Origin of the sequence: Nonomuraea cavernae, from assembly GCF_040655715.1 — a bacterium.
GTDB lineage: Bacteria > Actinomycetota > Actinomycetes > Streptosporangiales > Streptosporangiaceae > Nonomuraea > Nonomuraea cavernae_A.
On record NZ_JBFAKL010000035.1, the window covers coordinates 1 to 89,969 of the forward strand.

General features: G+C 70.9%; 77 protein-coding genes and 1 pseudogene. 48 read left to right on the forward strand and 30 right to left on the reverse strand.

Annotation, left to right across the window (positions count from 1 at the left end; genetic code table 11):
- Window positions 1-140 precede the first annotated feature (140 nt).
- Together AB0I38_RS35315 and AB0I38_RS35320 are read left to right on the forward strand one after the other, a co-directional pair.
- The gene (locus tag AB0I38_RS35315) at window positions 141-362 is read left to right on the forward strand and encodes a hypothetical protein (protein ID WP_358491464.1); all 222 of its coding nucleotides are present in this window, start codon (window positions 141-143) and stop codon (window positions 360-362) included.
- A 27-nt stretch (window positions 363-389) separates the two neighbouring features.
- Entirely contained in the window at window positions 390-788 is a 399-nt protein-coding gene (locus AB0I38_RS35320) for a transposase (protein ID WP_436838810.1), read from the forward strand.
- A gap of 880 nt (window positions 789-1,668) precedes the next feature.
- Here the strand turns inward: AB0I38_RS35320 and AB0I38_RS35325 are convergent.
- On the reverse strand, window positions 1,669-2,259 hold the full coding sequence (locus AB0I38_RS35325) for an ATP-binding protein (protein ID WP_358491468.1): 591 nt from the start codon (window positions 2,257-2,259) through the stop codon (window positions 1,669-1,671).
- 230 nt (window positions 2,260-2,489) lie between these two features.
- On the opposite strand from AB0I38_RS35325, the gene AB0I38_RS35330 reads away from it, so the two are divergent.
- The gene (locus tag AB0I38_RS35330) at window positions 2,490-4,085 is read left to right on the forward strand and encodes a hypothetical protein (RefSeq protein WP_358491472.1); all 1,596 of its coding nucleotides are present in this window, start codon (window positions 2,490-2,492) and stop codon (window positions 4,083-4,085) included.
- Between the two features lie 82 nt (window positions 4,086-4,167).
- Here AB0I38_RS35330 and AB0I38_RS35335 read toward each other — a convergent pair whose 3' ends face one another.
- Window positions 4,168-7,215, reverse strand: a complete 3,048-nt coding sequence (locus AB0I38_RS35335; protein WP_358491478.1) for an AfsR/SARP family transcriptional regulator — start codon at window positions 7,213-7,215, stop codon at window positions 4,168-4,170.
- 152 nt (window positions 7,216-7,367) lie between these two features.
- Between AB0I38_RS35335 and AB0I38_RS35340 the strand changes: the two genes are divergently transcribed.
- The 7 genes from AB0I38_RS35340 (at window position 7,368) to AB0I38_RS35370 (ending at window position 15,289) form a co-directional block, all read left to right on the forward strand.
- Window positions 7,368-8,456, forward strand: a complete 1,089-nt coding sequence (locus tag AB0I38_RS35340) for a HesA/MoeB/ThiF family protein (RefSeq protein ID WP_358491480.1) — start codon at window positions 7,368-7,370, stop codon at window positions 8,454-8,456.
- Entirely contained in the window at window positions 8,453-9,673 is a 1,221-nt protein-coding gene (locus AB0I38_RS35345) for a hypothetical protein (protein WP_358491484.1), read from the forward strand. The genes AB0I38_RS35340 and AB0I38_RS35345 overlap by 4 nt, the downstream gene beginning before the upstream one ends.
- Window positions 9,674-9,833: 160 nt before the next feature.
- Window positions 9,834-11,141 carry an ABC transporter substrate-binding protein gene (locus tag AB0I38_RS35350; protein ID WP_358491491.1) on the forward strand — a complete coding sequence of 436 codons (1,308 nt, stop codon included), beginning with the start codon at window positions 9,834-9,836 and terminating at the stop codon, window positions 11,139-11,141.
- A complete protein-coding gene (locus AB0I38_RS35355; RefSeq protein WP_358491498.1) occupies window positions 11,138-12,100 on the forward strand; it encodes a carbohydrate ABC transporter permease in 963 nt (320 codons plus the stop codon). Before AB0I38_RS35350 ends, AB0I38_RS35355 begins: the two co-directional genes overlap by 4 nt.
- On the forward strand, window positions 12,097-12,900 hold the full coding sequence (locus tag AB0I38_RS35360) for a carbohydrate ABC transporter permease (RefSeq protein ID WP_358491505.1): 804 nt from the start codon (window positions 12,097-12,099) through the stop codon (window positions 12,898-12,900). Before AB0I38_RS35355 ends, AB0I38_RS35360 begins: the two co-directional genes overlap by 4 nt.
- The gene (locus AB0I38_RS35365) at window positions 12,897-14,267 is read left to right on the forward strand and encodes a GH1 family beta-glucosidase (RefSeq protein WP_358491509.1); all 1,371 of its coding nucleotides are present in this window, start codon (window positions 12,897-12,899) and stop codon (window positions 14,265-14,267) included. Before AB0I38_RS35360 ends, AB0I38_RS35365 begins: the two co-directional genes overlap by 4 nt.
- 26 nt (window positions 14,268-14,293) lie before the next feature.
- Window positions 14,294-15,289: a LacI family DNA-binding transcriptional regulator gene (locus AB0I38_RS35370; protein WP_358491514.1), complete on the forward strand. Its 996-nt coding sequence runs from the start codon at window positions 14,294-14,296 to the stop codon at window positions 15,287-15,289.
- A gap of 3 nt (window positions 15,290-15,292) precedes the next feature.
- On the opposite strand, the gene AB0I38_RS35375 is transcribed toward AB0I38_RS35370, so the two are convergent.
- The gene (locus AB0I38_RS35375) at window positions 15,293-16,846 is read right to left on the reverse strand and encodes an acyl--CoA ligase family protein (protein ID WP_358491518.1); all 1,554 of its coding nucleotides are present in this window, start codon (window positions 16,844-16,846) and stop codon (window positions 15,293-15,295) included.
- 60 nt (window positions 16,847-16,906) lie between these two features.
- The gene (locus AB0I38_RS35380) at window positions 16,907-17,272 is read right to left on the reverse strand and encodes a DUF1622 domain-containing protein (protein ID WP_358491523.1); all 366 of its coding nucleotides are present in this window, start codon (window positions 17,270-17,272) and stop codon (window positions 16,907-16,909) included.
- 179 nt (window positions 17,273-17,451) lie between these two features.
- Between AB0I38_RS35380 and AB0I38_RS35385 the strand changes: the two genes are divergently transcribed.
- On the forward strand, window positions 17,452-18,699 hold the full coding sequence (locus AB0I38_RS35385; RefSeq protein WP_358491527.1) for a hypothetical protein: 1,248 nt from the start codon (window positions 17,452-17,454) through the stop codon (window positions 18,697-18,699).
- A 141-nt stretch (window positions 18,700-18,840) separates the two neighbouring features.
- Window positions 18,841-21,078 (forward strand): transglycosylase domain-containing protein, encoded by a 2,238-nt coding sequence (locus tag AB0I38_RS35390; RefSeq protein WP_358491530.1) that lies wholly within the window; start codon window positions 18,841-18,843, stop codon window positions 21,076-21,078.
- A 48-nt stretch (window positions 21,079-21,126) separates the two neighbouring features.
- Here AB0I38_RS35390 and AB0I38_RS35395 read toward each other — a convergent pair whose 3' ends face one another.
- Window positions 21,127-21,999 (reverse strand): sugar kinase, encoded by an 873-nt coding sequence (locus AB0I38_RS35395; RefSeq protein WP_358491532.1) that lies wholly within the window; start codon window positions 21,997-21,999, stop codon window positions 21,127-21,129.
- Window positions 22,000-22,186: 187 nt separating this feature from the next.
- On the opposite strand from AB0I38_RS35395, the gene AB0I38_RS35400 reads away from it, so the two are divergent.
- From AB0I38_RS35400 to AB0I38_RS35410, 3 genes are all read left to right on the forward strand, one after another.
- Window positions 22,187-22,921, forward strand: a complete 735-nt coding sequence (locus tag AB0I38_RS35400; RefSeq protein ID WP_358491535.1) for a hypothetical protein — start codon at window positions 22,187-22,189, stop codon at window positions 22,919-22,921.
- A 137-nt stretch (window positions 22,922-23,058) separates the two neighbouring features.
- Window positions 23,059-23,763: a maleylpyruvate isomerase family mycothiol-dependent enzyme gene (locus AB0I38_RS35405; RefSeq protein WP_358491539.1), complete on the forward strand. Its 705-nt coding sequence runs from the start codon at window positions 23,059-23,061 to the stop codon at window positions 23,761-23,763.
- A gap of 11 nt (window positions 23,764-23,774) precedes the next feature.
- Complete coding sequence (locus AB0I38_RS35410; RefSeq protein WP_358491543.1) at window positions 23,775-24,014, forward strand: DUF6343 family protein; 240 nt, start codon at window positions 23,775-23,777, stop codon at window positions 24,012-24,014.
- Between the two features lie 66 nt (window positions 24,015-24,080).
- Here the strand turns inward: AB0I38_RS35410 and AB0I38_RS35415 are convergent, their stop codons facing one another.
- Window positions 24,081-24,305: a DUF3040 domain-containing protein gene (locus AB0I38_RS35415; RefSeq protein ID WP_358491547.1), complete on the reverse strand. Its 225-nt coding sequence runs from the start codon at window positions 24,303-24,305 to the stop codon at window positions 24,081-24,083.
- Between the two features lie 126 nt (window positions 24,306-24,431).
- The gene (locus AB0I38_RS35420; RefSeq protein WP_358491572.1) at window positions 24,432-25,190 is read right to left on the reverse strand and encodes an SDR family NAD(P)-dependent oxidoreductase; all 759 of its coding nucleotides are present in this window, start codon (window positions 25,188-25,190) and stop codon (window positions 24,432-24,434) included.
- A 23-nt stretch (window positions 25,191-25,213) separates the two neighbouring features.
- Between AB0I38_RS35420 and AB0I38_RS35425 the strand changes: the two genes are divergently transcribed.
- Both AB0I38_RS35425 and recQ read left to right on the forward strand, forming a co-directional pair.
- Window positions 25,214-26,470, forward strand: a complete 1,257-nt coding sequence (locus AB0I38_RS35425) for an MFS transporter (RefSeq protein ID WP_358491577.1) — start codon at window positions 25,214-25,216, stop codon at window positions 26,468-26,470.
- A gap of 4 nt (window positions 26,471-26,474) precedes the next feature.
- Complete coding sequence (recQ, locus tag AB0I38_RS35430) at window positions 26,475-28,286, forward strand: DNA helicase RecQ (RefSeq protein WP_358491586.1); 1,812 nt, start codon at window positions 26,475-26,477, stop codon at window positions 28,284-28,286.
- Window positions 28,287-28,619: 333 nt separating this feature from the next.
- Here recQ and AB0I38_RS35435 read toward each other — a convergent pair whose 3' ends face one another.
- The 5 genes and pseudogenes from AB0I38_RS35435 to AB0I38_RS35455 form a co-directional block, all read right to left on the reverse strand.
- On the reverse strand, window positions 28,620-28,976 hold the full coding sequence (locus AB0I38_RS35435) for a hypothetical protein (RefSeq protein ID WP_358491826.1): 357 nt from the start codon (window positions 28,974-28,976) through the stop codon (window positions 28,620-28,622).
- A gap of 56 nt (window positions 28,977-29,032) precedes the next feature.
- Window positions 29,033-29,200: a hypothetical protein gene (locus AB0I38_RS35440; RefSeq protein ID WP_358491830.1), complete on the reverse strand. Its 168-nt coding sequence runs from the start codon at window positions 29,198-29,200 to the stop codon at window positions 29,033-29,035.
- 103 nt (window positions 29,201-29,303) lie between these two features.
- Window positions 29,304-29,462 (reverse strand): annotated as a pseudogene (locus AB0I38_RS35445) (maleylpyruvate isomerase N-terminal domain-containing protein); the annotation flags it as partial.
- Window positions 29,462-29,635, reverse strand: coding sequence for a hypothetical protein (locus AB0I38_RS35450; RefSeq protein ID WP_358491596.1), 174 nt, complete (start codon window positions 29,633-29,635; stop codon window positions 29,462-29,464). The gene AB0I38_RS35450 and the pseudogene AB0I38_RS35445, both read right to left, overlap by 1 nt.
- A gap of 486 nt (window positions 29,636-30,121) precedes the next feature.
- Window positions 30,122-30,379, reverse strand: a complete 258-nt coding sequence (locus AB0I38_RS35455) for an alpha/beta hydrolase (protein ID WP_358491809.1) — start codon at window positions 30,377-30,379, stop codon at window positions 30,122-30,124.
- 211 nt (window positions 30,380-30,590) lie between these two features.
- Here AB0I38_RS35455 and AB0I38_RS35460 point away from each other — a divergent pair, with 211 nt between their 5' ends.
- Window positions 30,591-30,989 (forward strand): hypothetical protein, encoded by a 399-nt coding sequence (locus AB0I38_RS35460; RefSeq protein WP_358491599.1) that lies wholly within the window; start codon window positions 30,591-30,593, stop codon window positions 30,987-30,989.
- Window positions 30,990-31,114: 125 nt separating this feature from the next.
- Here AB0I38_RS35460 and AB0I38_RS35465 read toward each other — a convergent pair whose 3' ends face one another.
- Window positions 31,115-34,285 carry a BTAD domain-containing putative transcriptional regulator gene (locus tag AB0I38_RS35465; RefSeq protein WP_358491607.1) on the reverse strand — a complete coding sequence of 1,057 codons (3,171 nt, stop codon included), beginning with the start codon at window positions 34,283-34,285 and terminating at the stop codon, window positions 31,115-31,117.
- Window positions 34,286-34,388: 103 nt separating this feature from the next.
- Here AB0I38_RS35465 and AB0I38_RS35470 point away from each other — a divergent pair, with 103 nt between their 5' ends.
- A complete protein-coding gene (locus tag AB0I38_RS35470) occupies window positions 34,389-35,867 on the forward strand; it encodes an MFS transporter (protein WP_358491611.1) in 1,479 nt (492 codons plus the stop codon).
- Between the two features lie 13 nt (window positions 35,868-35,880).
- Here AB0I38_RS35470 and AB0I38_RS35475 read toward each other — a convergent pair whose 3' ends face one another.
- Together AB0I38_RS35475 and AB0I38_RS35480 are read right to left on the reverse strand one after the other, a co-directional pair.
- On the reverse strand, window positions 35,881-36,231 hold the full coding sequence (locus AB0I38_RS35475; RefSeq protein ID WP_358491812.1) for a nucleotide pyrophosphohydrolase: 351 nt from the start codon (window positions 36,229-36,231) through the stop codon (window positions 35,881-35,883).
- A gap of 117 nt (window positions 36,232-36,348) precedes the next feature.
- A complete protein-coding gene (locus tag AB0I38_RS35480; RefSeq protein WP_358491615.1) occupies window positions 36,349-39,003 on the reverse strand; it encodes a CHAT domain-containing protein in 2,655 nt (884 codons plus the stop codon).
- 138 nt (window positions 39,004-39,141) lie between these two features.
- Here AB0I38_RS35480 and AB0I38_RS35485 point away from each other — a divergent pair, with 138 nt between their 5' ends.
- From AB0I38_RS35485 to AB0I38_RS35500, 4 genes are all read left to right on the forward strand, one after another.
- A complete protein-coding gene (locus AB0I38_RS35485) occupies window positions 39,142-39,732 on the forward strand; it encodes an RNA polymerase sigma factor (protein ID WP_358491621.1) in 591 nt (196 codons plus the stop codon).
- A complete protein-coding gene (locus AB0I38_RS35490; RefSeq protein WP_358491625.1) occupies window positions 39,725-40,186 on the forward strand; it encodes a hypothetical protein in 462 nt (153 codons plus the stop codon). The genes AB0I38_RS35485 and AB0I38_RS35490 overlap by 8 nt, the downstream gene beginning before the upstream one ends.
- A gap of 71 nt (window positions 40,187-40,257) precedes the next feature.
- Window positions 40,258-41,526, forward strand: a complete 1,269-nt coding sequence (locus tag AB0I38_RS35495) for a S8/S53 family peptidase (RefSeq protein WP_358491631.1) — start codon at window positions 40,258-40,260, stop codon at window positions 41,524-41,526.
- Window position 41,527: 1 nt separating this feature from the next.
- Window positions 41,528-43,684 carry a hypothetical protein gene (locus tag AB0I38_RS35500; protein WP_358491634.1) on the forward strand — a complete coding sequence of 719 codons (2,157 nt, stop codon included), beginning with the start codon at window positions 41,528-41,530 and terminating at the stop codon, window positions 43,682-43,684.
- On the opposite strand, the gene AB0I38_RS35505 is transcribed toward AB0I38_RS35500, so the two are convergent.
- From AB0I38_RS35505 to AB0I38_RS35520, 4 genes are all read right to left on the reverse strand, one after another.
- Complete coding sequence (locus AB0I38_RS35505) at window positions 43,656-44,102, reverse strand: DUF6789 family protein (RefSeq protein ID WP_358491638.1); 447 nt, start codon at window positions 44,100-44,102, stop codon at window positions 43,656-43,658. The genes AB0I38_RS35500 and AB0I38_RS35505 overlap by 29 nt on opposite strands.
- A gap of 135 nt (window positions 44,103-44,237) precedes the next feature.
- Entirely contained in the window at window positions 44,238-44,900 is a 663-nt protein-coding gene (locus AB0I38_RS35510; protein ID WP_358491642.1) for a TetR/AcrR family transcriptional regulator, read from the reverse strand.
- Between the two features lie 51 nt (window positions 44,901-44,951).
- A complete protein-coding gene (locus tag AB0I38_RS35515) occupies window positions 44,952-46,991 on the reverse strand; it encodes a bifunctional sugar phosphate isomerase/epimerase/4-hydroxyphenylpyruvate dioxygenase family protein (protein WP_358491646.1) in 2,040 nt (679 codons plus the stop codon).
- A 12-nt stretch (window positions 46,992-47,003) separates the two neighbouring features.
- Window positions 47,004-47,855: a shikimate dehydrogenase gene (locus AB0I38_RS35520; RefSeq protein ID WP_358491649.1), complete on the reverse strand. Its 852-nt coding sequence runs from the start codon at window positions 47,853-47,855 to the stop codon at window positions 47,004-47,006.
- A 281-nt stretch (window positions 47,856-48,136) separates the two neighbouring features.
- Here AB0I38_RS35520 and AB0I38_RS35525 point away from each other — a divergent pair, with 281 nt between their 5' ends.
- Window positions 48,137-49,486: an MFS transporter gene (locus AB0I38_RS35525; RefSeq protein WP_358491655.1), complete on the forward strand. Its 1,350-nt coding sequence runs from the start codon at window positions 48,137-48,139 to the stop codon at window positions 49,484-49,486.
- A gap of 5 nt (window positions 49,487-49,491) precedes the next feature.
- On the opposite strand, the gene AB0I38_RS35530 is transcribed toward AB0I38_RS35525, so the two are convergent.
- Window positions 49,492-50,502 (reverse strand): LacI family DNA-binding transcriptional regulator, encoded by a 1,011-nt coding sequence (locus AB0I38_RS35530; protein ID WP_358491659.1) that lies wholly within the window; start codon window positions 50,500-50,502, stop codon window positions 49,492-49,494.
- Between the two features lie 190 nt (window positions 50,503-50,692).
- Entirely contained in the window at window positions 50,693-51,535 is an 843-nt protein-coding gene (locus AB0I38_RS35535) for an alpha/beta fold hydrolase (protein WP_358491665.1), read from the reverse strand.
- A gap of 124 nt (window positions 51,536-51,659) precedes the next feature.
- On the opposite strand from AB0I38_RS35535, the gene AB0I38_RS35540 reads away from it, so the two are divergent.
- Window positions 51,660-52,226 (forward strand): CGNR zinc finger domain-containing protein, encoded by a 567-nt coding sequence (locus tag AB0I38_RS35540; protein ID WP_358491670.1) that lies wholly within the window; start codon window positions 51,660-51,662, stop codon window positions 52,224-52,226.
- 73 nt (window positions 52,227-52,299) lie between these two features.
- Here AB0I38_RS35540 and AB0I38_RS35545 read toward each other — a convergent pair whose 3' ends face one another.
- Window positions 52,300-54,483: a lantibiotic dehydratase gene (locus AB0I38_RS35545; protein WP_358491675.1), complete on the reverse strand. Its 2,184-nt coding sequence runs from the start codon at window positions 54,481-54,483 to the stop codon at window positions 52,300-52,302.
- Window positions 54,484-54,720: 237 nt separating this feature from the next.
- Here AB0I38_RS35545 and efeU point away from each other — a divergent pair, with 237 nt between their 5' ends.
- The 5 genes from efeU (at window position 54,721) to AB0I38_RS35570 (ending at window position 59,933) form a co-directional block, all read left to right on the forward strand.
- On the forward strand, window positions 54,721-55,560 hold the full coding sequence (gene efeU / locus AB0I38_RS35550) for an iron uptake transporter permease EfeU (protein ID WP_358491681.1): 840 nt from the start codon (window positions 54,721-54,723) through the stop codon (window positions 55,558-55,560).
- A 12-nt stretch (window positions 55,561-55,572) separates the two neighbouring features.
- Complete coding sequence (gene efeO, locus AB0I38_RS35555) at window positions 55,573-56,721, forward strand: iron uptake system protein EfeO (protein WP_358491686.1); 1,149 nt, start codon at window positions 55,573-55,575, stop codon at window positions 56,719-56,721.
- A 12-nt stretch (window positions 56,722-56,733) separates the two neighbouring features.
- On the forward strand, window positions 56,734-57,978 hold the full coding sequence (efeB, locus tag AB0I38_RS35560) for an iron uptake transporter deferrochelatase/peroxidase subunit (protein ID WP_358491691.1): 1,245 nt from the start codon (window positions 56,734-56,736) through the stop codon (window positions 57,976-57,978).
- 90 nt (window positions 57,979-58,068) lie between these two features.
- Window positions 58,069-58,614: a LemA family protein gene (locus AB0I38_RS35565; RefSeq protein ID WP_358491815.1), complete on the forward strand. Its 546-nt coding sequence runs from the start codon at window positions 58,069-58,071 to the stop codon at window positions 58,612-58,614.
- Window positions 58,614-59,933: a DUF2207 family protein gene (locus AB0I38_RS35570; protein WP_358491694.1), complete on the forward strand. Its 1,320-nt coding sequence runs from the start codon at window positions 58,614-58,616 to the stop codon at window positions 59,931-59,933. The genes AB0I38_RS35565 and AB0I38_RS35570 overlap by 1 nt, the downstream gene beginning before the upstream one ends.
- A 56-nt stretch (window positions 59,934-59,989) precedes the next feature.
- Here AB0I38_RS35570 and AB0I38_RS35575 read toward each other — a convergent pair whose 3' ends face one another.
- The gene (locus tag AB0I38_RS35575) at window positions 59,990-60,313 is read right to left on the reverse strand and encodes a hypothetical protein (RefSeq protein WP_358491699.1); all 324 of its coding nucleotides are present in this window, start codon (window positions 60,311-60,313) and stop codon (window positions 59,990-59,992) included.
- A 186-nt stretch (window positions 60,314-60,499) separates the two neighbouring features.
- Window positions 60,500-61,114 (reverse strand): CGNR zinc finger domain-containing protein, encoded by a 615-nt coding sequence (locus AB0I38_RS35580; RefSeq protein ID WP_358491703.1) that lies wholly within the window; start codon window positions 61,112-61,114, stop codon window positions 60,500-60,502.
- 28 nt (window positions 61,115-61,142) lie between these two features.
- On the opposite strand from AB0I38_RS35580, the gene AB0I38_RS35585 reads away from it, so the two are divergent.
- On the forward strand, window positions 61,143-62,030 hold the full coding sequence (locus tag AB0I38_RS35585; protein WP_358491706.1) for an arginase family protein: 888 nt from the start codon (window positions 61,143-61,145) through the stop codon (window positions 62,028-62,030).
- Between the two features lie 80 nt (window positions 62,031-62,110).
- Here AB0I38_RS35585 and AB0I38_RS35590 read toward each other — a convergent pair whose 3' ends face one another.
- Both AB0I38_RS35590 and AB0I38_RS35595 read right to left on the reverse strand, forming a co-directional pair.
- Entirely contained in the window at window positions 62,111-62,431 is a 321-nt protein-coding gene (locus AB0I38_RS35590) for a hypothetical protein (RefSeq protein ID WP_358491711.1), read from the reverse strand.
- A gap of 213 nt (window positions 62,432-62,644) precedes the next feature.
- Window positions 62,645-63,787, reverse strand: a complete 1,143-nt coding sequence (locus tag AB0I38_RS35595; RefSeq protein ID WP_358491715.1) for an ROK family transcriptional regulator — start codon at window positions 63,785-63,787, stop codon at window positions 62,645-62,647.
- Window positions 63,788-63,868: 81 nt separating this feature from the next.
- Here AB0I38_RS35595 and xylA point away from each other — a divergent pair, with 81 nt between their 5' ends.
- Genes xylA through AB0I38_RS35610 form a run of 3 tightly spaced genes read left to right on the forward strand, consistent with a single transcriptional unit; the run spans window position 63,869 to window position 66,872 of the window.
- Window positions 63,869-65,032, forward strand: a complete 1,164-nt coding sequence (xylA, locus tag AB0I38_RS35600) for a xylose isomerase (protein WP_358491718.1) — start codon at window positions 63,869-63,871, stop codon at window positions 65,030-65,032.
- Window positions 65,029-65,772, forward strand: a complete 744-nt coding sequence (locus AB0I38_RS35605) for a sugar phosphate isomerase/epimerase family protein (protein ID WP_358491722.1) — start codon at window positions 65,029-65,031, stop codon at window positions 65,770-65,772. Before xylA ends, AB0I38_RS35605 begins: the two co-directional genes overlap by 4 nt.
- Entirely contained in the window at window positions 65,769-66,872 is a 1,104-nt protein-coding gene (locus tag AB0I38_RS35610; RefSeq protein ID WP_358491727.1) for a Gfo/Idh/MocA family protein, read from the forward strand. Before AB0I38_RS35605 ends, AB0I38_RS35610 begins: the two co-directional genes overlap by 4 nt.
- Window positions 66,873-66,923: 51 nt before the next feature.
- Here the strand turns inward: AB0I38_RS35610 and AB0I38_RS35615 are convergent, their stop codons facing one another.
- A complete protein-coding gene (locus tag AB0I38_RS35615) occupies window positions 66,924-68,543 on the reverse strand; it encodes a DUF4434 domain-containing protein (RefSeq protein WP_358491732.1) in 1,620 nt (539 codons plus the stop codon).
- Between the two features lie 164 nt (window positions 68,544-68,707).
- On the opposite strand from AB0I38_RS35615, the gene AB0I38_RS35620 reads away from it, so the two are divergent.
- Window positions 68,708-71,512: a DUF6493 family protein gene (locus tag AB0I38_RS35620; RefSeq protein ID WP_358491736.1), complete on the forward strand. Its 2,805-nt coding sequence runs from the start codon at window positions 68,708-68,710 to the stop codon at window positions 71,510-71,512.
- A 135-nt stretch (window positions 71,513-71,647) separates the two neighbouring features.
- Here AB0I38_RS35620 and AB0I38_RS35625 read toward each other — a convergent pair whose 3' ends face one another.
- Window positions 71,648-72,631, reverse strand: a complete 984-nt coding sequence (locus AB0I38_RS35625) for a DUF2804 domain-containing protein (protein WP_358491740.1) — start codon at window positions 72,629-72,631, stop codon at window positions 71,648-71,650.
- A 199-nt stretch (window positions 72,632-72,830) separates the two neighbouring features.
- On the opposite strand from AB0I38_RS35625, the gene AB0I38_RS35630 reads away from it, so the two are divergent.
- Window positions 72,831-73,715, forward strand: coding sequence for an NAD-dependent epimerase/dehydratase family protein (locus tag AB0I38_RS35630; protein WP_358491746.1), 885 nt, complete (start codon window positions 72,831-72,833; stop codon window positions 73,713-73,715).
- Window positions 73,716-73,815: 100 nt separating this feature from the next.
- Here the strand turns inward: AB0I38_RS35630 and AB0I38_RS35635 are convergent, their stop codons facing one another.
- Window positions 73,816-75,828, reverse strand: coding sequence for a family 10 glycosylhydrolase (locus AB0I38_RS35635; RefSeq protein WP_358491819.1), 2,013 nt, complete (start codon window positions 75,826-75,828; stop codon window positions 73,816-73,818).
- A 235-nt stretch (window positions 75,829-76,063) separates the two neighbouring features.
- On the opposite strand from AB0I38_RS35635, the gene AB0I38_RS35640 reads away from it, so the two are divergent.
- The 7 genes from AB0I38_RS35640 to AB0I38_RS35670 all read left to right on the forward strand — a co-directional run bounded on the left by AB0I38_RS35640 (window position 76,064) and on the right by AB0I38_RS35670 (window position 84,096).
- The gene (locus AB0I38_RS35640; RefSeq protein WP_358491752.1) at window positions 76,064-77,578 is read left to right on the forward strand and encodes an N-acetylmuramoyl-L-alanine amidase; all 1,515 of its coding nucleotides are present in this window, start codon (window positions 76,064-76,066) and stop codon (window positions 77,576-77,578) included.
- 292 nt (window positions 77,579-77,870) lie between these two features.
- The gene (locus AB0I38_RS35645; protein ID WP_358491757.1) at window positions 77,871-79,031 is read left to right on the forward strand and encodes an ABC transporter ATP-binding protein; all 1,161 of its coding nucleotides are present in this window, start codon (window positions 77,871-77,873) and stop codon (window positions 79,029-79,031) included.
- The gene (locus AB0I38_RS35650) at window positions 79,024-80,229 is read left to right on the forward strand and encodes an ABC transporter ATP-binding protein (RefSeq protein WP_358491762.1); all 1,206 of its coding nucleotides are present in this window, start codon (window positions 79,024-79,026) and stop codon (window positions 80,227-80,229) included. The genes AB0I38_RS35645 and AB0I38_RS35650 overlap by 8 nt, the downstream gene beginning before the upstream one ends.
- The gene (locus tag AB0I38_RS35655) at window positions 80,226-81,161 is read left to right on the forward strand and encodes a carbohydrate ABC transporter permease (RefSeq protein WP_358491765.1); all 936 of its coding nucleotides are present in this window, start codon (window positions 80,226-80,228) and stop codon (window positions 81,159-81,161) included. The genes AB0I38_RS35650 and AB0I38_RS35655 overlap by 4 nt, the downstream gene beginning before the upstream one ends.
- Window positions 81,162-81,166: 5 nt before the next feature.
- Window positions 81,167-82,021, forward strand: a complete 855-nt coding sequence (locus AB0I38_RS35660; RefSeq protein ID WP_436838811.1) for a carbohydrate ABC transporter permease — start codon at window positions 81,167-81,169, stop codon at window positions 82,019-82,021.
- Between the two features lie 2 nt (window positions 82,022-82,023).
- Complete coding sequence (locus tag AB0I38_RS35665; RefSeq protein ID WP_358491769.1) at window positions 82,024-82,299, forward strand: DUF2160 domain-containing protein; 276 nt, start codon at window positions 82,024-82,026, stop codon at window positions 82,297-82,299.
- Window positions 82,300-82,317: 18 nt separating this feature from the next.
- Window positions 82,318-84,096 (forward strand): ABC transporter substrate-binding protein, encoded by a 1,779-nt coding sequence (locus AB0I38_RS35670; protein ID WP_358491776.1) that lies wholly within the window; start codon window positions 82,318-82,320, stop codon window positions 84,094-84,096.
- Window position 84,097: 1 nt separating this feature from the next.
- On the opposite strand, the gene AB0I38_RS35675 is transcribed toward AB0I38_RS35670, so the two are convergent.
- A complete protein-coding gene (locus tag AB0I38_RS35675) occupies window positions 84,098-84,922 on the reverse strand; it encodes a universal stress protein (RefSeq protein ID WP_358491782.1) in 825 nt (274 codons plus the stop codon).
- A 192-nt stretch (window positions 84,923-85,114) separates the two neighbouring features.
- Here AB0I38_RS35675 and AB0I38_RS35680 point away from each other — a divergent pair, with 192 nt between their 5' ends.
- From AB0I38_RS35680 to AB0I38_RS35700, 5 genes are all read left to right on the forward strand, one after another.
- Complete coding sequence (locus AB0I38_RS35680; RefSeq protein WP_358491787.1) at window positions 85,115-85,339, forward strand: FitA-like ribbon-helix-helix domain-containing protein; 225 nt, start codon at window positions 85,115-85,117, stop codon at window positions 85,337-85,339.
- A complete protein-coding gene (locus AB0I38_RS35685) occupies window positions 85,336-85,749 on the forward strand; it encodes a type II toxin-antitoxin system VapC family toxin (protein ID WP_358491791.1) in 414 nt (137 codons plus the stop codon). Before AB0I38_RS35680 ends, AB0I38_RS35685 begins: the two co-directional genes overlap by 4 nt.
- A gap of 79 nt (window positions 85,750-85,828) precedes the next feature.
- On the forward strand, window positions 85,829-87,940 hold the full coding sequence (gene recD2, locus AB0I38_RS35690) for an SF1B family DNA helicase RecD2 (protein WP_358491796.1): 2,112 nt from the start codon (window positions 85,829-85,831) through the stop codon (window positions 87,938-87,940).
- Window positions 87,941-88,149: 209 nt separating this feature from the next.
- Window positions 88,150-88,914, forward strand: a complete 765-nt coding sequence (locus AB0I38_RS35695) for a hypothetical protein (protein WP_358491799.1) — start codon at window positions 88,150-88,152, stop codon at window positions 88,912-88,914.
- Between the two features lie 185 nt (window positions 88,915-89,099).
- The gene (locus AB0I38_RS35700) at window positions 89,100-89,798 is read left to right on the forward strand and encodes an HIRAN domain-containing protein (protein ID WP_358491802.1); all 699 of its coding nucleotides are present in this window, start codon (window positions 89,100-89,102) and stop codon (window positions 89,796-89,798) included.
- The last annotated feature ends 171 nt before the right edge of the window (window positions 89,799-89,969 follow it).

Consider the following 89,969-nt stretch of genomic DNA (forward strand, 5'->3'; position numbering starts at 1 on the left):
CGATCTCGTGATCTAGGCAATCCGATCATCGCAGGTCGGAGGCACCTTTCTCTATTAACGATCTTCAGGACGAAATTCCGGCTGAATAGCCGAGGTTACGGTAGTTCTTGCCGCTGCTGGGCCGGGTAGAGGCTGCGGGTATGCGTGCACCGCTGATGGAGATCGGCTCGGTCGTCACCGATCAGCAGTGGACCGAGGAGTGGTCGGATCAGTTGAAGAATCTGCTGGTCGAGGTGGGTGAGATCTTTCCGCGGGTGGAGGTGCAGCGTCGGGCCGCTGACCTCGTCCGGGGATTGCTGGGGCCGATCTCGCGTAAGAACGGCTGGCAGTTGGCCGAGTACATCGGTGACGAGCACGCCTGAGGGCTGCAACACCTGCTGTCGCGAGCGGTGTGGGAGCCCGACGCACTGCGGGATTTCGTGCGCCGTTACGTGCTGGAGGGGCTGGCGATGCCGGGCGCGGGTCCGGGTGGCGCCGGAGTCCTGGTGATCGGCGAGACAGGGTTTGAGAAGCGGGGCCACAGCTCGGCCGGAGTGGCCCGCCAGTACACGGGCGCCGCGGGCACTGTGGTCAACCTGGAAGAGCGTGGCTTGCCCTACGCGGTGACCATCCAGGCCAACCAGAAGGGCTGGATCGGCCGGGTTTCCGACGTGGCCCGCCTCATCGGCCGGATCGCCGACTGGTTGAGCCTGCCGGCCGGGCCGTCCCAACTGGACACCCGTACCTGTCAGTGGTGGGTCCGCCGCCTGCCCGACCCGGAGGCCGGTATCGGCGCGGATGACCGGTAGGCAGCCGCCGATCCCGGCTGCTGGGCCCGCTGGGTGATCGCCCAATGTCGCCCCGAGCCCCCGGCCGACCGCGTTACTACCTGGCCTGGGGGTCACCCGACACACCCATCGAGGAACTGGTTCTCGTACCCGGCGCCCGGTGGCGGTAGAAGCCATCATGCTCGGCAAATCCGCCTGAAGCCTGGCCGACTACGAGGTCCGTTCCTACCACGGCTCATACCGGCACATCACCCTGGCCCAGTTAGCCGCCGCGTTCCTCGCCGTCCAACAGGCCACCACGGCCGAGGCCGGGGGTGATCCCCACTGCGACGGCGACGGCACCGCCACCTACACAGGGGTTCTCGCCTCATCTACCACCAGCACCTCCACGCTCTCCAGCCACGTTGAGCCGGTGGGGTACTCCATCTATGAGGTCCGTCGCCTTCTCCTCGCGGTCACGCCCTTGCCCAGCCCGAGCGTACGACTGCAGCACGCGCTGGCCTGGTCCCGCTGGAGACGTCGCCACCAAGCCGTTGCCCGTGCCTGTCACCGAGCCCGGCAGGTTACCGCCAGCCCCCCACCGACGCAGGGATCTCCCAGAGCCACGGCGATCTACGACTGAAGGGACAATCGTCGAGGCCGGGGAGATCGGGAGGCTGTGAGACCCTCAGCAGGCAGCCTCGCCGGCCAGAGCGTGACGAGAGCACAATGCGGCCAATGAGGGACTGCAGGCGTGCTACCGGCTGTCGAGTTCGGCGCCCACGACCAGATCGACCAACTCGCCGAGCGACGCAACGGCGAAGGCGCCATGGACGACGCGAGCGCCGCCCTGTGATCTTTGCACCATGACGTGGTCATCTTGTGCGGCCGTCAGGATCCGCGAACACTGGAAACTCGAGATCTACTCGCCCCGCTGAAGGGGGATGAGGGATGAGGGCAAGTGGGCCGGGGCCGCCTCTGTGGCGTGAGAGTGAGTGTGGATCTTCGCCCACACCTTGTGGCCCACCTCGTCGTCGCCTTCGTATCCGACCTGGTCGGCGAGCGCGGCGACGACCGCCAGCCCTCGACCGCACTCCGCGTCGGTCCTGCAGGGGATGTCGAAACGCGGTACGCCGCCCCAGCCGCAGTCGTAGACCGCGACGGTGATCGCGGCGGTCGTGCGGGCGAGCTCGACGATGTAGGTCCCGTTGGGGCCGCCGCTGGCAGTGTGCCGTACAGCGTTGGCCGCGAGTTCGGTGACGATCAGTCCGGCGTCGTCCTGGCAGTCGGAGTCGGCCAGGAGGTAGCGGGCGAAGTGGCGGGCGTGGGGGATCTGGTGGAGCACGCCAGGGAAGGTTCGTCTCCAGGTCAGTCCGCCGGGGTGCAGGTCGATCATCGCGTCGGTCTGTTCGCGGAGGACCGGGCAGAATGGGGCGGCGCTCGGGCCCTGCTCGCGCTGCCGGGGAATGAGCAGGCGAGCAGGCACGTCCGCCCATTCGGTGGTGTTGAGCACTGGGACCCCTCCGTGAACACATGACGAGTTGATTCGATACCTCTACGCTGCCTGGTCGAGTGCGCCGCGTGGACCCCCACCGCATCCGCATGGACCATCCCAGCGATATCGCCGCTGACCTGCGCGCATCTGCCGGCTTTCGTGATCGGCATCCCGCTCCGACCTGGTCGATCCCCTGTTCACTCGCACAGAATGTGACCATCGCTTTACAGTAAGTGCATGATCCCAGTGTGGAGGGGGTGCCGATGTCCGGTGAGGGCTACCGGGTGCTGCTTCAGGCTCGCTCTTGGAGTCGGCACCTTCGGGAGAAGGGCTTCACGTGGGACCAGATCGCCGCTGTGCTCGCGCTCACCCACCAGGTGAGCCCGTTGCGGCTGTATCGGCTGGCACACGGCCGCACCGCCGCCAACGTGGTGGCCATGGTCAACGACGCCGATCCGGCGGGCACAGCCGCGCTGCGCGAGTCGCGACTGTATGAGTTCGAGTCCTGGCCGGAGGCGGGGCGCCGGCCTTCGGCGCGTCTGCTCGCCGTGCTGGCCAAGATGTATGAGACCGCCGCCCAGAGCTTGGTCAGCGATGAGGTTGTCAGCTCGTACAGCGCTGCTGATCGTGACGTGATCTGCGGTGCGGACTTCCGCGACCTGGACGCCAACCGGCCGCCATCCCTGGACCGGGGAAGCCGTGTCACGATGGGATCGAGCGCAGAAGCCGTGCCCACTGACAAGTCGCTCGTGGACGCCCCGGAGTGCGTGCGGTTGCTGCGTGCCATCGGCGTCGAGGAGACCGACGTGAAGCGACGGGAGTTGCTCTTCGAACTGGCCTTGGTGCTGGGCGGCAGCAAGGCGCTGGACCTGCTGCGCGCGCTCACTCTGGAGGAGGAGGAACGCCTGGCCGGGGTGCTGCGCAGCACTTGGAGGGTGGACGAATCGGCGGTGTGCACGTTCGAGAAACTCTCGATGCAGGCGCAGCAGGCCGACGACCGATCCGGACCGGCCACGCTGTTGCCGGTCGTCAACAGACAGCGAGAGGCGGTCGCGCGGCTCCTCGCCCGCGAGTCGATGCAGCCGAGCTTGCGCGACCGGCTCCTTGGTACGTATGCGCAGATGTCGCAGCTAGCAGGCTTCCTCGCCTATGACCTACGCGATTACCTGGCGGCTGAACAACCGCTGAGTGACGGGCTGCGCGCGGCACTCGACCTCGGGGACCCGACATTGATCGCCTATATGCACTACTGGCTGGGCAGGCTGGCCGCTGACCGGGACCGGACGGCTACGGTTCTGGACCATGCCCTCGCCGTCAAGAGCTGGGCCTCCAGGTCCCCGAGCAAGCTGCTGGTGCCGCTGCACGAATCGCTGTTTTCGGTCGCCTACGCTGCCGAGGGTAATGCTGCAGCGAGTGTTCGCGCGCATGACCGCGCACTCGTGTCGTCGGAAGCACCGAAGGACAACGAACCGGCGTTCCTGCACTGGATTTCGCCATTGGCGTTGGAACTTGGGAGGTGCGCCTCGCTGGTCCGGCTGAACCACCCCGGACCTGCTGTGGGACCTGTCGTCATGGCGGCCGAGCGGTTTCTGACTGGACTTGACCCGATGTTCAAGAGGCGTCATGGGCTGGTGCTCGCCCGTTACGCGAGCGCCTTGACGGTGGCCAAGGAGATCCCCGAGGCGGTGGCCAGGCTGACGGAGGCCGCCGACCTCACCAGGCAACACAGCTCGGCCCGGCTGACGTATGAGATCAGCCAGGCGCGAACCCGGCTGGAGCCCTGGGCGGCCACTGCCTACGTTCGCCGGCTGGACGAGTCCCTGCGAGCCTGCGGCCTGAGGTGAACGACGGCCTCGCCCATCGACCAGGCCGGGCCAGAGGTGCGCCCACGACCGGGGCGGCCAACTCGCCGCGCGATCGGACCTGTCATGGGGACGGCTTTAAGAGTGCGGTCAGCGAGCAGGCGATCTGGTGCTCGGTACGCGTCCGCCACACGCGGTCGGAGTGGGAGCCGAGACGCGCCTGGCAGACGGTGAAGTATTCAAGGGCTCTGCGCTCGTCCCCATTCCAGCGGAAGACCTCGCCGAGGGCGTAGGCCGTCAGGGCCTCGCCCTGCTCGTCACCCGCTCGGGCGAACATCTCCATGCACTCCTGCAGCATGCCCTCCGCGCGGTCGAAACGCCCGAGCGCGGCATGGGCCTCGCCGAGTCGGCGCAGGGCCATCCGTTCGCCCTTGGGCCACTGGAGCTCGCGGCTGATGTCGAGGCTGGCCTGGTAGTGGCCGATCGCCTCCTCCACCCGACCCATCTCGTAGCACGCGATACCGAGGCAGCGAAGGAATCCCGCGCGATGCACCCTGCTCTTGTCGTCGGTCGCGACCTTCAGCGCACGGTGGCAGGTCCGTTCGGTGGCGTCGTAGCGGGCCTGATAGACCTGCGCCCCGACCACGACCATCCAGGCCAACAGCAGCCCGTGGGCGTCGCCGACCGAGCGGAACGAGGAGAGCGCCTTCGAGGCGTCGGACAACGCCGACGTGAGGTCCCCTGCCGCGATCCGGCAGGAGGCGAGCCCGACGAGCGCGTAGCCGCCCGCATGGCGGTCGGCGACGGACTCGAAGTGCGTCACCAGCGCGCGGAGCTCCGACTCGACGGTGCGGCTGCGACGCCGGTCGATCTCGACGTCGGCCCGCACCAGCCGCGCACGCATCTCGGTGTCCGTGTCGCCGCGCCGCCGGGCGGCTCGGATCACGGTGTCCAGCACGTGACCCGTGTCGTCGTGGAACCCGCGCACGGTGCCGAAAACGGAGAACGCGTAGGCGAGGTCGGTCGCGAGGGACACCATGCCCGCCCCAGCCGTCGCCTCGATGATCGAGATGAGGACCGCGCGTTCCGCGAGCAACCAGGCGTGTCCCTCGGCGAGGGGCGACGTTGTCCGGGTCCGAACTCCCTCGCGCGGCGGGGCGACGGCCTGGGGAAGCTCCCACGAAGCGGCGGTGACCCTGTCGAGCGCCTCTGCGGCGAGCCGGCCCAGCGAAGCCGACCGGCGTTCCTTACCCTCCTCGGCGGCGGACAGTTCGGAGGCGAAGCGCAGCAGCAGGTCGTGCATGCGATACCTGGGCTGCGCGGCTCCGTCGATCTCGTCGGCGGTGACGAGGCCCGCGGCGGCGAGTTCCTCCAGGGCGTGGTCCACGACGCCGGCCGGCTCCCCCAGCAGGGCGCCGATGGACCAGGCGGCCACACCGTCGACTCCGAGGTGCCCGAACGCCCGGAACGCGCGTCGCGCTTCGGCGGACAGCGTCGCGTAGCTCATCGCGAAGGGCCGGCGGATGCTCAGCCGCCCGGACCGGAGCTCGTCCAGGCATGCCGAGCCGTCCATGAGCCGCTGGGCCAGCTCGGTCAGCGGCCATGCCGGGCGGGTGACGAGCCGCGCCCCGGCGATGCGGAGCGCCAGCGGGAGGCGGCCGCATGCCCGCACGATGGTCTCGGCCGCCTCGGCGGCGCTCTCGACACGGGCGGCGCCGGCCACCTTCGCGAGGAGCTGACGGGCGTCGGCGTGCGACGGGACGTCCAACATCAGCGCGGTGGCACCCGCGAGCATGGGCAGGGGCCCCCGGGACGTGACCACCAACGCCGACCTCGACGTGCCCGGGAGCAGAGGCTGCACCTGAGCCTCGCTGCCCGCGTCGTCGAGCAGCACGAGGACGGCCCGGTCGGCGATCCTGGCCCGGTACAGCGCGGCGCGGGCCTCGGTGGCCGCGGGCATCGTGGAGCCGTCCACCCCGAGCGCTCTGAGCAGTTCGGCGAGCAGGTCGGCGGGGTCGCGAGGTGAGGGTGAGGCGCCGTCCATCCGGACGAACAGCTGTCCGTCCGGATAGTGCTCCCGCATCCGGTGGGAGACGTGTACGGCCAGCGTGCTCTTGCCCACACCGGGCGGGCCGGACACGACCACGATCGGTGGTGCGGCGGAACGCGCTTCGGCGCGGCCATCGGCCCCTCGCAACGCCTTGACCATGGCGCGCGATTCGCGATCACGCCCGACGAAGTCGGCGACGTCCGCGGGGAGCAGGCAGGCGCCCGTCCAACCGGTCCCCTTCCGCTCGCCTCCCTTCGGCGCTGGTGGAGGCACGGACGGACTCAGGACGACCCGCCCCTGCGCGGGAAGGTCGAGTGGGGCGTCGTCGAGAATCGCGGCGTGCAGGTCGCGCAGCAACTGGCCGGGCTCGACGCCCAGCTCCGAGACGAGCACGGACCGCGCCCGCCGGTAGGTTTCCAGCGCCTCCGCCCGCCGTCCCGCCCGGTGCAGCGCCAGCATCAGTTGATGCCACAGCCGCTCGCTGAGCGGCGTGGCCTCCACCAAGGCCGTCAACTCGCTGACCAGCTCGCCGTGCCGGCCCGACCACAGCCGTAGGTCGATCCAGTCGAGCCGGGCGCTCGTCGCCTGCTCCTCCAACTCGCTGATGCGCGGAGTCACCGCCGCGCCGAGCAGAACCCCCTCCGCCGGTCTGCCGCGCCACAGCAGGAACGCCTGCTCGAACAGACGGAGGGCCTCAGCCGCGTTCTCGACAGCGGCCTGCCGCCGGGCCTGCCCTACCGCGTCGCCGAAGGCCAGGAGGTCGAGCCGGGCGGGGTCCAGGGAGAGACGGTAGCCCTGCTCGTGGGTCTCCACCTCGATCGCCGCCCGGCGGAGCAGGGACACGTAGTTCTGCAGGTTGGACCGGGCCGATCGGGGCGGATCGTCCCAGACCGACATGATCAGGCGGTCCTTGGAGACGACGGTGTTCGGATGCAGCAGAAGAGTGCTGAGCACCGCTCGCGGCTTGGCTGGTAATCGCACCGGACGCCCTGAATCCAGGACACGAACCGGCCCGAGGATCGCGAAATCCACACTGCCCCCGAGCTGAGGACCACGGAAGTTCTGTGGCGACCTTATAGAGGTTTTGTGGCGCTGCCTAGAACTCTTGATCGTGAAGGACACGGAAGGAGGTGCTCAATGAAGATCGAGGTTCGCAAGGTCGAGGCCGTCAAGGCCACCGCCAACGCGCCCATCTGACGCGTTGCCTTTACCTACCAGACGGGGGGCGGCCCAGCCGCCCCCCGCCCCTGTCCCCGTGATGGATCGGAGTGGCGATGCGCGTCATGTTGAAAGAGTGCGCCTGGGAGTCCCTCGGCGATGACCTCATCGTGGTCCACGACCCCAGGGAGGCGCTCACGCTGGCCGACCCCGAGGGGCGGGTCGCGGCACTCCTCGACGAACTCGGCCGGGGCCCGGCCTCGGCCGCCGAGCTGTCCTCAGCCCTGGCCGCCCGGGGCGTCGAGGTCACCGTCGCTGAAATCCAGGAGGGCCTGGCCGGGCTCGATTCCCTCGGGCTGATCGAGAACGCCGCCGAGCGATGGCTGGGTGACGCCGCCGCCGACGAGCGCCACTTCTCCAATCTCACCTTCTTCGGTTCCTTCGCGACGCTGGAGCGGTCCCGGGCGGAGTTCGTCCGGCGGCTGCGCGACTCCCACGTCCTGGTCCTCGGCGTCGGCGGTGGCGGCTCCTCCCTCGTGCAGTGCCTGGCCGGGCTGGGTGTGGGCGCGATGACGCTGGTGGACCGCGACGACGTCGCACCGCGCAACTTCGCCCGGCAGTTCCTCTACCGGCATGCCGACATCGGGCGGTCGAAGGTGGAACGGGCCGCCGCGTGGGTGCACGCGTACGACCCCGGCATCGAGGTCCGGGCAGTCGACCGGTGGATCTCCGGACCGGACGACCTCAAGGATCTGTTCGGCGGCGTGGACCTGGTGGCGGGTGGCCTGGACGGGGAGCGCGACGCCCACCTCTGGGTGAACGAGGCCGCCCTGCGGGCCGGCGCCCCACTGGTCTCCGGCGGGATGACGCGAACCCAGCTGATCTACTGCTCGGTCGATCCGGGCAAGAGCCCGTGCCTCCGGTGCGACGACTCGGACCGGCCCTCCCTGACCGAGACCACCCCGAGGGGCGTCGCCCATCGGCTCGCCCGGGGACTGCGACTGAACAACGGGCTCACCGGGCCGATGGCCATGCAGGTCGGCTCGCTGATCGCCTTCGAGGCCCTGCGTTACCTCACCGGCTTCGAACCGCCCAGGGCCGCCGGCGGGCGGGTCACGCTCGACCTCCGCGACGGGCTCAGCGCCTCCTGGGAGCCGTTCCCCCGCGATCCCGGCTGCCCGGCGTGCGCGTTGGTCCCGCGGTGAGCGGTACGACGGTAGCGCTGCGCGCACTGACCCTGGTGCCCGAAGGCGACGAGGTCGTGGTCGGTGACCCCGAGACCGGCACGTTCGTGACCGTTCCCGCGGTGGGCGGGGTGGTGATCTCCGCGTTGCGGCGCGGCGCGACGACCGACGAGGCGGCCGCCGAAGCCGAGGCGTTCGCGGGTGAGCCGGTCGACGTGCCGGCGTTCGTTGAGGTCCTCACCGAGCTCGGCTTCGTCGATGACCGCTCCGGCGAGGAGCGCGAAGCCGTACGCACCGCGCCCATCCAGGTCCGCCGCTGGATGGGCGGCGTAAGCCAGAGGCTGGCCCGCCCGTTCTTCGGCCCGGTGGCCTGGATCGTCTACGCCGCCTGCGCGCTGTTCTGCACCGGTGTCTTCGTCGCCTCGCCATCGCTGGTCCCCCAGCCCGCGCAGGACGCGTTCCTGCTCGGCGACATCGGCCTGAGCGCGCTCCTCCTTGTGCCCTTCGCCCTGGCCTCGACGGCCCTGCACGAGTGCGGGCACTGGCTGGCCGCCCGCGCGATCGGTGTCAGGTCCCGCTTCGGGATCGACCGCCGGATGATGCTGCTCGTCTTCGAGACCGACCTCACCCAGGTGTGGACGGTGCCCCGCCGGCAGAGGTACGGCCCGCTGCTCGGCGGGCTGGCGGTGGACGTGGTGGTGCTCGGCCTGCTGCTGAGCGGACGCCTGCTGATCCAGGCGGGCCTGTGGACGCCCCCGCCGCCGGTGGACGCCGTGCTCGCGGTGTGGGTGTACGTGAACCTGACCGGGTTCCTGTGGCAGTGCATGATCTTCCTCCGCACCGACCTGTACGCGGTGCTGGCGAACGCCCTGGGCTGCCGCGACCTGTGGCGGGTCAAGTCGTTGATGCTGCGGCGTGCGTTCGGCCGCCTCACCCCCGGCCAGGCCGAGGAGCTGGCTCAGGCGTCTCCCGCCGACCGGCGGGCCGGCCGCTGGTTCCGCTGGGTGTGGCTGGCGGGGTTCGCCGGAGTTCTCGGCTGGTTCGCGTTCTTCCTGCTTCCCGTCATCGTGACCGTGCTCCAGTGGACCGTCGCCGGTCTGGCCCTGGGCCCCCTCACGGGCCGGTTCTGGTACTCCCTCCTCTGCGCCGCCCTGCTCCTCAGCCCTCAGACGCTCGCCGCCGCTCTGGCCGTCAAGGAGTACGCCCGCAGGCTCCGCACCCGGCGCCGGGCCGCGTAACGGCGCCGCCCCTCTCCGGAGCTTGACGGATTCGAGAACGCGCTCTCTCCGGCAACCCTATCGTTATCCAACTTCCGTTGACACCAGGGTGTGAAGGCTACGAACCTCATGAGAGAGCGCTCTCTCCACATCCCCCTAGCACGAACTCTGGAGGGTTTCCATGACCCCTCGTATCCGTCGGCTCGCCGTGCCCCTGCTCACCGCGTCCGTGCTCGTCCTCGCGTCGGCGGCCTGCGGAGGCGGCGGCGGGAACGACACCGCCGGCGCAGCCGACACCGCCGCCAAGCCCGGAGAGAAGGTCAAGCTCACGATCGGCCTCTTCGGCGACTTCGGCTTCAAGCCGCTGTACGAGGAGTACAAGAAGACGCACCCGAACGTCGAGATCGTCGAGAACGTCACGCAGTTCAACGACCACCACAACAACCTGGTGAAGCGGCTGGCCACCAACGCCGGAGCGGGGGACATCGAGGCCGTCGAGGTCGGCTACATCAGCACGTTCACCGCGCAGCCCGCCAAGTTCCAGGACCTCAAGCAGTACGGGCTGGACAAGCGGCAGGGCGACTACCTCGACTGGAAGTGGCAGCAGGGCCTGAGCAAGCAGGGCGGCCAGGTGCTGGGCCTCGGCACCGACGTGGGCGGCCTGGCCATGTGCTACCGCAAGGACCTGTTCGAGAAGGCGGGGCTGCCGGCCGACCGGACCGAGGTGGCGGCGCTCTGGCCGACGTGGGAGCAGTACATCGAGACGGGCAAGAAGTTCGCCGCGGCCGACGTGGCCGGCGCGAAGTTCGTGGACAGCCCCGGTGAGATCTTCCGGGCCATGGTCAACCAGGCGCCGACCGGCCTGTACGACGCCCAGGACCAGATCATCGTGGGCTCCAACCCCGACGTGAAGAAGGCGTGGGACCTGTCCAACCAGCTCACCGCCGAGAAGCTGACCGCCAAGCTGGCCGCCTTCTCGCCGCCGTGGAACACCGGCTTCGCCAAGGGCTCGTTCGCCACGATCATCTGCCCGGCCTGGATGACCGGGTTCATCCAGGAGCAGGCCAAGGACGCGTCCGGCAAGTGGGACATCGCGACCGTTCCCGGCGGGTCGGGCAACAGCGGCGGCTCGCACCTGATGATCCCCAAGCAGAGCAAGCACCCCAAGGAGGCCGCCGAGCTGATCGACTTCCTCACCTCCAAGGAGAACCAGGCCAAGGTCTTCAAGGAGGAGGGCACGTTCCCGTCGATCCCGTCGCTCTACGACGACCCGTCGATCCAGAACTTCACCAAGCCGTTCTTCGGTGACGCCCCCATCGGCAAGATCTACTCCGAGGCGGCCAAGGCGCTCAAGCCGCAGCACCTCGGCCCCAAGGAGGCCGAGGTCCGCGTGGTGATCGGCGACGGGCTGGGCCGGGTCGAGCAGGGCAAGCAGACCCCCGACCAGGCCTGGGCGCAGGTGCTCGAGGACGTCAAGAAGATCAAATGAGTTCTCTCCCGCTCGCCGTCCCCGGCCGGCGGCGCAGGCGGGGCATGCGGCACACCCTCGACGTGAGGGTGTCGCCGTACGCCTACGTCGCGCCCTTCTTCCTGCTGTTCTGCGCCTTCGGGCTGTTCCCGCTGGTCTACACGGCCTGGGTGAGCCTGCACGAGTGGACGCTGCTGTCCGACGAGCACACGTTCGTCGGGATGGACAACTTCGGCACGCTGCTCGCCGACGGCTACTTCTGGAACGCGACGTTCAACACGCTGTCCATCGGGGTGCTGTCGACCGTGCCGCAGCTGGTGCTGGCCATCTGGCTGGCGCACCTGCTGAACCGCAGGCTGCGCTTCCAGACGTTGTTCCGGGTCTCGCTGCTGTTGCCCAACGTGACCAGCGTGGTGGCCGTGGTGGTGATCTTCAGCCAGTTGTACGGCCGCGACTTCGGCATGATCAACTGGGTGCTCTCCTGGTTCGGCGCGGGGGCCATCGACTGGGCGGCGGGCACGGCGACCTCGCACATCGCGCTCTCCACGATGATCATGTGGCGCTGGACGGGATACAACGCGCTGATCTTCCTCGCGGCCATGCAGGCCGTACCCCGTGAGCTGTACGAGGCGGCCACGATCGACGGGGCGAGCAACTTCACCCAGCTCCGCCGGATCACCGTGCCGATGATCCGGCCCACGATCATCTTCGTCGTCATCGTCTCGACGATCGGCGCCATGCAGATCATCGCCGAGCCCCTGCTGTTCGGCGCCAGCACCGGTGTCGCCCAGGGCGGCGCGGCCAACGGCGGGCCCGACCGGCAGTTCCAGACGCTGGCGCTGTTCGTCTACGAGCAGGGGTTCACCAAGTTCGACTTCGGCTACGCCTCCGCGGCGTCGTGGCTGATGTTCCTGGCCGTGGTGATCGTCGCGGGGATCAACTTCCTGATCACGCGCCGGGTGAAGGGCGGCCTGGTATGAGACTGAGGTATCTGACGCTGACCGCGGTGGCCTTCTTCTCCGCGTTCCCGCTCTACTACAGCGTGGTCGTGGCCTCCCGGCACAACTCGGCGCTGGCGGAGGTGCCGCCGCCGATGCTGCCGGGCGGCAACTTCTTCGCCAACGTGGCGCGGGTCTTCGACACCGTGCCGTTCGGGCTGGCGCTGCTCAACTCGGTCATCGTGGCGGGCTCGATCTCGATCGCGGTCATGTTCTTCTCGACGCTGGCCGGGTTCGCGTTCGCCAAGCTGAAGTTCAGAGGCCGCAACATCATGCTGCTGATCACGGTCGCGACCATGATGGTCCCGGTCCAGCTCGGCATCATCCCGCTCTACCTGCTCATGGTGAAGCTGGAGTGGACCGGCACCAACTACGCGCTGATCGTGCCGGCCCTGGTCAACGCGTTCGGCGTGTTCTTCATGACGCAGTACCTGACGCGGGCGCTGCCGACCGAGCTGCTGGAGGCGGGCCGGGTCGACGGGTGCACGACCTGGGGGCTGTTCTGGCACGTCGTGCTGCCGGCCGCACGGCCCGCGGCGGCCGTGCTCGGCATGCTCACGTTCATGTCGGCCTGGAACGACTACTTCTGGCCGCTGGTCGTGCTCAACCCGGACAGCCCGACGGTGCAGGTGGCCCTGTCGACCCTGGCCAGCGGCTACGTCAACGACTACGTGCTGGGCCTGGCGGGCACCGCGGTGGGGACCCTGCCGCTCGTCCTCGCCTTCGTCCTGTTCGGCAAACAGATCATTGGTGGAATCATGCAAGGAGCGGTAAAAGGATGATTTTCCCGGAGAGCTTCGTCTGGGGCGCCGCCACGGCCTCCTACCAGATCGAGGGGGCGGTCAAGGAGGACGGGCGAGGCCAGTCGATCTGGGACACCTTCTCCCACTCCCCCGGGAACGTGGCCGACGGCGACACCGGGGACGTGGCCTGCGACCACTACCACCGCTACGCCGACGACGTCGCGCTGATGCGCGAGCTGCGACTGGCGGCCTACCGGTTCTCCGTGGCCTGGCCGCGCGTCCAGCCGGACGGCACCGGCCCGGCCAACCCCAAGGGGCTCGCCTTCTACGACAGGCTGGTCGACAAGCTGCTGGAAGCCGGGATCTCGCCGTACGTCACGCTTTATCACTGGGACCTGCCACAAGGTCTGGAAGAGCGCGGCGGGTGGACCGACCGCGACACCGCGTATCGGTTCGCCGAGTACGCGGAGGCCGTGCACGGTCGGCTCGGCGACCGGGTCGGCCACTGGGCGACGCTCAACGAGCCGTGGGTCGCGGCCTTCCTCGGCTACGGCAACGGCGTGCACGCGCCAGGACGCCGCGACCCGGCGAGCGCCATGCGCGCCGCGCACCACCTGCTCCTCGGCCACGGCCTGGCCGCCAGGCGGCTGCGCGAGCTGGGTGCGGAGGAGCTCATGCTCGTGATCAACTCCGCGCCGGCGCTCACCCCCGCCCAGGTCAACGACCCGGACGCGGTCGCGACCCCGGCCGACGCCGCCGCCACGCATCTCATCCACGCGCTGCTGACCAGGCAGTTCCTGGACCCCGCCCTCTACGGCCGCTACCCGGAGGAGGTGCTCGCCACCGCCGAGCGCAACGGCGGCACCGGCCACATCAAGGACGGCGACCTGGAGACGATCGCCGCGCCGATCGACCAGATCGGCATCAACTACTACAACCCCTGCGTGGTCGAGGCGGGACCGGGAGAACCCGCCGACGCCGCCTGGCCGGGCTCCGAGGGCGTCAGGTTCGCCGCAGCCGACGCCCCCACCACCGCGATGGGCTGGCCGATCGTGCCGGACGGCCTGTCCAGGCTGCTGATCCGGCTCTCGCAGGACTATCCCCAGGTCGGCCTCATGGTCACCGAGAACGGCGCGGCCTTCGACGACGTCGTGAAGGACGGCCGGGTGCACGACGCGGACCGGGTGTCCTACCTCGACCGCCACCTGCGCGAGGTGCACCGCGCCATCGAGGCGGGCGCCGACCTGCGCGGCTACCTGGTGTGGTCACTGCTGGACAACTTCGAGTGGGCCGAGGGCTACCGGCGTAGGTTCGGCATCGTGCACGTCGACTACTCCACCCAGACACGGGTGCTTAAAGACAGTGCTCTGTGGTATCGCGATGTGATCGTCAGGAACGGGCTGTAGATTCCTTTCGTGCTCAAGGAGATAAGTTGAGACGTCCGACCCTGGAGGCGGTCGCCGCCCGGGCGGGCGTCTCCCGCGCCACCGCGTCCCGGGTCGTCAACGGTCAGACGACCGTCGCGCCGCAGATCCGCGACGCCGTTGAACGCGCGATCGACGAGCTGGGCTACGTGCCCAACTCCGCGGCGCGCAGCCTGGTCACCCAGCGCACCGACTCGATCGCCCTGGTGGTGTCCGAGTCGCCGACCCGGGTGTTCTCCGAGGATCCCCTGTTCTCCACGGTGATCCGCTCGGCCAGCGTGGAGCTGGAGGCGGTCAACAAACAGGTCGTGCTGATGCTGGCGTCGTCCGCCAAGAGCCACGCGCGGCTGGAGCGTTACATCGCGGGCGGCCACGTCGACGGCGTCATGCTCATCTCGATGCACGGCGCCGACCCGCTCCCGACCGCGCTGTCCCGCCTGCGTGTCCCCGTCGTCTCGTACGGCAGGCCGGCCGTCCCCGTCGACATCCCGTTCGTCGACAACGACAACGTGGGCGGCGCCGAGGCTGCGGTGCGTCACCTGCTGTCCTCGGGCCGCCGCCGCATCGCCACGATCGCCGGGCCGCTTGACATGATCGCCGGCCAGGACCGGCTGACGGGCTACCGCAACGTGCTGCGCGACTCCGACCACCGCTCGATCGTCGCGGTCGGCGACTTCACCCGCGAGTCGGGCTCGGCCGCCATGCGCCAGCTCCTGCGCGACGATCCCGCGCTGGACGCCGTCTTCGTGGCCAACGACCTGATGGCGGTCGGCGCCCTCCAGGCGCTCCGGCAGGCGGGGCGCCGGGTGCCCGACGACGTGGCGGTGGTGGGCTTCGACGACATCGACGCGGCGAAGTACACCGAGCCGCCGCTGACCACGATGCGCCATCCGGTCATGGAGCAGACGGCCGCCCTGGTGCGTCTCCTGCTCGGCCTGTTCGCCGGCGGCCCGTCCGACCCGGTCATCCTGCCCACCGAGCTGATCGTCCGCGAGTCCGCCTGAGCCTCAGTTCGCGGTGGTCCGGTCGCGCAGGACGTTCTTCTGGATCTTGCCGGTGGAGGTCTTGGGGAGGTCGGCGAAGACGACGCGCTTGGGGGCCTTGAAGCCGGCGAGCTCGGCGCGTACGTGGTCGATCAGGTCCTGGGCGGTGGCGGCGGCTCCGGGGCGCAGGGTGACGAAGGCGACCGGCACCTCGCCCCAGTGGTCGTCGGGCGTGGCCACCACGGCGCTCTCCAGCACCGCGGGGTGGCGGGCCAGGACCTGCTCGACCTCGACGGAGCTGATGTTCTCGCCGCCGGAGATGATGATGTCCTTGCGGCGGTCGCGGATCTCGACGTAGCCGTCGGGATGCATGACGGCCAGGTCGCCGGTGCGGAACCAGCCGTCCGTCGTCACGGCCTCGGTCGCCGCCTCGTCGCGGTAGTAGCCGAGCATGACGTCGTTGCCACGGGCGGCGATCTCGCCGAGCGTGGCCCCGTCCGCGGGCACGTCGGCGCCGTGGTCGTCGATGACGCGCAGCGGGGCGGCGATGACGTTGGCCACGCCCTGCCGGGCGCGGAGGGCGGCCTGCTCGTCCGGGGCCCGCTCGTCCCAGGGGGGCTGCCATTCGTTGACGGCGAGGGGGCCGAAGGTCTCGGTGAGCCCGTACAGGTGCATCACGTCCATGCGCAGCTCGCGCAGCCTGGCCAGCAGCGTCGGGGTGGGCGGGGCGCCTCCGGTGCTGATCCGCACGGTCGAGTCGAGCGGCTTCTCGTCGGCGCCCGGATGGTTCGCGATCATGGACAGCACGGTCGGCGCGCCGCTGAGGTGGGTGATGCCCTGCTCGTGCAGGAGCCGCCAGATGTGCTCGGGTTCGACCGCGCGCAGGCACACGTGGGTGCCGCCCGCCGCCGTCACGGCCCAGGTGAAGCACCAGCCGTTGCAGTGGAACATCGGCAACGTCCACAGGTAACGCGTCGCCGAGTCGAGCCGGGCGTGGAAGGCCATGGCCAGCGCCTGGAGGAACGCGCCGCGGTGGTGGTACATGACGCCCTTGGGCGGGCCGGTGGTGCCGCTCGTGTAGTTGATCGCCAGCAGGCCGCGTTCGTCGATCCGCTCGGCGGGCGCCGGCTCGGCGGTCGCCAGCAGCGTCTCGTACTCGTCGTCGCCGTCCTGGCCGGCCAGGACGAGGCGCGCGCCGGTGGCCTCGGCGATTTCGTGCGCCTTGCCGGCGTACTCCGTGGTGGCGAGGAGGACGCGGGCTCCGGAGTGCCGGACGATGTAGGTCAGCTCCTGGGCGGACAACCGGAAGTTGAGCGCCACGAGGACCGCCCCGCTCAGCGGCACGCCGTGGTGGAGTTCGAGCTGCACGTGGCTGTTGGCGCACAGGGTGGCGACCCGGTCCCCCGGCCCGACGCCGAGGCCCGCGAGCAGGCCGGTGACCGCCCTCGACCGCCGGCCGAACTCCGCGTAGCTCAGCTCGCGCTCGCCGTCGACCACCGCGATCCGGTCCCGGAACACGGCCGACGACCTGGCCAGGAACGAGGCGGGGGTCAGCGGATCGAAGGTGAAATCAGCCACGAGGCACCTCCACGCGAATGTCGGCCACCTCACCATGGTGATCGATCCGCGCCCGCCTTCCTAGCCGCCGGAGGGTGGCGGCCCGGCGGCCGGGCGCGGCTGCCAGGGCAGGCGGCCCTCCAGCTCGACCTGGAGCGAGAAGCTGAGGAACGTCCGCACCGCCACGATCACGGCCAGGACGCCCACGCTCTGGAAGGTGGGCGAGACCGCCACGGTGCGGATGATGTCGGCCGCAACCAGGAGCTCCAGCCCGAGGAGGATGGCCCGGCCCACGCCCTGCCGGAACGCCGGATAGAAGCCGGTCGCCCGGCGGGTGCGCACGTACCGGAGGGCGAACGTGACGCCGGCGATGAGGGTGCCGGCCGCGATCACGAGCACGCCGACGAAATCCAGCGCCTCACCGATCAGGTCGATGATCCCCTTCACGCGCCACCCTCCCCCCCCTCACCCCCTTCATGCCCAGATGTCGCATCCACACCCTTCGGCCGCAACGGGCGCCCTCGCCCCCTGATTTACGCCGGTTTTCTGGCGAACTCCACCCAACTGTGACCCAGGGCTGAAAGTCTGTGCGTTCTGTCAAGTTGGCCTCCGTTGGGAGATGGACAGTGCCGAAGCCCCGGGCCACCCTCGGGTGGGCATCCGCCTTAGCAGGCCTGCTGGCCGTCCTCGCCGGCTCGTTCCTGGCCCTGCCGTCGCCCGCGCGGGCGGCGGACAGAACACTCAGCGTGAGCTTCACCTGTACGGGCGGGCCGTTCAGCACCACCTCGATGACCGTGCCGATCGTCGTGCCGGACACGGCGAGCGGCACGTTCGACGTCGAGTGGAGCCTGCCGACGCTGACGTTGCGGACCGCGCCCACCACGGCCACGCAGGTCCTGGCGGCCGGCGAGCTGGTCGTGACCGGCGGGACGCACACGGACCTCAGCGGGCCGGGCGCGAACGTCACGGCCGGGTCCACGACCGTGCCCGCGGCCAAGGTGACCAGCACGGTGACGGTGACCGCCAGCACGGGCGGCCAGGTGACGATCAAGCCGTCCACTCAGGCGGGCAGCCTGAAACTGGGCCTGGTCAGCGCCCCCTCCGAGGTGACCTCGTGCACGACCACCGGCACCGAGAGCGTGGTGGTCACGGTCGGCCAGGGCGACGACGACGGGGGCGGCCCGGGCACCGGGACACAGCTCGTCGACTACGCGTGCACCAGCGACTCCGGCACGGTCCAGGACGTCAAGATCAAGGTCACGCTCACGCTGCCGGCCACCGATCCCCGGGCCGGCGAGCAGTTCTCGATCGGCTGGTCCGGCGTGTACGAGACAGGGTCCGAGCTCAAGGCGCCGGCCGAGGGGCTGACGCCGGGCGTCAAGCTCTACACCTACGCCTCGATCTCCGGGCTGCCGGGCCTGACCTCGGCGACCGGCGTGGGCACGCTGGGCACGATCACCGCCGGCCAGACGATCACCCTGCCGACCACCGCCGTGAGCATGAAGACGACCTCGCAGAAGGCCGGCACCGCACGGGTGAAGCCCGCCGCCATCAACATCGGCGGCCTGCCCACCTCGCCGCTCATCGAGTGCGAGGTGAAGAACGCGACCACCCTCGTCACCTATCCCCTGACCATCGGCGCGGGCGGCGCCTCGACTCCCTCCGAGTCGCCCTCGTCCACTCCATCCGACACGCCCACGTCGGAGTCGCCCGAGCCGACGAGCGAGAAGTCCTCGACGCCCAAGGACGGGGTCGACACCGGCGCCGGCGGCGAGGCGGGGCCCGACGGGCGGGCGTTCGTGCTCACCGGGTCGGCGCTGATCATGGCCGCCGGAGCCGGCGGCCTGCTCCTGCGGCGGCGCCCGGTCAACTGATCCTGATCGGGCACCCCTTCTGACCTGCGATCATCTTTCCCTAGATATCGGTCTGTCATGGATACCGATATTGGACATCGACCGATCACATCTGCTTGGCTCACGCTCATGCGAGACCGGGGTGAGGACAGATCAGGTGCCGTGTCCAAGATCGTGCGGCTAGCCGGGGTGGGGATGGCGGCGGGAGTGCTGGTGGCGGGGATCTCGCTGCCCGCCGTAGGAGGTGTGGGCTTCGGGCTCAAGTCGGCGACCGACGCGGTCGACCTGACGCCGGCCGAGCTCGTCGAGCCGCCACCGGCCGAGGTCACGATCGTGCAGGACGCCAAGGGCGCCGAGATCGCCCGCTTCTACGAGGAGTATCGCGAGGTCGTCGGCCTCGACAAGGTGGCCGACGTCATGAAGACGGCGATCATCTCGATCGAGGACTACCGGTTCTACGAGCACGGCGCGATCGACCTGGAGGGCACGATCCGCGCGTTCGCCAAGAACCTCCAGGCGGGCGGGGTGAGCCAGGGCGGGTCGAGCATCACCCAGCAGTACGTCAAGCAGGTGCTGCTCAACTCCGCGGGCACCGACCAGGAGCGGAACAAGGCGCTGGAGGCGAGCTACGCGCGCAAGCTCAAGGAGCTGCGGCACGCGATGGCCGTGGAGGAGAAGTACTCCAAGGACGAGATCCTGGGGAAATATCTGAACATCGCCTACTTCGGCGCAGGCGCCTACGGGGTGGAGGCGGCGGCCAAGCGGTTCTTCGGCGTGAAGGCGGCCGAGCTCACCCTGCCGCAGGCGGCGACCCTGGCCGGCGCCGTGCAGGATCCCAACGCGACCGACCCCAACCTGGGCCGGAAGCAGCGCGAGCGGCTCCGGAGCCGGCGTGACGTCGTGCTGGGCCGGATGGCGGAGCTGGGCAAGATCACCCAGGCCGAGGCGGCCAAGGCGAAGGCCGCCGGACTCGGCTACAAGGGCACAAAGCTCCCCGGTGGCTGCGAATCCAGCAAATATCCGTACTTCTGCATTTATGTGCGCAACGAGATCCTCAACAACCCCGACTTCGGCGCGACCGCCAAGGACCGGCTCGCCCTGCTCAACCGAGGCGGGCTGACGATCAGGACCACGCTCGACACCGCCATGCAGGCCGCGGCGGACAAGGCGATCCGGACGTGGGTGCACCCGAGCGACGCGCCGGTCGCCTCCGAGGCCCTGGTCGAGCCGGGCACCGGGGCCATCAAGGCGATGGCGGCCAGCAAGAAGTACGGCCTCGACCCGGCCAAGAACGAGATCTCCTACAACCTCGTCGCCGACGCCGCCCACGGCGGTGGCGTGGGCTTCCAGGCCGGGTCGACCTTCAAGACGTTCACCCTGCTCGCCGCGCTGCAGAAGGGCATGAAGGTCGACGACGGCTTCACCGTCGGCGCGGGTTACCGCGCGTCGGGCTACTCGGCGTTCAAGAACTGCAAGAACGAGAACATCGGCGACCCCACCCACACCGTCACCAACGACGAGGGCACGCCCGGCTGGAAGACGCTGCGCACCGGCACCTGGGGCTCGGTCAACACCTTCTTCATGACGCTGTCGCAGCAGGTCGGGCTCTGCGAAACGGTCACCCTGGCCAAGTCCCTGGGCATCCACCGCTCCGACGGGCAGAAGCTCCGGGAGTACGAGACGTTCACCCTCGGCATCAACGAGATGGACCCGGTGACGGTGGCCAACGCCTATGCCGCGATCGCCGCCCGGGGCAGGTACTGCGAGCCGATGGCGATCAGCCGGATCACCGACCGCGACGGCAAGACGACCAAGATCAAGCCCAGTTGCCGGCAGGCGATCGAGCCCGAGGTCGCCGACGCCGCGGCCGACGTGCTCTCCGGCGTGTTCACCCAGGGCACGATGCGTGCCGTCGGAGGCATCGGCCGCGATGCGGCGGGCAAGACGGGCACCACCGACAGCTACGCCTCCGCCTGGTTCGCCGGGTTCACCCCCGACCTGGCCGGGGCGGTGAGCATCGGCGACCCGGGCGGCTCGCAGGACAACAAACTGATCGGCATCACGATCGGCGGCCGCTACTACGGCTCCGTGGTCGGCGCCAGCATCCCCGGGCCGATCTGGAAGGACACGATGCTGGCGGCGCTGAGCAAGGTCGAGCCGTCGTCGTTCACCCCGATCGACTCGGCCCGGTTCGGCGGCTGCGCCCAGAACTGCCGGCCGGTGGCGCCCGCCCCGGACGACGACGCGAGCGCGGACGAGGCCACCGGCGACGACGCCCCGGCGCTGGCCGGCGACCCGGCAGGGACCGGCGACGGGCTCGACGGCCTCGACGGGTTCGATGGATTCGACGGGTTCGAAGACATGGGCGGCATGGGCGGCATGGATGGCATGGGCGGCTGAGTCGCCCTCCGGCGGCGGCAGCCATGGGCGGCCGTCGCCGAAGCGGCGTTACAGCTCGGCCCGGGTGGGCAGCCCCTGCCAGTCGCTGGCGCTGGTCACCGCGGCGGCGCTGAGCAGCGTCCCCCGGTGCAGGCGCTCCTGCGGGGTCAGCCCGTCGAGAGCCGCGCTGAGATAGCCGGCCACGAACGCGTCGCCCGAACCCGCCGGATCCACCACGGGCACCTGCGGGGCGGGCACGTCGTAACGCATCCGGTCGGCCCGCACGCTCGCGCCCTTCGGCCCGCGGTCCACCACGACCTCGCGCTCGGGCGTGAGCGCGGGCTTGACCAGGTCGAGCTCGTCCTGGCCGAGGAACAGCAGGTGGGAATCACAGGCCAGCTCGCTCAGCACGTCCTCGGCCTCGCGTACCGACGGCCAGAGCTCGGGCACGTACCGGACGGCGAACGAGATCAGCACCTCGGCGGTCCGGGCGGCGCTCACGGCGGCGCGGACCGCGTCGAGCGCGTCCCTGCCCAGCCCGGCCGTGACGCCGGTGACGTGCAGGATCTTGGAGGCGGCGATGCGGTCGATGGGCACGTTGCCCGGCGACAGGGCGGAGCCGGCCGAGCCGGCGCGGTAGTGGGTGACGCACGGCTCGCGGCCCACGCGTGACTCCCGCAGCAGCAGCCCGGTGCGCACGCCCTCGACGACCCGGGTGTCCGCCACGTCGACGCCCTCGCCCCGCAGCGTGGTGAGCGCTCTGGCACCGAGCTCGTCACTGCCGACCTTGCCCAGGAAGCACGCCCGGTGCCCGAGCCTCGCCAGGCCGATCGCCAGGGTGAACTCCGGCCCGCCGACGTCGAGTCTGGCGTCGTCGTCGTGGCGGACGCGGCCGCTGGACACGACTCCCAGTGCCTCGCCGAGGGTGTAGACGTCAGCCATGGCGCGACTCTAGCGGGTCGGCTCCTGCCCCAAAAATTTTTCGCGCCAATGGTGCAGGTGAGCGCCGTGATCAAACTTTATCCGTACTTTTAGCGAACTTTTTCCCTATTTAGTGCCTCACAGTAGTAGAGGAGCCGCGCGATCCCGAGCCGGCTCCAGCGATACGGGGAGAGGAATCAGCACCCTCATGAGAAAAATCGCATTAGGAATCGTCTCCGCCCTGGTGGGCGGAACCATGCTCGTGTCCGGAGGTGCCGCTGCGTCCGCGCAGACGAAGGCGCCGACGGTCGAGATCCAGAACATCTCGCCCAACCCGGTCGTCGTCAGGGGCAACAACGAGACCGAGGCCTTCTTCAAGGTCGCGGCCAGCTCCGACGTCGAGAAGGTCACGCTCACCGTCGAGCCGCAGGGCTTCCACACCCTGCGCGCCAAGGACGTCAAGGCGCTGGAGAGCTGGCGCTTCGCCGTTCCGTTCAACAAGTACGACCCCGAGGGCAAGTGGAAGGCCACGGCCAGCGGAGTCGACAAGGACGGCAAGGCCGTGTCCGACACGGCGTACTTCTACGTCGACGTCCGCAAGGGCAAGGCCGACACGCGGATCACGCGCTTCAACGCTGACCCGTCCAAGGTCCGCAAGGGCAAGTCGATCTACTTCTCCGGTCGTCTGCAGGTCGACGACCACGGCTGGGAGGGCCTGCGCGGCCAGCAGGTCAAGGTCCTCTACCGGGCCAACGGCTCCAGCGGCTGGAAGTGGGTCGCCTCCACCAAGACGACATGGGGCGGCAAGTTCGTGGCCAAGTCGCGTGCCTACAAGAGCGGCACCTTCAAGGCCGCCTACTCCGGCAACTGGAAGCTCCAGGGCGCCGAGAGCCGCACTGACTACGTGCGGGTCTACGGCAGCCGGTGGCACCACCACCGGTAACCACACCATCTACGGCAGCCGGTGGCACCACCACCGGTAACCACATCTGAGCGCGGCCCGGTCCCCCTCTTCGGGGGGCCGGGCCCGTTCGTTTCCCCGGCCGGTCTGAGTGGCCGTTCTGGGGGTAGCGTCGAATTATGGTTGACGATCCGCTGAAGGGGTTCGATCCGTTCGACATCTTCGACGCTGAGGCGGCCAGGCTCGACCGGTTCTTCTCCGGTCTCGACGACGAGGGCTGGGGGCGGCCGTCCCGCTGCGAGGGCTGGACGGTCCGCGACGTTCTCGGCCACCTGGCGGGCGAGGAGCTCTACAACCACGCCTGCCTCGACGGCAACGTCCAGGTCCTGCTCGCCCGGCTGGCGCGTGAGGGGATCGACGGCTTCCACGACTTCAACGAGTGGTCCGTACGGCAACGCCGTACGGTGCCCGTGGAGGACGTGCTGCGGGAGTGGCGCGCCGAGAACGGCGAGACGCGCCACCGCATGCGGCTGCTCGGCCGCGACGGCCTGATCGACACGATGGCCGGGCCGTACCCCGTGGGGCTGCAGACCTTCCACTACGACTCCGAGTACGCCACCCACGCCGACGACGTCGGCGCCCCGGTCTCCGCGGAGGAGGCCGATGGCCGGTGGTACTGGCGGGCCGAGGTCGGCCGGTTCGTGCTGGCGGAGCAGGGGGCCGACGTCCAGGTGGAGCCGACCGGCGAGCAGATGTGGGTCCACGCCGGCGGAGAGAGCGCGTCGCTGCCCTTCCCGGAGTTCGTCGAGGCGACGGTTGGGCGGTTGCCCGCCGGGCATGGGGTCGATCCGCGACTCATCGCCAGGCTGAGGTGCCTGGCCTGAGGGGAGACGACATGTGGCTACGCGACCGTCAGGGCACCGAACCGTTGAACGCTCGCAGTCCGCTGGGCGCCCGGCGGACACTGTCGCTGGTGGCGCTGTTGATCGGCGTGCTGGCGACGGTCTTCTTCGTCACGCGCGCCATGATCACCGGTGCGGACGTCTGGGTCTGGGAGGCCGCGATCGCGGCCGCCGTAACCATCATCGCCGCCGTGGACCTGGCGGTGATCAGGCACCGCCGCTCGCGTGATTAGGCCGGTCACGCGACCAGTACGGCCACCGACTCACGCGGGTCACGCGGGTCACGCGGGCCACCCGGGTCACGCGATCAGTACGGCTACGACCAGGAGCACGAGGACGACGAGTGCGCACACCACGATCAGCCAGACGCGCCCCGTCACCCACAGGCGCAGGCGCGGGACCGAGTTCCCGGTCGCCCCGGCGCGGTTGATCTTCGCGACCCGCTTGGCCAGTGCGGGGTCGTCCGCGAGGAGGGCATGCTCGATCTCAGCGAGGATGCGGCGTTCCCGCTCGGAGAGACTCATCGCGATCACCATTGCCCAGAGGCCCGTTAAAACCTCATACCCACAAGTAACCGCCCAAAGCGGAAACGTAGGCGGCAGCCGGGACAAAATCGCCTTCGCCCCACGTTCCCCGGATGACCAGGGTCGTCAATCCTTCGCCTCGGGGTCCAGGCCGAGGACGGACCGGCCGCCGTCCACGGCCAGCGTCACGCCGTTGACGAAGGCGGCGTCATCCGACAGGAGGTAGGCCACGGCCGCGGCGATCTCGTCCGCCCGCGCCACCCGGCCGAGCGGGTGCAGCCGCGCCATGTCCCGCGAGACCCCCTCCGCCGCCTCGGGAGTCGCGAGCGCCAGGAACTCCTCGTACCTCTCCGTGGCCACCGATCCCGGGGCGACGGCGTTGACCCGGATCCCCCGCTTGCCGTACTCCACCGCGAGCGCCCTGGTCAGACCCTCGACGGCGGCCTTGGCCGTAGAGTAGGGCAGGCTGCCCGGCACCGGGCGGCGCGCCTGGTGCGAGGTGACGTTCACGATCGCGCCCGGCGTGCCAGCCGCCAGGAAGCGGCGCACGGCGGTGGCGCAGCCGACGACGGCGAGGTCGAGGTTGGCGGTGATCAGCGCGCGGATCTCGGCCGTGGAGGCGGTGTGGACCGAGGCGTCGCGGAAGACGGCGGCGTTGTTGACCCAGCCGGCCAGCGTGCCCGCGTCCTGCGCGAGGTCGGCCGCGCGCTCGACGACGGCCTCGTCCGAGGCGTCCCCGACGACCGTGATGACACCGGAGCCGGTCCACGCCGGCGCGCCGGCGTCACGCTCGACCGCCACCACCGTCCCCTTGCCGGACAGCCGCTCGACGACCGCCCGGCCGATGCCTCGTCCTCCACCGGTCACTACGTACGAAAGCTCCATGATCAATACGTTATCCAGCTGACGTGACACGTATCACCGCATTCCTGGACGGCGGACGGGGAAGTGGTCCAGGTGTGATCGCCGACCCACGAGCGTCCCTCCGCCTGGTCGTCGCACTCGCGATCACCCAGACCGCCGGATACGGCGTGCTCTACTACGCGTTCTCGGTGTTCATCGGCCCGATGGCCCGCGACCTCGACGCCGGGGTGGCCCAGCTCACCGGCGCGATCACGCTGGCCGTGCTGATCTCGGGGCTGGTGGCGCCGCTCGTCGGACGGTGGCTCGACCGCCACGGCGGGCGCGGCCTGATGACGGCCGGCTCGGTGCTCGGCGCGGCCGCCGTGCTCGCCTGGTCGCAGGTCCAGACGGTCGCGCAGCTCTACCTGGTCTGCGCTGTCCTCGGCGTCGCCTCCGCCATGGTCCTGTACGAGGCCGCGTTCGCGGTGATCGTCGCCTGGTTCGACGCGGCCCGCCGGGCACGCGCGCTGCTCGCGGTGACCGTCGTCGCGGGCTTCGCCTCCAGCATCTTCCTGCCCCTCACCGGCTTCCTCGTCGACAGGTACGGCTGGCGGCACGCCCTGGTCGTGCTGGCCGCCGGCTACGCGGTGACCACGATCCCCCTGCACGGCCTGGCCGTACGCGGGCGCCCCGTCCCGGTCTCCGCCCGCCGGGGCGAGATCGTCGGCTCGGCGGTCCGCGAACGCCCGTTCTGGCTGCTGGCCGCCGCGTTCCTGACGCAGACGGGCGCCGTGGCGGTCATGGGGGTGCTGCTCGTGACGTACCTGATCGCGCTCGGTCACCCGCCCGTCTTCGCCGCCGCCGTCGCGGGGCTGCTCGGCGTGCTGTCAGTGACGGGCCGGGTGCTCACCACCGGCCTGCAGGCCCGCTGGCCGGTCTCGCGGATCACCGCGGTGGTGTTCGGGCTGCAGGGCGTCGCGGCGGTCCTCCTGCCGCTGACCGGGCGCGGCGTGCCGGGCGCGGTCGGCTCCGTCGTGCTGTTCGGGCTGGGTTTCGGCGTGGGCACGATCGCCCGTCCGGCCCTGCTCACCGAGAGGTACGGCACCGCCGCGTACGGGGCGCTGAGCGGGGCGCTGGCCCTGCCCATCACGCTCGCCAAAGCGGTGGCCCCGCTGCTCGCGGCCGGGCTGGCCCAGGTGGCCGGATACCCGGCGGTGATGGGCGCGGTGGGGGCCGCGTGCGCGCTCGGCGCGGTGTCGCTGGTGGCCTACGATCGCCATGGGCGAACAGGACCGGCGCCCGCGGGCGAACACGTAAGGTAGCCGTATGGATACCCCCATCGAGGTCCTGGGTCGCGTGTTCGGTTACGACTCGTTCCGGGCCGGCCAGCAGGAGATCATCGAGCACGTCGTGGCGGGCGGCGACGCGCTCGTGCTCATGCCGACCGGTGGCGGCAAGTCGCTGTGCTACCAGATCCCGGCGCTGGTGCGCCCCGGGGTCGGGGTGGTCGTCTCGCCGCTGATCGCGCTCATGCAGGACCAGGTCGACGCGCTGACGGCGCTCGGCGTGCGGGCGGGGTTCCTCAACTCGACCCAGGAGTTCGACGAGCGGCAGCGGGTCGAGGCGGCGTTCCTGGCGGGCGAGCTCGACCTGCTCTACCTCGCGCCCGAGCGGCTCCGGGTCGACTCGACGCTGCGGCTGCTGGCCAAGGGCGAGATCTCGCTGTTCGCCATCGACGAGGCGCACTGCGTCTCGTCGTGGGGGCACGACTTCCGGCCCGACTACCTCGCGCTGTCCGAGCTGCACGAGCGCTGGCCCGAGGTGCCGCGCATCGCGCTGACCGCGACCGCCACGCCGGCCACGCACGCCGAGATCTCCTCGCGGCTCGGCCTGGAGCAGGCCCGCCACTTCGTGGCGAGTTTCGACCGGCCCAACATCCACTACCGCATCTCGTCCAAGAACGAGCCCAAGCGGCAGTTGCTGGAGTTCCTGCGGACCGAACACCCCGGCGAGGCGGGCATCGTCTACTGCCTGTCCCGGTCCTCGGTCGACAAGATCGCCGACTTCCTGGTCGACAACGGCATCGCCGCCGTCCCCTACCACGCCGGTCTCGACGCCCGCACCCGCGCCGCCCACCAGGCCAGGTTCCTGCGCGAAGACGGGATGATCGTGGTCGCGACGATCGCGTTCGGCATGGGCATCGACAAGCCCGACGTGCGTTTCGTGGCCCATCTCGACCTGCCCAAGTCGGTCGAGGGCTACTACCAGGAGACCGGCCGGGCCGGGCGCGACGGCCTGCCCGCCACCGCCTGGCTGGCCTACGGCCTGCAGGACGTCGTGCAGCACCGGCGGCTGGCCATGGAGGGCGACGAGGCCCACCGGCGGCGCCAGGTGCTCCACCTCGACGCGATGCTGGCCCTGTGCGAGACCGTCGCGTGCCGCCGCGTCATGCTGCTCGACTACTTCGGCCAGCGAGATTCCGAGCCGTGCGGCAACTGCGACACCTGCCAGACACCGCCTGAGTCGTGGGACGGCACCGTCGCCGCCCAGAAGGTGCTCTCGACCGTGCTGCGGCTGGCCCGCGAGCGGCGGCAGAAGTTCGGGGTCGGCCAGATCGTCGACATCCTGCTCGGCAAGAAGACCGCCAAGGTGCTCCAGTTCGGCCACGAGTCGCTGACCGTGTTCGGCGTCGGCACCGAGCTGACCAACACCGAGTGGCACGGAGTGGCGCGCCAACTGCTGGCGCAGGGGCTGCTGGCGGTCGAGTCCGACTATGGCGCGCTGGTGCTCACCGACGCCAGCGCCGACGTGCTGCGCGGCGAGCGCCAGGTGCGGTTGCGCCGCGACGCCCAGCGGCCGGCCCGTGCCAAGTCCTCCGGCGGCGGCGCCGGTGCCCGTCCCGTGGTGGAGCTGCCCCAGGAGGCGGCGCCGGTGTTCGAACGGCTCCGCGCCTGGCGGGCCGCCACGGCCAAGGAGCAGGGCGTGCCCACCTACGTGATCTTCCACGATGCCACGCTGCGCGAGATCGCCACGGTTTCGCCCGCGTCACTGGCCGACCTGGGCCGGATCAGCGGCGTGGGCGAGAACAAACTGGCCAAATACGGTGAGCAGGTCCTGGAGACGCTCGCGTCTTCCTGACCTCCGCCCGGAGTGGGCGGCTGCGGTGACGGCCCACTCGAAGTGGCTCCGAAGAAGTGCCCGAGGTGGCCCCGAGAGGCTCTGAAAGCGACTCCGGGAGACGCCCTGAGGGTGGCCTCGCGGCTTCGGAAGGGCTTCGCGGGGGCTCTGAGGGGTGGCGACGGCCGCACGAAGAACGGTCGTCGCCACCGCGCTGCTCGCCACTTCGGCGATCAGCTCATTCCACATTAGCCGGACCAAGCGTGCATCCTGCACTTCTGTCCATATGAGCGGCGTGTTCCCTTTTCGTCAATGGGTACCCCGCGAGCCGTTGCTTCCCGCCACTGCTCGGGGTCAGAAGCGGCAGGGCGGGCTCCAGCCGGGGTCCCGGCCCAGGAAGGCCAGCAACCGGTCTTCCGCGGAGGCTCGCCACGGCTGGTCGAACGGCTCGGCGAAGCGCTCCGGGCGGTCGGCGTCCGTGACGAGGGCATGGACGCGGCCGAGCAACTCGGCCGCCATCAGGGCCGGCATCGGGCGGGATCGTCCGCAGGCACGGGCGAGGTCCCACGCGTGCACGGCCACCTCGACGGCACCGACCTCCGCCACCGCCCTCGCCGTCATCGGGCACCCCTCGACGGTCACGACGTGATCGCGTACCTGATGGGCCCACGCGCCGAGCAGCTCGGCCGCCCGATCCCGCAACACCAACACCGGATCCCGCTCCCAACCTCCAGCCCGGAGCCCACGACCACCACTCGCTTCCTCACTCACCCCACCACCGGCTCCCCCACTCCCCTCAGCCCCGGCTTCCCTACTCCCCTCGCTGCCTGGTTCTCCATTCCCCGTAGCTCCTGGTTCTCCATCCCCTTCAGCTCCTGCTGCTCCATCCCCCTCGCCGCCTGGTCCTCCATTCCCTTCAGCTCCCGGTCCTCCATTCCCTTCAGCACAGGGGGTGATCCGAGCCCCATCGCGGAGGGTGATCCGGGGCCCTTCACCGAGGGTGATCTGAGCGAAGTCGGCCGCCTCGTTCAGGGTCGTAAGAGAGTCGTCCAGGTGGGCCAGCAGATCTCCCACGTCCCAGTCGCGGCAGGGGGTGGCGCGGTGCAGGTCGTCTCGGGTGATGACGCGCAGGCTCCCCAGCGCGTAGCCGATGGCGCGTTCGAGCAGGCTCACCCCTTCGAGCATCGAGCCGGTCATCACGGCGTCACCCCGAAGGGCCGGAACGCCAGGGTGATTCCGGTCGCCTCGGCCTCATGGCCGATGCCCTCGTCCGCCGCCGGGCCGGACCGCCTACCACCGGACCGCCCACCACCGGGGCGCGCGACGGCTGTGGCCGCGACGGTGCCGGGCCAGGTGTGCGACTCTCCCATCTCCACCTCCTCGTCACGTGTACAGACAACTCGGGCGCGAGGAAGTCATCGGACACCGGGCAACGACCCGGGCGGCGAGCGGTCGGGAGAGGAGAGATCAGCCAGGCAAAGGGGCACGCACCCTATGTCGCAATTGCAGACACTCGCCCCTTGGATCCAGCAATTCCCTATCGCCCTTCACCTACAATTGCCGCACATCACTATTTTCGCCTGACGTACCCTTAAGGTCATGGATCCACCCGGCGGTCTCCACGAATGGGACGATCGCGGCAGAAAACGCACAGTCGTGACCGGATGCCTGGTCATGTGCGTGATAGGCGGAATTATCTGGCTCATTGTCCTGAGTATGATCCTATATTTTATTTGTCGATCATAAATAACCATTTGAAACGTGCGACGTGCGGCGGCACTTGTGACCCGAGAGCCGGAAGATTCGACAGGACGGTCACCACATCGGAATAGCGTTCGCGTTCAACCGAGCCCGGCTCAGCGCGACAACACCCGCTCGGCGAAGCCGGTGACCGCGTCGAGCACCTCGTCCTTGTTCGTCTCGTTGAACACCTCATGCCTGGCCTCCGGATAGATCCGCTCGGTCAGGTCACCGCCACGGATCTCCTCGATGCCGATGCGGCTGCCCGCGAGCGGCACGAGCTGGTCGTCGGCCCCGTGCACCCAGAGCGTGGGCAGCGCGCCGAGCGTGCCGCCCTTGGAGATGGCGGTGAGCGCGGCGGCGAGCGCCTCCAGCGCCGCGGGTGGTCACGCGTCCAGGCGAGGACCGGCGAACGATTCCAGGAACGGTTTCGGGTCGGGTGCGAGCTAACGGGGCGGTTGCGGCGTCCAACAAGGAAGGTGAATGCCTTCTGTTCCCCGCCTCGTGCGGGGTTCGTCTGACCCATGACCGTACTGGAGCAGTGATTTGACCCCCTATCGCCCACGCCGGACCCGCTCTCTCGGGGTGACCGAGACACGCGGATGGAACGTGAAGGTCATCGGCATCTCGGCAGGCCAGGACCTGCCCGACGACTTCGAGGTGGAGGCCGCGATGCTGGCGGCCGAGCGGGAGCTCCCCGAGCGGGCGGGCATCGCGTTCGTCGTGGTGCACCGCGGCACCGAGGCGCTGTGCGCGAACATCTGCTGGTGGCAGGCCGACATCCTCTATCACCGGGTGTGGCGGGCCGATCTCGGCACCACCGACCTGGTACGGGTTCCGGCCGACGGGCCGGCCGCGTGCGTGTGGGAGCTGCTGGCCATCGACCACGAGCGGCGGGCCTGGGTGCACCACGTGCTGGCCCGTCCCGACGACCCCGACTACCCCGGCTACCTCGCCGCTGACCCGCTGGTCGAAGCAGCCTGACCGCCCGCGTAGGCCGCAGGCCCGCGTGTAGGCAGCCAGAGCCGGTCTCGCGGGTAAGGCGGCCTGACCGCGCCCACGCACGGAGGCGGGATGACCCATGCCCGCGCGCTGGTCCGCCGGGCAGGTCAGGCCAGGTTCTCGGCGTCGTCGAGCTTGAGGCGGGCGCCCTGCTCGTACGCCTCGGCGAACGCCCCCTCGCCCAGCGCCTCGCGGGCCAGGGTGGTGGCCTGGTCGATCTCGGGGTAGTCGGGCGGCGCGGCGGGAGTCTGGTTGGCCCGCCTGGCCTCGGCGGCCAGGCCGAGCAGCCGGGCGGCCCCATCGTGGCGGCCGGTCGCGGCCAGCGCGGCGGCCAGCCCCTCCACGGCCCGCACGATCGAACGCGGATCACCGATCTTCCTCGAGGCGGCGTACGCCTCCAGATGCAGCTCCCTGGCCCCCTCCGGGTCGCCCCGCGTCGCCCGGATGAAACCCAGCTCGATCAGGACGGTGGGGAGCTGCAGGGCGGGCTGGTCGGCCGGATCGCGCGACACTCCGTCGAGCAGCCCCATCAGGTGGGTCTCGGCCAGGTCGAGCCGCCCGGCGCGGCGCGCGGCGCAGCCCAGCCCCATCCCGGCCATGAGCCGCCCCTCCCGGTAGCCCTGCTCGATCGAAAGGCGCAGTGCGCGCCCGCACAGCTCCATCGCCCGCTCGTACGCCCCGCTCCGCAGCGCGACCCAGCCCAGCCAGGAGGTGCGCCGGGCGGCCTCGGGCCACAGGCCCAGCTCCTCGGCCAGGCGCAGGCTCTCGGTGAACAGCCGGGCGGCTCGTTCGGTGTCGCCCGCGATCTCGGCCTCTCCGGCCAGCCACTCCATGGCCTGGAGCTGTCCCCAGCGGTCACCGAGCTTCCTGAACAGGCGCAGGCTCTCCCCGCCGTCGCGTTCGAGGGCGGTCAGGTCGCGTTGCGTGTAGGCGTTGCGAGCTCGCCTGCTCAGCGCCGCCGCGATGCCCCACTCGTCGCCGATGGCGCGGCAGGTGGCCAGCGCGCTGGTGACCAGGTCGTGCTCCACGAACATCTCCGCGGCGGACAGCGCCAGGAACAGCTCGGCGCGGGCCCGCTCGCGCGGGTCGCGCACCGCCCTCGTGTCCCAGGTGACGTCCTGGTCGTGCATCAGCGCGAACCCCGCGTGCCACGCGGCGGCCCTGGCCCGGCCGGGCGCCTCGCCTTCGACGGCCAGTGCCGCCTCCAGGGACCGCCGGGCGTCGGCCAGTCTGCCGCGCAGGAACCAGTACCAGGTCAGCGCGTTCGCCAGCCGAATCGCGTCGTCGGCGTCGCGCTCGCGGGCCGCCGTGTCGAGCGCCGCCCGCAGGTTGGCCGCTTCCGCGTCGAGTCGCCGCAGCCATGTGCCCTGCTCGGGGCCGTAAAGGGCGGGCTCCGCCCGCAGGGCCAGCGCCAGGTAGTGGCGGGCGTGCGCGTGTCGTACCGGCTCCAGCTCGCCCGCGTCGGACAGGCGGTCGAGGCAGTAGGCGGCCACCGACTCCAGCAGCCGGTAGCGGACACCCGCCGGGCTGTCGGTGACGACCACCAGCGAGCGGTCGACCAGCCGGGCGATCAGGTCGAGCACGTCGAGCCCGTCGCCGCCGCAGACCTCCTCGGCCGCCTCCAGCGTGCAGCCGCCGGCGTGGACGGCGAGGCGGCGCAGCACGACGCGTTCGGGTTCGGTCAGCAGCTGCCAGCTCCAGTCGATCACCGCCGTGAGCGTCCGCTGGCGCTGGGGGGCGCCGCGCCGGCCGGAGGCGAGCAGCCGGAACCGGTCGTCGAGCCGGGCGAGCACCTCGCGCACGCCGAGCGCCCGCACCCGGGTCGCCGCCAGCTCCAGCGCCAGCGGGATCCCGTCGAGCCGGTGGCACAGCTCGGCGACCGCGCCGGCGTTCTCCTCCTCCAGCGCGAACCCGGGCGCGGAGGCGGCGGCCCGCGCCACGAACAACCGCACCGCGTCGGACCGCCCCACCCGCTCGACCCGCTCGACCTCTATACGAGACTCCGCGTCGGGGGACGGGCCGGGATCGGGCGTGGGGAGGCTGAGCGGCGGAACGCTCCACAGGGCCTCGCCGGACACGGCCAGCGGCTCGCGGCTCGTGGCCACGACGCGCAGGCCGGGAGCCGCGCGCAGGAGCCGCTCCGTCAGGGCGGCGACCTCCTCGACCAGGTGCTCGCAGTTGTCCAGGACGAGCAGCAGCCGCCGGGACCGCAGCGCCTCGGCCAGCCGGTCGGCCGGATCCGCCTGCTCGGCGCCGTCGCGGATGTCGAGCGCCGCCATGACGACCTCGGCCGGGGAGCCCGTGCCCGAGTCGAGCGGGCCCAGCTCGACCAGCCACACCCCGTCCGGGAAGTCGCCGAGTGACCGGGCGGAGACCTCCAGCGCGAGCCGCGTCTTGCCCACGCCGCCGGTGCCGGTGAGGGTCACGAGCCGGTTGGCGCGCAGCAGCGAGCGCACCTCGGCCACCGCGCCGTCCCGGCCGATCAGCTCGCTGAGCGAGGCGGGCAGGTTGGTGGTGGGCCGCTCGGCGCCACCGATCAGCGTGGGGTCCTGCCCGAGGATCGCCTGGTGCAGGCCGGCGAGCTCGGGCCCGGGGTCGAGGCCGAGCTCGACGGCGAGCAGTTCGCGCAGCTCGCCGTAGCCGGCGAGCGCCTCGCCCTGCCGGCCGGCGCGGTAGAGGGCGCGCATGTGCGCGGCGCGCAGGCGTTCCCTGAGCGGGTGGCGGGCCACCAGGTCGGCCAGCTCGCCCACGAGCAGGCCGTGCTCGCCGAGGTCGATACGGGCATCGGCGTGTTGTTCCAGCGCGGACAGCCGCTGCTCCTCCAACCGGGCTATCGCGATGCGGGTGAACTCCTCGTCGGCGAAGTCGGCGTACGCCGGGCCGCGCCACAGCCCGAGCGCCTCGGCCAGCAGATCGGCCCTGGCACGCGGGCTCTCGGCGGTCTCGGCGCGGGCCAGCAGCGCGGCGAACCGGGTGGCGTCGACCGCGCCGGCGTCGAGCAGGTAGCCGGGGGCGCGGGAGACCACCAGGCGCCTGCCACCCGGCTCGGCCTCCTCCAGCACGCGGCGCAGCTGCGAGACGCGCACCTGAAGCGCCGCGGCCGGGTTGCCCGGCGGCTCACCACCCCACAGGTCGTCGACCAGCTGGTCGGCCGAAACGACCCGTCCCTCGTGAACGAGCAGGTCGGCCAAGAGCGCGCGCACCTTCAGGCCCGGGACCGTGACGGTGTCCCCGGCGTCGGTCCAGACGGCCAGCGGCCCGAGAACACTGAAACGCATGTTCGATATTTTATGGGGCACCTTAAGCCGACGAGAAGAAGTCCTTAAGCCCTTTCCCTCACCGTTTGCCGCAACTGTTTGCCGTATGGGAAAGGGAAACCTGATGGACACCGCACCCCTGGCAGGACGGCGGGAGTGGATCGGTCTGGCCGTGCTGGCCTCGGTCGCCCTGTTGCTGTCGCTCGACGTCAGCGTGCTCTACCTGGCACTGCCACATCTCAGCGCGGACCTCGGGGCCACCGCGCCCCAGCAATTGTGGATCATGGACATCTACTCGTTCCTGCTGGCCGGTTTCCTGGTCACGATGGGCACGCTGGGAGACCGGATCGGCCGCCGGAGGCTGCTGATGATCGGGGCGGTGGCGTTCGGCGTGGCCTCCGTGGCCGCCGCCTACTCCACGAGCGCCGAGATGCTGATCGTGAACCGGGCGCTGCTGGGGATCGCCGGGGCGACGTTGATGCCGTCGTCCATGGCGTTGATCCGCAACATGTTCACCGACACCAAGCAGATGGGCGCGGCGATCGGGCTGTGGTTCGGCTGCTTCATGGTGGGCATGGCGCTCGGGCCGCTCGTCGGCGGGCTGCTGCTGGAGCACTTCTGGTGGGGGTCGGCGTTCCTGCTCGGCGTGCCGTTCATGGTCGTGCTGCTGCTCACCGGCCGGACGCTGCTGCCCGAATATCGCTCCCCGGAGGCGGGCCGGCTCGACCTGGTCAGCGTCGCCCTGTCGCTGGGGACCATCCTGCCGATCATCTACGGGCTGAAGGAGGTGGCCAGGAGCGGCTGGCAGATCCTGCCCCTCGGCGCCGTCGTGGCCGGGCTGGTGCTCGGTGTGATGTTCGTACGACGGCAGCGCACCCTGGCGAGTCCCCTGCTGGACCTGCGGTTGTTCGACAACCGTGCCTTCGCGACCACGCTCTCGCTGCTGCTGCTCGGCGGCATCGTCATGGCGGGCACCACGTTGATGTCCACGATGTACCTCCAGATGGTCGAAGGGCTGTCGCCGCTCCAGGCGGGGCTCTGGCTGCTGCCGCAGAACTTCGCCATGATCGTCGCTCTGGCGCTCGGCCCGGCGCTGACGCGCTGGATGCGTCCCGCGTACGTGATGGGCCTCGGGCTGCTGGTGGCGACGCTCGGGCTGCTCGTGCACACCCAGGTGCCCAGTTCGGGCGGCACCGGGTTGCTGGTGATCGGCCTCGCGCTGGCCTCGGCCGGCATCGCGCTGCCGATGAGCGTGGGCAACAGCGTGATCATGACGGCGGCCCCGCCGGAGAAGGCGGGTTCGGCGGCGGCGCTGTCGGAGACCGGCGGCGAGTTCGGGGTGGCCGTGGGCGTGGCCGTGCTGGGCAGCCTGGGCACCGCCGTCTACCGCGCGACGCTGCCGGAGACGCTGCCCTCGGAGAGCGCCCGCGAGAGCATCACCGCCGCCCTGCGCGTGCCCGAGGTGCTGGACATCGCCCGCGCCGCCTTCACGACGGGTCTCAACGTCGTGGCGCTGACCGGCGCGCTGATCTTCGCCGGGCTCGCGGTGGTCACGGTCGCGCTGCTCAGGCGGCACACCGTGGAGGAGCGGGTGACCACGTGAACGGACGAGGCGGTCAGGGGTCGAGCGGGGGCGCCTTGCGCATCGAGCCGCGGTAGCGCTCGGGGTCGTAGCGCCGGTCGTTGACGTCGAGCCTGGTGTTGGCCTCCGCCACCAGGTCGACGCCCAGCACGTCGGCCAGGCGGACCAGGTAGGCGGTGACGTCGCCGAGCTCGGCGCGCACCCTGGCCAGGGTGGCGGGGTCGAGGTCGCGGGACTCGTCGGGGGTGAGCCACTGCAGCTCGGCCACCAGCTCGCCGACCTCACCGGACAGGGCCATCGCCAGGTTCTTCGGGGTGTGGAACCGCTCCCAGTCTCTGACTCGGGCGAACTCGCTCAACCGCACGGCCAGCCGTTCCAACTCGATGCTCACGCCAGGCGAGCCTATCGGGCGCGAGCCGGAGACAGGTATCAGACGGCGCGCGCCGCCCTCCGGGAGGGTGACGGCGAACTCCACGACAGAAGGGCTACCCATGAGCGGTCCTTACGGCGCCTCGGAGGTCGGGTCATCCTGAAGGACCACGTCCGCCCCGATGCACACGAAACCGGCAGAAGCGGCCAGCAGTTCACCGGAGGTGGCGCGCTGCGCCTCGGCCAGCGCGGTGGCCGCGGAGTGACCGGCGGCCAGCAGCCGGTGCAGGGCGATCATGGGCTCGGCGGTCTCGGCGTCGGGGACGGAGACCACCGAGCCGATGATCGTACGCGCGCCGTGGGCGAGGAACGTGGCGCTGAGCCCGAGCAGCTCGTCTCCGGCGCGCACGATGGAGCGCCCGCTGTCGCACGCCGCGAGGACCACGATCTGCGGCGAGCGGCGGAGCCGTTCGAGGTCGTAGAGCGTGAGCGGGCCGTCCGACAGGTGCAGCGAGGAGAACAGCGGGTTGGTGGCGTGCAGCCGCCCGTGCGCGGCCAGGTGGGCCAGGCGGGCGCCGTCGAGCCCGGTGAGCACGGCCTCGGCGTTGGCCTCGGCGCCGGCCAGCACGGCCGCCTCGTGGATGCCCGCGACGGCCTCGGCCTCCGCCCGCGCCCCCGGCAGCCCCGGCCCCGCCACGGCCAGCACGTGCCCGCTCTCGCCGGGCGCGTCGGCGGCGGCGTGCCACAGCGTCGCCGAGGGCGAGACGGTGACGGGCCGCCCGGCGCAGGAGGGCAGGATCGACCACGGCAACGCCTGCAGGAAGCCGGTGGGGATCACCACGAGCGGCCGGTCGCCGATGACCCGCGCCAGCGGGCCGAACAGCATCCGGTCCAGGTGCTCGGCGGCGTGCCGCAGCATCCGGCCGGCCGCGACCCGGTTGACCCCGTGGGCACGGCCGGACAGGCGGCGCAGCGCGAAGGGAACGCGGTCGATCAGGTCCCTGACCGGCGCGGCGGCTCCGAGCCGGTGCAGCGACGGCCGGCCGCGCGCGACCGTGACGGCGTGCAGCTCACCGTCGAGCAGCACGAACTCGACGAGTGCCGCGTCCGCGAGCGCGCCGACCAGTGTGGACACCCCGACGGGGCGGGCGCCCATCGGCGAGCGGACCGCCGGCTGGCGGCGGCGGTAGTCGCGGATGTCACGTTCCAGAGCCAGCTGGCGCTGGCCCAGCCGCCCGGTGCCCTGCCCCGCCCGCCGCCGCTCGTTGATCTCGCTCATCACCGCGCGCAGCTCGGCCATCGCCCCGGCCAGGTAGGGGTCGTCCGGCGGGTGAACCGGCGGCATCAGCAGGTGGCTGGCCCGGCCCTCCTCGGCCCAGGCGAGCACCGCGTCGGCCCGGCCGGTGCGCAGGGCCATGCCCAGCCCGAGCCCGGCCAGGTCCAACCGGTACTGGCCGCTGTAGGCGCGCAGGTCGGTCGCGCCCAGGGTGGCGCGGTGCTCGTCGAGCACCCGCAATCCGGCCCTGGCCGCCGTCACCGCGCCCCGCTGGTTGTCCCTGCTCAGCCGCAGCAGCGCGGTGGCGTGCCAGGCCCTGGCCCGCAGCAGGGCGGGGCCGCGAAAGCGTGCCCTGGCCGCCTGCTCCAACTGCTTGCGGGCCTGTTCCGTCCGGCCGCGCCGCAAGGAGAGCTGGGCGGCGAGAATCCGGGCCTCCACGGCCGCGCCGGGCCAGCCCGCGGCGGTCAGGTCGACCGCGACCCGTTCCAGCAGCGCCGCCGCCGGAGCGCGGGTCCGGCCCATGGCCGGCGAGCGCAGCACCGCGAACCTGGCCAGCGCCGCCCATTCCGGCCTGCCCTGCCGGGTGAACTCGGTGACGGCCCGCCTCGCCTCCCGTACGGACTCGTCGTCGTCCCCTTCCAGGCCGGCCGTACGGGCGAGAAGCAGCCGTACCTCCGGCAGCCCGATCGCGCGGCGGTTGCGCTTCAACTGCTCGACCGCCTCGCGCGCGGCGAGCCGGGCCTCCGACACCAGGCCCACCGAGAGCAGCAACTCGCCCCGGTCGGCGAGCAGCCAGCCGAGCTGGTGCGTGCCGAGCGCCCGGAAGCGCTCCTCGGCGCCGTCGAAGTAGGCGAGGGCGGACGGCACGTCGCCGCGCAGGGCGCTGACCCACCCCAGGTTCAGCCTGACGATGGCCAGCGAGAGGTCCAGGCCGAGCTCGGTGCACAGCTCCTCGGCCTCGCGCAGGTCGGTCTCGGCGGCGGTGAACTCGTGCCGGTAGCCGTGCACGATGCCCCGGTTGGACAGCACCCGCTGCAGCCAGAGCCGATCCCCGGCGCGGCGCAGCGCCGGAACGGCCAGGCGGTATCCGGCCAGCGCGTCGTCACCGCGGCCGAGGTGGTTGAAGATCGCCGCCCGCTGGGCCTCGGCCCGGGCGCGCAGGACGCCGTGCACCGTGGGGAGCACGCTCTCGATCTCGTCCAGCGCGTGGTGGGGCCGGCCGCGCAGGCTGGCCACGAAGGCGAGCCTGATCCTGGCCTCGGCGGCCAGCTCCGGCGAACCCGCCCGCTCGCCGAGCCGCATCGCGGCGCGCAGATGGCGGGTCGCGGTGGCCAGGTCGAGCAGGTGGGTGGCCGCCACCCCCATGGCCCGCTCCGCGACCGACTCCAGCGCGGTGTCCCCTCGTGCGCGGGCCCGGCGGGCCGCGCCGGCCGCGACGGACGTCAGCTGGGCGGGGTCGGCCTCGGCGAGGCGCAGCATGGCCTCGGCCGAGTCGGTTGGGGTCCGGCTCACCTTCCGCAGTGTGGCGGACGAGCCCACGTCTGTGATGTATCAGCCGGGAGACAAACCGTCCGGGGCCGGACCGGGCGCGCTGTTGCCGTCCGCACCGAAAATCCCGACAATACGAGCTCTAGGCATGGGAGGCGCCAGATGCGTGACGACCCGACCGTCATCGCACTGGTCGCCCGGGCGCGCAAGGGCGACCAGAACGCCTGGAACGAGCTCGTGGAGCGCTACCTCCCGCTGATCTGGTCGATCTGCCTCCGGCACCGGCTGAGCCGCCCCGACGCCGACGACGTGGCCCAGACCGTCTGCCTGCGCCTGGTCGAGCATCTCGCCGTGCTGCGCACCCCCGCCGCGCTGCCCGGCTGGATCGCCGTCACCACCCAGCGCGAATGCGTCCGCGTTCTGCGGGCAGTACGCAGGCGCGAGGTCGCCGAGCAACCCATGATCGTCGACCTGGCAGCCGATGACGAGGCCACCACGATGATCGAACACGAGCTGGAACGGGCGGAGCGGCAGGCGGCGCTGCGTGCGGCCTTCGCCCAGTTGCCGGCGCTGTGCCGGAAGCTGCTCACGCTGCTCATGCGCGACCCGCCTCCTTCGTACGCCGAGATCGGCGACCGGCTCGGCACCCCGGTCGGCGGGATCGGCCCCACGCGTGCCCGATGCCTGGCCAAGCTGCGCCAGAGCCCCTACCTGCACGGCTACCTGACGGGAGAAGGCGGCGGCGATGTCTGAACGCCGATGGAGCGACGACAGGCTCCTGGACGAGCTCGCCTCGGCGATGCGCGCGGCCGAGGAGATCCCCCGCGAGGTCGTCGAGGCGGCGCGGGCGGCGTTCGCCTGGCGTGACATCGACGACGAGCTCGCCCGGCTCGCCTACGACTCCGAGGTGGACGGCGAGCCCGCCGGGGCGCTCACCCGCTCGGAGTCCGCCCCGCTGCGGGCCATGACCTTCGTCTGCCGGTCGCTGACCATCGAGCTCGAAGTGGCCGGCGACGCCCTGATCGGCCAGGTGGTGCCGAGCCAGGTGGCCGACATCCACGTACGGGTCCTGTCCGGGGTGACCGCCACGGTCCGCACGGACGAGGTCGGCGGGTTCGCCATCCGGCCGATCCCCGATCACCCGTTCCACCTGCAGTGCCGCACCTCCGACGGCATCAGCGTGGCGACGAGCTGGATCACCCTGTAGGCGGGTCCCTCCTCCTGTATCAGGCGGCTCTCCTCGTCCTCTGTCAGTACAGAGCCATCGAAGGAGAGACCATGCCGTACTCGGACGCGACCACCCCCACCGACCGATACCTCTCCCACGAGATCGTGGTGGAGTCCCGGGACGAGAGGCTGCTGCTGGCCGAGCTCGACGGGTTCGTCAGCGGAGAGCCCGACGGCGACCTCGTGCTCGGGCTGACCCGCATCAGGCTCGACGCCCTCGACCGCTTCCCGTTCGACCCCGACCTCGACGCACGGATGCGGGCCGAGGCGGGCGCCGCCACGCGCGGCGCGCAGCCGAGCGACCTCGACCGGGTGCTGTACCACCTGCGCGAGAGGTTCAAGACGACGAAGCAGTGGGTGCCCCGGATGGCCAAGATCCGCATGTACGCCGAGGGCACGCCCTACACGGGCGGCGGCCAGGGCGACCCGGAGCAACTGGCTGCCAAGGCCGAGGTGGTCATCGAACCACGCGAGTCCTACCGGGGACCCCGGTTCACGATCGGCATCCTGGACGGCGCGCTCTACCGCCACCCGCAGCTCGCCGGGCACTATCTCGCCGACTCCTCCGTGTTCGGTGTGGCCGACCACACCGACCCGCCGGCCACGCTGGGCCACGCCGTCCACCTGGCCGGCATCGTGGCCCGGCAGGCGCCCGGCGCCGACCTGGTGATCCGCCAGGCGCTCGACGCCTCCAACGAGGTCGACTCCTGGACGCTGGCCAAGGCGATGGTCCGCTTCAGCGGCGAGGTGGACCTCCTGCTCACCTCGCTCGGCGGGGCGACCTGGGACGACAAGCCGCCGTTCGTGCTGGAGCGGGCCGAGTCGCGGCTGGGCTGCGTGCACGTCGCCAGCGCCGGCAACTGGGGCGAGGTCCCGCGGCCGCGCCCGTACCCCAGCCCGACCCGCGACAGCGCGATCTTCCCCGCCGCCCTGCCCGGCGTGATCGCCGTGGGCGCCCTGGCCGGCGACGGCGGACGCGCCGGCTACTCTCAGTCGGGGCCGTGGATCAGCCTCATGGCGCCGGGCGCGCACGACGGCCTGTTCCTGGAGCGGGCCTCCCTCCTCACCCGCGACGCGCACGGCGCGCTGATCTCCAACGTCGAGCGCAAGCCGGTGAACTTCGGTGGCGTCGCCAACTGGCCGGGCACGTCCGCGTCCGCCGCGTACGTGGCCGGCGCGATGGTGGCCGTCGCCATGGCGCAGGACACGAACGTCCAGGAGGCCGCGGAGACGCTGCTCTCCGGCCACCCGGGTCTGTCCCAGGAAGTGCCGCAGGCTCGCGGCATCCGTCCCTACTCGCCCGAGCTCGACCGCTACTGACATGTCCGCGAAGGCCACCGAACTGCGCATCCACGGGGTCGCGGGGGCGTCACCCGAGTCGGTCCTGTTCCCCGACCAGGTGCGCCCCCCGCGCGAGGGCGTGGTCGGCATCTACACGCCCGCGCGCCCCGACCCGGCCGAGCCGCCCTTCTTCCGGCGGGAGGCGTACGTGTGGGGCACGCTCACCTCGGGCAGCCCCTTCAGGGCGCTGTGGCTGTTGCTGCTGCCCTTCGCGCTGGCCAACATCGCGTTCTACATGACGCCCCGGGCCGACCAGACGGGCCGGCCGGCCAAAACGGTCCGGCTCGTGGTCGAGGCGGGGCACCGGCTCTTCGCGCTCTGCCTCACGGGCGCGGTCGTGCTCGCCCTCGTCGGCGTCTCGATGGACGTCGTCGGCTGGCAGTCGGCGAGGCCGGACGGAGGCTCCACGCTGACGGTGATCGACTGGCTGATGCGGGCGGGGAGCGGCGACCACGCCCAGCGGATCGCGCTCGCCTCCCTGGTGCCCGCGCTCGCCCTCGTGGTGATGTGGCTGATCGCCCAGGTGACCTGGAGGCGCACCGACCGCTGCTCGTTCGAGCGTGACAAGTCCCGCGATGACACGGACGCGCTCCCGCTGGCGCGCCGCCGGATGTGGAACGGCGGCCACCCGGTGGGCCGGCTGCGCTCCATCCACGTGGCGGCCGGCTTCGCGCTGATCGCGCTCGCGCTGGCCGCCCCCTTCTTCCCGGAGTTCCGGGTCGCCGCTCTCGCCGTGCTGGTCGTCGCCGTCGTGCTGACCTGCGTGCCGCACGTCGCCACCAGGTACGCCCCGAACGCCGAACCGTCCTGGTCGCGCGTGCTCAACCTGTTCTGCCTGGCCCTGCTGCTCCTCGGCCTCGCCCTGTACGTCGTCGTGTTCGCCGCGGCGCTGACCGCCGAACGCCCCGGCCCCGGCGCCTCCGGACTGCCCGGCTTTCCTCACCTGCTGGTCTGGCTGTTCGGCGTCCAGATGGCCGCGCTGACCGCCGTCGCCGCCGGAACGTTCTTCCTGGCCAGGCGGGCCGCCCGGGAGAACGAGCCCGCGCTCGCGTACGGCAGGGTGCTGGGCGGGTTCGGCGGGCCGGTGGTGCTCATGCTGTCGTGGGCGCTGGCCAAGGCGTTCTCCGTCGGGCTGGCCTTCACCGTCGCGGAGGTCATGGGCACGCCGTCCTACCCGGGCGCCGCCGGGGGCGGCATCGTGTTGCCGATGCCGTACTGGTGGGCGGCGCCGGCCGGGCTGCTGGCCCTCGCCGCGGTGGCAGCGGTGACCGTGCTCCTCGCGCTGCGGTGCCGGCGGGTGTCGGCCGGCCTGCGCGACGGGGTCGCGGACCCACGCGACCGCAGGGCCCTGACGGCCGCGACGCTGACGGACAGCGTCGACACCGTCCTCGTCGCGCTGGCGGCCGTCGCGTTCGCCGCCGCCGCCACGATCGGGGTCGTCCTCGCCATCGGGCCCACGACCGTGCCGCCCGGCCCGCTGGTGCCGGTCGGGGTCTTCCTGCTCATCGTCTTCGCCGTCGTGCTCGTCCTGCTGGGCTGGCGGGCGTACGGCAACGCCACACTGCGCAGAACCGTGGGCGTGCTGTGGGACGTCACGACCTTCTGGCCGCGGGCCAGCCACCCGCTCGCTCCCCCCTGCTACGCCGAACGGGTCGTCCCGGAGCTGGTGACGTACGTGGAGCAACTGGTCGCCGGTCCGGACGACCGCGTCGTCATCTCGGGTCACAGTCAGGGCAGCGTCATCGCCACGGTCGTCGTGATGCAGCTCGACCCCGCCAGGAGGCCACGCGTCCGCCTGCTCACGCACGGCTCGCCACTGTGCCGCCTGTACGCGCGGTTCTTCCCCGGTTACTTCGGCCCGGCCGCGCTGGGGGCGCTCCGCGACCTCATGCCGAACGGCCGGTGGAGCAACCTCTACCGGCTGACCGATCCCATCGGCGGCCCGGTGCTCCACCGGCCGGGGCCCGGCGCCCCGCCCGGCCCCGAGGACCTCGACCAGCGTCTCGACGATCCCGTGCGGGGCGACGCCGACAGGGTGCTGCGCCGCCACTCCGACTACTACCTCGACGACGCCTACGCCGCCGCCCTCGGCCGGTGGGCCCACCCGGTCACTTCTTCGGCTGGTCCAGGCGGTTGAGCGCGCAGGCCAGGGCGGTGCCGTACACGACATGACCGGCGGCCATCACGATCGGACGGCCGGGCCGGTCGCGGTGGATCGGCGGCAGGACGGTCATCTTGGGCACCCAGCCCGCGTAGCTCACCACCCAGATCATCAGGCCGTAGGCGATGCCCGCCGGCACCCGGGCGCGACGGCGGCGGGCCATCAGCCCGAACAGCGCACCCGAGCCGATCCCGAAACCGAAGTGGGCGACGGCGGCCAGCGCCCCCTCGCCCGGTTTGCGCTTGCGTTCGCTGCCCGGCAGGAAGGATCGGACGATGTGCTTGGGCGGCTGACCGCCCATGAGCCCGGCGCGCTCCCCGGCGACCATCACGGCGCTCATCACCGCCGTGGCCAGCGCCCCGCTCGCGGCCCCTTTGACAAGATTTCGCATCATCAGGATCGGCTGCCCTTCGGACCGGCCGGGAAACCGCAGGCCAGCGGAACGATCTTCAGGCGGCGACGGCGGCGGACCCGGAGATCGCCCTCGGGCGTGGCGTCAGGGGGTGCCGGCTGTCAGGGGGGCCGGCTGTCAGGGGGTGCCGGCGCCTCGCAGGTAGGCCACGACCATCTCACCGACCATGGCGCGCAGCCGCGCCCGGTGCTCCGGCGCCGTCATGTCGCGGCCGAACAGCGCGCCGAACGTGTGCTGGTTGGCGACCCGGAAGTAGCAGAACGCGCTGATCATGATGTGCACGTCGACCGCGTCGGCCTCGGTGACGAAGTCGCCGCTCCGGCGGCCCGCCTCCAGGATGCGCGAGATGACGTCAAGCACCGGGGTGCCCAGGTTGGCCAGTGCCTCGGACTTGCGGATGTGCTCGGCCTCATGGATGTTCTCGATCGCGACGAGCTTGATGAAGTCGGGATGGGCCTCGTGGTGGTCGAACGTCAGCTCCGCCAGTGTGCGGATCGCCTCGACGGGCGCCAGGTGCTCCACGTCGAGGGTGCGCTCGACCTCGCGCACCTCGGAGTAGGCATTCTCCAGGGCCGCGATGTAGAGCCGTTCCTTGCTGCCGAAGTAGTAGTAGATCATGCGCTTGGTGGTGCGCGTCAGCTCCGCGATCTCGTCGACCCTCGCTCCGGCGTAGCCCGCCCGGGCGAACTCCCGCTGGGCCACCTCGAGGATCTCGGCCCTGGTGCGGTCGGCGTCACGCCGGCGCTCTCCCGCGGCTGGGCTGGCGGGCTGCGAGGTCATGGGGCTCCACGAAGCTGTCGGACCGGTCCGCCCTATCCTAAGGTCGCGGGCTCACCCACGAGTTCCGGCATGCTGTACGGCCAGCCGCACGGGCGCGTTGCCGGCGCCGTAGCCTCGGTAGCCACCCAGCCGCTGGACCAGCTCGAAGAAGACCCGCCCCACCGTGATCGTGTAGAGGTGCAGGAACTCCCCGTGCTCGTCCCGGTCGTACAACAGCCCGAGCTCCCTCAGCTCCGGCGGCACGTCGTGCCGGGCCTCCAGGTCGTCGTAGTAGTTGCCCGGGATCGGCAGCAGCAGGTCCGGACGGGCCTCGCGCAGCCCGCGCGCCGTGGTCACGAGGTCGTCGCAGGCCAGCGCGATGTGCTGCCACGGCACGTGCTGCCCGCCGACCTGCGCGATGTTGAGCACCATTCGCACCGAGCCGTCGTCGCTGGCCATCGCCTTGCTGCGCAGCAGGCCGTACGGGTCGGGCAGTTCGAGGCTCGGCAGCGGGCGCAGCCCCAGCACGCCTCGGTAGAACAAGGCGGCCTCGTCGAAGTGGTGCAACGGCTGGGTGAGCGCCACGTGGTCGATGTGCGAGACGGGCCCGCCGACCGGCTCACGCGGCCCGAAGTCCCCCACCCAGCTCGCCCTCGTCAAGTCGCCCAACAGACCGCCTTGATCGGCTCGATCCGGCAGACCAGATAGGTCCGGCAGACCAGATAGGTCTGATAGACCAGATAGGTCCGATAGACCAGATAGGTCCGATAGGCCGGGTCGGTCCGGTGGGCCGGGTCGGTCCGTGTGGCAGAAGAAGAGCCTGGTGCCGTCGGGCGCGGCGATGGCGTCGAGCGCCGCCTCGTCCGGTCCACGCTCGCGCGGCAGCACGGGTGCGAGCAGCGACCTGGCGCGCGCGGCCGAGCCCGCCGGATCGGGACTCTCCAACCCGAGAGCCGCAAGCGCGGGCGCCACCCGCGTGGACTCCGGCGCTGAAGCCACGGGCTCCGAGTCGGACTGCGGGCCGGAAGCCGCGCGCTCCGGGGCGGAGTCCGTGCCGGTGGCATTGAGGAGGATCCGGGCCTCGCGCTGTTCCCACAGCTCCACCGGCTTGGCGGTGTGCCTGCCGGTGCGCGCGAAGCCGAGCGCGGCGAGGAGGTCACGCAGCCGGTCGCCGTCGGAGTCACCCGGCCTGGATACGGAGGCGGTCAGCCCCGGCTCGGGGGCGGTCAGCCCGGATGCGGAGGCGGTCAGCTCGGCGAAGGCGAAGCCGGTGGGGATGACGGGAGGCGGGATCTGGGGAGCCAGGCCGACCGCCTCCTCCAGGGCGAGCAGCGAGCGCATCGCGTCCCTGGCCGTACGGCCGGTGTCAGCCTGGCGGAAGACGTCGTTGAACACCTCCAGCGACAGCGGCCCGTCGTAGCCGGCCTTGAGCACGTGGGTCACCAGCCCGGCCAGGTCGAACCCGCCCTGGCCGGGGAAGCAGCGGTAGTGGCGGCTCCACTGCAGCACGTCCATCGCCAGCCGGGGCGCGTCGGCGAGCTGGAGGAAGAAGATCTTGTCTCCGGGGATCGCCTCGATGCCGATCGGGTCGGACCCGCGCGACAGGATGTGGAAGCTGTCGAGGCAGGTGCCGAGGTTGGGGTGGCCGGCGAGCTGGACGATGCGCCAGGCGTGCAGGTAGTCGCTGACGTGCCGGCCCCATGCCAGGGCCTCGTACGCGATCCGGATCCCGTGCCGGGCGGCCCGGTCGGCGAGCAGGTGGAGCTGCTCGGCGGCCAGGTCGTCGTCGCCGATGCCGTCGGGCGAGACGCTGGAGCAGACGAGCAGCAGGTCGGCGCCGAGCCGCCGCATGAGGTCGAACTTGCGCTCGGCCCGGCGCAGGTTGGCGGCCAGCACCTCGGCGGGCACCGCCTCGAAGTCGCGCAGCGGCTGGTAGAGGTCGATGCCCAGCCCCAGGTCTGCGGCCCGTGCGCGGACCTGCTCGGGCGACAGCGGGCTGGCGACGAGGTCGTTCTCGAAGATCTCCACACCGTCGAAGCCGGCGGCCGCGATCGCGTCCAGCTTCTCGGCCAGGGTGCCGCTCACCGAGACCGTGGCGATGGACTTGCGCATGCCGTGCTCCTGTCAGGCGGTGACGAGGTCGGTCAGGTGGGTCAGCATCCGGGCGGCGTCGGGCTCCTTGCCGGTGAAGAGGCGGAAGGAGTGGGCCGCCTGTGACATGGCCATCCCACCCCCGTTCAGGGTCCGGCAGCCGATCGCCCGCGCCGTCCGCAGCAGCTCGGTCTCCAGCGGCAGGTAGACGATGTCGGCCACCCAGAGCCCGGGGTGCAGCAGCTCGGCGGGCAGCGCGAGCCCGGGGTGGTGGGCCATGCCGGTGGGCGTCGCGTGCACCAGGCCGTCGGCCGTGGCGAGTCCGGCCTGGTCGGCGCGGTCGGCGGCGCGGGCTCGGCCGGTCCCGAACCGGCGTTCCAGCTCGGCGGCCAGCGAGCCGGCCCTGGCGGGGTCGGCGTCGACGACGGTCAACCGGCCGGCTCCGTGCGTGAGCAGCGCGTGGGCGACCGCGGCGCCCGCGCCTCCCGCGCCGAGTTGCACGACCTCCCGGGTGGGCGCGTCGGGCAGGTCGCGGGCGAAGGACTCGGCGAAGCCGGTCCAGTCGGTGTTGTGCCCGATGGCCCGGTCGCCGTCGAAGACGATGGTGTTGACCGCGCCGAGGACCGCCGCGTCCTCCGACAGGCCGTCGAGGTGCGGGATGACGGTCTGCTTGGCGGGATGGGTGATGTTCAGCCCGTCGTAGCCGAGTCGCCTGGCCGTACGGACCAGGTCTCCCACGTCGTCGGCGGTGAGCCCGAGGACGGCGAGGTCGATCAGCCGGTAGGTGTAGTGCAGGCCGTGGAAGCGTGCCTCGCGCTCGTGCAGGGCAGGGCTGAGAGAGGCGCCGATGCCGGCGCCGATCAGCCCGATCAGATAGGAGGTCATCCACCCTCGCCTCAATGTACGAACTAGTGAGTTAGTCATATCTCATCCCGGGCCAGGAGGAAAGGGGCGGCTTCTTCCCGGCTTCCCTCTGGTTCTCCGCTGGTTCTCCGTCCCGGCTCTTGACAGGTGAAATGAGTCACTGCAGCATCAGCAATTAACTATCTAGTTCGTAACTCGCCGGAAATCTCTGGAAGGCGGACTCGCGTGGCGGGAGCCCCGGCCTCTCACGACGCGCGCCGGGGGGCAGCCGACCACCTCCATCGAAGCCGCAAGGAGCACTCGTGACCGATCGATCACCCGGCGACCAGCAGGGCACGCCGCGCAAGGCGGCACTCGCCGCCTGGATCGGCAGCGCGCTGGAGTACTACGACTTCTTCATCTACGGCAGTGCGGCGGCCCTGATCTTCTCGAAGGTGTTCTTCGACGATTCGGACCCCGCCACCGCCACTCTCCAGTCGCTGGCCAGCTTCGGTGTGGCCTACGCGGCCAGGCCGGTCGGCGCCTTCATCCTCGGGCACGTCGGCGACAGGTTCGGCCGCAAGAAGATCATGGTCTTCACGCTGATGCTGATGGGCGTCTCGACCTTCCTCATCGGCTGCCTGCCGACCCGCGACCAGATCGGCGGCCTGGCCCCGGTGCTGCTGGTGCTGCTGCGCGTGCTGCAGGGGCTGTCGGCGGCCGGCGAGCAGGCCAGCGCCAACTCCATGACGCTGGAGCACTCCCCCGCTCACCGGCGCGGCTACTACACCAGCTTCACGCTCAACGGCACGCAGTTCGGCCAGATCCTGGCCACCTTCGCGTTCATCCCGGTCGCCGCCCTGCCGGAGGAGCAGTTGCTCAGCTGGGGCTGGCGGGTGCCGTTCTGGCTCAGCGTGGCCGTCGCGGTCGCCGGCTGGATCATCCGCCGCAAGCTGGACGAGACCCCCGCCTTCGAGCGTGAGGTGGCCGAGGGCACCGTGCCGAAGATGCCGCTCTCCCTGCTCTTCCGCGATCACTGGGCGAGCGTGCTGCGCGTCGTCTGCGCGGCCCTGATCGCCACGGTCAGCACGATCTTCACCGTCTGGGCGCTCAACTACGCCACCAGCGACGCGATCGGGCTCGACAAGGCCACCATGCTGTGGGTCGGCGTCGCCGCCAACGGCGTGGCCCTCGTGACGATCCCGCTCTGGGCGAAGCTGTCGGACCGGATCGGCCGCCGGCCCGTCTTCCTGATCGGCGCCATCGGCAGCCCGATCATGATCTTCGTCTACCTGGCGGCGATCAACTCCAAGAGCTACCCGCTGATCTTCCTGGTCGGCATCCTGACGCTCGGCGTCGTCTACAGCGCCTCCAACGGCATCTGGCCGTCGTTGTACGGCGAGATGTTCACCACCAGGGTGCGTCTGTCGGGCATGGCGATCGGCACCCAGATCGGCTTCGCCATCGCGGGGTTCGCGGTGGCCTCGGCCGCCGGGATCGTCTCGCCGTCAGGCTGGCTCGGCCTGCAGGGCTGGACCGGGGTGGCCATCTTCACCGGCATCCTCTGCGCGATCAGCGCGGTCGCGGTCCTGACGGCCAAGGAGACCGCCCACGTGCCGACCGAGGAACTCGGCCGCAAGCCCGCCGGCGACGGCGTCTCCACTCCCGCCTGAGCCGCTCACCCGGGTGGGGCCGTGCTCTCACGGACGATCAGCTCCGTGGCCAGCTCCACCCGGCGGCTCTCCGGCACCTCGCCGCGCCCCATGCCCAGCACCGTGCGGGTGGCCAGCGCGGCCATCTCCTGCAGCGGCTGGCGCACCGTGGTCAGCGGCGGCCAGGCCGACTTGGCCAGCGGCAGGTCGTCGAATCCCACCACGCTGAGATCCTCGGGCACCCGCAGGCCGCGCTGGCGCGCCGCCTCGAAGACGCCGAACGCCTGCAGGTCGCTGCCCGCGAAGATGGCCGTGGGCGGGTCGTCGAGTGAGAGCAGCGCGTGGCCCTCGTCGTGGCCCGAGTCGACCAGGAAGGTGCCGCGCCGGATCAGCTCGGGCGCGGGCGGCCTTCCGGCGGTCTCCAGGGCCGCCCGGTAGCCGTCGATCCGGGCCTGACTGCACAGCATGTCGGCGGGGCCGCTGATCATCCCGATCCGCTGATGGCCCAGCTCGACCAGGTGGCGGGTGGCGGCCAGCCCGCCGTTCCAGTTGGTGGCGCCCACCGAGACGACGCCGGGCGCGGGCTCGCCCTCCGGATCGACCACGACGAACGGCAGCGACCGGGCGCTGAGCTGCGACTGCACTCCGGCCGACAGACGTGAGGCGACGATCACCACGCCATCGGTGCGGCGCGCGGCCAGGCGCTCCAGCCAGTCGCGGCCGGGGCCCGCGTGCGTGTGCAGCACGGAGATCACCAGGCTGGCCCCCGCCTCGTAGGCCACGGTCTCGGCGCCGCGCACGATCTCCATCGCCCAGGGCGACTCGACCTCGGCGAAGACCAGGTCGACCAGCCCGGCCGGGGCGTCGCCCTGGCTGGCCCGCCGCTGGTAACCGTGCTCGCGCAGCAAGCGCTCGATTCGGTGCCGGGTCGCGGGCGCGACCTCGGGGCGGCCGTTGACGACCTTGGAAACCGTGGGGATCGAGACCCCGGCCTCCTCGGCTATCAGGGCGATCGTCACCCGCCTCTTCGCTGGCATGGTCGGGAGTGTACCGAAACTTTCGGACCGGAAACGCTGCCAATCCCGTTGTCGAACACGTGGCACGCTGGTCGCGTCTGCTCCTGGCAGCGAAAGTATCGGGGAGTCCACGAAACTCTTGGCCTGAGGAGAGCCCTCAGGGCGTTGCCCGCCGCGAACAGCAGGGCCGGCCCAGCGTCGGGCGACCTGCTCACCGCGCGTCCCAGACCCGGTCCAGGAAACCGGCGATGAGCGGGGCGATCTCCGGCAGGTGGGTTTCGAGGGCGAAGTGACCGGTGCCGAACAGGTGGAGTTCGGCGTCCGGGACGTCGCGCAGGTAGGCGCGAGCGCCGGGCTCGGGGAAGAACGGGTCACCGACGCCCCACGTGATGAGAGTGGGCGGGGTGTGCTCACGCAGCCACGCCTGCCAGCGGTCGTACCGCTCAACGTTGGAGTGATAGTCGAACGCCAGCGCCACCTGCGCCTGCCTGCGGCCGGGCAGATCGAGGAAGTGCTGGTCGAGCGTCCAACCGTCCGGAGCGATCAGGGTGAGGTCGGCGACGCCGAGCTCGTACTGTCCGCGCGTGCCCTCCGGGGTGAGCAGACCTCGGATCGTCTCCTCGGCGCCGGGCGTCTCCGGGCGCAGCGCGATGAAGTCGCGGGCGCCGTCCGACAAACCCTCGACGTAGGCGTTTCCGTTCTGTACGACCAGGCCCGCGATCCACTCAGGGTGCCGTTCGGCGAGGCGGAAGCCGACCGGTGCGCCGAAATCGAACATGTACATCACGAACCTGGTCAGGCCGAGCCCCCGCACGAAGCCCGCGGTGATGTCGGCGAGCCGGTCGAAGGAGTAGGTGAAGTGGGCCGGGGCCTCGGTGCGGCCGAAGCCGGGGTAATCGGGAGCGATCAGCCGGTAGCGCGTGCCGAGCCCGTCGATGAGGCGGCGGAACTGGTGTGAGGCCGAGGGGAAGCCGTGCAACAGCAGCAGCACCGGCGCGTCCTCCCGCTCCGGCAGCGACTCTCGGTAGAAGACGCGGACGCCCTCGACCTCCACGTGGCGGTGGGCAGTGCGGGGTATCGGGGAGGCGGCCATCACTAATGCCTTTCATGGAGATTATTGCATTACGTATAGTGATTTCCCGCCTAACATGTCAACCCCGCGTTGTAGCATTAGGAGTGTGAAGGATCTCGTTCCTCTGACCGGGGAACCCCTGGCCCTGGATCTCCTCAACACCCGTTCGGCCGCCGATGACGCGCTGGACACCCCCCACGGCCTGCGCACCTGGCTGGAACTCCAGGCCGACCGGTTCCCCGAGGCCCGGGATCTCTTCGCCGCCGAGCTCAACGACGCCGACCTGGCCGCCGTGCACGACCTACGCGACCGCACCGCACGCGTCCTCGACCACGTCCGTCGTGGCGAGCAGCCCTCGACGGACGACCTGGAGGCTCTCAACCGGGCCCAGCGCGCCGCACCGCCCATCGCCGAGCTCGCCTGGGACGGCGGAGCGGTGACCGCGACCCGCCGCCGCACCGGCCCGCCCGGAACCCTCCTGATGGCGTGGTTGGCCGAGGCGGTGGCCGAGCTGCTGGCGGACCCGGCAGTCTCCATGGTCCGCCAGTGCGCGGCCGACGACTGCGTGCTGCTGTTCCTGCCCGCCCACCCGCGCCGCCGCTGGTGCTCGGCCGCCCGCTGCGGCAACCGCGTCCGCGTCGCCCGCCACTACCAACGCCACAAGCCGGCCTGAGCCCACTTCAGGCGAGGCGACCTCCGACAGCCGCTGTCCGACGGCTGACCGGGAGTTCGGCGGCCATCGACGCTCAACCGGCCGAGATGTCCAGCGTGTATTCGGTCACCCGCTGCCCGTGCGGGCCGTATGAGGGCGCGGCGGCCGGGTCCGGCAGGGCCTCCTCCAGCACGACCGGTCCGCCCCGGCGGGCGGCGGCCCTGGCCAGCGACAACAGCAGGAAGTGGTCGGTCACGTCCACGTAGAACGGCCTGCGGAGCGAGCCGGGGCGGGCACCGGCCAGGCGGGCGAAGAAGCGGTGCGGCAGCCGGTGCCGCTCCAGCCACCGGGCCGTCCGCGTCAGGTAGGCGGCGTCCGGCTCGCCGGCGACCGGGACGGGCAGGTCGGCCGCGCTCATCCGCCAGCCGGCGCGGACCAGCACGACCCGCCCCACCCGCAGCCGCGGCCAGGCGTGCGGCTCCTCCGCGCTCCCGCCGATCTCCCACGGGTCGGGCAGGGCGACGCACGGCTCGCCGAAGACACGGACCAGGAACGACCAGGCGGGCGGCAGCGTCGCCTCGGGCGCCAGCCCCAGGTGGGCGGGCCGCACCGGATTGCCGTCACCGTCGGACAGCAGCAGGCGCAGGCTGCCCGGATCGTAGGAGACGTGCAGGTCGGCCACCGGCGGGCCCGGCCAGCCGGTGACGGTGAACGGGTAGTCGACGGTGACGCCCGAGGAGGGCCGCAGGTTGAGGTGGGCGCCGAAGCCGCCCAGGCACTCGGCCACCGGCCGCGGCTCCACGGCAGGCGTGTCGGCGCCGGCGAGGGCCAGCAGGTGGCGGATCCGGCCGATGCCCCGGCCGTAGCCGGCGGTGACGGAGTCGAGCACGAACTCCGGTCCCGGCAGAAGGTGACCGTGGCAGGTGATGGAGCCGGGTGGACGGAGGTGTTTGGGCCAGGCGGCCGCCATCTTGTCCACCAGGTCGGGGGCGGCGACGATCGCGCCCCGCTCATCGGGCGACCCGCCGTACAGGATCTCGCAGGTCTCCCGGCGGAGTCTGGCGAGCTCGCGCACCGCCGGACCGGCCGGCACGGAGTCGCGGTCGACCAGGTGCGCGTCGTGATAGAAGCGGACGAACGGGACGGTGGCCCGCTCGCCGTGGCAGCGTACGAAGTGCTCGGCCAGCGCGAGCTTGACCGGCAGGTCGGGGTCGAACACGGCGGCCAGCCGGCGCACGGTGTCGAGGTCGCGCAGCACCGGCTCCCAGGCGGCACGTCCGCAGACGGCCACCGGCTCGGGCGACACCGCGGTCTCCAGCCGCACGTTCCTGACCGTGAGCTCGGTCTGGTCGCCGAGCCGGGCGAGCAGCCAGCCGGTCACGTCCCGGATCCGCTCGTACGGCGCCTGCTCCACCTCGCGAAGCGCGGTGGGCAGCCAGGGCCGGTCCGGCGAGTCGCCGGGCAGCACCTCCTCGACCCAGGCGGCCAGGTCGGCGAGCGGATCGAGGGACTGGTCGGCGAACGGCCGCCGGCGCTCCATCAGCCCGGCCGCCAGCAGCCGGGCCACCAGGCCGGGCGAGGCGGCGGCGCGTTCGAGCCCGCCGACCGTGGGATCGGACGTGTTGCGCACCCAGGACAGCAACCCGGCCAGCATGGGCTCGGCCGGCATGCGGACCGGCGTCTCCTCCGGGCCACTGCCCAGGAACCAGAGCCAGCCGTCCTCCTGCCGCAGGCTCGGATTGACCCGCACCCGCACGGCCTCGCGCAGGCCGGGGCGCGTCGCGAGCGCGTCCCAGATACGTCCCACCGTGGCGAGATCGGACTCGGGGACGACGCAACGGCGCAGCTCGTCGGATGTCGTCGCGGCCGGGGCGTCGCCGTCGTCGTCCCACCGGCCCAGGCCGCTGATCGTGGAGGGAGCGTCCGGGCTGGTCCTGGTGGCGAGGCGGGCCGCGTACCTGACCAGGCGGGCGAGCACGGCCCGCTCGGGCGGCTCGTCGGGCCGGGCGAGCCAGCCGTCCAACTCGGCGGAGAGCACGGGGTTCGCGGCGGCCAGCCCGCGCCGGAAGTCCTCGTCACAGGCCAGGAGACGCAGCGCCTCGGTCCGGCCGGCCGTCTCGGCGGCCAGCACCCGTGACAGCTCGGTGTCGGGCTCCTCTCCGTTGGCGACGAGCCCGTCGACCAGTTCCCAGGTGCGCGCGAACCTCAGCGCGTCCAGCTCGCCGACCGGTAGTCCCGCCACCCGCACGCCGAAGACCTCACCCACCCGATAGTCCATGGTGCTCCCCTTGTGTGGACTCCTGCTGTGTGGACTCCTGGCGACACCTTCCTTTCTCCCCCTGGCTGGGGGGAACGTCGCACCACGCGCCTTTACCTGATATGCGCGGTGAAATAGGTCCCCATAGACCGTCACCCGGGCATCCGTCCGCACGAGCCCATCCGGCACAGCCGCTTGCCATGCCGCCTTCGGACTGCCGTAATTTAGGCAAGGCTTACCTACTGGCAGGAGCGGCCCGTGTTAGCCAGCTATCTCATCGGACTCCGCGAAGGCCTGGAGGCGACGCTCGTCGTCTCCGTCCTCGTCGCGTTCCTCGTCAAGAGCGACCGCAAGGACAGGCTTCTCCATGTGTGGGTGGGAGTCGCGGCGGCCGTCGTGCTGTCCGTCGGGTTCGGCGCCCTGCTGACCTTCACCGCGGCCCAGCTCGACTTCACCAGCCAGGAGCTGTTCGAGGCCATCACCTCGCTGCTCGCCGTGGTGTTCGTCACCTGGATGATCTTCTGGATGCGCCGCACCGCCCGCGCGCTCTCCGGCGAACTGAGGGACCGGCTCGGCGACGCGCTCCAACTCGGCTCACTGGCCGTCGTCGTGATGGCCTTCCTGGCCGTGGCCCGCGAAGGGCTGGAGACGGCGCTGCTGTTCTTCGCCTCCGTCCAGGGCGCCACGGTCAACGCCCAGCCGCTGGTCGGCATCGGCCTCGGCCTGCTGACGGCCGTGGCGATCGGCTGGGGCCTCTACCGCAGCGCGCTGCGGATCAACCTGACGAGGTTCTTCACCTGGACGGGGCTGCTGCTGATCCTGGTGGCCGGCGGCATCTTCAAGTACGGGGTGCACGACCTGCAGGAGGCCGGCGTGCTGCCCGGCCTGAACACCCACGCGTTCGACATCAGCGCGGCGCTCCCGGCCGACTCCTGGTACGGGACGCTACTGTCCGGGATGTTCAACATCACGCCGCAGCCGAGCGTGCTGGAGGCCGCCACCTGGGCGCTCTACCTCGTTCCCACGCTGATCCTCTTCCTGCTCCCGCCACGCGCCCAGCGGGTCCCATCGCCCGAGTCCTCCCCCTCAGCAGTCTGAACAGGAGCAGCCATGTCCCCCTCCACTCTCCGGGGTCTCGGCCTGACATTCGGCATGCTGGCGCTCGCCGGCCTGACCGCCTGTGGCTCCGGCGATCCTGACCCGACCGGCCCCGCCGCCCAGGGCAAGCCCGGCAAGGTCTCCGTCGCCGCGTCCGACACCGCGTGCGAGGTGGCCGTCGCCGAGGTGGCGGCCGGCACCACCACGTTCGCGATCACCAACGGCGGCGCCAAGGTCACCGAGTTCTACGTGTACGCCCCGGGCGACCGGGTGATGGCCGAGGTGGAGAACATCGTGCCCGGCCTGACCCGTGAGCTCATCGCCGAGTTGCCGGCGGGCTCGTACGAGACGGCCTGCAAGCCCGGCATGGTGGGCAAGGGCATCCGCAACGCGCTCAAGGTGACGGGCGAGCACAAGCCGCTCACCGCCGACGCCAAGCTGGCCCAGGCGACCGCCGACTACCAGCGCTACGTGAAGTCCCAGAGCGACACGCTGCTGGTCAAGACCCAGGAGTTCGTCGACGCGGTCAAGGCGGGGAAGATCGAGGAGGCCAAGGCGCTCTTCCCGGTGGCCCGTACGTACTGGGAGCGGATCGAGCCGGTGGCGGAGATCTTCGGCGACCTCGACCCGGCCATCGACGCCCGCGAGGCCGACCTGGCCGAGGGCGAGGAGTGGACCGGCTTCCACAAGATCGAGAAGGATCTCTGGATCACCAAGGACATCAGCGAGGACGGCCCGATCGCCGACAAGCTGATCGCCGACGTCAAGACCATCGTGGACAAGGCGAACGCCACCGAGCTCACCCCGCTCAACCTCGCCAACGGCGCCAAGGAACTGCTCGACGAGGTCGCGACCGGGAAGATCACCGGCGAGGAGGACATCTGGTCGCACACCGACCTGTGGGACTTCGACGCCAACCTCGAAGGCTCCAAGGCCGCGGTCCAGGCCCTCCGTCCGGTGCTCGAAGAGCGGGCGCCCGACCTGGTCAAGACTCTGGACGAGGAGTTCGCCGCGGCCGAGGCCGCCCTCGGCGTCCACCAGAAGGGCGACGGCTGGCGACTGCACGACGAGCTGTCCAAGGCCGAGCTGAAGACGCTGTCGGACGCGATCAACGCGCTCGGCGAACCGATCAGCAAGATCGCTCCGATCGTCGCGAAGTAGCGGGAGGCAGCAATGGGCGAGCGCATGAGCCGCAGGAAGCTGTTCGGGCTGGGCGCGGCGGGGGCGGCGGTGCTGGGCGCCGGCGCGGTCGCCACGCGCGCGCTGGTCGACGAGCCGCCGCTCGCCCACGCGAGCTCGACCGCCGATCCCGTCCCGTTCTACGGCGAGCACCAGGCGGGCATCGTCACGCCCGCCCAGGACCGGCTGCACTTCGTCTCGTTCGACGTCACCACGGACAAGCGGGCCGAGCTGGTGGAGCTGCTGCAGGAGTGGACCGCCGCCGCGGCCAGGCTGACCCAGGGCAAGGAGGCGGGCGCCTACGGCGCGGTCGGCGGAGCCGCCGAGGCCGCGCCCGACGACACCGGCGAGGCGCTCGGCCTGCCCGCCTCCGGGCTGACGCTGACGGTCGGGTTCGGGGCGTCGCTGTTCGACGACAGGTACGGCCTGGCGGACAGGCGTCCGGCGGCCCTGGCCGACCTGCCGAAGTTCCCCGGCGAGCAGCTCGACCCCGAGATCTCCGGCGGCGACATCTGTGTGCAGGCGTGCGCCCACGATCCCCAGGTCGCCGTGCACGCCATCCGCAACCTGGCCAGGATCGGTTTCGGCAGGGTGTCGGTGAAGTGGTCTCAGCTCGGCTTCGGCCGCACCTCCTCCACCTCGCGCGCTCAGGCGACGCCGCGCAACCTGATGGGCTTCAAGGACGGCACCAACAACCTCAAACTTGAGGATTCCACGCTGCTGCGCGACCACCTCTGGGCCTCGGGCCACGACTGGATGGCGGGCGGCAGCTACCTGGTGACCAGGAAGATCCGCATGACGGTCGAGACCTGGGACCGCACCTCCCTCGCCGAGCAGGAGCAGATCTTCGGCAGGGACAAGGGCGAGGGCGCGCCGCTGGGGCTCAAGGCGGAGTTCGATCCGCTCGACTTCACCGCCAAGGGCCCGGACGGCGTGCCGTACATCAAGGACGACGCCCACATCCGGCTCGCCCACCCGACCAGCAACGGCGGCGCCCACCTGCTGCGGCGCGGCTACAACTTCGTGGACGGCTCCGACGGGCTGGGCCGCCTCGACGCCGGGCTGTTCTTCATCGCCTACCAGCGCGATCCGCGCACCCAGTTCGTGCCCGTGCAGATGCGCCTGGCCAAGGCCGACCCCCTCAACGAGTACATCAAGCACGTCTCCAGCGGCCTGTTCGCCTGCCCGCCCGGAGTCCGCGACGCGGGCGACCACTGGGGGCGCGCGCTGTTCGGCTGAAGATCGCCGAAAACGTCCGCCGTACAGCGGGCTGCAAGCCGCACCTGTTCAGATGAGCCCACTCACCCCCCAGTGGAGGCCGTCGTGATCATGGTTGTAGTCATCAGCGCTCTCGTTTTACTCGCCCTCGTCGGCGTCATCGCCGTCTACAACGGGCTCGTGCGCAGGCGCAACGCCGTGGACAACGCCTGGGCGCAGGTCGACGTGCAGCTCAAGCGCCGTCATGACCTGGTGCCCAACCTGGTGGAGACCGTACGCGGCTACGCGGGCCACGAGCGGCAGACCCTGGCCGCCGTCACCGCCGCCCGCACCCAGGCCGTCGGCGCGAGCACCCCCGCCGAGCAGGCGAACGCCGAGCACATGCTGACCGGCGCGCTGCGCGGCCTGCTCGCCGTCGTCGAGTCCTACCCCGACCTGAAGGCCAGCCGTAACTTCGCCGAACTGCAGGAGGAGCTGGCCACCACCGAGAACCGGATCGCCTACTCCCGGCAGTACTACAACGACGCCGTCCTCACCTACAACAACGCGATCCAGACCGTCCCGGCCAACCTCGTCGCGGGTCTCGGCGGGTTCGCGAGCCGCGACTACTTCCAGGCGCCGGGCGAGGAGCGCGGGCCGGCGCGGGTGCGGTTCTGATGCTGCTCTGGCCGGCCGCCGCCGCGGCCCTGGCTCTGTGGGCGCTGCTTCTGCTCGCCCTGGCGCTCGCCACCCGCACTCCTGACGCCGATCCGGTGCCGCCGACCAGCGTCTTCGCCGCCGAGCCGCCCGCCGTGGTCGACCTGATCACCGGCGGCTGGCGGCTGTGCGAGGAGGCCGCCGCGGCCACGCTGCTCGACCTCGCGGCCAGGGGCGCCGTCCAGATCGAGGAGATCGGTCCCGAGCTGTCCCTGGTACGGCTCCGCCAGGCCGACGGGCTGAACCCGTACGAGCGGCTCGTCCACGACCACGTCCGATCGCTCTCGCGGGACGGCGTCGTCGCCACCGGGGCGCTGGCCGAAGGCGCCCGCGACCTCAAGAGCTGGTGGAAGCGCTTCCGCAAGCAGGTCATCGCCGACGCGCGGCAGCGGGGCCTGTCGCAGCCCCGCTGGAGCCGGGCCCAGCTCGCGCTGCTGACGGCCGCCGCCGCCGTGCCCGCCGTAGTGATCGCCGTCGCCGTCACCCTGGCCGACCCCGAGCACGAGGGCGGGCTCGGGGCCGGCCTGCTCACCTTCCTCGGGCTGATGGTCCTGACGCGCCGGCTCAACCGCGAACGCGGCACCGAGCTGGGAGCCCAGGCGGCGGCGCACTGGCTGGGCGTCCGCGCCCACCTGGCCGCCGGTCGGTTCGCCGAGCAGCCCGCCGCGTCCGTCACCATCTGGGGCCGTCCGCTCGCCTACGCCGCCGCGCTCGGGCTCGCGCCCCACGCGGTGCGCAGCCTGCCGGTGAGCGTGCCCGCCGACGACCGGCGCGCCTGGTCCGACTACGGCGGCAGGTGGCACGCCGTCGAGGTGCGCTACCCGGCCCGCCTCATCTGGGGCCGCGAACCGCTGCACGTCGTGGGCAGGAGCCTGGTCGCGGGCTTCTTCCTGGGCTTCTGGACGTGGATCGGGCTGCTGATCCTCTCGGCGTTCGACCTGTGGCCGCGCGGGCTGGTGCAGCCCGGCGCCTTCGCCGTCGGCTTCGTGGTGGCCGCCGTCCCCACCGCCCGCGCGCTCCTCGGCGGCCACGGCTGGGCCGAAGGCCAGATCGTACGGCTGCGCAGGCAGCGGTCCGGCGGCAACGAGAACCAGCCGAAGTACGTCCACTGGTGCGCCATCGACGAGGGCACCGGCCGCGAGCTCAGGGCGTACGGGATGGCCGGGGAGCAGTGGGCGCTGCTGTCGGAGGGAGACGTGGTGCGCGTCAGGGTCGCGCGCGGAGTGGGCTGGATCGACACGACCGAGGTGTTGTCCCGGGCCGTTCGCGGCGACAGGTGACCACCCGTCGCCGCGATGAGGGCTCCGTCCCGACGCGAAGCAGGTCGGAGCCTCGATCAGGAGCTTCGCTCGATGTTCGGTTCGTAACCCTTGCGTGCGTTCGAGGGGCAGGTCGCGATGCTGTTGCTGGGCGGCACTGTGACGTTCAGCCAGCGCCCGTACGCGACGGTGTCGATCCCCCACGGGATGTCACATTTGAGCTTGGCGCGGAACTTCCCGGTGCCTACGCTGCAGGAGGCGTAACTCGACATGCTGCTGTTGTAAAAGTCGTAGCTACACGATGACGGAAGGGCCTGGGCAGGGTTTGACGCCCCCAGGACGACTGAGGCGGCGGCAGCCGCGACCAGAAAGCTCACCACACGAGCCGAGCGAATCTTCATGAACACTTCCCCCAAGAAGTAACCGTTCAATGCCGTCGACCACGCTACGAGATCAAGGTGGTCACCACAACGGGCAATAGCTGGCAAAGGATGACAATACCGTCGCCGATGACTGCATGGAATGTGACATTGCACTATTCGCCTCGCCGTACTCCGCATGACACCGCCGCTCCCCGGGACGCCCTCTCAGGGGGTGCGACGGGCACGAGATGCGGCGGCGTGGGCGCGGTTAGCGCAGCGGGTGGAGCAGAACTGGCGTCGTCCCGGCCGGCTGCGGTCCACGAAGGCGTCGCGGCAGGGCGTGGCCGCGCAGAGCCGTACCCGTGCCCAGTCGCCCTTGGCGGCTAGGTCCAGCAGCTCGCGGATCGCGCGCACGGCGAACCGTTCGGCGAGACCGGCGTCGCGGGCGGGAGCGAGGCGCAGCTCGGGCACGCCGTCCAGCTCCTCGACGGTCGCACGTACGGGCAACTCGGCGACCCACGACGCCAGGGCGCGCGCCCGCTCGCGCGGCTCGGCCGCCAGCACGGCCCGCAACCGGTCTCGCATCGCCCGCACCGCGACCAGGTCGTCCTCCCCCACCTCTTCGGCCGTCTCGAACCCGTCCGGCACATCCGACACGGCCGGGGCCTGCGCCGGCACGTCCGGCTCGCTCGGCCGCCCTGTCACCTGGTCCGCGATCAGTTCGTGACAGAAGCGGCGGAGGGCGGCGACGTCCGGCAGGCGTTCTGGCGAGTCGAGGTATTCGTCCCAGGTGTTGGCCAGGTCCAACGCCACCCATCCCGTTTCGGCCAGCTGGCGCATCGAGCCTCCCCTTGCTAACGTCAGGACTATGAGCATTGTAACCACTGACAGACGACTGGCCGTACTCGATGCACCGTCGAACCTGGGTCTGCGGCCTCCGGCTGAGGGAGTGGCCCCCGGGTGCTACAAGGCGCCGTGGGCGCTCCGCGATGCCGGCCTGCTGGAGCGGATCAGGGCGAGCGACGCGGGAGCCGTGGTGCCGCCCCGGTACGTGGCCACGTGGCAGCCGGGCGACGGCGTCAGGAACGGCCCGGCCATCGCCCGCTACACGCGGAAGCTGGCGGAGCGGGTCGCGGAGATCAGGGAGGCGGGACGGTTCCCGGTCGTGCTGGGCGGTGACTGCTCGATCCTGCTGGGCTCGGCGCTGGCGCTGCGCAGGACGGGCCGCTACGGCCTGGCGTACCTGGACGCGCACTCCGACTTCCGGCACCTGGGCAACTCCCCGCACGTGGGTTCGGCGGCCGGGGAGGATCTGGCGCTGGCGACCGGGCGCGGCGACGACTACCTGACGGACCTCGACGGGTTGCGGCCGTACGTCCGCGACGAGGACGTGATCGTGCTGGGCGTGCGGGACGAGGAGGATCTGCGGGATTTCGCGGACACCGGCATCGCCCACGTGACCGACCCGGAGATGGGCGGCCTGGAGGCGGCCAGGAAGGTGCTGGTCCGTGATGACCTCGACGGTTTCTGGATCCACGTCGACGCCGACGTGCTGGACTCGTCGGTGCTGACGGCCGTCGACTCACCCACCCCTGGCGGGCTCGACGCCACCGGCCTGGTGAGGCTGCTCCGGGGGCTGCTCGACCTGCCGGGAGCCGCCGGGCTGCAGCTCACGATCTACGACCCCGACCTGGACGAGGACGGCTCCCAGGCCGCCCTGCTGGTGGACATCCTTGCCGAAACCCTCGCCACCTGACCTCTGTCGCCGGCCGCCCGCGTCCGGCCCGGAATGGGCTCCGACCCGGCAAGAACCTCGGGTCGGAGCCTGATCAGGCGTTATTGCCGTTCGATGCCCGGCTCGTAACCTTTGCGCGCGTCCGGCGGGCAGGTCGCGATGCTGTTGCTGGGCGGCACTGTGACGTTCAGCCAGTGCCCGCGCGCGACCGTGTCGATGCCCCACGGGATGTCGCACCTGAGCTTGGCCCGGAACTGCCCGGTGCCCACGCTGCACGAGGCGTAACTCGCCGAGTTGGTGTTGTAGAAGCCGTAGCTGCACGATGACGGGATGGCCTGGGCCGCGGACGATGACCCCAGCACGGCCGAGGAAAGGGCGGCTGTGGCCAGGATGGCTAACACGCGGGCTGTGCGGATCTTCATGAGCACTTTTCCCCAAAAAGTGAGCTTTTTGATGACTTGACCCACGCTACGAGATCAAGGTCCTCGCCACAACGGGCGATCCTTGGCAAGAAGTGACAGGGCTGTCGGCGTCCGAACCACAACGTTTGACGCGGCCCCCAGCCGCCCCCAGCCGCCCGCGCCCCCACGACCGTGCACGCCCTTCAGACGTTGATCGTCCTTGGCTGGGTCAGGTCAGAGGCCGAGCGCTCGGGCCGGGTCGGCGACGACCCGCTGGATGACCAGGCCCGCCGCGCCCAGAATCGCGGCGTCCGCGCCGATCGCCGAAACGGCGAGGCGGGGTGGGGTGCGGCGCATCTGGCCGAGCCGGGTGGACAGGGTCTCCCCAGCGGGCTCCTCCAGCCAGGGAAACAGCGGCGCGAAGACGCCGCCCAGGACGATCATCCCGGGGTCGAGCAGGTGGACGGCCGAGGTGAGGGCCAGCCCGAGCGCCCGCCCCGCCCGGTCGCAGGCCGCCAGCGCCGCCGGGTCGCCCGCCTCCAGCCGCGCGACCAACTCGGGGATCGAGCCCACCTTTCCGAGCAGCGCGTCCTGGCCCGCGTAGACCTCCAGGCAGCCCCGTCCGCCGCACCGGCAGGCGGGACCGTCGGGCTCGACGACCACGTGGCCGAGCTCCCCGGCCAGCCCGTACGTGCCTCGGAAGACCGAGCCGTCCACCACCAGTCCGGCGCCGATGCCGATCTCCCCGGAGACGTAGAGGAAGTCCCTGGCCCCGGAGCCGAACCAGAGCTCGCCCAGGGCCGCCAGGTTGGCCTCGTTGTCCACCTCGAAGTCGTCCACCTTGAATGGCAGATCGAGCAGGTCCGCCACCCGGACGTCGCGCCAGCCGAGATGCGGGGCCGTACGCAGCAGCCCATGCTCGACCGGACCCGGCACGGCCAGCGCCGCGCCGCTGATCCGCAGCCCGGCGGCCTCCGCCTCCGCCACGACCGACTCGGCCAGCGAGCGCAGCTCTCCGAGGATGTGTTCCGGGCGGGAGTCACGGTTGCCGGCCCATTTCGTACGGCGCAGCCGTACCGCGAGGGTGAGGTCCACGACGCAGACGGCGAGGTAGTCGACGTTGATCTCCAGGCCGAGCGTGGCCACCCGGTGGCCGCTGAGGCGCACCGCGACGCCGGGACGGCCGCGTTCGCCGTCGCGCACGGCGCCGTTCTCCGCCACCACACCCGCGTCGAGCAGGTCGGACACGAGCTTGGACACGGTGGTCTTGGTCAGCCCGGTCCGCTCGGCGAGCGCGGCCCTCGTGAGCGGGCCCGCGTCGCGGATCTCGCCGAGCACCACGGCGAGATTGCGGGCACGCATGGAATCGTGCCGCACGCCTCTTGACGATCCCACATCCGCCTCCGAGGATTATGTGCAGATTGTGGACTTAATGGTAAAGCTGCGGGAGGTCCCACCATGACCGCGTTCGTGCCAATCCCCGACGACCGCTTCACCTTCGGACTGTGGACCGTCGGCTGGCAGGCGCGCGACCCGTTCGGCGACGCCAGCCGCCCGCCGCTCGACCCGGTGGAGAGCGTCCACCGCCTCGCCGAGCTCGGCGCGTACGGCGTCACGTTCCACGACGACGACCTGCTCGCCGTCGAGCCCGACCGGGAGAAGGCCGTCGCGGCGTTCCGCAAGGCGATCGGCGAGACCGGGCTGAAGGTGCCGATGGCCACCACGAACCTCTTCACCCACCCCGTCTTCCGCGACGGCGCGTTCACCAGCAACGACCGCGACGTGCGGCGGTACGCGATCCGCAAGGTCATGCGCAACCTGGACCTGGCCGCGTCGCTGGGCGCGCGGACGTACGTGTGCTGGGGTGGCCGCGAGGGCGCCGAGTCGGACGCGGCCAAGGACGTGCGCTCGGCGCTGGCCAGGTACAAGGAGGCGCTCGACCTGCTCAGCGGCTACGTGCTCGACCAGGGGTACGAGATCAGGTTCGCGATCGAGCCCAAGCCGAACGAGCCGCGCGGCGACATCCTGCTGCCCACGATCGGGCACGCGCTGGCCTTCATCAACGAGCTGGAACATCCGGAAATGGTAGGGCTCAACCCCGAGGTGGGGCACGAGCAGATGGCCGGGCTGAACTTCGTGCACGGCATCGCGCAGGCGCTGTGGCACGGCAAGCTGTTCCACATCGACCTCAACGGGCAGCACGGGCCGAAGTACGACCAGGACCTGGTGTTCGGCCACGGCGACGTGAAGAGCGCGTTCTTCCTGGTCGACCTGTTGGAGCACGGCGGCTACGACGGGCCCAGGCACTTCGACTACAAGCCGCTGCGCACCGAGGACCCTGGCGACGTGTGGGTGTCGGCCGCGGCGAACATGCGCACCTACCTCATCCTGCGCGAGAAGGCGCGCGCCTTCCGGGCGGACCCGGAGGTGCAGGACGCGTTGCGGGCCTCGCGCGTCGACCAGCTGGCCGTGCCCACGCTGGCCGAGGGCGAGACGCTCGCCGATCTCGCGGCCGACGACTTCGACCCGGACACGGCGGCCGAGCGGGGCTACCACTTCAGCCACCTCAACCAGCTCGCCCTGGAGCACCTGCTGGGCGTGCGGGGCGGGGTGGGCCGATGACCAGGCCGCTGAGCGTGCAGCTCTACACCGTCAGGGACCGGCTCGCGGCCGACCGGGACGGCACGCTGAGCCGGATCGCCGGTCTCGGGTACGGCGCCGTCGAGCCGTACGATCCGACCACTGATCCCAAGGGCTTCCGCCAGGTGGTGGACGACCTGGGGCTGACCGTCTCCAGCACACACGCGTACGCGCTGCTCAGCGAGGAGCCGGCGGCGGTCTTAGAGGCGATCGCCACGATCGGCACCGACCTGGTCATCATCCCCGGCGGCATCGCGCACGAGGAGTTCACCTCCCACGACGGCCTGGCCCGGACCGCCGATCTGCTGAACGGCCTGGCCGGGCAGGCCGCCGCTCACGGGATGCGGCTCGGGTACCACAACCACTGGTGGGAGATCGAGCCGAGGATCGACGGCCGGCACGCCCTGGAGGCGCTGGCCGACCTGCTGGCGCCCGAGGTGTTCCTGGAGATCGACACGTACTGGGCCGCGGTGGGCGGCGCGGACGTGCCCGGCCTGCTCGGCCGGCTGGCCGACCGGGTGCTCGCGCTGCACGTCAAGGACGGGCCCGGCGTCAAGGAGGAGCCGCACACGGCCGTCGGGCAGGGCGTCATGCCGGTGCCCGAGATCCTCGCCGCCGCCCCCGGCGCCTGGCGGATCGTCGAGCTGGACAGCTGCGCGGGCGACGTCTTCGACGCCCTGGCCGGCAGCCATGCCTACCTCACCTCGCTGGAGGTCTCTTGAGCAGCGGGCCCGTGGGCGTCGCCGTCGTCGGCGCCGGTGTGATCAGCGGCCAGTACCTCCGTCACCTCAACGCGTTCCCGGACGTCCGGGTGCTGGGTGTGGCCGACCTCGAACCGGCGCGGGCGGCCGAGGTGGCCGAGGAGCACGGCGTGCCCGTGTCCGGCCCGGTCGAGACCGTGCTCGCGATCCCCGAGGTGGAGATCGTGGTCAACCTGACGATCCCGGCCGCGCACGCGTCCGTCGCGCTCCGGGCGTTACGCGCGGGCAAGCACGTGTACGGCGAGAAGCCGCTGGCGCTCGACCTGGACGAGGCGGCCAAGGTGCTGGCGGAGGCCGACGGCCTGGGCCTGCGCGTGGGCAACGCGCCCGACACGTTCCTCGGCGCCGGGATCCAGTCGACGATCCACGCGGTGCGCTCGGGGCTGATCGGCGTCCCGGTCGCGGTCACCGCCGCCACCCAGAGTCTCGGCCCGGAGTCGTGGCACCCCAGCCCGGAGTTCCTCTACCAGCGCGGCGCCGGGCCGCTGTTCGACCTGGGCCCCTACTACCTGACCACGCTGGTCGCCCTGCTGGGCCCGGCCTCGCGGGTGGCGGCCGGCGCCCGCCGGGCCCGCCCGGAGCGCGTCATCGGCTCCGGCCCGAAGGCGGGCACGGCCTTCCCGGTGGAGGTGCCCACGCACGTCAACGCCCTGATCGACTTCCCCGGCACCGCCACGGCGGCCACCACCTTCAGCTTCGACTCCCCGGTCAACCGGAGGATGATCGAGGTCATCGGCACGGAGGGCGCCCTGTCGCTGCCCGATCCCAACACCTTCGACGGCCCGCTGCTGGCCCGTGGCCCGCGCGACGCCGACTGGCGTGAGCTGCCCCTCGCGGGCACCACCGCCGGGCGCGGCATCGGGGTGCTCGACCTGGCGCGGTCGCTCCGGGCCGGGACCCCGCACCGGGCGTCGGGGGCGCTCGCGCTGCACGTCCTGGAACTCATGACGGCCATCGAGGGGTCGGCCGAGCGGGGTGAGTTCCGCCCGGTCGAGTCCACGTGCCCGATCCCCGAGCCACTGCCCCCTGACTGGAACCCACACGAAGCCACGTTGACCTGAGCGACCTCCACCACGCGATCCGGCCGCACGGATCGCGTGCCCGGTCAGCTCTCAGCCGCGAAAGGTGTGACCGCTCGTGCTGGTACGGCCCGCGCCGTTCACGGCCTTGACCGTGATCCAAGGGTGAGCGGGATCCAGCCGGTCGGGAACGAAGGGCGCGCGGGCCGACTCCAGCCCGCCGCGCGAGGTGTGCGCCGCCTGGGGAACGTCCACGCGCACCTCGCCCGCCCCCGCCTGCCGGTAGACGATCTGGAGCGTGCCGCCGCGCAGGTTGTGGCCTTCGACCGCGAGGCCGCCTCCCTCCAGGGCGGCGTGCACGATGATCGGCTCCTGCCAGCCCGCCGCGAGGTCGTCGCTCAGCGAGGGCGTGTCCCAGTTCAGCCGGCAGGTCAGGAACGGGTCCCAGCCATAGGCGATGATCTTGGTGGCGTGCCGGCCCACCGCCATGATCTGGCGGTCCACCCGGCTCTTCGCGGCCCGGCCGCGCAACGGCAGCGGATCGGACCTGCCGCACTCGCCGGCCACCGGGGTGGGCTCGAACACCTCCACGTTCACCCAGAGCTCCACCCCCGGCGTCACCTGCCGGGCCGCCGCCTCGACGTAGTCGCGGGTGGAACCGTGGTAGGCCTGCCGGTTCGTCAGCCTGCCCACGACCGGCACCAGCCGCTCGGCCACCTGGGCGTCGGTCTCGTCGGGGCCGTGGACGGGCACCTTGCCCACGCCGCGACCGTCCTGGATGGCGATGGCCATGGGCGCTCCGGCCCGGGTGGCCGCGATCTCCGCGAAGCCCCGGCCCACCGACTCCGGCGGGAACCCCCGTGACCTGCGCGCGTCCCAGTAGGGGCTGACCGTGATCGTCCGGCCGGGCAGCGTGGCGGTGACCACCGCGTGCTGGGCGGCGTACAGGGTGAGGACCTCGTCGCGGGGCGCCCGGTCCCGCATGGCCAGCTCGAACGACTGGTACACCCCGCCCAGCGACGGCCACGTGCCGTACCTGTTCCGGTAGTCGGCCAGCACCCGGCCGGTGAAGGCGTTGAGCACGTCCAGGTGCGCGAGGTCGGGCAGCCATGGCTTGTCCGGGTCCTGCGGGGCGGCGGGCAGCCCCGGATAGACCTTCATGCCGTAGCCCGCGGCCTCGGTCAGCAGGTTGCCCACGCCGTCGCCGTCCGTCGCCACCAGGACGAGGTCGTACACGTTGTCGTCGCAGGAGCGGCCGAGCAGCAGCCGGTAGTAGACGCGCCCACCGCTCTCGATCCGCCGGTCCAGCCCGTCGCAGCGGAGCACGCCGGGCCCGAAATGCTCGCTGGTCACGTACGTGAAGACGCGGCGGATCTTCTTGCCGGGGATCGCGTCGCGGGCGGCGAGGTAGCAGGGCTTTCCGTTCTCCTGGCAGCCGGCGAAGCCCGGGGTGGGCTCGCCCTTGGTGCGTACCCGCCCGTCGGCGTCGACGGTGCTCAGCGCGAACCGGGGGCCGAACGTGATGATCGTGTCGCCGCCCACCGCGTGCATCGCCTCCACGGTGCGCCGGGTCAGGCACAGATCGGCGCGGGGCACCACCCAGTAGCCACTGATCGCGTACGGGGCCGTGACGCGGGTGTCCCTCGGCGGGCACGCGGCCTCGCCGGCGGCGCCGACGTCCGGCACCACGGCCGCGCCCGCCGCGAAGATCACGACTAACCAGAGAATGAGCCGAACCCGTTGTCGCACATACCCGCACATACCCGGTCTCGCGCGTTTGTGCGATGCTGATCGACTTTTGTTCACGACAAGCCGGGAAATGTCGGCGGCCCCTGGCAAGATCACGACTCCGCGCACCGACCAGAGGAGACCGCGCCATGCCATCCGACCCCGCCGCCTGGACCGTGGTGCGCGAGCTCATCGACGCCGGCGAGCTGGCCAAGCTCGTCGAGACCGTGACGACGCTGGACGAACCCGCCCGGCGCGAGGTGGCCGCCGAGCTGCCCGGCCACATCGCCGTGGCCCGGCAGCGGGCCTACCAGCCCCGCGCGAACAACGAGGCGGCGCGCGAGCGCGCGCTCCTGGCCACGCAGGAGGAGTTGCTGGGCAGGAAGGAACGTGGCGAGATCTCCCAGCACGAGTTCGAGCAGTCATGGTCCATGATCTGGATCTATCACGGCCCGAAGCCTGACTACGGCCTGCCCGACACCAACGGGTGGATAGAGCCGATGCGGATCGCCGGCGCGGGCACCATCAGCTCCGCCAAGGCCGTGGTGACCTGGATCAACCGCCGCGACTTCGACCGCTGGGACCTCGCCGGCGATCCCACGGCCGCATTCGAACCGCTGATCGAGGTGATCGCCGCGCGTCCCGCCGCCTGGCAGGCCGACCTGGCCGCCCGGCTGGCGCTCCGCCTTCGTCCCACGCGCCGCCGCGACCCTCGGAACCTGAACCTCCCACTGTCCCTGGCCCTGTTCCGCCGCACAGGGGCGACGCCGCCCGAGCACGACCCGCTGGTCGTCGGGTGGGTGTCCGAGGAGCCGAGGCGGGACGATCCGCTGCGCGACCACCTGGTGCCGCGGATCTTCGAGGCCGAGGGCGTCGGGCGACGGCTCCGCGACGACCGCGCGTGGCTCTCGTTCCTGTGCGGCCTCGCCGCCAAGGGCGAGGTGAGCCGCGACCTGCTGCTCGACGGCTGCCGCCGCCGCTTCCTGCGCGGCGGAGACGGCCCTGACCTGCGGTTCTTCGCCCGGCTGCACGAGCAGCTCGAACCCACGCCCGCCGAGCTCGCGCCGCACGCCATCGACTACGCGCGGCTGCTGCCCACCGCGCCGGGACCGGTGGCCGAGCTGTCGCTGCGGCACCTGCGCGCGCTGCCCGCCCTCGACCCGGCCGACGTGGTGGAGGCGCTGGAGGGGCTGCTGTTCCGAGCGGAGGCCGGCCTGGTCCGCGCCGGGCTGAGCTGGCTGCGGGAGTCGTTACAGCACGCGCCGAAACGGGCCGACGACCTGTCGCCCGCCCTGGCCATGGCCTTCGGCCACGAGTCGTGGACCGTACAGGAGACGGCGGTGCGGCTCGTGGTCCGGCACGCCCGGCACTTCACGGAGGCCGGCCTGGAGACCCTGCGGGAGGGCACCGGCACGCTGCCGCCCGACCTGCACAACCGGCTGGCCGCCGCCATCGGCGGCGAGCCGGTCGAGGAGACGGAGCCCGTGCCGGACCCCGAGGAGGTGTTCGTCCCCCAGCGACTGCCCGCGCCACGCATGCCGGTCCCGGCAGTCGCGCCTCCGGGCACCGCGAGGGAGCTGGCCGAGCTGTGCCTGGACGAGACCCCCCAGGCGGCCGAACGAACGCTCGCCGCCTTCGTGCACCTCGCCACCCGCGCCCCCGAGGCGCTGCGCACGGCGCTGGCCCCCGTCGCCGAGACCGACGACTGGCGCCTCACCCGGGAGGAGTGGCGGGAGCACGGCACCTGGATGCTCGTTCTCGCCCGCGACCTGGTGTATCCGGGTCGCGCACTCGAGACCCAGAGCCACGTGGTCATCAACCAGCTGCGCCGTGAGAAAGGGCTGCCGCCGGTCGTCCACGACGAGCCCGACCGGCTGCCGGAGCCCAAGCGCGCCTCGCCGATGCACAGGTTCATCCTGCGCAGGTACGACGAGATCCGCACCGCGGCACGTGCCGGGACTCTGCCGCCGCTGCTGCTCGCCAGACCCGCCCTGTCGACCGGTCACGTCGATCCGGACGAGCTGGTGGCCGGGCTGGAGACCTTGGAGGCAGCGGGAATCGAACCGCTGCCCGCGGACTTCCAGCAGGCGTTGCTCCGGCTGCCCCGCGAGATCGACCCGGCCGTGGCCGCACGCGCCGCGCGACTCGCGTCGGACCCGGGTCGCCGGGCGGCCCGCTGGCTGGCGGGCGACGGCCTGCCCGACCCCGTCGTCCGGGTCACCCAGGCGGGACCGTTCGACGGCATGGGCTACGGGATCTGGATGTCGACCACGGTCGAGGCCGCGCCCACCGGCCTGCCGCTGGTCGACGAACTGCTCGCCGAACAGCCCCGGCACGTCCACTCCGTGTTCGACGGGCACCTCGGCGGGATGCTGGACCGCTGGCCCGCGATCCTGCCATCGCACCGCGAGGTCGTGGCGGCCCACCTGATCGGGCACCAGCCGCTCCCGCCGCCGGCGCAGATGCCGTCCGGTGTCCTGCGCGACCTGGCCGAGACCGCTGGGCCCGCCGGATCGGCCCTCGCTCTCCTGCTGGCGTACCGGATCTTCCCCCGGCCGTACTCCGAGAACGACACGGCGCCCCCGCTGCGCGCCCTGCGCCGGCTGGCCGCCGCCGGCGACCTCCCCGCCGAGCACCTGGGCGCCGTGCTCGCACAGAGGGTACTCAGCGATGAGATCACCCTGCGCGTACTCGTCGACAGGCTGGACGCGGAGGCCCGCCACGGCATGCACCACGAGGTGTGGCGGATCCTCACCACGGCGATGCCGCCTCTGCTTCCCGAGAACACCGCCCACCCGACCAAGGCGCACATCGACCTGGTCGATCTGGCCGCGCGGGTGGCCCGCTGGTCAGAGGCGCGTGGCGAGCTCCCGCCCCTGACCGCCTTCGCGGCCCGCAGGGGCACCGGCCGCGTTCTCCGGCTCGCCCGAGCCCTCACGGCCCAACTGGGGTGACACGACCGGCTTCGGCTGAGGCACGGCAGGCCCAGGGCGGGATCGCCGATCCCGATGGACAGCCGGTCCCGGCGGGACGGCGGGTTCTGCCGGAACCGGCCGGTTCGGGCGAGACGGCCGGTCCCGGCAAGGTGATCACCAGCGCTGGCGCGCCTCCTCGGCCCAGCCGGTCAGGCCGTCGAACTCGATCCAGCCGCCGTCGTCGGAGCGCGCCCGGCCGGTGAAGTGGCCGAAGCACTGGTGCGTCAGGCTGCCCACCACGCCCAGCTCGGTCCGCGAGATCTTGTCGTGGAAGGGCGTGAACTCCACCTCGACCCGCTCACCGGTGATCCGCCACGGGCGCAGCCAGTCGCCGCGATCGTAGGTCCAGGTCAGCTCTTCGCCGATCTTGTGCAGCCGGCCGTCCACGAACAGCGCGTTCTCGGTCATGCCGGTGCCGTCGGTCCACTTGCCGCCGAGCTGGATCGCCAGGCCGGGCGCGCAACCGGCGGCCCAGTTCCAGGTCATGGAGTAGGGCCACTTGCCGCGCCCGTGGTCGAGCACCGCGAACGAGTCGGTCTCGGCCAGCCGGTGCTCCCCCGACTCCAGCCGCAGCACGCCGCTTACAGGCCGGCCGAGGTCCTTGACCGTGTACTGGAACCGGGACGGCCCCCAGGGCACCACCACGCCGAGCGACTCGTGGCCCTCCGGCAGCGGGACCTCGACGTCCAGCTCGATGCCGGTCGCGACGGCGCGCAGCGAGGTGCCGCCGGGTGACTGGACGATGTCGATGGTCACGCCGCCGCCGCTGACGCGGGCCGTGCCCTCGCCGCTGCGGTCGGGGAAGACGGCCCCTCGGGCCAGCGGCACCACGGCGTCCTTCGACAGCTCGACCCCGGTGGCGCGGTCGAGGACGTAGACGCCGTGGACGCCCGCGTAGTCGAGTGACGACGCCACGAGCCCGATCACGTGCGTGGGGGTGACGATCCCCCAGTATTCCCAGCGCTTGGCCCGGCCCCAGCCGCGCAGGTTGCCCCGGTGCAGCGGGCGCCGCGTCCACCCGACCGCCTCCGGATTGAGCCGCCCGTTGGGCAGACACAGGTCGGTACGGGCCGTTATCTCCCGTTCGTGCGTCGACATGACCGAAGGCTAGCGCCACTTCCCCCAGCCCGCTCGGGGCACTGGTCCGGCCGAGCCGCGGGTCAAGGTTTACTCGGCCTATGCTGGACGCCCCGCACGGCCGGACAGGCGCGACACAACCGCACCCCCGCTCCGGCCGGGGACGCGCGACACAACAGGCACGACTTCTGACGTAGGCACGACTTCCAGGGAGTGGCCCATGAACGTCGTCGTCACCGGTGCGCACGGCAAGGTCGGGCGCGCCGCCACCCAGGCACTGCTCGACGCCGGTCACGAGGTGACCGCCGTCGACGTCGGCCGGCCGGTGTTCGAGCGGCCCGAGCCCGGCGCTCCGCACTACTTCCAGGCCGACCTGACCGACGCCGGGCAGGCGTACGCGGCCGTCCGGGGCGCCGACGCGGTCGTGCACGCCGCCGCGATCCCCGACCCGACCGGCAACGCCCCGCACGTGCTCTTCCAGAACAACCTGATGTCCACCTTCAACGTGCTGGAGGCCGCCATCAGGTTCGGCGTCGCCCGCTTCGTGAACATCTCCAGCGAGGCCGTGCCCGGTTTCTTCTTCGCCGACCGGCCCTGCCTGCCCGACTACGCGCCGGTGGACGAGGAGCATCCGATCCGGCCCCAGGACCCGTACGCCATCGCGAAGCATTTCGGCGAGCAGCTCATGGACGCGGCCGTGCGCCGGTCCGACATCCGGTGCCTGTCGCTGCGGCCGAGCTGGGTGCAGCACGAGGGCAACTACGAGCGCAATCTAGGCCCGCTGGTTCGCGACGCGGCCGAGCAGGCCGCCGGGCTGTGGGGCTACATCGACGTCCACGACCTGGCCGACGCGATCGTGCTGGCGGCGGAGTCCGACCTGCCGGGTCACGAGGTGCTCTACCTCGCCTCGCTGGACAACGCCGGCGGGCACGACTTCGCCACGGTGCTGCGGGAGCAGTACGGCGACCGGATCGAGCTGCGCCCCCTCGCCCGCCCCGACGCCTCGGGCATCTCCTGCGCGAAGGCGGCGCGCCTGCTCGGCTGGCGTCCGAAGCGCTCGTGGCGCGACTACCTCGACGCGAACGGCCGCTCGCTGCCGAGGTAGTCACGGTAGCGAGCGGCCGTTCGCGGCCCGGGGTGGCGGGGTGGCCGTGTTCACGGCCGGGGTGGCGGGGCGGCCGTGAACACGGCCGAGGTGGTCGCGGTCAGAGCCGGGTGATGCGGACCGCGTCGGCGATGACGTAGCCGGTGGCCGAGGTCCAGCGACTGACGCCGACCACGTCGTAGGTGCCCGCGGCGAGGGTGAAGGTGCCGAGGGAACGCCACTGGCCGCCGCCTGCGCGCTGGTCGACGGTGATCGTCTGGTTGCCGCCACTGGCCGCCACGATGAACGGGGCCGCGCTGTTGTAGCCGGTGTTGGCCGGATGCCAGATCTCCACCCGGTAGCTGCCCGCGCTGGGGATGGCCGTCCTGAACCAGGCGGGGTCGCTGGCCGCGACGGGGTCGGCGAAGCGGTAGTCGGTGCCGTACAACTGCGTGGAGTAGGTGGAGGTGCCCCATGCGGAGCCGGCGGTGAAGCCGGTGCCGGCGTTGTCCACGATGACGCTGAACCCGGTGCCGGTGCCGGTCGCGGCCTTGCCGGCGCTCGCCGCGCTCTCCTGGTGGGTCCGGTTGAGCGCGGTCACGTAGTAGGTGTAGGGGGCGGTGGCCGAGGCGGTGGTGTCGGTGAAGGAGGTCTGCCGGGTGGTGCCGACGAGCTTGCTCGCGTCGGCGAAGAAGCAGGGATCTGCCGCGCCGGGGGTGCCGTCCACGCGGTAGACGGCGTAGGAGGTGGCCGAGCCCTGCCAGGAGACCGCGACGCCGCTCGACCCACGGGTGGCCGAGGTGATCGACGGCGCGGCCGGCGCGGCGGCGGAGCCGCGGGCGGGGAGCAGGGACCGCCGGGTGTAGTGGGCGTTCGCCAGGGTGGTGAACGCGCTGATCCGGTCGGCCCTGACGTCCTTGGCGCTGAAGTAGATGTCGCCGGACACTTCGGGATGCTGCCGGTTGACGGTCAGGTGATCGCTGAGCTCGGCGGGGTCCTGCCAGGCGTCGCCCTGGCCGGAGACGCCCGCCCGGTAGGCGGCCTGGCCGATGACGAGTTGGACCCCGGTGCCGCGCACCACGCTCGACCACCAGGCGGTGAGCACCGCGTAGTCGGCCGTGCCGAACCCGATGTGCCAGTAGATCTGCGGGGCGAGGTAGTCGACCCAGCCCTGCTTCACCCAGCGCCTGCTGTCGGCGTAGATCGCGTCGTAGGACTGCAGCCCCGAGGTGGCCGAGCCGAGCGGGTCGGTGGAGGCGTTGCGCCAGATGCCGAACGGGCTGATGCCGAAGGAGACCCAGGACTTGGCGGCGTGGATGCGCTGGTCAAGCTCCTTGATGAGCAGGTTGACGTTCTCGCGCCGCCAGTCGCCGATGTTGGCGAAGCCGCTGCCGTACTGGGCGTAGGTGGCGGAGTCGGGGATGGCCTGGCCGCTCACCGGATAGGGGTAGAAGTAGTCGTCGAGATGCACGCCGTCGAGGTCGTACCTGGTGACGGCGTCCATGATGGCGTCCTCGATGAAGGCGCGGACGGCGGGGATGCCGGGGTTGTAAAAGAGCTTGCCGCCGTAGGCGAAGCGCCATTCGGGGTGCTGCCGGGCGGGGTGGCTCGCCACCAGCTTGCTGGGGTCGTCGTGGTTGGCGATCCGGTACGGGTTGAACCACGCGTGCAGTTCGAGGTTGCGGGCGTGGGCCTCGCTGACCATGAAGGCGAGCGGGTCGTAGCCGGGGTTGCCGCCCTGGGTTCCGGTCAGCCACTGCGACCACGGCTCGTACGACGACGGCCAGAACGCGTCGGCCGTCGGCCTGACCTGCACCATGACGGCGTTCATCCGCTTCTGCACGGCGAGGTCGAGCCAGGCGCGGAACTCCGCCTGCTGGGCCGCCACGCTGAGGCCGGTACGGCTCGGCCAGTCGATGTTGGCGACGGAGGAGATCCACATCGCGCGGAGCTGCCGTTTCGGCTTCGCGGGGTCGGTGGCGCAGGCCGCCGACACGGCGGCCGGGGTGGCCGTCGCCGAGGGGGCGGGCGCGACGGCGCAGAGGAGTGCGGCGGTGAGGGCCGCCAGGACGACGCGCGGGACGGCGCCCGCGATGGTCTCGACGAGCCGTCTTGACCGGCTCCCGCGTTGCATGGTCACGAAGAGAAGTTTCACTACCGATCATTGGTAGCGCAATAGTTTTCACACGATCCGGGGGCCCAACTTCGCTTCCGGGACACACCGGGCACCCTTGACTCCTACACCCGCCTTCACAGCCTGTCCGCGCGGGCGAAAAGTTTCTTCTAACTCCCCAGCAATGTCAATTATCGACATTTGTCAGCGAACTCACCTAATGTGCATGCCGTTGCCCCCCAACGAGGAGCTCCTCATGACATTCGCCCGCACGCGATTAGCAGCTCTCGTCGCCACCGCCCTCGCTGCCCTCCTGGTCACCGGCGCCCCACCCGCCCTGGCCGCCAAGGAGGCGCCCCTGCCCGCCGCCTTCGACCGGGCCGCCGCCGAACACGACGTCCCGCGCGACCTGCTCGTCGCGCTCGGGTACGCCGAGACCCACCTCGACGGCCACCAGGGCAAGCCCAGCGCCAGCAACGGCTACGGCCTCATGCACCTGGTCAGCAACCCCACCTCGCACACGCTCGAAAAGGCCGCCGAGCTCACCAAACTGCCGGTGGCCGAGCTGCGCTCCGACGACGAGGCCAACATCCTCGGCGGCGCCGCGGTCCTGCGCGCCTACGCCGACGAGCTGGGTCTCGACGAGACCGCCAGGAAGGACGCCGGCCGCTGGTACCAGGCCGTCGCCAAGTACGGCAACGCCTCCTCCCCCGAGCTCGCCCGCCTGTACGCCGACGCCGTCTACGAGCTGCTCGGCCTCGGCCTGGAGGCGCGCGGCGTGACGGTCAAGGCGCAGGAGGTCACCGCCGACCGGGGCGCCTACGCCAAGGCCCGCGACCTGAACGCGCAGGCCGAGGTGCAGAGCACCGACTACCCGCCCGCGGCCTGGGTCGCGGCCAGCTCCAGCAACTACACCGCGTCCAGCCGCGAGTCGAGCTACGCCATCGACCGGGTGGTCATCCACGTCACCCAGGGCTCGTACGCGGGCACCATCTCCTGGTTCCAGAACCCGAGCGCCCAGGTGTCTGCGCACTACGTGATCAAGTCGTCCAACGGCGCCGTCACCCAGATGGTGCGCGACAAGGACGTCGCCTGGCACGCCGGCAACTGGAACTACAACACCCGGTCCATCGGCATCGAGCACGAGGGCTTCGTCAGCGACGCCTCCTGGTTCACCGACGCGATGTACCGGGCCTCGGCCGCGCTGACCCGCTACATGTGCGACAAGTACGGCATCCCGAAGGACCGCACCCACATCATCGGCCACAACCAGGTGCCCGGGGCCACGCACACCGACCCGGGCTCGCACTGGAACTGGACCACGTACATGAACTACGTGACCGGTGGCGGCACCACGCCGCCGTCGTGGACGACCACGGTCGACAACGCCACGGCCGGCCAGTTCACCGCCAGCGCCAACTGGGGCACCTCCTCCTACTCCAGCCAGCGCAACGGCGCGGACTACCGGTTCGCGACCCCGGTGTCGAGCAGTGACGCGGCCTGGTTCCAGGCCGACATCCCGAGCGCCGGCACCTACAAGGTCGAGGTCTGGTATCCGGCGGACGCCGGATACAACAGCTCGGCGCCCTACATCGTGGCGGCGACGGGCGGCAACCAGACCGTCTACGTCGACCAGAGATCGGGCGGCGGAGCCTGGCGCACCATCGGCTCGTTCTCGTTCGCCGCGGGCACCCAGAACGTCGTGGGCGTCAGCCGGTGGACCGCCGGCACCGGCTACGTCATCGCGGACGCGGTGCGCATCAGCCGGTAACGAGATCCGCCGGTGACGAGCGCCCGTCACGAGCGCCCGTCACGAACGTCCATCCACCAAATCCGTACGGCCCGCGTCCTTGCCGGCGCGGGCCGTACGACGTGGACTGTCCGTTTCCCGGTTAATGCACCATGCCTCGAATGCAATTCAACATCAACTTTGCCCTTTGCAGGCAGATGTGAAGCATGTTAGATGGGGTTGCAGGGCGTCTCGACTGTCGCGATCACCGCGCTGACCTCGCATTCGCTGTCGGCGCACGATTGATCATGCACCGGCGGAGAGGACCAGGTACATGGCGCTGATTCTCGACGGGGTCCGCCTCCGGCGGCGCGGAGAGATTTGGCTCGACGACATCTCCCTCGAATTATCGAGCGGAATGACCATGCTCGTCGGGCCCATGTCGGCGGGAAAGACGACACTCATGCGGGTCGTCGCGGGGCTGCTCCCGCCCGACGCCGGCCGGATCACCGTCAACGGGACGGACGTCACCTCCGTTTCGGTGCGCAAGAGGTCCGTCGCCTTCGTCTACCAGCAGTTCATCAACTACCCCTCGCTGTCGGTGTACGAGAACATCGCCTCCCCGCTGCGCCTGGCCCGCGACCTGCCCCGGGCGGGCATCGACCGGCGGGTGCGCGAGGTCGCCGAGCTCATGGGCATCGGCGACCTGCTCGGCCGCAGGCCCGCGGAGCTGTCCGGCGGCCAGCAGCAGCGCACCGCGATCGCCCGCGCGCTGGCCCGGCCCGTCGACGTGCTGCTGCTGGACGAGCCGCTGGCCAACCTCGACTTCAAGCTCCGCGAGCAGCTGCGGGCCGACCTCAGAAGCATGTTCCAGGGGTCGTCCAGCGTGGTCCTCTACTCCACGGCCGACCCGGCCGAGGCGCTGACCTTCGCCGCGCCGACGGTCGTCCTCGGCGAGGGCCGGGTGCGGCACGTCGGCGAAGTCGCCGAGATGTACGCCCGGCCACCGACGCTGGCAGTCGCTGCGGCGCTCAGCGACCCGCCGCTCAACCTGCTGCCGGGAGTCGTGCGGGCAGGCCGGGTGGAGTGCCTCGGCACCTCCTTCCCCGCGCCGCCCGCTCATCCCCCCGCCCACTCCCCCGCTCAGGACGACCCCGCTCAGGACGGCCCCGCTCAGGACGTCGTTCTGGCCGTGCGGCCGCACCACGTCACCATCGGCGGCGGCGGGCCGGGCACGCTCGCGTTCCCCGCCGAGATCAGGCTCGCGGAGGTGACGGGCAGCGCCACGTTCCTGCACCTCCTGCTGGCCGGACGGCTGCACCTCGTCGCCCAGCTGCCGGGCACCCAGCTGTTCGTCCCCGGCGAGTCGACCACCGCCTTCGTCGACCCGGCGCACCTCTTCGTCTTCGACGAGAACGGGGGCCGCCTGCTCGCCGCCTCAGCCGTCTCAGCCGTCTCCACCGCCTCCACCGCGGAGGTCGACCTGCATGGCTGACATCCGCCTCGAAGGCGTGGGCCACAGCTACGACGGCGGCCGCACCTGGGCCCTGAAGCCGATGACCTGGACCTGGCGGAGCGGCAGGGCGTACGCGCTGCTCGGCCCGAGCGGGTGCGGCAAGACCACGCTGCTGAACATCATCTCGGGCCTGCTCACCCCGACGACGGGCCGCATCTGGTTCGACGACCGCGAGGTGACGACCGTGCCCACCGCCGGCCGCGACATCGCGCAGGTCTTCCAGTTTCCCGTCCTGTACGAGGAGATGTCGGTCTACGACAACCTCGCCTTCCCGCTGCGCAACCGGAAGTACCCGAAGGCGGAGGTCGACCGGCGGGTCCGCCGGGTGTCCGGGATGCTCGGGCTGGACGACCACCTGCGCCGCAGGTCACGGCGGCTGGATCCGGGGCGGCAGCAGATCGTCAGCCTGGGCCGGGGGCTGGTCCGGTCGGGCGTGGCCGCGGTGCTCCTGGACGAGCCGCTCACCGTGGTCGACCCGGCCATGAAGTGGACACTGCGCAGCACGCTCAAGGAGATCCACCGCGACACCGGGCACACCTTCATCTACGTCACCCACGACCAGACCGAGGCGCTGACCTTCGCCGACGAGGTGGTGGTCGTCAAGGACGGCGAGATCGTGCAGGCCGGCGAGCCGACCGAGCTGTTCCTGTCCCCGGCGCACGAGTTCGTCGGCCACTTCATCGGCTCACCGGGCATGAACGTGCTGCCGGCCGAAATCTTGGACGGTCTGGTCCGGGTCGGGCGGGCGGCCGTCGGGCGGGCGGTGGGCGACCTGCCGGCCGGTCCCGTGCGGATCGGGATCCGGCCGGAGTTCGCCGTGCTCGACTCCGCCGGGTCCACGCCGGGAGTGGCCGGCCGGGTGACCGGCGTGGACCGCATGGGTTCGTACGACCTCGTACACGTCCTCGTGAACGGCCACGACGAGCCCCCGCCGGCCGAGCGGGACGGACCTCCGCCCACCGAACGAACCACCGGACGAACCACCGGACGAACCACCGGACGAAGCGACCAGGACGGGAACGCCGGGCACCCGCTGGTCGTGAAGACGGAGGCCGGCAGCCGGTTCGAGCCGGGCGACGCCGGGTTCGTGCGGTTCGCCGCCGACCGGGCGTTCCTGTTCCGCGACGCCGTCAGGTGCGGCACGGTCGCCCCCCTGAACGGGAGGGGTGAGGAGTGACCGACCAGATCACCGACGCCACGGACGGCGGAGCCGCCGCGCCGCGCGACGAGCCCGACCGGCGGGCGGACGCCAAGCCCAGGAACAACCGGGCCTGGCTGCTCGTGCTGCCGGTCGTCGTGTCCGTGACGTTCACGGCGCTGATCCCGCTGATGACCGTCGTCAACTACTCGGTGCAGGACATCTTCAGCCCGAACGACCGGATCTTCGTCGGGCTGGAGTGGTTCCGCGCCGTGACGCGCGATCCGGAGATCCGCGCCGCGTTCCTGCGGACCCTGCTGTTCTCGGCGCAGGTGCTGCTCATAGAGATCCCGCTGGGGGTGGCGATCGCGGTCGCGATGCCGCGCCGCGGGTTCTGGGTGTCGGTGGCCCTGGTCGTCGTCGCGTTGCCGCTGCTCATCCCGTGGAACGTGGTCGGCACCATCTGGCAGATCTTCGCCCGCGCCGACATCGGGCTCGGCGGCTGGACGATCAACCACGTGCTGGGCATCGACTTCAACTACACGCTGGACTCCACCGACGCCTGGCTCACCGTGCTGATCATGGACGTGTGGCACTGGACGCCGCTGGTGGCGCTGCTCGCCTACGCGGCGCTGAGGTCGATCCCCGACCCCTACTTCCAGGCCGCGCAGATCGACGGCGCCTCGGCCTGGGCCACGTTCCGCCGCATCCAACTGCCCCGGCTGCGCGGAGTGCTGACGATCGCGATCCTGCTCAGGTTCATGGACAGCTTCATGATCTACACCGAACCGTTCGTGGTGACCGGCGGCGGGCCCGGCAACGCCACGTCGTTCCTCAGCGTCCTGCTGTCGAAGATCGCCGTCGGTCAGTTCGACCTGGGGCCGGCGGGCGCCTTCTCGCTGCTCTACTTCCTCATCGTGCAGATCGTCTCGTACGTCTTCTTCACCGTGCTGACCAGGACCGGGAGGTGAGCGCGATGACCGGAGAGCGGGCCGGAGAGCGGGTCGCGACGGCCAGACGGGCCCGGCGGCAGCTCCCCTGGGCGCGTACCGTCTTCTGGCTCTACGCCGCCACGCTGATGCTGCCGCTGCTGTGGATGTTCGGCATGTCCATCCGCCCGAACGAGGACATCCTGGGCAGTTTCTCGCTCATCCCGCAACGGGCGACCCTGGAGAACTACCAGACCTTCTTCACCGACCCGGCGTGGTACTCCAGCTACCTCAACTCGATCATCTACACCTCGATGAACGCCGTCATGTCGCTGATCGTGGCGATCCCGGCCGCCTACGCGTTCTCCAGGTTCAGGTTCGCCGGGGACAAGCACCTGTTCTTCTGGCTGCTGACCAACCGGATGGCCCCGCCGGCCGTGTTCCTGCTGCCGTTCTTCCAGATCTACCAGAGCGTCGGGCTGTTCGACACGCACCTCGGCGTGGCCATCGCGCACATGCTGTTCAACGTGCCGCTCGCGGTCTGGATCCTGGAAGGGTTCATGTCCGGGATCCCGCGCGAGATCGACGAGACGGCCGCGATCGACGGCTACTCCCTGCCCCGGTTCTTCATCCGGATCTTCCTGCCGATGATCCGCTCCGCCATCGGGGTCACCGCGTTCTTCTGCTTCATGTTCAGCTGGGTCGAACTGCTCATCGCCCGCACCATCACCTCGGTCAACGCCAAACCGATCGCCGCCACCATGACGCGCACCGTGAGCGCGGCGGGCGTCGACTGGGGGCTGCTCGCGGCGGCGGGCGTGCTGACGATCATCCCGGGCGCCGTCGTCATCTGGTTCGTGCGCAACTACGTGGCCAAGGGCTTCGCGCTGGGGAGGGTCTGACGATGCTCGACTGGATGGTCTGGACGCCTCCCACGGCCCTGGTGTTCATCGGCCTCGCCCTGCTGCTCTGCGTCATGGCGGCATGGGCCCACTTCTCCCCGCCGGTCGCGCGGCGGGGCTTTCTGCGCATCGAAACCGATCGGGGGGACCGGCTCTACATCGGCCTCATCAGTGCGGCCGTCGTGCTCGCGGGGTGGATCGCCGTCACCGACCTGTCCATGTGGCTCGCACTGGCGTGCGCGCTGCTGGTGGCGGTGGTCATCGGTATCTGGGGTTGACACAGGAGGGACCCGATCATGCCGTTCCACAGGAAAGTCCCACGAGGACGGGCGACGGCCACCGCGGCCGCGCTGATCCTCCTCGCGGCCGCCTGTTCGCAGGGCGACGGCCCCGGGCAGAGCGACTACACCGAGGCCGGCGGCAAGGCCGCCGCGCAGAAGTGGGTCTCCCAGGAGTTCACGCCGAGCACCCTGTCCAAGGATCAGCAACTCGCCGAGATGGACTGGTTCATCAAGGCCGCCGCGCCGTACCGGGGCATGGAGATCAACGTGGTGTCCGAGACGATCACCACGCACGAGTACGAGTCACGTCAGCTCGCCAAGGCGTTCACCGAGATCACCGGGATCAGGCTCAAGCACGACCTGATCCAGGAAGGTGACGTCATCGAGAAGCTGCAGACCCAGATCCAGGGCGACCAGAACATCTACGACGCCTACGTCAACGACTCCGACCTGATCGGCACCCATTCGCGCGGTGACTACGTGCTGCCGCTGTCCGACTACATGGCCGGGGAGGGCAAGGCCGTCACCTCGCCCACGCTCGACCTGGACGACTTCATCGGCATCAGCTTCACCACCGGGCCGGACAAGAAGCTCTACCAGCTGCCCGACCAGCAGTTCGCGAACCTCTACTGGTTCCGCTACGACTGGTTCACCGACCCGGACATCAAGAAGCAGTTCAAGGACGCTTACGGCTACGACCTGGGCGTGCCGGTCAACTGGGCGGCGTACGAGGACATCGCCGACTTCTTCACCAACAAGGTCAACGGCAACGGCACCGTCGACGGCAAGAAGGTCTACGGCCACATGGACTACGGCCGCAAGGACCCGTCGCTGGGCTGGCGCTTCACCGACGCGTGGCTGTCCATGGCGGGCAACGGCGACGCCGGCATCCCCAACGGCCTGCCGGTGGACGACTGGGGCATCCGGGTGGAGAACTGCCGCCCGGTCGGCTCGTCGGTGACCCGTGGCGGCGACACCAACGGCCCGGCGGCGGTCTACGCGCTCACGAAGTACGTCGACTGGCTGAAGAAGTACGCCCCCAAGGAAGCCGCGGGCATGAACTTCAGCGAGGCCGGGCCGGTCCCCGCCCAGGGCCACATCGCCCAGCAGGTCTTCTGGTACACGTCGTTCACCGCCGACATGACCAAACCCGGGTTGTCGATCGTCAACGCGGACGGCACGCCCAAGTGGCGCATCGCCCCGAGCCCGCACGGCGCGTACTGGAAGGACGGCAACAAGCTCGGCTACCAGGACGCCGGCTCGTGGACGCTGCTGAAGAGCACGCCGAAGGAGCGCAGGGCCGCGGCCTGGCTGTACGCGCAGTTCGTGACGTCCAAGACGGTCTCGCTGAAGAAGTCGATCGCCGGTCTGACCTTCATCCGCGACTCCGACATCAAGAGCGACTACTTCTCCGACAACGCCGCGAAGTACGGCGGCCTGATCGAGTTCTACGGCTCACCGGCCCGCAAGCAGTGGACCCCGACCGGCACCAACGTGCCCGACTACCCGAAACTGGCCCAGCTGTGGTGGCAGAACGTCGCCACCGCCGTCACCGGTGAGACCACCGCCCAGCAGTCGATGGACAACCTCGCCAAGCAGCAGGACGACATCCTGTCCCGGCTGGAGCGTCGCGGTTACGGCGGCGCCTGCGCGCCGAAGCTGAACCCGGAGCAGTCCGCCCAGCACTGGCTGGACCAGCCGGGCGCCCCGGTGCCGAAGCTCGCCGACGAGCGCGGCAAGCCGGAGACGCTCGACTACGACAAGCTGATCGCCCAGTGGAAGTCGGGCGACTGAGTCACCTGCCGCTGCGGACGATGGCCAGCGGGCATGGCGCATGCTGCAACATGGCGTTGCTGACGGAGCCGAGCATCATGCCCGCCAGCACGCCATGCCCGTGGGAGCCGACGACCAGCAGGGCGGCGCCCTCGGCGGCCTGGCGCAGCACCTCGACCGGATGGCCCTGCACGACCTCCTCGATCACGGTCACGCCGGGGTGGCGCTCGCTCCGGCCGGCCACCTTCTCCTTGAGCAGGTCGAGCTCGCCACCGACCGAAGTCGGCTCGGGCACGTCCGGCCAGGTGCGAGCGTGCACGGCGCGCAACCGCGCCCCGCGCATCGACGCCTCGGCGAAGGCGAAGTCGAGGGCACGCTCACCGGCGGCCGAACCGTCGACGCCGACGACCACCTCGGGGCGCGGGGACGAAGGCAGCTCGCGCACGACCACGACGTCGCAGGACGCGTGCCCGGCCACACCGTAGGCGACCGAACCGACCAGCATCCCGCGCACGCCGCCCAGCCCGTGGTTGCCGACCACCAGCAGTTCGGCGCCGGCCGCCGCCTTGATCAGGGCCGCGCGCGGATCGCCGGGCAGCAGCGTCGTCTCGACGGTCACCTTGGGCGCCTCGCGCCGGACCCGCTCCTCGCCGGACGCCAGGACCGTCGTGCCGCCCTCGCGCATCCACCGGGCCACCTCGGCGAAGCGGCCTTCACGCGTGTCGACGGCCCACGCGGCTATCGCGTGCGCCACGGTCAGCGGCACCTCGCGCAGCGCCGCCTCCCTCGCGGCCCATCCAGCGGCCTCCAGCCCGGCCCGGGACCCGTCCACTCCGACAACGATCACGACATTCCTCCCATCACGCCACAACATCGCCGTTTACCCCACCATCCTCCCAGCCGCCGGTTCACACCCGAGGCGAACGTCCCTCAAGAACCAGTCCAAGGCCCCCTTCCCTGACCACCCGTCAGAACGGATTCGAGGGATCGAGCCGCCTCCGCGAAAGTATGCATGCAAGGTGCATGCTAATCTGATGGCATGGGAACCATACAGATCAGGGACGTCCCTGATATGACGGAGCGGACGCTGAAGGCGCGGGCCGAGCGCGAAGGCAAGTCCTTGACCGCCTTCGTGCGCGACCTTCTGAACGAGGAGGCGGCCACGCCGACGCTGGATGAGGTGATGGCCAGGATCGCCACTGACGAGCCGGTGCCATACGATCCCGACTTCGTCCGCGAGACGATGCGCGAGGGCGGTCGGTGAGCCTGGTCGTCGACGCGTCGATCATCTTCCGCCTGCTGGCCAATGTGAAGGGCGATGACCTTCTACGGCAGCGGCTGGCTCGCAGGCTGCACGCCCCGGCCCTGATCGATGTCGAGATCGCTTCAGTCGTACGTGGGCATGTGATCACCAGCAAGCCGGAGGTGCGCATCTCCGAGGCGAGGGCGCAGGTCATGCTGGAGCGCTACGCTCAGCTCAAGATCGTCCGTCATCCCATGCTGCCTCTACAGCCGCGCGTGCTGGAGCTGAGGAACAACCTCACCGCCTATGACGGCATGTACGTCGCCCTCGCCGAACTGCTGGGAGTGCCGTTGCTCACCGACGACGCGAAGTTCGCCGGCTCGGCGGGCCACCGGGCCGAGATACACCGCTACCCTCCGCCGCCGACGTAGGTCCCGGGGCGGTCCGGCGAGGTCTGTCGGTGGGGTCTTCTAAGCTGCGAAGCCGTACAGGGATGATTGGATTCTTGCCGTGGACGCCTCGGTCGAGCAGCTCGTGTACGTCCGCGAGGACGAATACACCGTCGCCCGGATGACCGACGAGCACGGGGCCGGGTTCGTCGCCACCGGGCGGGCACTGGCCGGGGTGCAGCCCGGGGAGACGCTCCGACTCACCGGCGAGTGGGGTGAGCACGCGCGTCACGGCCGCCGCTTCCAGGTGGCGACCTGCGAGCGGGTCGTCCCGTCGACGGTCCGGGCCATCCAGCTCTACCTCGGCTCGGGCCTGATCCGCGGCATCGGCCCGCGCCTCGCGCAGGCCATCGTCTCTCACTTCGGCGACAAGACGCTCACCGTCATCGACACCGAGCCGGGGCGGCTGACGGAGGTCGTCAACATCGGCCCGGCCCGGCAGGCGCAGATCGTCGAGGCGTGGCGGGAGCAGAAGGAGATCGCCGCGCTGATGGTGGTCCTCCAGGGTTTCGGCATCAGCCCGCTGCTCGCCACCAAGATCTACCAGGTGTACGGCTCCGACTCGGCCACCATCCTCAAGTCCGACCCCTACCAGCTCATCGGCCAGGTCAGGGGCATCGCCTTCCACACGGCCGACCGGATCGCGCTGCAGTCGGGCGTGTCCGAACGCAGCCCGCAGCGCATCCGGGCGGCGATCCTCGACCGGCTGGAGTCGGCGGCGGCGAGCGGCGGCCACTGCTACCTGTCGATGACCGCGCTGCTCACGCAGACCGCCGAGCTCATCGACCAGGACCAGGACCTGGTGCGGCCGGTGATCGACGTGCTCACGGCCGAGCGGCGGATCGCCGTGGAGGCGGCGCCCGACCAGGTCGTCGTCTACTCCAAGGAGTTGCACAGCCGCGAGGTCAGGCTGGCCGAGCAACTGGCCCGGCTCTGGCAGGCCCGATCGACGCTGCCGATGCGCGACTTCCGCGAGGACCCCGACCTGCACGACGACCAGCGCGCGGCCGTGACCATGGCGTTGACCAGCACCGTCTCCGTGCTCACCGGTGGGCCGGGCTGCGGCAAGAGCCACACGGTCCGGGTGCTCGCGGCCACCGCGCGGGCCATGGGCGGCAGGGTGACGCTGGCCGCGCCCACCGGCAAGGCGGCCAAGCGCCTGTCGGAGCTCACCGGCCTGCCGGCGATGACCGTGCACCGGATGCTGGCCCACGAGCCCGACCCCGACGCCCTGTTCGACCAGGTGCCCGCGCAGGCCGACCTGATCGTGGTCGACGAGGCGTCCATGCTCGACCTGCACCTGGCCACCCGGCTCTGCTCGGCGGTGCCCTCGGGCAGCCACCTGCTGCTCGTCGGCGACAGCGACCAGCTCCCGAGCATCGGCCCCGGCAGCGTGCTGTCCGACCTGCTGCGGGTCGAGGAGATCCCCCGGGTACGGCTGACGCACGTCTTCCGCCAGGCCGACGGCAGCGGCATCATCGCGAGCGCCCACCGCATCCGATCCGGGGAGTTGCCCGCGATCCCGGGCGGTGGCGGCTTCTGGTTCGAAGAGGTGGACACCCCCGAGGCCGTCGCCGAACGCGTCGTCCACCTGGCGACCGTGGCGATCCCGCGCAAGCAGCGGGTGGACCCCGGCCAGGTGCAGGTGCTGTGCCCGATGCGCAGGGGCGCGGCCGGCACCGCCGAACTCGGCCGCATGATCCAGGAACGCCTCAACCCGGCCCGCGACGGGCAACCCGAACACTGGTCCGGCGCCTCCGTCTTCCGCGTCGGCGACCGCGTGATGCCCATCCGCAACAACTACGACAAGGGCGTCTTCAACGGCGAGACCGGCACGGTCACCCGGATCGACCAGGAGCAGCGCCAGGTCGAGCTCGTCATCGACGACGGCGACCCGGTCACCTACGGCTTCGACGAGCTCGACGACCTCACCCACGCCTACGCCATCAGCGTGCACCGCTCACAGGGCAGCGAATACCCGTTCGTGGTGGCGCCCGTCGTCGCCGAGGCCGGCGGCATCATGCTGCGCCGCAGGCTCCTCTACACCCTCGTCACCCGGGCCCGCTCGTGGGTGGTGCTCGTCGGCGACCGCAGGGCCCTGGAGCTCGCGGTAGCCCGCCTCGGCCGCCCCCGCAACACCATGCTCACCCGCCGCCTGACCCAGACCCTCTGACCGAATCACAGCCCGCACGCTCTCAAGCCCAGCGTCACAATGGCAGAAGGCCGACGACGCACAATATTGGGCCATTTGACCACCAATGACATACACGGCTATGAGATGAAATCGGCAGCATCTCCCCTTCTTGGACGAAAATCCATACCGACGTTCAGGCCGCTGATGATTTAGCTTTTCCGGCGAAATATTCGTGTACGGTTCCACTCGTGGCCGGACCTTTTTCAGTGGTGAATGTCACCGACTGGGCAGTTGATCTTTATGAGGCTGACGGCTCAGAGGAAAAGATCTGGCTCGTCGAGCATGGAGGTGCGCGTCGTCGTGCCCTGTTCAAGCCAAATGTCCGCAACGACACCGCCGAACAGGCAGATCATTGGCCTGAGAAGCTCGCCTCGGAAATAGCGACGGCGCTGAATGTGCCCAGAGCTGATGTTGATCTAGCCGTCAGGTCCGGCCGTCGGGGATGCGTGTCCTACGATGTCAAACCTTGCGACTGGCAGCTACAGCCCGGCTTCCTCCTGCTCACCGAATTCCTGGGAGAGAATCACGACCCAATGGACAAACGACACAGTGGGCACACTTTGCCGAATGTTCGTGACGCCCTCCATGGCTATGGACAGCCGCCGGGGTTCAACGGTCCAGTCACGTTCAACGCCTTCGACGTATTCGCCGGTTATACGGTCCTCGATGCTCTAATCGCCAATCGCGATCGACATCCGGCAAACTGGGCCGTTCTGATCGGCCCTGAGTCTGGCGATTCGCTCCTGTGCCCTTCTTATGATCACGCGACAAGTCTCGGATTCAGCCTCACAGATGCAAGGCGGCACCGAATCCTCCGGACAGCGAGAGACTGGGAAGCGTTCCTTCGAAGAGGCACCGCCTGGCGATTCGAAGGATGCCGTAAGGACCCTAACGGACTTCGCCAGAGCGGCATTGAACCTGGTCAGCGCACCGGTCCGCACCTACTGGCTTGACCGCGTGGAGGCATGCGGAAAAGATCGCATGAGTGAGCTGGTTGCGCGAGTCCCAGAAATGTCGGCGGCAGCGCGTACGTTCGCGCTGGAGCTCGTAGACGCAAACAGGAGGAGGCTACTCGATGGCTCGCTCGACTCACTCCCCGTCCTTGCACACATACGGAACGACCAGCTCCCCTCGACTGGTGGTCGCCCTACAGGACCGTAGGTCGCGTCAGATCGCTCCGGTCGGCTTCCTGGAGAAGACCGACGAGGGCTTCGCGTTCGCCTACCTGCGTCGGGTCATGGACATGCCAGGCTTCAGGCCTCTGTTCGGGTTCGCAGACCTGGAACGCCGCTACGCTTCCCCCACTCTCTTCCCCTTGTTCAGCCAGCGCCTGATGAATCCCCAGCGGTCTGATTACGGCAAGTACCTTATGGTGCTGGGTCTGACCAGCGGTTCGCCGCCGTTGACGGTGCTTGGCCGATCCGGCGGCCGACGCGCCGGAGATTCAATCTTCCTTGTCCCTGAGCCATACGTTGATCCGGAGGGCCACACCTCCTCGGTGTTCTTCGTACACGGCCTTCGCCACATGGCGGGCGCGGAGTCGCGGATTTCCCTGCTCAGCGTGGGTGATGACCTTGGCCTCCGCGATGATCCGACGAACCCGGCGAACCGTCACGCGTTGCTGGTCACGCGCGAAGGTGACGAGCTCGGCTGGGTGCCAGACCTCCTACTCGACTATGTGCACCATGTGCGGGATGCAGGGAATATGACGCTTCGTGTCGGCCAGGTCAATGGCTCCGACGCCCCGGCCAATCTACGCCTGAGGGTCCAGCTCGACGGCTCGGTGCCACACGACTACTCGCCATTCCGCGGAAAGGAATGGGCCACCTTCGGCTGACTCTGCTCCCGGCGAGCGGCTCAGAATGAGCCGCTCGCCGACGATGGCCACGGCTACGGCGACCGGCCCGCGCTGTGTGTCCGTGGCCGTGCAAAAGTAGCCGCAGGTGGCCGGGTTGAGGTCACCGCTGGTGGCCAGTTTTAAGTCCCCACGTCTGTTCGTGCGCGTCTG

Excerpts from the sequence above, each read along its gene's own strand:
- AB0I38_RS35545 (WP_358491675.1), bottom strand. The coding sequence starts at position 54,483 with ATGGACTATCGGGTGGGTGAGGTCTTCGGCGTGCGGGTGGCGGGACTA.
- AB0I38_RS35565 (WP_358491815.1), top strand. The coding sequence starts at position 58,069 with ATGGTTGTAGTCATCAGCGCTCTCGTTTTACTCGCCCTCGTCGGCGTC.
- AB0I38_RS35635 (WP_358491819.1), bottom strand. The coding sequence starts at position 75,828 with ATGCAACGCGGGAGCCGGTCAAGACGGCTCGTCGAGACCATCGCGGGC.
- AB0I38_RS35660 (WP_436838811.1), top strand. The coding sequence starts at position 81,167 with ATGACCGGAGAGCGGGCCGGAGAGCGGGTCGCGACGGCCAGACGGGCC.
- AB0I38_RS35490 (WP_358491625.1), top strand. The coding sequence starts at position 39,725 with ATGTCTGAACGCCGATGGAGCGACGACAGGCTCCTGGACGAGCTCGCC.
- AB0I38_RS35315 (WP_358491464.1), top strand. The coding sequence starts at position 141 with ATGCGTGCACCGCTGATGGAGATCGGCTCGGTCGTCACCGATCAGCAG.
- AB0I38_RS35570 (WP_358491694.1), top strand. The coding sequence starts at position 58,614 with ATGCTGCTCTGGCCGGCCGCCGCCGCGGCCCTGGCTCTGTGGGCGCTG.
- AB0I38_RS35630 (WP_358491746.1), top strand. The coding sequence starts at position 72,831 with ATGAACGTCGTCGTCACCGGTGCGCACGGCAAGGTCGGGCGCGCCGCC.
- AB0I38_RS35505 (WP_358491638.1), bottom strand. The coding sequence starts at position 44,102 with ATGATGCGAAATCTTGTCAAAGGGGCCGCGAGCGGGGCGCTGGCCACG.
- AB0I38_RS35485 (WP_358491621.1), top strand. The coding sequence starts at position 39,142 with ATGCGTGACGACCCGACCGTCATCGCACTGGTCGCCCGGGCGCGCAAG.
- AB0I38_RS35465 (WP_358491607.1), bottom strand. The coding sequence starts at position 34,285 with ATGCGTTTCAGTGTTCTCGGGCCGCTGGCCGTCTGGACCGACGCCGGG.
- AB0I38_RS35400 (WP_358491535.1), top strand. The coding sequence starts at position 22,187 with ATGAGAAAAATCGCATTAGGAATCGTCTCCGCCCTGGTGGGCGGAACC.
- AB0I38_RS35640 (WP_358491752.1), top strand. The coding sequence starts at position 76,064 with ATGACATTCGCCCGCACGCGATTAGCAGCTCTCGTCGCCACCGCCCTC.
- AB0I38_RS35355 (WP_358491498.1), top strand. The coding sequence starts at position 11,138 with ATGAGTTCTCTCCCGCTCGCCGTCCCCGGCCGGCGGCGCAGGCGGGGC.
- efeB (WP_358491691.1), top strand. The coding sequence starts at position 56,734 with ATGGGCGAGCGCATGAGCCGCAGGAAGCTGTTCGGGCTGGGCGCGGCG.
- AB0I38_RS35440 (WP_358491830.1), bottom strand. The coding sequence starts at position 29,200 with ATGGAGGACCGGGAGCTGAAGGGAATGGAGGACCAGGCGGCGAGGGGG.
- AB0I38_RS35650 (WP_358491762.1), top strand. The coding sequence starts at position 79,024 with ATGGCTGACATCCGCCTCGAAGGCGTGGGCCACAGCTACGACGGCGGC.
- AB0I38_RS35500 (WP_358491634.1), top strand. The coding sequence starts at position 41,528 with ATGTCCGCGAAGGCCACCGAACTGCGCATCCACGGGGTCGCGGGGGCG.
- recQ (WP_358491586.1), top strand. The coding sequence starts at position 26,475 with ATGGATACCCCCATCGAGGTCCTGGGTCGCGTGTTCGGTTACGACTCG.
- AB0I38_RS35410 (WP_358491543.1), top strand. The coding sequence starts at position 23,775 with ATGTGGCTACGCGACCGTCAGGGCACCGAACCGTTGAACGCTCGCAGT.
- AB0I38_RS35340 (WP_358491480.1), top strand. The coding sequence starts at position 7,368 with ATGCGCGTCATGTTGAAAGAGTGCGCCTGGGAGTCCCTCGGCGATGAC.
- AB0I38_RS35575 (WP_358491699.1), bottom strand. The coding sequence starts at position 60,313 with ATGAAGATTCGCTCGGCTCGTGTGGTGAGCTTTCTGGTCGCGGCTGCC.
- AB0I38_RS35510 (WP_358491642.1), bottom strand. The coding sequence starts at position 44,900 with ATGACCTCGCAGCCCGCCAGCCCAGCCGCGGGAGAGCGCCGGCGTGAC.
- AB0I38_RS35495 (WP_358491631.1), top strand. The coding sequence starts at position 40,258 with ATGCCGTACTCGGACGCGACCACCCCCACCGACCGATACCTCTCCCAC.
- AB0I38_RS35365 (WP_358491509.1), top strand. The coding sequence starts at position 12,897 with ATGATTTTCCCGGAGAGCTTCGTCTGGGGCGCCGCCACGGCCTCCTAC.
- AB0I38_RS35620 (WP_358491736.1), top strand. The coding sequence starts at position 68,708 with ATGCCATCCGACCCCGCCGCCTGGACCGTGGTGCGCGAGCTCATCGAC.
- efeO (WP_358491686.1), top strand. The coding sequence starts at position 55,573 with ATGTCCCCCTCCACTCTCCGGGGTCTCGGCCTGACATTCGGCATGCTG.
- AB0I38_RS35415 (WP_358491547.1), bottom strand. The coding sequence starts at position 24,305 with ATGAGTCTCTCCGAGCGGGAACGCCGCATCCTCGCTGAGATCGAGCAT.
- AB0I38_RS35450 (WP_358491596.1), bottom strand. The coding sequence starts at position 29,635 with ATGGGAGAGTCGCACACCTGGCCCGGCACCGTCGCGGCCACAGCCGTC.
- AB0I38_RS35645 (WP_358491757.1), top strand. The coding sequence starts at position 77,871 with ATGGCGCTGATTCTCGACGGGGTCCGCCTCCGGCGGCGCGGAGAGATT.
- AB0I38_RS35350 (WP_358491491.1), top strand. The coding sequence starts at position 9,834 with ATGACCCCTCGTATCCGTCGGCTCGCCGTGCCCCTGCTCACCGCGTCC.
- AB0I38_RS35530 (WP_358491659.1), bottom strand. The coding sequence starts at position 50,502 with ATGCCAGCGAAGAGGCGGGTGACGATCGCCCTGATAGCCGAGGAGGCC.
- AB0I38_RS35580 (WP_358491703.1), bottom strand. The coding sequence starts at position 61,114 with ATGCGCCAGCTGGCCGAAACGGGATGGGTGGCGTTGGACCTGGCCAAC.
- AB0I38_RS35680 (WP_358491787.1), top strand. The coding sequence starts at position 85,115 with ATGGGAACCATACAGATCAGGGACGTCCCTGATATGACGGAGCGGACG.
- AB0I38_RS35420 (WP_358491572.1), bottom strand. The coding sequence starts at position 25,190 with ATGGAGCTTTCGTACGTAGTGACCGGTGGAGGACGAGGCATCGGCCGG.
- AB0I38_RS35405 (WP_358491539.1), top strand. The coding sequence starts at position 23,059 with ATGGTTGACGATCCGCTGAAGGGGTTCGATCCGTTCGACATCTTCGAC.
- AB0I38_RS35585 (WP_358491706.1), top strand. The coding sequence starts at position 61,143 with ATGAGCATTGTAACCACTGACAGACGACTGGCCGTACTCGATGCACCG.
- AB0I38_RS35590 (WP_358491711.1), bottom strand. The coding sequence starts at position 62,431 with ATGAAGATCCGCACAGCCCGCGTGTTAGCCATCCTGGCCACAGCCGCC.
- AB0I38_RS35395 (WP_358491532.1), bottom strand. The coding sequence starts at position 21,999 with ATGGCTGACGTCTACACCCTCGGCGAGGCACTGGGAGTCGTGTCCAGC.
- AB0I38_RS35520 (WP_358491649.1), bottom strand. The coding sequence starts at position 47,855 with ATGACCTCCTATCTGATCGGGCTGATCGGCGCCGGCATCGGCGCCTCT.
- AB0I38_RS35605 (WP_358491722.1), top strand. The coding sequence starts at position 65,029 with ATGACCAGGCCGCTGAGCGTGCAGCTCTACACCGTCAGGGACCGGCTC.
- AB0I38_RS35470 (WP_358491611.1), top strand. The coding sequence starts at position 34,389 with ATGGACACCGCACCCCTGGCAGGACGGCGGGAGTGGATCGGTCTGGCC.
- AB0I38_RS35670 (WP_358491776.1), top strand. The coding sequence starts at position 82,318 with ATGCCGTTCCACAGGAAAGTCCCACGAGGACGGGCGACGGCCACCGCG.
- AB0I38_RS35665 (WP_358491769.1), top strand. The coding sequence starts at position 82,024 with ATGCTCGACTGGATGGTCTGGACGCCTCCCACGGCCCTGGTGTTCATC.
- xylA (WP_358491718.1), top strand. The coding sequence starts at position 63,869 with ATGACCGCGTTCGTGCCAATCCCCGACGACCGCTTCACCTTCGGACTG.
- AB0I38_RS35515 (WP_358491646.1), bottom strand. The coding sequence starts at position 46,991 with ATGCGCAAGTCCATCGCCACGGTCTCGGTGAGCGGCACCCTGGCCGAG.
- AB0I38_RS35360 (WP_358491505.1), top strand. The coding sequence starts at position 12,097 with ATGAGACTGAGGTATCTGACGCTGACCGCGGTGGCCTTCTTCTCCGCG.
- AB0I38_RS35625 (WP_358491740.1), bottom strand. The coding sequence starts at position 72,631 with ATGTCGACGCACGAACGGGAGATAACGGCCCGTACCGACCTGTGTCTG.